At 73.3% G+C, this 112286-nt stretch carries 108 protein-coding genes and 5 tRNA genes (2 of these 113 only partly in view); 62 read left to right on the top strand and 51 right to left on the bottom strand.

Features of this window, described 5'->3' with window-relative positions; all coding sequences use genetic code 11:
* From G7072_RS18670 to G7072_RS18680, 3 genes are all read left to right on the top strand, one after another.
* Window positions 1-256: the 3' end of an acyl-CoA dehydrogenase family protein gene (locus G7072_RS18670; RefSeq protein ID WP_166089063.1), read on the top strand. It extends 911 nt beyond the left edge of the window; only the last 256 of its 1167 coding nucleotides appear in the window; the start codon falls outside the window, past its left edge; it ends in the stop codon at window positions 254-256.
* 93 nt (window positions 257-349) lie between these two features.
* Window positions 350-1951 carry a heme peroxidase family protein gene (locus G7072_RS18675; protein ID WP_166089065.1) on the top strand — a complete coding sequence of 534 codons (1602 nt, stop codon included), beginning with the start codon at window positions 350-352 and terminating at the stop codon, window positions 1949-1951.
* Between the two features lie 80 nt (window positions 1952-2031).
* Window positions 2032-2104 (top strand) — tRNA-Arg (locus tag G7072_RS18680).
* A gap of 92 nt (window positions 2105-2196) precedes the next feature.
* On the opposite strand, the gene G7072_RS18685 is transcribed toward G7072_RS18680, so the two are convergent.
* A complete protein-coding gene (locus G7072_RS18685) occupies window positions 2197-4143 on the bottom strand; it encodes a PAS domain-containing protein (RefSeq protein ID WP_166089067.1) in 1947 nt (648 codons plus the stop codon).
* A gap of 106 nt (window positions 4144-4249) precedes the next feature.
* On the opposite strand from G7072_RS18685, the gene G7072_RS18690 reads away from it, so the two are divergent.
* On the top strand, window positions 4250-6037 hold the full coding sequence (locus G7072_RS18690; RefSeq protein ID WP_206063206.1) for a wax ester/triacylglycerol synthase family O-acyltransferase: 1788 nt from the start codon (window positions 4250-4252) through the stop codon (window positions 6035-6037).
* Between the two features lies 1 nt (window position 6038).
* The gene (locus G7072_RS18695; protein ID WP_166089069.1) at window positions 6039-6503 is read left to right on the top strand and encodes a hypothetical protein; all 465 of its coding nucleotides are present in this window, start codon (window positions 6039-6041) and stop codon (window positions 6501-6503) included.
* 120 nt (window positions 6504-6623) lie between these two features.
* Here G7072_RS18695 and G7072_RS18700 read toward each other — a convergent pair whose 3' ends face one another.
* From G7072_RS18700 to G7072_RS18725, 6 genes are all read right to left on the bottom strand, one after another.
* Window positions 6624-7262: a class I SAM-dependent methyltransferase gene (locus G7072_RS18700; protein WP_240917052.1), complete on the bottom strand. Its 639-nt coding sequence runs from the start codon at window positions 7260-7262 to the stop codon at window positions 6624-6626.
* Complete coding sequence (locus G7072_RS18705; protein WP_166089071.1) at window positions 7259-7516, bottom strand: CDGSH iron-sulfur domain-containing protein; 258 nt, start codon at window positions 7514-7516, stop codon at window positions 7259-7261. Before G7072_RS18705 ends, G7072_RS18700 begins: the two co-directional genes overlap by 4 nt.
* Window positions 7509-8459: an iron-containing redox enzyme family protein gene (locus G7072_RS18710; RefSeq protein WP_166089073.1), complete on the bottom strand. Its 951-nt coding sequence runs from the start codon at window positions 8457-8459 to the stop codon at window positions 7509-7511. The genes G7072_RS18705 and G7072_RS18710 overlap by 8 nt, the downstream gene beginning before the upstream one ends.
* 215 nt (window positions 8460-8674) lie before the next feature.
* Window positions 8675-9421: a sulfite exporter TauE/SafE family protein gene (locus tag G7072_RS18715; protein ID WP_166089075.1), complete on the bottom strand. Its 747-nt coding sequence runs from the start codon at window positions 9419-9421 to the stop codon at window positions 8675-8677.
* A 423-nt stretch (window positions 9422-9844) separates the two neighbouring features.
* Entirely contained in the window at window positions 9845-10399 is a 555-nt protein-coding gene (locus G7072_RS18720; protein ID WP_166089077.1) for a DUF309 domain-containing protein, read from the bottom strand.
* 10 nt (window positions 10400-10409) lie between these two features.
* Entirely contained in the window at window positions 10410-11378 is a 969-nt protein-coding gene (locus G7072_RS18725; protein ID WP_240917053.1) for a WYL domain-containing protein, read from the bottom strand.
* 146 nt (window positions 11379-11524) lie between these two features.
* Between G7072_RS18725 and G7072_RS18730 the strand changes: the two genes are divergently transcribed.
* Window positions 11525-12238, top strand: a complete 714-nt coding sequence (locus G7072_RS18730) for an alpha/beta hydrolase (protein WP_166089079.1) — start codon at window positions 11525-11527, stop codon at window positions 12236-12238.
* A 42-nt stretch (window positions 12239-12280) separates the two neighbouring features.
* Here the strand turns inward: G7072_RS18730 and G7072_RS18735 are convergent, their stop codons facing one another.
* Window positions 12281-12643 (bottom strand): VOC family protein, encoded by a 363-nt coding sequence (locus G7072_RS18735; protein WP_166089081.1) that lies wholly within the window; start codon window positions 12641-12643, stop codon window positions 12281-12283.
* A 201-nt stretch (window positions 12644-12844) separates the two neighbouring features.
* Between G7072_RS18735 and G7072_RS18740 the strand changes: the two genes are divergently transcribed.
* From G7072_RS18740 to G7072_RS18755, 4 genes are all read left to right on the top strand, one after another.
* Window positions 12845-13762 carry an ornithine cyclodeaminase family protein gene (locus G7072_RS18740; protein ID WP_166089083.1) on the top strand — a complete coding sequence of 306 codons (918 nt, stop codon included), beginning with the start codon at window positions 12845-12847 and terminating at the stop codon, window positions 13760-13762.
* A 215-nt stretch (window positions 13763-13977) separates the two neighbouring features.
* Complete coding sequence (locus tag G7072_RS18745) at window positions 13978-15240, top strand: solute carrier family 23 protein (RefSeq protein WP_166089087.1); 1263 nt, start codon at window positions 13978-13980, stop codon at window positions 15238-15240.
* A 41-nt stretch (window positions 15241-15281) separates the two neighbouring features.
* Window positions 15282-16022 (top strand): dihydrofolate reductase family protein, encoded by a 741-nt coding sequence (locus tag G7072_RS18750; protein ID WP_240917310.1) that lies wholly within the window; start codon window positions 15282-15284, stop codon window positions 16020-16022.
* Window positions 16019-16924 carry a dihydropteroate synthase gene (locus tag G7072_RS18755; protein WP_166089092.1) on the top strand — a complete coding sequence of 302 codons (906 nt, stop codon included), beginning with the start codon at window positions 16019-16021 and terminating at the stop codon, window positions 16922-16924. Before G7072_RS18750 ends, G7072_RS18755 begins: the two co-directional genes overlap by 4 nt.
* A gap of 48 nt (window positions 16925-16972) precedes the next feature.
* On the opposite strand, the gene G7072_RS18760 is transcribed toward G7072_RS18755, so the two are convergent.
* From G7072_RS18760 to G7072_RS18790, 7 genes are all read right to left on the bottom strand, one after another.
* Window positions 16973-17143, bottom strand: a complete 171-nt coding sequence (locus G7072_RS18760) for a hypothetical protein (RefSeq protein ID WP_166089094.1) — start codon at window positions 17141-17143, stop codon at window positions 16973-16975.
* A gap of 81 nt (window positions 17144-17224) precedes the next feature.
* A complete protein-coding gene (locus G7072_RS18765) occupies window positions 17225-17998 on the bottom strand; it encodes a TauD/TfdA family dioxygenase (protein WP_206063207.1) in 774 nt (257 codons plus the stop codon).
* Window positions 17995-19128: a D-alanine--D-alanine ligase gene (locus tag G7072_RS18770; protein WP_166089096.1), complete on the bottom strand. Its 1134-nt coding sequence runs from the start codon at window positions 19126-19128 to the stop codon at window positions 17995-17997. The genes G7072_RS18765 and G7072_RS18770 overlap by 4 nt, the downstream gene beginning before the upstream one ends.
* A gap of 1 nt (window position 19129) precedes the next feature.
* Complete coding sequence (locus G7072_RS18775) at window positions 19130-20470, bottom strand: hypothetical protein (RefSeq protein ID WP_206063208.1); 1341 nt, start codon at window positions 20468-20470, stop codon at window positions 19130-19132.
* 1 nt (window position 20471) lies between these two features.
* Window positions 20472-21320 carry a class I SAM-dependent methyltransferase gene (locus tag G7072_RS18780; RefSeq protein ID WP_166089098.1) on the bottom strand — a complete coding sequence of 283 codons (849 nt, stop codon included), beginning with the start codon at window positions 21318-21320 and terminating at the stop codon, window positions 20472-20474.
* A complete protein-coding gene (locus G7072_RS18785; RefSeq protein ID WP_206063209.1) occupies window positions 21310-22614 on the bottom strand; it encodes a sedoheptulose 7-phosphate cyclase in 1305 nt (434 codons plus the stop codon). Before G7072_RS18785 ends, G7072_RS18780 begins: the two co-directional genes overlap by 11 nt.
* Window positions 22611-23279, bottom strand: a complete 669-nt coding sequence (locus tag G7072_RS18790) for an HAD-IA family hydrolase (protein ID WP_166089100.1) — start codon at window positions 23277-23279, stop codon at window positions 22611-22613. Before G7072_RS18790 ends, G7072_RS18785 begins: the two co-directional genes overlap by 4 nt.
* Window positions 23280-23530: 251 nt before the next feature.
* Between G7072_RS18790 and G7072_RS18795 the strand changes: the two genes are divergently transcribed.
* Both G7072_RS18795 and G7072_RS19890 read left to right on the top strand, forming a co-directional pair.
* Window positions 23531-24442, top strand: coding sequence for a bile acid:sodium symporter family protein (locus G7072_RS18795; protein WP_166089102.1), 912 nt, complete (start codon window positions 23531-23533; stop codon window positions 24440-24442).
* Window positions 24439-24810 (top strand): hypothetical protein, encoded by a 372-nt coding sequence (locus tag G7072_RS19890; RefSeq protein WP_206063210.1) that lies wholly within the window; start codon window positions 24439-24441, stop codon window positions 24808-24810. Before G7072_RS18795 ends, G7072_RS19890 begins: the two co-directional genes overlap by 4 nt.
* Before the next feature lie 29 nt (window positions 24811-24839).
* On the opposite strand, the gene G7072_RS18805 is transcribed toward G7072_RS19890, so the two are convergent.
* Window positions 24840-25712 carry an alpha/beta fold hydrolase gene (locus tag G7072_RS18805; protein WP_166089105.1) on the bottom strand — a complete coding sequence of 291 codons (873 nt, stop codon included), beginning with the start codon at window positions 25710-25712 and terminating at the stop codon, window positions 24840-24842.
* 91 nt (window positions 25713-25803) lie between these two features.
* Between G7072_RS18805 and G7072_RS18810 the strand changes: the two genes are divergently transcribed.
* Window positions 25804-26595, top strand: a complete 792-nt coding sequence (locus tag G7072_RS18810; protein ID WP_206063211.1) for an SDR family oxidoreductase — start codon at window positions 25804-25806, stop codon at window positions 26593-26595.
* A gap of 28 nt (window positions 26596-26623) precedes the next feature.
* On the opposite strand, the gene G7072_RS18815 is transcribed toward G7072_RS18810, so the two are convergent.
* Window positions 26624-27223: an HAD family acid phosphatase gene (locus G7072_RS18815; RefSeq protein ID WP_166089109.1), complete on the bottom strand. Its 600-nt coding sequence runs from the start codon at window positions 27221-27223 to the stop codon at window positions 26624-26626.
* Window positions 27224-27281: 58 nt separating this feature from the next.
* Between G7072_RS18815 and G7072_RS18820 the strand changes: the two genes are divergently transcribed.
* Window positions 27282-28460, top strand: coding sequence for a zinc-binding dehydrogenase (locus tag G7072_RS18820; protein WP_166089110.1), 1179 nt, complete (start codon window positions 27282-27284; stop codon window positions 28458-28460).
* A 19-nt stretch (window positions 28461-28479) separates the two neighbouring features.
* Window positions 28480-29436: a homocysteine S-methyltransferase gene (mmuM, locus tag G7072_RS18825; protein ID WP_240917054.1), complete on the top strand. Its 957-nt coding sequence runs from the start codon at window positions 28480-28482 to the stop codon at window positions 29434-29436.
* 98 nt (window positions 29437-29534) lie between these two features.
* Here the strand turns inward: mmuM and G7072_RS18830 are convergent, their stop codons facing one another.
* Entirely contained in the window at window positions 29535-30842 is a 1308-nt protein-coding gene (locus G7072_RS18830; protein WP_166089113.1) for a cytochrome P450, read from the bottom strand.
* A gap of 92 nt (window positions 30843-30934) precedes the next feature.
* Between G7072_RS18830 and G7072_RS18835 the strand changes: the two genes are divergently transcribed.
* Window positions 30935-31222, top strand: coding sequence for a hypothetical protein (locus G7072_RS18835; RefSeq protein ID WP_206063212.1), 288 nt, complete (start codon window positions 30935-30937; stop codon window positions 31220-31222).
* 40 nt (window positions 31223-31262) lie between these two features.
* On the opposite strand, the gene G7072_RS18840 is transcribed toward G7072_RS18835, so the two are convergent.
* Together G7072_RS18840 and G7072_RS18845 are read right to left on the bottom strand one after the other, a co-directional pair.
* Window positions 31263-32981 (bottom strand): SpoIIE family protein phosphatase, encoded by a 1719-nt coding sequence (locus tag G7072_RS18840; RefSeq protein WP_166089115.1) that lies wholly within the window; start codon window positions 32979-32981, stop codon window positions 31263-31265.
* 177 nt (window positions 32982-33158) lie between these two features.
* Window positions 33159-35168, bottom strand: a complete 2010-nt coding sequence (locus tag G7072_RS18845) for an ATP-binding protein (RefSeq protein WP_166089117.1) — start codon at window positions 35166-35168, stop codon at window positions 33159-33161.
* Between the two features lie 245 nt (window positions 35169-35413).
* Between G7072_RS18845 and G7072_RS18850 the strand changes: the two genes are divergently transcribed.
* Genes G7072_RS18850 through G7072_RS18860 form a run of 3 tightly spaced genes read left to right on the top strand, consistent with a single transcriptional unit; the run spans window position 35414 to window position 38459 of the window.
* Window positions 35414-36220: a (Fe-S)-binding protein gene (locus tag G7072_RS18850; protein ID WP_166089119.1), complete on the top strand. Its 807-nt coding sequence runs from the start codon at window positions 35414-35416 to the stop codon at window positions 36218-36220.
* The gene (locus tag G7072_RS18855) at window positions 36217-37857 is read left to right on the top strand and encodes a lactate utilization protein B (RefSeq protein WP_240917055.1); all 1641 of its coding nucleotides are present in this window, start codon (window positions 36217-36219) and stop codon (window positions 37855-37857) included. The genes G7072_RS18850 and G7072_RS18855 overlap by 4 nt, the downstream gene beginning before the upstream one ends.
* Window positions 37854-38459: a lactate utilization protein C gene (locus tag G7072_RS18860; protein WP_166089121.1), complete on the top strand. Its 606-nt coding sequence runs from the start codon at window positions 37854-37856 to the stop codon at window positions 38457-38459. Before G7072_RS18855 ends, G7072_RS18860 begins: the two co-directional genes overlap by 4 nt.
* A gap of 278 nt (window positions 38460-38737) precedes the next feature.
* On the opposite strand, the gene G7072_RS18865 is transcribed toward G7072_RS18860, so the two are convergent.
* From G7072_RS18865 to G7072_RS18880, 4 genes are all read right to left on the bottom strand, one after another.
* Window positions 38738-39400: an SDR family oxidoreductase gene (locus tag G7072_RS18865; RefSeq protein WP_166089123.1), complete on the bottom strand. Its 663-nt coding sequence runs from the start codon at window positions 39398-39400 to the stop codon at window positions 38738-38740.
* Between the two features lie 95 nt (window positions 39401-39495).
* On the bottom strand, window positions 39496-40278 hold the full coding sequence (locus G7072_RS18870; protein WP_166089125.1) for an isocitrate lyase/phosphoenolpyruvate mutase family protein: 783 nt from the start codon (window positions 40276-40278) through the stop codon (window positions 39496-39498).
* 93 nt (window positions 40279-40371) lie between these two features.
* Entirely contained in the window at window positions 40372-41355 is a 984-nt protein-coding gene (locus tag G7072_RS18875) for an NAD(P)H-binding protein (protein ID WP_166089127.1), read from the bottom strand.
* Window positions 41352-42236, bottom strand: a complete 885-nt coding sequence (locus G7072_RS18880; protein WP_166089129.1) for a DICT sensory domain-containing protein — start codon at window positions 42234-42236, stop codon at window positions 41352-41354. The genes G7072_RS18875 and G7072_RS18880 overlap by 4 nt, the downstream gene beginning before the upstream one ends.
* 57 nt (window positions 42237-42293) lie before the next feature.
* On the opposite strand from G7072_RS18880, the gene G7072_RS18885 reads away from it, so the two are divergent.
* From G7072_RS18885 to G7072_RS18905, 5 genes are all read left to right on the top strand, one after another.
* Window positions 42294-42533 (top strand): hypothetical protein, encoded by a 240-nt coding sequence (locus G7072_RS18885; protein ID WP_166089133.1) that lies wholly within the window; start codon window positions 42294-42296, stop codon window positions 42531-42533.
* Window positions 42530-43423, top strand: coding sequence for an FHA domain-containing protein (locus tag G7072_RS18890; RefSeq protein ID WP_166089135.1), 894 nt, complete (start codon window positions 42530-42532; stop codon window positions 43421-43423). Before G7072_RS18885 ends, G7072_RS18890 begins: the two co-directional genes overlap by 4 nt.
* A gap of 26 nt (window positions 43424-43449) precedes the next feature.
* Window positions 43450-44205 (top strand): polyphosphate--glucose phosphotransferase, encoded by a 756-nt coding sequence (gene ppgK / locus G7072_RS18895; protein WP_166089137.1) that lies wholly within the window; start codon window positions 43450-43452, stop codon window positions 44203-44205.
* Window positions 44181-44573, top strand: coding sequence for a hypothetical protein (locus G7072_RS18900; protein WP_206063213.1), 393 nt, complete (start codon window positions 44181-44183; stop codon window positions 44571-44573). Before ppgK ends, G7072_RS18900 begins: the two co-directional genes overlap by 25 nt.
* 182 nt (window positions 44574-44755) lie before the next feature.
* Entirely contained in the window at window positions 44756-45883 is a 1128-nt protein-coding gene (locus G7072_RS18905; RefSeq protein ID WP_166089139.1) for a glycerophosphodiester phosphodiesterase, read from the top strand.
* A gap of 144 nt (window positions 45884-46027) precedes the next feature.
* On the opposite strand, the gene G7072_RS18910 is transcribed toward G7072_RS18905, so the two are convergent.
* On the bottom strand, window positions 46028-46876 hold the full coding sequence (locus tag G7072_RS18910) for an aldo/keto reductase (RefSeq protein WP_166089141.1): 849 nt from the start codon (window positions 46874-46876) through the stop codon (window positions 46028-46030).
* Between the two features lie 105 nt (window positions 46877-46981).
* Here G7072_RS18910 and G7072_RS18915 point away from each other — a divergent pair, with 105 nt between their 5' ends.
* Window positions 46982-48208: an AGE family epimerase/isomerase gene (locus tag G7072_RS18915; protein ID WP_166089143.1), complete on the top strand. Its 1227-nt coding sequence runs from the start codon at window positions 46982-46984 to the stop codon at window positions 48206-48208.
* On the opposite strand, the gene G7072_RS18920 is transcribed toward G7072_RS18915, so the two are convergent.
* Both G7072_RS18920 and G7072_RS18925 read right to left on the bottom strand, forming a co-directional pair.
* Complete coding sequence (locus tag G7072_RS18920) at window positions 48196-49611, bottom strand: signal peptidase I (RefSeq protein WP_166089145.1); 1416 nt, start codon at window positions 49609-49611, stop codon at window positions 48196-48198. The two genes, G7072_RS18915 and G7072_RS18920, sit on opposite strands and share 13 nt — an antisense overlap.
* A 54-nt stretch (window positions 49612-49665) precedes the next feature.
* Window positions 49666-50049, bottom strand: a complete 384-nt coding sequence (locus tag G7072_RS18925; protein WP_166089147.1) for a hypothetical protein — start codon at window positions 50047-50049, stop codon at window positions 49666-49668.
* Window positions 50050-50395: 346 nt separating this feature from the next.
* Between G7072_RS18925 and G7072_RS18930 the strand changes: the two genes are divergently transcribed.
* The 6 genes from G7072_RS18930 (at window position 50396) to G7072_RS18955 (ending at window position 57438) form a co-directional block, all read left to right on the top strand.
* On the top strand, window positions 50396-51472 hold the full coding sequence (locus G7072_RS18930) for a ferredoxin reductase (protein ID WP_206063214.1): 1077 nt from the start codon (window positions 50396-50398) through the stop codon (window positions 51470-51472).
* A gap of 87 nt (window positions 51473-51559) precedes the next feature.
* Window positions 51560-52786: an acyl-CoA desaturase gene (locus G7072_RS18935; RefSeq protein ID WP_166089149.1), complete on the top strand. Its 1227-nt coding sequence runs from the start codon at window positions 51560-51562 to the stop codon at window positions 52784-52786.
* Between the two features lie 10 nt (window positions 52787-52796).
* Complete coding sequence (locus G7072_RS18940; protein WP_166089151.1) at window positions 52797-53252, top strand: hypothetical protein; 456 nt, start codon at window positions 52797-52799, stop codon at window positions 53250-53252.
* 217 nt (window positions 53253-53469) lie between these two features.
* The gene (locus tag G7072_RS18945; protein ID WP_166089153.1) at window positions 53470-54813 is read left to right on the top strand and encodes a threonine/serine exporter family protein; all 1344 of its coding nucleotides are present in this window, start codon (window positions 53470-53472) and stop codon (window positions 54811-54813) included.
* On the top strand, window positions 54794-55693 hold the full coding sequence (menB, locus tag G7072_RS18950; RefSeq protein ID WP_166089155.1) for a 1,4-dihydroxy-2-naphthoyl-CoA synthase: 900 nt from the start codon (window positions 54794-54796) through the stop codon (window positions 55691-55693). Before G7072_RS18945 ends, menB begins: the two co-directional genes overlap by 20 nt.
* 101 nt (window positions 55694-55794) lie before the next feature.
* Window positions 55795-57438 (top strand): histidine kinase, encoded by a 1644-nt coding sequence (locus tag G7072_RS18955; protein WP_166089157.1) that lies wholly within the window; start codon window positions 55795-55797, stop codon window positions 57436-57438.
* Window positions 57439-57494: 56 nt separating this feature from the next.
* On the opposite strand, the gene G7072_RS18960 is transcribed toward G7072_RS18955, so the two are convergent.
* Window positions 57495-58457 carry a maleylpyruvate isomerase family mycothiol-dependent enzyme gene (locus G7072_RS18960; protein ID WP_206063215.1) on the bottom strand — a complete coding sequence of 321 codons (963 nt, stop codon included), beginning with the start codon at window positions 58455-58457 and terminating at the stop codon, window positions 57495-57497.
* Between the two features lie 53 nt (window positions 58458-58510).
* Here G7072_RS18960 and G7072_RS18965 point away from each other — a divergent pair, with 53 nt between their 5' ends.
* Window positions 58511-59800: a DEAD/DEAH box helicase gene (locus G7072_RS18965; protein ID WP_206063216.1), complete on the top strand. Its 1290-nt coding sequence runs from the start codon at window positions 58511-58513 to the stop codon at window positions 59798-59800.
* Window positions 59801-59851: 51 nt separating this feature from the next.
* On the opposite strand, the gene G7072_RS18970 is transcribed toward G7072_RS18965, so the two are convergent.
* Together G7072_RS18970 and G7072_RS18975 are read right to left on the bottom strand one after the other, a co-directional pair.
* On the bottom strand, window positions 59852-61714 hold the full coding sequence (locus tag G7072_RS18970) for an acyl-CoA dehydrogenase (RefSeq protein WP_166089158.1): 1863 nt from the start codon (window positions 61712-61714) through the stop codon (window positions 59852-59854).
* Window positions 61715-62016: 302 nt separating this feature from the next.
* Window positions 62017-62187 carry a CsbD family protein gene (locus G7072_RS18975; RefSeq protein ID WP_166089161.1) on the bottom strand — a complete coding sequence of 57 codons (171 nt, stop codon included), beginning with the start codon at window positions 62185-62187 and terminating at the stop codon, window positions 62017-62019.
* A gap of 160 nt (window positions 62188-62347) precedes the next feature.
* On the opposite strand from G7072_RS18975, the gene G7072_RS18980 reads away from it, so the two are divergent.
* The 3 genes from G7072_RS18980 (at window position 62348) to G7072_RS18990 (ending at window position 64282) form a co-directional block, all read left to right on the top strand.
* On the top strand, window positions 62348-63250 hold the full coding sequence (locus G7072_RS18980) for a sulfite exporter TauE/SafE family protein (protein WP_166089163.1): 903 nt from the start codon (window positions 62348-62350) through the stop codon (window positions 63248-63250).
* Window positions 63251-63287: 37 nt separating this feature from the next.
* Window positions 63288-63746: an Rrf2 family transcriptional regulator gene (locus tag G7072_RS18985; protein WP_166089165.1), complete on the top strand. Its 459-nt coding sequence runs from the start codon at window positions 63288-63290 to the stop codon at window positions 63744-63746.
* An 83-nt stretch (window positions 63747-63829) separates the two neighbouring features.
* The gene (locus tag G7072_RS18990; protein WP_166089167.1) at window positions 63830-64282 is read left to right on the top strand and encodes a nuclear transport factor 2 family protein; all 453 of its coding nucleotides are present in this window, start codon (window positions 63830-63832) and stop codon (window positions 64280-64282) included.
* Window positions 64283-64295: 13 nt separating this feature from the next.
* Here the strand turns inward: G7072_RS18990 and G7072_RS18995 are convergent, their stop codons facing one another.
* Window positions 64296-64940 (bottom strand): DUF2461 domain-containing protein, encoded by a 645-nt coding sequence (locus G7072_RS18995; RefSeq protein WP_240917056.1) that lies wholly within the window; start codon window positions 64938-64940, stop codon window positions 64296-64298.
* Window positions 64937-65788 carry a class I SAM-dependent methyltransferase gene (locus G7072_RS19000; RefSeq protein ID WP_166089170.1) on the bottom strand — a complete coding sequence of 284 codons (852 nt, stop codon included), beginning with the start codon at window positions 65786-65788 and terminating at the stop codon, window positions 64937-64939. The genes G7072_RS18995 and G7072_RS19000 overlap by 4 nt, the downstream gene beginning before the upstream one ends.
* A 73-nt stretch (window positions 65789-65861) precedes the next feature.
* Between G7072_RS19000 and G7072_RS19005 the strand changes: the two genes are divergently transcribed.
* Together G7072_RS19005 and G7072_RS19010 are read left to right on the top strand one after the other, a co-directional pair.
* Complete coding sequence (locus tag G7072_RS19005; RefSeq protein WP_206063217.1) at window positions 65862-66776, top strand: ATP-binding cassette domain-containing protein; 915 nt, start codon at window positions 65862-65864, stop codon at window positions 66774-66776.
* A complete protein-coding gene (locus G7072_RS19010; protein ID WP_166089174.1) occupies window positions 66773-67561 on the top strand; it encodes an ABC transporter permease subunit in 789 nt (262 codons plus the stop codon). Before G7072_RS19005 ends, G7072_RS19010 begins: the two co-directional genes overlap by 4 nt.
* 93 nt (window positions 67562-67654) lie before the next feature.
* Here the strand turns inward: G7072_RS19010 and G7072_RS19015 are convergent.
* Window positions 67655-67728 (bottom strand) — tRNA-Gly (locus G7072_RS19015).
* A gap of 59 nt (window positions 67729-67787) precedes the next feature.
* On the bottom strand, window positions 67788-68660 hold the full coding sequence (locus tag G7072_RS19020; RefSeq protein ID WP_240917057.1) for an SGNH/GDSL hydrolase family protein: 873 nt from the start codon (window positions 68658-68660) through the stop codon (window positions 67788-67790).
* A gap of 100 nt (window positions 68661-68760) precedes the next feature.
* On the opposite strand from G7072_RS19020, the gene dcd reads away from it, so the two are divergent.
* Window positions 68761-69339, top strand: a complete 579-nt coding sequence (dcd, locus tag G7072_RS19025; protein ID WP_166089179.1) for a dCTP deaminase — start codon at window positions 68761-68763, stop codon at window positions 69337-69339.
* A gap of 46 nt (window positions 69340-69385) precedes the next feature.
* Here the strand turns inward: dcd and G7072_RS19030 are convergent, their stop codons facing one another.
* Both G7072_RS19030 and G7072_RS19035 read right to left on the bottom strand, forming a co-directional pair.
* On the bottom strand, window positions 69386-70345 hold the full coding sequence (locus G7072_RS19030; protein ID WP_166089181.1) for a hypothetical protein: 960 nt from the start codon (window positions 70343-70345) through the stop codon (window positions 69386-69388).
* Between the two features lie 75 nt (window positions 70346-70420).
* Window positions 70421-71413: an alpha/beta hydrolase gene (locus G7072_RS19035; protein WP_166089183.1), complete on the bottom strand. Its 993-nt coding sequence runs from the start codon at window positions 71411-71413 to the stop codon at window positions 70421-70423.
* Window positions 71414-71625: 212 nt separating this feature from the next.
* On the opposite strand from G7072_RS19035, the gene G7072_RS19040 reads away from it, so the two are divergent.
* On the top strand, window positions 71626-72501 hold the full coding sequence (locus tag G7072_RS19040; RefSeq protein WP_166089185.1) for a phosphoribosylaminoimidazolesuccinocarboxamide synthase: 876 nt from the start codon (window positions 71626-71628) through the stop codon (window positions 72499-72501).
* Window positions 72501-72962 carry an SRPBCC family protein gene (locus G7072_RS19045; RefSeq protein WP_166089187.1) on the top strand — a complete coding sequence of 154 codons (462 nt, stop codon included), beginning with the start codon at window positions 72501-72503 and terminating at the stop codon, window positions 72960-72962. The genes G7072_RS19040 and G7072_RS19045 overlap by 1 nt, the downstream gene beginning before the upstream one ends.
* A gap of 170 nt (window positions 72963-73132) precedes the next feature.
* Here the strand turns inward: G7072_RS19045 and G7072_RS19050 are convergent, their stop codons facing one another.
* The gene (locus G7072_RS19050) at window positions 73133-74380 is read right to left on the bottom strand and encodes a patatin-like phospholipase family protein (RefSeq protein WP_166089189.1); all 1248 of its coding nucleotides are present in this window, start codon (window positions 74378-74380) and stop codon (window positions 73133-73135) included.
* 133 nt (window positions 74381-74513) lie between these two features.
* On the opposite strand from G7072_RS19050, the gene G7072_RS19055 reads away from it, so the two are divergent.
* A complete protein-coding gene (locus G7072_RS19055) occupies window positions 74514-76076 on the top strand; it encodes a long-chain fatty acid--CoA ligase (protein ID WP_166089191.1) in 1563 nt (520 codons plus the stop codon).
* A gap of 118 nt (window positions 76077-76194) precedes the next feature.
* Here G7072_RS19055 and G7072_RS19060 read toward each other — a convergent pair whose 3' ends face one another.
* Complete coding sequence (locus G7072_RS19060; RefSeq protein WP_240917058.1) at window positions 76195-76731, bottom strand: general stress protein; 537 nt, start codon at window positions 76729-76731, stop codon at window positions 76195-76197.
* A gap of 189 nt (window positions 76732-76920) precedes the next feature.
* Between G7072_RS19060 and purS the strand changes: the two genes are divergently transcribed.
* The 4 genes from purS to G7072_RS19080 all read left to right on the top strand — a co-directional run bounded on the left by purS (window position 76921) and on the right by G7072_RS19080 (window position 79543).
* Entirely contained in the window at window positions 76921-77193 is a 273-nt protein-coding gene (purS, locus tag G7072_RS19065) for a phosphoribosylformylglycinamidine synthase subunit PurS (RefSeq protein WP_166089193.1), read from the top strand.
* Window positions 77190-77861 carry a phosphoribosylformylglycinamidine synthase subunit PurQ gene (purQ, locus tag G7072_RS19070; protein WP_166089195.1) on the top strand — a complete coding sequence of 224 codons (672 nt, stop codon included), beginning with the start codon at window positions 77190-77192 and terminating at the stop codon, window positions 77859-77861. Before purS ends, purQ begins: the two co-directional genes overlap by 4 nt.
* 297 nt (window positions 77862-78158) lie before the next feature.
* The gene (locus G7072_RS19075; protein ID WP_166089197.1) at window positions 78159-78356 is read left to right on the top strand and encodes a hypothetical protein; all 198 of its coding nucleotides are present in this window, start codon (window positions 78159-78161) and stop codon (window positions 78354-78356) included.
* Between the two features lie 122 nt (window positions 78357-78478).
* Entirely contained in the window at window positions 78479-79543 is a 1065-nt protein-coding gene (locus G7072_RS19080; protein WP_166089199.1) for a LacI family DNA-binding transcriptional regulator, read from the top strand.
* A 21-nt stretch (window positions 79544-79564) separates the two neighbouring features.
* Here the strand turns inward: G7072_RS19080 and G7072_RS19085 are convergent, their stop codons facing one another.
* The gene (locus G7072_RS19085; RefSeq protein ID WP_166089201.1) at window positions 79565-80605 is read right to left on the bottom strand and encodes a PQQ-dependent sugar dehydrogenase; all 1041 of its coding nucleotides are present in this window, start codon (window positions 80603-80605) and stop codon (window positions 79565-79567) included.
* Window positions 80606-80766: 161 nt separating this feature from the next.
* On the opposite strand from G7072_RS19085, the gene G7072_RS19090 reads away from it, so the two are divergent.
* The gene (locus tag G7072_RS19090; protein WP_166089203.1) at window positions 80767-82137 is read left to right on the top strand and encodes a TrpB-like pyridoxal phosphate-dependent enzyme; all 1371 of its coding nucleotides are present in this window, start codon (window positions 80767-80769) and stop codon (window positions 82135-82137) included.
* A gap of 46 nt (window positions 82138-82183) precedes the next feature.
* A complete protein-coding gene (purL, locus tag G7072_RS19095; RefSeq protein WP_166089205.1) occupies window positions 82184-84526 on the top strand; it encodes a phosphoribosylformylglycinamidine synthase subunit PurL in 2343 nt (780 codons plus the stop codon).
* A 45-nt stretch (window positions 84527-84571) separates the two neighbouring features.
* Here purL and G7072_RS19100 read toward each other — a convergent pair whose 3' ends face one another.
* From G7072_RS19100 to G7072_RS19110, 3 genes are all read right to left on the bottom strand, one after another.
* Entirely contained in the window at window positions 84572-85903 is a 1332-nt protein-coding gene (locus G7072_RS19100) for a glycoside hydrolase domain-containing protein (RefSeq protein WP_166089207.1), read from the bottom strand.
* A 122-nt stretch (window positions 85904-86025) separates the two neighbouring features.
* On the bottom strand, window positions 86026-87510 hold the full coding sequence (locus G7072_RS19105) for a glycoside hydrolase domain-containing protein (protein WP_166089210.1): 1485 nt from the start codon (window positions 87508-87510) through the stop codon (window positions 86026-86028).
* 110 nt (window positions 87511-87620) lie between these two features.
* A complete protein-coding gene (locus tag G7072_RS19110) occupies window positions 87621-88667 on the bottom strand; it encodes a hypothetical protein (RefSeq protein WP_166089212.1) in 1047 nt (348 codons plus the stop codon).
* Window positions 88668-88725: 58 nt separating this feature from the next.
* On the opposite strand from G7072_RS19110, the gene G7072_RS19115 reads away from it, so the two are divergent.
* Together G7072_RS19115 and G7072_RS19120 are read left to right on the top strand one after the other, a co-directional pair.
* A complete protein-coding gene (locus G7072_RS19115) occupies window positions 88726-89118 on the top strand; it encodes a sterol carrier family protein (RefSeq protein ID WP_240917059.1) in 393 nt (130 codons plus the stop codon).
* A gap of 9 nt (window positions 89119-89127) precedes the next feature.
* Entirely contained in the window at window positions 89128-90474 is a 1347-nt protein-coding gene (locus tag G7072_RS19120; RefSeq protein ID WP_166089216.1) for a dipeptidase, read from the top strand.
* Window positions 90475-90820: 346 nt separating this feature from the next.
* Here the strand turns inward: G7072_RS19120 and G7072_RS19125 are convergent, their stop codons facing one another.
* Both G7072_RS19125 and G7072_RS19130 read right to left on the bottom strand, forming a co-directional pair.
* The gene (locus G7072_RS19125; protein ID WP_206063218.1) at window positions 90821-92221 is read right to left on the bottom strand and encodes a 6-phospho-beta-glucosidase; all 1401 of its coding nucleotides are present in this window, start codon (window positions 92219-92221) and stop codon (window positions 90821-90823) included.
* On the bottom strand, window positions 92218-92985 hold the full coding sequence (locus G7072_RS19130; protein ID WP_166089218.1) for a DeoR/GlpR family DNA-binding transcription regulator: 768 nt from the start codon (window positions 92983-92985) through the stop codon (window positions 92218-92220). Before G7072_RS19130 ends, G7072_RS19125 begins: the two co-directional genes overlap by 4 nt.
* A 156-nt stretch (window positions 92986-93141) precedes the next feature.
* On the opposite strand from G7072_RS19130, the gene G7072_RS19135 reads away from it, so the two are divergent.
* The 9 genes from G7072_RS19135 to G7072_RS19175 all read left to right on the top strand — a co-directional run bounded on the left by G7072_RS19135 (window position 93142) and on the right by G7072_RS19175 (window position 104241).
* Window positions 93142-94305: a PfkB family carbohydrate kinase gene (locus tag G7072_RS19135; RefSeq protein ID WP_166089220.1), complete on the top strand. Its 1164-nt coding sequence runs from the start codon at window positions 93142-93144 to the stop codon at window positions 94303-94305.
* Complete coding sequence (locus G7072_RS19140; RefSeq protein WP_166089223.1) at window positions 94302-95681, top strand: extracellular solute-binding protein; 1380 nt, start codon at window positions 94302-94304, stop codon at window positions 95679-95681. The genes G7072_RS19135 and G7072_RS19140 overlap by 4 nt, the downstream gene beginning before the upstream one ends.
* Window positions 95678-96574 carry a sugar ABC transporter permease gene (locus G7072_RS19145; RefSeq protein WP_166089226.1) on the top strand — a complete coding sequence of 299 codons (897 nt, stop codon included), beginning with the start codon at window positions 95678-95680 and terminating at the stop codon, window positions 96572-96574. The genes G7072_RS19140 and G7072_RS19145 overlap by 4 nt, the downstream gene beginning before the upstream one ends.
* Window positions 96571-97380, top strand: coding sequence for a carbohydrate ABC transporter permease (locus G7072_RS19150; protein ID WP_166089228.1), 810 nt, complete (start codon window positions 96571-96573; stop codon window positions 97378-97380). Before G7072_RS19145 ends, G7072_RS19150 begins: the two co-directional genes overlap by 4 nt.
* Window positions 97381-97419: 39 nt before the next feature.
* Complete coding sequence (locus tag G7072_RS20245; RefSeq protein ID WP_166089230.1) at window positions 97420-100227, top strand: sugar-binding protein; 2808 nt, start codon at window positions 97420-97422, stop codon at window positions 100225-100227.
* 7 nt (window positions 100228-100234) lie between these two features.
* Entirely contained in the window at window positions 100235-100975 is a 741-nt protein-coding gene (locus tag G7072_RS19160; protein WP_240917060.1) for a glucosamine-6-phosphate deaminase, read from the top strand.
* A gap of 119 nt (window positions 100976-101094) precedes the next feature.
* On the top strand, window positions 101095-102714 hold the full coding sequence (purF, locus tag G7072_RS19165) for an amidophosphoribosyltransferase (RefSeq protein WP_166089232.1): 1620 nt from the start codon (window positions 101095-101097) through the stop codon (window positions 102712-102714).
* 69 nt (window positions 102715-102783) lie between these two features.
* The gene (purM, locus tag G7072_RS19170; RefSeq protein WP_166089234.1) at window positions 102784-103890 is read left to right on the top strand and encodes a phosphoribosylformylglycinamidine cyclo-ligase; all 1107 of its coding nucleotides are present in this window, start codon (window positions 102784-102786) and stop codon (window positions 103888-103890) included.
* A gap of 162 nt (window positions 103891-104052) precedes the next feature.
* Window positions 104053-104241 (top strand): DUF3073 domain-containing protein, encoded by a 189-nt coding sequence (locus G7072_RS19175; RefSeq protein WP_166089236.1) that lies wholly within the window; start codon window positions 104053-104055, stop codon window positions 104239-104241.
* Here G7072_RS19175 and G7072_RS19180 read toward each other — a convergent pair.
* Complete coding sequence (locus G7072_RS19180; RefSeq protein ID WP_166089238.1) at window positions 104214-105266, bottom strand: Glu/Leu/Phe/Val dehydrogenase; 1053 nt, start codon at window positions 105264-105266, stop codon at window positions 104214-104216. The genes G7072_RS19175 and G7072_RS19180 overlap by 28 nt on opposite strands.
* 357 nt (window positions 105267-105623) lie before the next feature.
* On the opposite strand from G7072_RS19180, the gene G7072_RS19185 reads away from it, so the two are divergent.
* Entirely contained in the window at window positions 105624-105839 is a 216-nt protein-coding gene (locus tag G7072_RS19185; protein WP_166089241.1) for a BldC family transcriptional regulator, read from the top strand.
* 104 nt (window positions 105840-105943) lie between these two features.
* Here the strand turns inward: G7072_RS19185 and G7072_RS19190 are convergent, their stop codons facing one another.
* The 4 genes from G7072_RS19190 to G7072_RS19205 all read right to left on the bottom strand — a co-directional run bounded on the left by G7072_RS19190 (window position 105944) and on the right by G7072_RS19205 (window position 109719).
* Window positions 105944-108697: a hypothetical protein gene (locus G7072_RS19190; RefSeq protein WP_166089244.1), complete on the bottom strand. Its 2754-nt coding sequence runs from the start codon at window positions 108695-108697 to the stop codon at window positions 105944-105946.
* Window positions 108698-108793: 96 nt separating this feature from the next.
* A tRNA-Phe gene (locus G7072_RS19195) sits at window positions 108794-108867 on the bottom strand.
* Window positions 108868-108935: 68 nt separating this feature from the next.
* On the bottom strand, window positions 108936-109529 hold the full coding sequence (locus tag G7072_RS19200; protein WP_166089246.1) for a malonic semialdehyde reductase: 594 nt from the start codon (window positions 109527-109529) through the stop codon (window positions 108936-108938).
* 113 nt (window positions 109530-109642) lie between these two features.
* Window positions 109643-109719: transfer RNA gene (locus tag G7072_RS19205), tRNA-Asp, on the bottom strand.
* Between the two features lie 331 nt (window positions 109720-110050).
* Here G7072_RS19205 and G7072_RS19210 point away from each other — a divergent pair.
* Window positions 110051-110443 carry a hypothetical protein gene (locus G7072_RS19210; protein ID WP_166089248.1) on the top strand — a complete coding sequence of 131 codons (393 nt, stop codon included), beginning with the start codon at window positions 110051-110053 and terminating at the stop codon, window positions 110441-110443.
* Between the two features lie 34 nt (window positions 110444-110477).
* On the opposite strand, the gene G7072_RS19215 is transcribed toward G7072_RS19210, so the two are convergent.
* A tRNA-Glu gene (locus G7072_RS19215) sits at window positions 110478-110550 on the bottom strand.
* An 84-nt stretch (window positions 110551-110634) separates the two neighbouring features.
* Window positions 110635-111147, bottom strand: a complete 513-nt coding sequence (gene soxR, locus G7072_RS19220) for a redox-sensitive transcriptional activator SoxR (RefSeq protein WP_240917061.1) — start codon at window positions 111145-111147, stop codon at window positions 110635-110637.
* On the opposite strand from soxR, the gene G7072_RS19225 reads away from it, so the two are divergent.
* Together G7072_RS19225 and G7072_RS19230 are read left to right on the top strand one after the other, a co-directional pair.
* Complete coding sequence (locus G7072_RS19225; RefSeq protein WP_166089250.1) at window positions 111122-111817, top strand: thiamine pyrophosphate-dependent enzyme; 696 nt, start codon at window positions 111122-111124, stop codon at window positions 111815-111817. The genes soxR and G7072_RS19225 overlap by 26 nt on opposite strands.
* Window positions 111814-112286 carry the 5' portion of a transketolase gene (locus tag G7072_RS19230; RefSeq protein ID WP_166089251.1) on the top strand. It continues 427 nt past the right edge of the window, so 473 of the gene's 900 nt are visible here — the first part of the coding sequence; its start codon is at window positions 111814-111816; the stop codon falls past the right edge of the window. The genes G7072_RS19225 and G7072_RS19230 overlap by 4 nt, the downstream gene beginning before the upstream one ends.

Consider the following 112286-nt stretch of genomic DNA (forward strand, 5'->3'; position numbering starts at 1 on the left):
GCTCGACGCCGGCTCGCCCGAGGAGGCCTCCGTCGCGGCCTCGCGCGCCGCGCTCCAGGTCGCGACGGCCGGCAAGCGGGTCGGGCAGGAGGCGATCCAGCTGCACGGCGGCATCGGCGTCACCGCGGAGTACTCCGTCGGGCACCGGCTCAGCCGGCTCCGCGCCCTCGAGGCGCAGCTCGGTGATGCGCGGCTGCACACCGCGCGCCTGGCCGGCCGCGTCGCGTCGTACGGCGAGGTCGACCCGCTGCCCTGACACTGGCCGTGACCGCGGGCTGACGTCGGCACGGTGCTGTCAAGGGACCTCCGGACCTGACGTGCGCTTCGGCGGTGGCGGGATCGTCGGTCCATGGCACACCACGCACACGGGTCCGAGAGCTTCTACGTCCTGGGGGAGGGGCTGCTCACCACCAGTGGCGAGGGCCGTCCGGCCGGCCGGCGCCGCGACGTCGCAGCGCTGAGCGACGCGGACGCGCCCTTCCGGTTCAGCCGGATGGGTCCGCGAGGGCGACCGCTGGGGATGCCGGTGCTGGGCAAACTCGCCGCCGCCATGATCGCGCCGGGTGGGGTCATGGGCGACGCCCGCGGCATCCCGGCCGGGTACACCTACCTCGGCCAGTTCATCGACCACGACCTCACCTTCGACAAGACCGATGACGTCTCGCTCGGCGACATGGTCTCGCCCGCCGAGCTGACGCTGGCCCGCTCGCCCGTGTTGGACCTCGACTCCGTCTACGGCAACGGTCCGGCCGACCCCGAGTCGCAGAAGTTCTACGCCCCCGACCTCATGCACCTCGCCGTGGGCGGGACGCTCGCGGCCCCGCCCGACGCTGCCCGCGAGGGCTTCGACCTGCCGCGCGGGAAGTCGGGCGGCGTCGCCGTACGCCGCCAGGCGGTGATCCCCGACTCCCGCAACGACGAGAACCTCGCCGTCGCCCAGACGCACCTGGCGATGATCCGCTTCCACAACCGGGTGCTCGACAAGCTGCCGGCCTCGGTGCCGGAGTCGGTGCGGTTCGCCCGTGCCCGTCGCCAGGTGGTCAAGCACTACCAGTGGACGGTCCGCCACGACTACCTGCCGCGCATCGCGGCGAAGAAGGTGGTGGACGACGTCTTCGTCAACGGGCGCAAGGTCTTCGAGGTCGCTGCTCCTGGCACGCAGATGCCGACCATGCCGATCGAGTTCTCGGTCGCGGCCTTCAGGTTCGGGCACTCGATGATTCGCGCGACCTACGACTGGAACCGGCGTTTCGCCGTCAACGGCGGCTCGCTCGACCTGCTCTTCTTCTTCTCCGCGACGGGCGGTGACCTCGGGGGCGGCGCCAAGCTGCCGAGCAACTGGATCGCCGACTTCCGACGCCTCTACGACTTCACCGACGCCGACCGCACCGACCTCACCGGACCCAACGGCGTGAACCGCGCCATGCGCATCGACACCCGGCTGACCAACCCCCTCGACGTGCTGCCCGAGGGCACCTTCGGCGGCTTCGACGACGGCGCGCCCCCGCAGCAGTTCAACCTCGCCTTCCGCAACCTGGTGCGCGGGCGGATGCTCAAGCTGGCCAGCGGGCAGCAGATGGTGGCGCTGATGCAGGACCGCGGCGTCGACGTGACCCCGCTGACGCGTGACCAGATCCTGCAGGGTGACCGGGGTGCCGACCTCGGCGACCTGACGCCGGCCGAGCGCGACGCCGTCGCCGAGCGGACGCCGCTGTGGTTCTACGTGCTCCGCGAGGCGGAGCTCAACAAGGGCAGGCTCGCAGGCGTCGGCGCCAGGATCGTCGCGGAGACGTTCCACCGGGCCCTCGAGGGCAGTGCCACCTCGATCCTGCGCGACCCGGACTTCACCCCCACGCTGGGCAGGACCGCCGGCCGGTTCACCATGGCTGACCTGCTGCTCTTCGCCTTCGAGGGCAAGAAGACGCTGCTCAACCCCTTGGGCGGTGCCTGACCCGGCCGATTTCGCGCGCCACGGCAGGGTCCGTTAGACTCCTGCAGGTTCGCCGCGGTGCTCGTCGCCGTGCCGGACGGGCACCCGTAGCTCAACGGATAGAGCATCTGACTACGGATCAGAAGGTTTGGGGTTCGAATCCCTACGGGTGCGCAGACAAGGAGCCGCAGGTCAGTCACTGACCTGCGGCTCCTGCTGTGCGGGGGGGCGGGGCGGTCGGCGCCCCGGACCGGCCGGCGTCGAGCTCACGCGCGCAGGGCGTCCGCGACCGCGCGGAGCAGCTCCTCCGTGGCGAAGGGCTTGCGCAGGAGCCGGACCGTGTCGGAGTCCACGCCGTGGTGGGCCAGCATCCCGTCGGTGTAGCCCGACATGTACAGCACCCGGAGGTCGGGCCACCGCGTGGTCAGCAGGTGGGCCAGCCTCGGGCCGGACACCCCCGGCATGACGACGTCGGTGAGCAGCAGGTCGGGACGGCGGGGGCCGTCGTGCCCGTCGTCGACCAGGACGTCGTCCGCGCTGCCGCTCGTCACGAGGTAGCCGGCGTCCGTCAGCACCCGGACGACGCTCCCGCGCAGGTCCACCTGGTCCTCGACGACGAGCACGCGCTGGCCCCGACCTGACGGCAGCGCTCCGACCGCCGCGGGCTCGGCCGGGCGCTCGAGGGTCTCCGGGAGCAGGACGCGGACGGTGGTGCCCTCCCCGAGGGTCGACTCGATGCTCACGTGGCCGTGCGCGCTCTGGACCATGCCGTAGACGGTGGCCAGCCCGAGACCGGTCCCGCCCTGGGCGGACTTGGTGGTGAAGAACGGCTCGAAGGCCCGCTCGAGGACCTCCTCGGTCATGCCGTGACCCGTGTCGACGACCTGCAGGTCGACGTACCGGCCGGGCGGCAGCCCGAGCGGGGGGTCGGTGATGACGGCGTCCCTGGCGCCCACCGACAGGGTGCCTCCGCCGGACATCGCGTCCCTGGCGTTGATGGCGAGGTTGACCAGGATCTGGTCGAGCTGACCGGGATCCATCCGCACGAACGGAACAGGCTGCAGGTCGAGCTCGACCCGGATGTGCTCACCGAGCCCGGCGCCCAGGAACGCGACGACCTCCTCGATGCGCGAGAGGACGTCCACGACGGTGGACCTGGTCGGTTCCTGGCGACTGAACAACAGCAGCTGGCGGGTCAGCCGGTTGGCCGATCGGGCCACCTTGAGGATGCTGTCGAGGTGGTTGTCGACGTCCCCGACGACGGGCTTCCTCTGGGCCAGCTCCGCCGTCAGGACGATGGCCGCCAAGGCGTTGTCGAAGTCGTGAGCCACGCCGCCGGCGAGCAGCCCGACGGCCTCGAGCTTCTGCGACTGGCGGAGGTGGGCCTCGAGCTGCACGCTCTCGGTCACCTCCGAGGCCACGACGCCGATGCCCAGCACGTCGCCACCGTGCTGTGCCCGGACCGGGTAGAAGCTGACGACCCAGTGGCGCTGGACGCCGGGCTGCGCGTCGGTGACTCCCGAGATCTCCAGGCCCCGGACCGCCTCGCCCGCGCCGAGGACGCCCTCGTAGATCGCCTCCAGCTGCGGCCACAGCTCCGGGACGACGTCGGAGACCAGACGTCCCAGGTGCTCGGAGGCGGGCAGACCGTTCATCTCGGCCAGCGCGTCGTTGATCCGAGCGAACCGGTAGTCCCGGTCCATGAACGCGAAGCCGACGGGGGCCGACTCCAACAACGTCTCGAGGAGTGCCAGCGTCTCGGCCTGGGCCTCCGCGGCGGTGGCCCTCCCCTCCGCTTCGCTGATCTGCTTCAGCTTGCGATCGGTGATGTCGGTGACCATCCCGGCGACCCGCAGCGGGGTGCCGTCGGAGTCCAGGAGGAACCGTCCGCGGGTGAAGAGCCAGTGCACGGACCCGTCGGGCCACACCACGCGTACGTCGACCGCGTAGGCCTCGCCGCCGGCCAGGGCGGTCGCGAACGACTCCTTCACCATGGCCCGGTCGTCGGGGTGGACGTGCGCGATGTAGTCGTCGTAGCTCCAGGACGGCAGCATCTCGGTGTAGCCGAACACCTCGTCGTGGAGGAGGGACCGGGTGGTGGTGTTCGTCGTCATGTCCAGGTGCCACCAGCCGATACCAGCGGCCTCGAGGACGAAGCGGATCGCGTCATCGAGGGGTTCGATGTCTGGGGCGTCACGGCCCTCGGTCCCCATGCCGGGATGGTAGTCCCCGGAGTCGGTCGCGTCCGGTCCCGTCGGGCTGCTGCCCCGGCCCACCGGTCCGTGCCCGCAGACCGCTCGCGTGGGGCAGGATCAGCCCATGAGCAGAAAGAGGCGGGTCCCGCCGCAGGACGCGATGTTCCTGTGGACCGAGACGCCGGAGACGATGATGCACGTGGCGTCGCTGATGCCGTTCACGCCACCGGCCGGCGCGGGACCGACGTACCTGCGCGACGTCCTCGACGAAGCGCGCGAGGAGCCGGTCAAGTCGCCGTGGAACATGAAGCTGACGCACCCGTTCCTGCTGCGCCACCCGCTGCAGTCGTGGGTCGAGGACGAGAGCTTCGACTTCGACTACCACGTACGCCGCTCCGCGCTGGCGAGCCCGGGTGACGAGCGGGAGCTCGGCATCTTGGTCTCACGCCTGCACAGCCACCAGCTCGACTTCACCCGGCCGCCGTGGGAGCTGCACGTCATCGAGGGTCTCGAGGGCGGCCGGTTCGCGCTGTACACGAAGGTGCACCACGCCCTCGTGGACGGCTTCACTGCGGTGAAGATGCTCGGTCGCTCGCTCTCGGAGGACCCGGACGCCCAGGGCAAGTTCTTCTTCAGCCTCGACCCGCCCAAGCGGTCGAAGCCGCCGAAGGAGTCCGCGTCGCTGGTCCGCGCGGTGAGCGGCACCGCCACCGGTGTGGCCAAGGGGGCGATCGGTGCGGCCGGCTCCGCCGCCGGCGTGGCCAAGGCCGTCGTGAAGCTCGAGCTCAGCCGGGGCGAGGAGCACAAGAACCTCAAGGGCGGGTGGAGCGCGCCCGACTCGATCCTGAACCAGCGCACCAGCCGCGCCCGTCGCTTCGCCACCCAGCAGTTCGACACCTCCCGCTTCAAGGCCGTCGCCGAGGCGTCGGGAGGCACGCTGAACGACGTCGTCATGGCGGTCTGCGGCGGTGGGCTCCGCACCTACCTCTCCGAGCTCGACGCGCTGCCGGAGAAGCCGTTGGTGGCCTTCGTGCCGGTGAACATCCGCGAGCAGGGCGACGAGGGCGGCGGCAACAAGGTCGCCGTGCTGATGGCCTCGATGGGCACCGACGTCGACGACCCGGTACGTCGGCTCGAGGCGGTGATCGACTCGACCAGCCAGGCGAAGAGCCAGATGGCCGGACTGGGACAGCTGCCGGCCCTGGCCTACTCCGGCTACCTGCTCGCGCCCAGCCTGGCGCAGACCGTCTCCGCGATCGCCGGGGTGAAGAACCCGCTGCCGACCACCTTCAACCTGGTGCTGTCGAACGTGCCGGGTCCGAAGAAGACCTTGTACCTGCGCGGCTCACGGCTGGAGGCGGTCTACCCGGTGTCGATCCCGGCGCACGGGATGGCGCTGAACATCACCCTGGAGACCTACGCCGGCACGATGAACTTCGGCTTCATCGGAGACCGGGAGGCCGTGCCGCACCTGCAGCGGCTCGCCGTCTACACCGGGGAGGCGTTGACCGCCCTGGAGGAAGGTCTGGGGCTTCCGGGCGGAGCGGACAGCGAGGGGGCTCGCTCGCCCGAGGCGCAGGCGCAGGCGCCGAAGAAGACCGGATCCGGACCGTCGTCGGTGACCCGCGCAGCGCTGGCGAAGCCCGCGAAGAAGAGCACGGCCGAGAAGAGCGCCGCGAAGAAGAGCACGGCCAAGAAGAGCGCCGCGAAGAAGGCCACGGCGAAGAAGAGCACGGCCAAGAAGAGCGCCGCCAAGAAGAGCACGGCCAAGGAGAGCGCTGCGCAGGGCACGGCCACGACGAACACCGCGAAGAAGGCCACGGCCACGAAGACCACGGCGAACAAGGGCACGGGCAAGAAGGTCACGGCGAAGAAGACCAGTGCCACGAACTCCGGCTCCGCTCCCTCGTGAGGTGAGAGCTCCGGGGGCGGTGGCGGCGCTGCTCTCCGTCGCCACGACGTTGACGGGGTGCTCCGACGAGGGCCGGGCCACGCCGTCCTCGACAGGGTCCTCCGCGTCCTCCGCGTCCTCCGCCTCGGACCCCTCGGACCCCTCGGACCCGTCGGACCCCGCGACCCCCGCCGAACCGGTCGAGAACCTGAGCGTGACCGAGGTCTGCACCCGGGCCGCCGAGATCTGGCCACGCACCGCGTCGCTCGACCTCGAGGACCTGCGGGCCGTCGAGTCGCAGCTCTTCGAGATCAGCACCGACCCGACCAACGCCGAGGAGTCGTTCGCCCTCATCCATCTCCAGTTCGGACTGGAGGACGCCATCGCCTCGAGCGTCTCGGACTCCTTCGGGGCGATGCGGCGCGAGCTGGCACGCGGGTACGACGATTTCGAGAAGGCCTGCCGTGAGGACGGCGCACGCTTCTGATCGTCCGACCGGTCGGACGGGCAGCTCGGCGGTTTCTCGGGGCTGAACCCCCTCGTCGGCGGGCGAGCTGCCCGTTCGAACGGGCGCACCGGCCGCCACCTCGACGGATGAGGCAGCGGATCAGGCGGTGGGACGCCGCAGCAGCACGAGTGCACCGCGGTCGAAGGTGCGCGTCTCGACGACCTGGAGATCGAGAGCGGGGTGCGCGTCGACGTGTGCCGCCACCTCGTCGGCCTGGTCGTCCGGACCGACCTGGAGCACGGCGAAGCCCGCAGGGGCGAGGTGCTGCCCGATCACCTGGAGGCAGGACCGCACGAGGTCGAAGCCGCTGACGCCCCCGTCGATGGCCAGACGGGGGTCCTCGGGGAAGGTGAGGACGTCGGCGCTGGCGACCCACGGCGGGTCGGCGATGATCGCGGCGAACCGCTCCTCGGGATCGAGCACCTCGTCCATCCGCCCGCAGCGGACCGTGACCTGCTCACGCATGCCGGCGCCCTGAGCGTTGACCTCGGCGAACGAGCACGCGACCGGGGAGAGGTCGACCATCGTCAGCGGCCGGGCGTGGCCGTGGACCGCGAGCAGCCCGATGTGGCCGGCGCCGGAGCACACCTCGAGCACGGGGCCCGGTGGGGCGTCGTGCAGCAGTCCCGACACCCAGTGCGACTGCGCGACGGTCCACGGTCGGGGCTCGAGGACGCGGTGGTCGTAGGCGATGGTGAGCGGGCCGTACGCCATGGTCTGCACCGAGGTCGTGGTCACCGGTCCCCGCTCGCGACCGGCTCGTGCCACGGCTCGGTCGGCTCGAAGGTCCTCGCCACCTTGTGGGTGCCGTCGCACCACGGCTGCACCGCCGAGTGGCCGCAGCGGCAGACGGCCGAGACCGGCCGGGTCGTGGTGTGCTCGGCGCCGTCGGGGTCGCGCACCCGGTGAGCGCCGCGCAGCAACAGGGGGCCGGCGGGGCACGCCACCGCACGCTCGTGCGGGAAGGGTGCCGGCACGACGGGTTCAGTCATCGACGCCCCACTCCGCCAGGGCTCGACGGGCGACCCGGTCCTCGAGGTCGAGGCACGAGAAGGCGCCCAGGAACACGTCGTCGGTCAACGCCGGCTCGTCCGCGACCAGTGGTCCGCAGATGTCGCGGACAGCCTGCTGCTCGTGCGCCGCGTCGGCCAGCACGTGCTCGTCGTAGTAGTCCACCAGCTCCTGCGGCATCCCGAGCCGCGCCAGGCCCTGGGCGATGCGGCGCGCGGGCATGGAGCTCGTCGCCTCGAAGGCGGCGAGATGGCCCAGCGCGGCGCCGCGCAGCCGCCGGTGCAGCCCGAACAGCGACATCGCGTTGTTCTGCTCGAGGATCTCGGCCGGTGCGTCGTCGACGTAGGCGCCGTACTCCGCGCTCAGCCCGGCAGCGGACATCCCCAGCGCGAAGAGGTGGGCGTGCAGCCGGTTCGGGTCGCCGGCGCCGTACTCGTCGAAGAGCACCGCCGACAGCGCCGCCTTGGGTCGCGTGGTGAGCCGCGGGACGACCCAGGCCGTCGCGTCGGACTCCTTGAGGTGGTAGACCGAGCGCCAGCGCAGCAGCTCGAGCAGCTGCTCGCGGTCGCAACGCCGCTGCACGTGCGCAGCGAGCGACAGCCCGTCGTGGCCCGCGACGTAGGAGAAGAAGGTGGTGGCGAAGTCGGCCCCCACGGTGGGTGCGGTGACGCGGGACCTCAGCTCGGCCTCGAACGCGGTCTCCAGCCGACGGCGTACGGCGAGCAGGGGCGGGTGCCACTCCATCGACTCGAGGGCGTGGTCGAGACCCTGGTGGTGCAGCTCGTACATCGCCCACAGGGCGACGTGGGCGTCGTCGGCGCCGTCCGGCTCGAGGTCGGCGACCAGGTCCCAGTCTTCGCGCGCGCCGCTCATCAGCCCGAAGAGCACCTCGCTCAACGGCCCACGGGGCTTGGGGATCAGCATCCCGGTCCTCTCCTCTCGCTCGAGTCGCCGACCCGGTACCCCGGGAGGGCCGGAGGTAACGGGTGCGGGCGGCCCGGGCAGCGGCACGCAGCCCTGTGCAGCCCGTGCAGCGAGGAGCCGCCGCCCGCACCGACGACGCTAGCCGTCGACGAAAGCCGGCGCCCCACCCTCAACGGTGGCGGGGCGCTGGAAGCCGCTGCTGCGGGGCCCGGCGATCACCCCACGACGAGTCGCGCGAGCAGCAGCAGCCCCGCGCCGATGCACGCCGCGGCAACGATCGCGCGCAGCCGCTCGGCGCGCACCCGGGTGGCGAGCGCCGCGCCGACGAGGGCGCCGGTGGCGGCGAGCAGCCCCAGCCCGGTCCCCAGGCGTACGTCGGTCAGCCCGGCGTCGAGGTAGCCGACCGAACCGGCGACGACCACGGGCAGCTGGGCCACCTGGCTGACGGCCACCGCCCGGACCGGGGGCACCGCCAGGACGAGCAGCAGCGGCACCAGGATCACCGGTCCGCCGGTGCCGGTGAGGGCCGACCCGAACCCGACGAGCCCGCCGAGGGCGACCAGTGTCGATCCTCGCCGCGACTCACCCGTCGCGCCGCCGGGCTCCGCGGACGGCCGCCGGCGCCGGAGCTGGTGGAGGCCCACTCCGATCGTGAAGGCCGCCATGACCGCCACCAGCAGCGGGCCGGGCAGCAGGGCGTTGGCCCGTGCGCCGAGGAAGGCGCCCGGCGCGATCCCGGCGCTGAGCCAGCCGGCCATCGCCCACGGCACGACGCCGCGCCGCGCGTAGGCGACCGTGCCGACGACCCCGGTGAAGCCGAACACCCAGAGGCTCGTGGCGGCGGCCTCGCTCGCCGTCAGTCCTCCGACGAACATGAGCCCCGGAGGCAGCAGCACCCCGCCGACGCCGACGAGTCCGATGAGGACGCCGACCACCGCGGCCAGTCCCAGCAGCAGCGGCACCCGTGTCCCCCTGTCGGCCCAGATCGTGCGCCATCGCAGGCTAGCGGCGCGGGGGGTGCCTCGGGACGCGGGGCCGGTGGCGCGGACCCGGATCGGAGAACGTGCCCTCCTCCTCACCCCGCCCACGCACGCGATGGTGGTGGGCGGGGCCCCCGGTCACCTGCGCGCGTCCGCCCGTCGCGTGGTGCAGGCGACCATGAGAGGACGTACCCCGATTTATCCGGATCACGCGAGTCGCGCACCAATTCTTGGACGACTGTCCTAGTCTTCTCTCGAGCCCCGGTCAGCCTCCCCCGTCTGACCGGGGCTCCCTGCTGTCCCGAGGGTGGTCCGCGTCGTCGTCTCGTCGCGGTCCGCGTCGTCGTCCCGTGGTCCCGGGCAGCCGCCCTGGGACGCCCCGGTCACCCGCGTCGGTTGCGCCGGTCACCCACCCTGGTCAGGGTGGTCGCCGCTGGGCGTGCTGCCGATCCGGGCCCGCGCGCAGGCCACGACGGCGCCCAGGTCCAGCTCGTACGTCGGTCCGCCGCTCGCGCCGTAGGAGGCCAGCCGGCCCGCCGCCCGCTCGAGGAGCCGGGAGGCACCGACCGCGTTGCCGCGCTCGTGGTGGGTCAGCCCGACGCAGAGCTGCGCCAGGCCCTGCCACAGCTCCCGCTCGTCCTCCGGGCCGGACTTCCACCGCACCTCGAGGGCCTCATGGGCCTGGAAGGGACGGCCGACGTCGAGCAGCTCGCGGGCGTAGGTCAGCGTGTCCTCCGGCGACCGGGGGTCCTCGGAGATCGGCTCGACCCCGGGCTCGCCGTACGCCAGGGGGCGGCCGAGCCGGTCGCGCGGTCGCGCCTGCTCGGCGCGACCGGCCGCGTTGCGGTCGCGGTCGGCCGCCGGCTCCGCGGCGGCGTCCGTGCCGGTGCCGGTGCCGGCGCCGGGGACGGCGCCGGGGGCGGAGCTGGGGCCGTCGGTCTGCTCGTCGGGGGGTGCCACCTCGCCCACCCTACGGACCCGTGGCGGCCGCGAACCGGGCCGCGACGACCCGCACCGCCTCGCGCAGCTCGGGGCCCTCCTCGACGGTGAAGGCGACGGGCACCTGGGCCAGCCACTCCTGCGCGTACATCGCGGGGTTGCCGGTGCTGCCGGTGAGCACGCACGAGGGGCCATCGGGCCCGTCGTCGGCCACGAGCCGGCCCATCGGCGACCGGATCCACGGCGCCACCACCTCGAGCGGGGCCGCGAAGCGCACCCGGGTGGTGAACTCCCAGCCGGAGCCGAGGTTGGTCTCGAGCGCCGCGACCGGGTCCAGCCCCTCGGGTGGCTCGAAGGACTCGGGGCGCTGCTCGACCGACCCGATCCGGTCCAGCCGGTAGGTGCGGGTCGCGTCGGCGCGGTGGGAGTGGCACAGCAGGTACCACCGGCCGTGGCGCACGACGACCGCCCAGGGGTCGACCTCCACCTCCCAGGCGCTGCCGGACTCCGCGCGGTAGGACAGGTGGACCCGGCGTCGGGCCGCGACCGCGGCGACCAGCGCGGTCGTGGTGGCGGGGTCGGGCCGCGTCGGGTGCCGCACCGGCGTGGTCGCCGCATGGGCGCGCAGCGTCGCGGCCTCGCGCCCCACCCGCTCCGGCAGCGCCCGCACCACCTTGTCCAGCGCCGGGCCGACCTCGCCGTCCCCGGGGCCGCTGTCGAGGACCGCCATCACGAGGCTCAGCGCCTCGGTCTGGGTGAACCAGACGGGCGGCAGCCGGGTGCCGCGCCCGAGCCGGTAGCCGCCGTACGGCCCACGGGTCGACTCGACCTCGATCCCGGCCTCCCGCAGGATCGCGACGTACCGGCGCGCCGCGCGCTCGGTGACGCCCAGCCGCTCGGCCAGCTCGGAGGCGGTCACGCCCGGCCGCGCCTGGAGCAGCTCGAGGGCGCGCAGCGCGCGGGCGGTGGGGCTGAGGTCGCTGCTCACGGTGGGGGCCACGGGAGCAGGCTAGGCACGGCGGTGCGGCTACCGGAAGGCATCCGTCCGCAACCTCGCCTAACGTGAGCCGCGCCGCGACCCGACCGGGCCGGCCGCGCGGGACCGGGCATCCGGACCGCGCGTCGAGAGAAGACGTGGAGGACCGCATGGACATCGTGCTCGTTGCCGGACTGTGGCTGGACGCGTCCGCCTGGGACGCCGTCGTCGGAGAGCTGGAGCAGCGTGGTCACCGCGCCCGGCCCGTCACGCTGCCCGGCCAGGGGGACGGTCGCGCCGGGGCCACGCTCGACGACCAGGTCGCGGCGGTGGTCGCCGCCGTCGACGCCGCTGTGCAGTCCGGCGGGGAGTCCGGTGGGGGTCGCCCGCTGGTGGTCGGCCACTCCGCCGCCTGCTCGCTGGCCTGGCTCGCGGCCGACGCCCGCGTCGACCAGGTCGCCGGCACGGCCCTGATCGGAGGCTGGCCGTCGCCGGACGGGGAGAAGTACGCCGCCTTCTTCGACCTCACCGACGGCGTCATGCCCTTCCCCGGCTGGGAGCCCTTCGAGGGCCCCGACTCCGCCGACCTCGACGACGCCACCAAGGAGCGGGTGGCCGCCGCGGCGATCCCGGTCCCCGGCGAGGTCGCGCACGGCGTCGTCCGGCTCACCGACCCCCGCCGGTACGACGTACCGACGGTGCTGGTGTGCCCGGAGTACACGCCCGCCGAGGCGAAGGAGTGGATCGACGCCGGCGACCTCCCCGAGCTGACCCAGGTCACCCGGCTGGAGATGGTCGACCTCGACTCCGGTCACTGGCCGATGTTCAGCCGGCCCGCCGAGCTGGCGCAGGTGCTCGCGGAGATCGCCGACCGGCTCGGCTAGGGGCCGGTCTGGCTGAGGTACAGGTTCAGCCGAGGGGCGCGTTCAGCTGAGGCACAGGCAGAACGGGTGCCCGGCCGGGTCGAGGAAGACCCGGAACGTGGTGCCCGGCTGGTGCTCGTGCTTGGTGGCCCCGATGGCCAGCACCTCGGCCTCGGCGGTGTCGAGGTCCTCGACGACCACGTCGAGGTGCATCTGCTGCGGCACGTCCTGGCCCGGCCACACCGGGGCGCGGTAGTCCTCGACCGGCTGGAAGCACAGTGACTGGCCGTGGTCGGAGCGGGCCTCGACCCACTGGCCGCCGTCGCCGTCGCTCACCTCCCAGTCGAGCAGCGCTCCGTAGAAGCGGCCGAGGGCCTGGGCGTCGGGGCAGTCGAGGACGATGGTCGGGAAGCGTGCGATGGCCATGGGTGCACGCTAGGCCCGGTTCCGGACGATCGGGGTCCGTTGGGGCTGGTGGACGTGCCCTCCCGACGCTGAGCCGTGGACCTCGACGACAGGTGCGTGGGAAAAGCACCCTCGCGGCCGCCGGCGCGGTGCTTTTCCCACGCATCTGCGAGGGCTCCGGGGTCGACCGGCCCCGGGCGTCCTGTGGTTCGCTGGGGCGTCATGGAGACCCCGACCGGCCCGGCCCTCGTCGACGCGCTGCGGCTGACGCCGCGTGGCGCGGTCGACGCCCTCGAGGACGCCCTGCGCTCCGGCTTCGACCCGGAGGACGACCCGCCCCGGAGCCGGGTCGCGACGGCGGCGGGCGAGCTGCTGCTGATGCCCTCGACACTGGGCGACGTCTCGGGGGTCAAGCTGCTCTCGCTGACCGGTGACAACCCGCAGCGTGACCTGCCGGTGGTCCAGGGTGCCTACCTGCTCTTCGAGGGCCCCGGTCAGCGCCCCGCGGCGCTCGTCGACGGCGCCGCGCTCACCGACCTGCGGACCTCGGCGGTCTCCGCGCTGGCGGTGCGCCACCTGCTGCCCCGCTCCGACGACCGTCCGCTCCGGCTCGTCGTGCTCGGCGCCGGGCCCCAGGCCCGGGCCCACGTCACCACCCTGCGGACGCTGCACGACCTCGCCTCGGTGACCCTCGTGGGTCGGGCACCGGACACGGTCGCAGCGCTGGCCCAGGAGCTCGGAGCCGCCGTCGGTGACGTGTCCGCGGTGGCGGAGGCCGACGTGGTCTGCTGCTGCACCTCCGCGACGACGCCCCTCTTCGACGGCGACCTCGTGCGCGACGACGCGGTGGTGGTCGCGATCGGCTCGCACCACCCGGGTGCCCGGGAGACCGACGACGTTCTCGTACGTCGCTCCGCGGTCGTCGTCGAGTCACGCCGCAGCGCGCTGGCGGAGGCCGGCGACGTCGTGCTGCCGATCGACGCCGGCGTGCTCGACGTCGCCGACCTGGTGACCCTGCGTGAGGTGGTCACCGGCGCCGTCGTCCTGCCCGAGGGGCGGCCGCGGCTCTTCAAGGGCACCGGCATGTCCTGGCAGGACCTCGTGGTCGCAGCCGCCGAGCTCCACGCTCGCCGTACTTGACGGCGGGCGCAGAACCGAGGGACACGCACCCTCGGGGGCCGAAGCGAGGTGCCTTTCCCTCGGTTCTGTGGCGCCCGACCCGACAGATGCGTGGGAAAAGCACCCTGGCGAGCCCGGGTGAGGTGCTTTTCCCACGCATCTGCGGGGCGGGCGAGCGGCAGCTGACCGGAGGCCCGGCGGTGGGTTCAGCGAGGCCTGCCGGGAGGATGACTCCCATGCCGCTCTCCTGGACCCTGCACAACGACGGCCGCACGGTGACCGAGGGCGCCGTGGTCCGTCCCGGTGAACGGCTCAGCTGGCCGCGCACCGTCGGTCTCGGCGCCCAGCACGTCGTCGCGATGTTCGGCGCGACGTTCCTGGTGCCGGTGCTGACGGGCTTCCCGCCCACCGCGACGCTGTTCTTCTCCGGTGTCGGCACGATCCTGTTCCTGGTGCTCACCGGCAACCGGGTGCCGAGCTACCTGGGGTCGTCCTTCGCCTTCATCGCACCCATCACGGCCGCCACCGCGAGCGGCTCGATGGGCAACGCGCTCTTCGGGGTGCTGGTCACCGGCCTGCTGCTCGCCGCGGTCGGAGCGGTGGTCGCGAGCACGGGCGCGGGCTGGATCGACGCCCTCATGCCGCCCGTCGTCACCGGCGCAATCGTCGCCCTCATCGGGCTCAACCTCTCGGGTGCGGCGACCTCTAACGTGCAGGCAGCCCCCTGGACGGCGCTGGTCACCCTCGTCGCGCTGCTCGTCGTCGCCGTCGTGTTCCGGGGCCTGGCGGCGCGGCTGTCGATTCTGCTGGGGGTGGTCGTCGGCTACGTGTTCGCGGCGTTCGCCGGCGCCGTCGACCTAGCCGCCGTCCGCGACGCGGCGTGGGTCGGCCTGCCCGACTTCTTCGCCCCCGAGCCCAGCTGGGGCGTGCTGCCCGCGTTTCTCCCGGTCGTGCTCGTGCTCGTCGCCGAGAACGTCGGCCACGTCCGCACCGTCGCCCACCTCACCGACGACCCCGAGGTCAACGCCCGCACCGGTCGGGCGCTGCTGGCCGACGGGCTGGCCACGACCCTGGCCGGCGCGGGCGGCGGGTCCGGCACCACGACGTACGGCGAGAACATCGGCGTCATGGCGGCGACCCGGGTCTACTCGACCGCGGCGTACTGGGTGGCGGGCGCCGTGGCGATCCTCCTCAGCCTGTCGCCGAAGTTCGGCGCGCTCGTCAACACCATCCCTGCGGGCGTGCTCGGCGGCGTGACGGTGGCCCTCTACGGCCTCATCGGCGTGGTCGGCGTGAAGATCTGGATCGACAACCGGGTCGACTTCTCGAAGCCGGTCAACCAGTTCACCGCTGCCGTCGCGCTCGTCGTCGGCATCGGCAACCTGACGCTCAGCTCCGGCGACGTCATGGTCACCGGCATCGCGCTCGGCACGGTCGCCGCGCTGGTGGTCTTCCACGGCATGACCGCGCTCGAGCGTGCGCGGGGCGCTCGCGCCTGAGGCCGGGCGACCACCCGGTGGCTACCGTGGCGCCCGTGGAGATGATCCTGGGGCCTGTGCACGGGCCTGTCGCGACCGAGGACCTGCCCGAGCACTACCCGTGGCCCGAACGGGATGGTCGGCCCTGGGTGCGAGCGATGATGTCGTGCACCCTCGACGGTGCCGCGGCCGGCGCGGACGGGCTCAGCGGATCGATCTCGAGCGACGCGGACGGTGCGGTCTTCTCCGCCGTACGTCGCTTCGCGGACGTCGTGCTGGTGGGCGGCGGGACGCTCGCGGCGGAGGAGTACGGACCGTCGAAGGCGTCCGAGGAGGACGCGGCTCGACGCGCGGCTGCCGGCCAGGCCCCGGCGCCGGTGATCGCGGTGGTGTCCGGCTCGCTGAAGCTGCCGCTGGACGACGACGGGTTCACCGCCTCGACGGTGCGACCGATCGTCTTCACCACCGCCGACCCCGACCCCGACCGTCTGGCGGCGGTGCGTGAGCGGTGCGACGTCGTGCAGGCCGACGGCGACACCGTCGACGTCGGCTGGGTCGTCGAGCGCCTCGCCGAACGGGGACTGTGGCGCATCGTGTGCGAGGGAGGGCCGTCGCTGCTGCGGGACGCGGCCGCCGCCGACCTGCTCGACGAGGCCGACCTGACCTTCGCGCCGCTCCTCGTCGGCTCGGAGAACACCCCCCGGACCGACATGCTCGACGACGCCTCCCGCTTCGAGCTCGCCCACGTGCTCACCGAGGAGGGCGTCCTCATGACCCGTTACCTGCGCGGTGGCACCCGGTGATCGGCCTGCGGGAGCTCGCCGCCCTCGTCGAGGAGCACGGTGAGCACCTCGACCACGAGGTGGCGCCGTTCGTCGTGGGCGGCACCGCCCACGACACCGACGCCACGCCGCTGCTGATGGGCGTGGTGAACCTCTCGCGCGACTCGTGGTACCGCGAGAGCGTCGCCGCCACCCGTGAGGCGGCCGTCCGGCGCGGGACCGTGCTGGCTGCCCAGGGTGCCGGGCTCGTCGACGTCGGGGCCGAGTCGGTCGTCGACACCGCCGACCGCGTGGCGGCCGACGAGCAGACCCGTCGCCTGGTGCCGGTCATCGAGGACCTCGCCGCCGCGGGTGTCGCGGTCTCCGTCGAGAGCTACCACCCCTCGGTGGTGCGGCGCTGCCTCGAGGCCGGCGCGGTGGTGCTCAACCTCACCGGGTCCGTCGACGACGAGGAGATGTTCGGCCTCGCCGCCGCCCACGACGCGTCCGTCGTGCTGTGCCACATCGTCGGCGACAACGCGCGCGAGCTCCACGACCCCTCGCGGAACCCGGTGGCGCAGGACCCGTTCCCGGCGATGGAGGAGCAGTTCGCGCGCCGCCTCGAGACCGCCCGCTCCGCCGGTGTCACCTCGGTGGCGATCGACCCCGGCCTCGGCTTCGGCTTCTCCTGGCTGCCCGACCCGGTCGACCGGGCGCGCTACCAGGCCACCTCGCTGCTGCAGACCTTCCGCCTGCGTCACCTCGGGGCACCGATCTGCCACGCGCTGCCCGCCGCGATGGACGTCTTCGGGGAGGAGGTGCGCACCGCGGAGGGCTACTTCGCCGTGCTCGCGCACCTCGGGCGGACCGGCATCTACCGCACCCACGAGGTGACGCGCGTCGACGCAGTCCTCACCGCGATGCGGGTGTTCGCCGCGTCCTGACCGCGCTCGAGCATGTGCGGGGCACCGCGCCTGAGTGCGTCGGCAGGTCTACGGGGCGGAGCCGCCACGCCGGGTGAGGACGACCGCCAGCACGCCACCGAGAGCCGACAGCAGCAGGAACAGCACCAGCTCCACCTGACCGGCGTCGCCATCGGCACCGATCATGAGCCCGAGGAACACCAGGGCTCCCACGACGACGGCGATGACGACGTTCCTCATGCGCCCACTGTCCCAGCCGGTGCGCTCGAGCGAGGGCTTTCGCCCGCCCTGCACTGCCCGCCGGGCGGACGGGGAGGGTGATCAGCCGAGGACCATGCCGCGGTGCATGACGCGGTCGCCGACGACGCCGGAGTGGTCGGCGCGGTGCATGACGCAGCCGTTGTCCCACATCACGACGTCGCCGGGGCTCCACCGGTGGTCGAGCACGTTGGCGGGCCGGGTGGAGTGCTCGAAGAGCTGGGCCACGACCTCCTCCGACTCGATCGGGTCGAGCCCGGTGACCGAGGCGCACCGCGCCGGCGTCGTCAGGTAGAGCGCCGTGCGGCCCGTCACCGGGTGCGGGCGGAACACCGGGTGCTCGGCCTCGGACTCGTCGTCGGGCCCGAGCTCGACGCCGGTCACGACGTGGCGGATGGTGCGACCGGCGAGCCGCTTGCGCAGCTCGGCGGGCAGGGTGTCGAAGGCGCGGTACTGGTTGCTGAACTGCGTGGCGCCGCCCTGCTCGGGCACGGTCACGGCGCGCAGCGCGGTGTACGCCGGAGGCGTCACGACGTAGCTGGTGTCGACGTGGAACGAGCTCCTCGGAGGAGTCGTGCGCCCCACGTTGCTGATGACGTTGAGGTCCGGGTGCCCCTCGAGCGGCGTCTCGCCGGTGGTGAAGGTCAGCGTCCCGAAGCGCTCCAGCAGCGCCACGAAGGCGGCGTCGTCGAGGGTCTGCTCGGGCACCACCACGACGCCGTGCTGCCCGAGGAGCACCCGCAGGGCGTCCACCTGGGCGTCGTCGACCCACGCCAGGTCGACGTCGCGGACCACGACGCCGACGGGGTCGAGGGTCTCGGTGGTCAGCAGGGTCATGGGGTCACCTCTCGGGCGGAAGGGGAGGGGGCGGTCCGGGCGGGGGGAACGGTGGGCCGAGGGGCGAGGACGTCGTCGACGGCGAGCCGGAACAGCCGCGCGAGCGGCAGGCCCGCGGCCTCGGCCATCACCACGAGCACGCTGCTCGGCGCGTAGGAGCAGTAGAGGCTGGCCTCGAGGAACCAGGGGTTCCCGTCGGGGTCGACGCGGAAGTCGAAGAGCCCGTAGTGACGGCACCCCAGGGCGTCGTACGCCGCTCGCGCTGCGGCGTGCACGGCCGCGACGACCGGGTCGTCGGGGTCCACGATCCACGCGTGCTCGGCGTCCTTGGCCACCAGGCCCAGGTCGCCGGTGTCGTCGCGCCTCAGCTTGTCGGCGTGGTCGCGCACCGGCTTGCCGACCGGGTCGACGGCGTACTCCTCCAGCGGCATGCACACCAGCTCGCCCTCGACGTCGACGACGCCGCAGCGCACCTCGCGACCGAGCTCGACGTACGTCTCGACGAGCGCGCGCGGGGAGTGGCGGCACGCCTCGGCCACCGCTGCCTCCAGGGCGCCGGGGGCGGCGGCGTCCGGCACGAGCGTCACGCCCAGCGAGTTGTCGGCGTCGACGGGCTTGACCACCACGGCGCCCTGCGGCGCGCGACCCTCGAGCGTCACCGGCTCCCCGGGACGCACCACCACCCCCGCCGGCACCCGGACGCCGCCGGCGGCGACGACGGCGCGGGCCAGCGCCTTGTCGGCGCCGATCGCCATCACCTCGGCGCGGTTGCCCAGCATCGGGACCTCGAGGAGCTCGAGCAGGGCGCGGTAGCGCGTCATCCCGGGGCGGCAGAACATCTGGGGGACGGCGACGTCGGGCGCCAGCGCGGTGATGCGCCGGACCGCCTCGGCCAGCGTGCAGCTCGGCGCCGCCGCGACCGACTCCACGTCGAGGTCGCGCGGGAAGCGCCAGCGGCCGTCGGGCGAGACGTGCGCGACCACGTGCTCGTAGGCGTCGGCGCCGGGCAGGACGTCCGGCAGCGCCCTCGCCCGGAGCGCGTCGAGGCAGCCACGGGCGTAGAGCAGCGAGACGTCGGCCAGCAGCTCGCTCTCCGCGGACCCGACGAGGTGCAGCACGGTCAGCGGCACCTCAGTCGCCCCCCGGCTCCACGAGCTTGCCGATGTTGAGGTCGACCTTCTGCCACGGACGTCCGCGCCGCAGGTTGCCGAGCAGCAGCGACGGCACGTGCACGTGGTGCAGGGCCAGGAACGGCAGCGGGTCGTCGCGGTCCAGGACGGCGTCGACACCACGCCGCACGGTGCGCAGCCGGCCGGGGGCCGTGCGCGGGTGGCGCAGCGACTGCCACAGCTCGTGGTGGAGCCAGTACGTCGGCCGCCCGCCGAGCGGCGGCTCGACCAGCGGGGCGTCGTCGTCGAGGTAGGCGGCGGACACCCCGGGGTGGTCGTGCAGCAGGGTGATCGCGGAGTGGGTGCGGGGGTTGCACTCGATGGCGCGGGCGACCCCGTCGGCACCCTCGATGAAGTCGAAGGACAGCTGGCCGGTCCAGCCGCCGGCGGCGACGAACCGCTCCACCCACTCCCGGATCTGCGGTTTGTCGACCTGCTCGTAGGTCAGCTGCCAGGGGGAGCTGGCGCAGCAGACGTAGACCTGGAGCCGGCCGTCGCGGACGGTGCCGTGCGTGCAGTACTCGGTCCCGACGAGCAGCTCCTGAAGGATCCACGGATGGTCCTCGCTGATCGGCAGCGACCGCACGAACGTCTCGGTCTCCGCCGGGGTGGGCCGGGGCAGCGGCGTCAGGTCGAGGCGGCGCACCGGGTCGTAGGGGATCGACTTGAGGACGTAGGTGAGCCCGGTGGCGGCGAAGTCGAAGTCCAGCACCTGCTGGGGATCGGTGATCCGGTGCGTCTCCGGCACGGGCAGCCCGAGCCCGGCGGCCATCGCGGAGAACGCCTGCTTGTCGTCGACCTGACACAAATCACCGGCGTCGAGGTGCACCACCTCGCAGTGGCCCGAGAGCAACGCCCCTGCCTCGGCGTCGGGCAGGCTGGCGGCCGGGCTGCAGACCGGCACGTAGACGTCGACCCCCTCCTCCTTGACGACCCGCAGCAGCGCGTCGGCGTAGTCGGGGGAGCTGGTGTCGGGCACGACGTGGAACGCGTCGACGGCGCGGGAGAAGCGGTGCCCGGTCCAGCGGTAGCGGGCGGTCTCCACCATCACCACCCGGTGACCCGCGGCGTGGAAGTGGCGAGCCAGCGCCAGCGCCTTGGTCATCTTGCCGCCGCTGACCAGGACCGTACGGCGACGCGGGTCGGGCGGCACCGGTGGACGGGAGGGACGCAACCGCGCAGCGCCGACCAGGGCGAGGTTCACCGGCAGCGTGGCCTGCAGCAGGGCGACCGCGCCGACCGTGCGGCCCGCACGCGCCAGCCGGCGCAGCGCACCGTCCGACGAGACGTCGGGGGCGGCCACCTCACACCCTCCGGGCGAGCGTGACCCCGTCGCGCAGCGGCACCACGACCTGCTCCACGCGCGGGTCGTCGCGCAGCTGCTCGTTGAAGGCGGTGACGGCGCGGCCGTTGGGCGAGGAGGCCTCCGACCAGGGCTCACCCTGGAGCAGCGTGTTGTCGACGCACAGCAACCCCTCGGGGTGCAGGAGCCCGCGGTCGAGCAGGAGGTCGAGGTAGCCGGCGTACCCCGGCTTGTCGGCGTCGAGGAACACGAGGTCGAAGGTCTCGCCCTGCTCGGCCAGGCGCGCCAGCGTCTCGCTCGCCGGTCCGACCTCGACCTGCACCCGGTCGCCGACGGGGGAAGCGGCGAAGCAGTCCCGGGCGAGGGCCGCGACGCCGGGGTCCAGCTCGCAGGCCACGACCCGCCCGCCCTCGGGCAGCGCCTCGGCCATCGCGAGCGCGGCGTAGCCGGTGAACATGCCGACCTCCAGCACCTGCCGGGACCGGCTCACCCGCACGAGCATCTGGAGGAACGCACCCTCGACGTGGCCGGACAGCATCTCGGCCTCGAGATTCCCCTCCCAGGGTTCGGCACGGGTGCGCTCCTCCAGGGCGGCCAGCGCCGCCGACGGGGGCGAGGTCTGCTGCTCGACGTACCCCTCGAGCCCGGCCGCGATCGCCCGGGCGCGGGCGAGGTCGGCGCGGGCCTCGAGCGGTACGCCGGGCACGTCGGCCACCTGCCGGGCCACCGAGCCCAGCAGGTCGGCCACGATGCCGACGGGGGTGACGGGTCGCGCCCCGCCGACCGGGGCGCGCGACGACGTCGGGGCCGGACCCCCGAGCGGTCCGGTCAGGTCGGTGTCAGCCGACATCGCGGACCGGGACGCCGGCCTGGGCCGGGACCGAGCCGTGCCCGGCAGCGGGCACCTCGACCGTCGACTCCTCGAGCGCGATGAAGGCGTCGACGCCGGCACCGCCGCGGGGGAGGGCAGCGCACAGCTCCTTGTGCTCGCGCAGCGTGTCGACCAGCTCGTCGACGTCGATGTCGCTGACGAAGTGGCAGGTGCCGATCGGCCGCGGGACGGCCGCACGGAGCAGGCCGTCGCGGGTGGCCAGGATCGAGGCCGTGGACCGCTCGAGCAGCTCGGGGGTGAACCACGGGCTGTCCACCGTGAGGCCGAGACGGCTGAAGAGACCGAGCACCCGGTCGCGGTCGGCCGGCGAGAGGTAGCCGCGGCGGGCCGCCAGCGTGGCGGAGTAGGCCATGTCGACGCTGATGGCGTGGCCGTGGAAGTAGTGCGGAGCGGGCGTGAGCTCCAGCGTCGGGCTCCAGGTGTGGCCGTAGGCGATGACCCGGTCGAGGTCGAGCTCGTGGAGGTTCGGCACCTCGAGCTCGAGCATCGTGCGGATCGCGTCGTAGGTGATCGAGCCGGCGACCTCGCGGAGGTGCTCGGCGCCGTCCGCGTGCCCGAAGGCGGTCGCGAGCAGCTCCTCGCCGTACTTCTCGAGGCGCTCGAAGATGCCGAGGTTGCTGACCGTCGCGATCTTGATGATCTCCGCGATGCCGTTGCGGACCTGGTCGATCGGGAGGGTGCGCAGCATCGAGAAGTCGAGGAAGACCTTCGAGGACGCGTGGTAGGCGCCGAGCCGGTTCTTGTGCGGGCCGTGGTTGGCGCCGACCTTGATCGACACGCTCGCGTCGATGAGGCCGATGAGCGTCGTCGGGATGCGGACGTAACCGGTGCTGCGCTTGTAGGCCGCGCAGGCGAACCCGGCGACGTCGGTGGTCAGCCCGCCGCCGACGACCAGGACCTGCTCCTTGCGGCGCAGGCCGAAGTCGGCGAAGGCGTCGACGATCTGCTCGACGGTGCGCAGGGTCTTCGCGGTCTCGGCGATGTGGACCTCGAGCACGGTCAGCTCGATGCCGTGGTGGGCGAAGTAGGCCCGGGCCCGGTCGCCGTGGAGCGCGAAGACGTTCTCGTCGACCACCATCAGGCAGCGGGCCTGGCGGGAGAAGACGTCGGCCAGCTCGCTGCTGCGAGGGTCGAAGACATCGGCGACGTAGTCGAGGGAGTACTCGATCTTCTCGTAGGCCTGGACGCGGAAGCCGGTGTCGGAGCTGGTCAGGCTCGCGAGGGGGGTGTGGCTCGCATTCACCTCGATCACCGTCCGGCCAGGGTGCGGAGGGCGGCGAGACCGAGCTCGTCGACGCGGCCGGCGGCCCCGTCGAAGTCGTGCCCGGCGGTGTTCTGGTTGGGGAACGCCACGCAGGGCACGCCCGCGGCACGGGCCGCGCTCACCCCGCCGACGTTGTCCTCGACGGCGACGGCGTGCTCGCTGTCCTCCTCGAGCGCCTCCAGCGCGTGCCGGTACGCCGAGCCGTCGGGCTTCGGCGTGCTGACCTGGGAGCTGTCGACCACGAGGTCGAACACCTCGTCGAAGGGCAGGGTGGCGGACACGGCGGCGGCGAGCGCGTCGAGGTTCTCCCGCGAGGTGGTCGTCACCAGGGCGACCTTGAAGCCCTCGGCGCGAGCGTCGCGGACGGTCTCGACCACGCCGTCGCGCGGCGTGAGGTCCGCCGAGCGCAGGGCGTCCTGGAACAGCTGCGACTTGGTCGCGTGGACGGCTGCGGCGTCGACGTCCTCGCCTCGCTGGGCGGCGTAGTCGGCGACGCGGTCGGCGCCGCCGTTACCGCCGAGGAGGTCGGCGTACTCCTCGCGCTCCCAGCGCCAGTCCAGGCCGTGCTGCTCGAACGCACGGTTGAAGGACTCGCGCTGGAGCTCCGAGGTGTCGACGACGGTGCTGATGGATCCGAGGAGAAGAGCAGGCACGACACGTTCCGTTTCTGCGCCCCCGAGGGCGCGAATCTGGGTCGGCGACGGGTCGACGCCGAGGTCTGCGGTGGCCGGCGGGTGGGCCGACCTCAAGAGACTTGCAGGCGAGACGTCGGAGATTTCCAGACCTGTCCGTTATGTCCCTCGCGGCAAGCGGAGCGTGAAGGAATTGGCCCCAGAACTGCTCACGTGCTGAGACGGCGGTGGTTCACTGTGGCCACTGACCCGACCCCCGGAGGGAGCAGCCGGTGAACGACTCACCCCTCATCAGCGTCGGCCTGCCGATCGCGCTGGCGATCATCATGTTCGGCCTCGGGCTGTCGCTCACGCCTGCGGACTTCCGTCGCGTCGCCCGGAGCCCGAAGGCGGTCGTGGTCGCGCTGGTGCTCCAGGTGCTGGTGCTGCCGGTGGTCGCCTTCGGCCTCGTCATCAGCTTCGACCTCGACCCGCTGCTGGCGGTCGGGGTGATGCTGCTGGCCGCATCCCCGGGCGGCACCACCGCCAACCTCTTCAGCCACCTCTTCCGCGGCGACGTGGCCCTCAACATCACGCTGACCGCCATCAACTCGGTGCTGGCCGCGGTCTCGATCCCCCTCATCACGAACCTCGCCATCAGCCACTTCGGTGCCGAGGGCGAGCTCGGTCTGCAGGTCGGCAAGGTCCTCCAGGTCATCGCGATCGTGCTGGTGCCGGTGGCGATCGGCATGCTCGTGCGCCGGCGCTCGGAGGCGTTCGCGGCGCGGGCGGACCGGCCGGTGCGGATCTTCTCCATCACGGTGCTCGTGGTGGTCGCCGTCGGGGCGCTGCTCGGGGAGCGCGAGAACCTCGGCGGCTACCTGCAGCAGGTGGGCCTGGTGACGGGGCTGTTCTGCCTGATCAGCCTCAGCCTCGGGTACGGCGTCGCGCGGCTGCTCCGGCTGGGACGCCCGCAGGCGATCGCCAGCTCGATGGAGGTCGGCATCCACAACACGACCGTGGCCCTCACCATCGCGCTGTCGGTGCTCGACAGCACGGAGGTGGCGATCCCGAGCGCGGTCTACTCGGTGCTGATGTACGTGCTGGCCACGGCCTTCGGCTTCCTCGTCACCCGCGGTCACGCGCGGCCCGACCGGGACGCCGGACCCGTCCACGAGTCGTCGGCCGGCGAACCCCGGACATGAGCGAGACCCGTACGCCGGTGCGCGCCGGCGCCCCGACCGACCTCCCGGCGACCGACCTCCGGGCGACCGACCTCCGGGCAACCGACCTCGGGACGACCGACCCCCGGGCGGCCGGCTCCTCGACGGCCCCCGACCCGACGCTGGAGCTGTTCGCCAGCCGCACGCTGACCGAGCACGTGGTCCGCGGGCTGCTCGGGCTCGTCCTCGTGGCCTTCGCCGTCGTGTCGGCCCAGGACCACCCCTGGGCGCTGCTCGCCCTGGTGCCGGCGGTCGTCGCCTGGCGCGGCTGCCCCACCTGCTGGCTCATGGGTCTGGGTCAGACGCTGACCCGGCGCCGCTCGGACCGGGCGGCCTGCGACACCTGCTGAGGTGGTGGCGGGTGGGTGAGGTGCGGACCTCAGGCGGCGCCGGCCGAGGGACGGCCGGTCCGGGCCAGGATCGCGTCGACCGCGGCCCGGGGGGCGTGGGTGGGGATCCAGTGGTCGACGCCCTCGAGCACGACGAGCTCGTACGGCGCGTCGACGTACCGGGCGCAGAGGTCGACGCCGGGGCGTGAGATGGCGGCGTCCTGGTCGCTCCACACCATCGTCGTCGGCACCCTGACCTTGCGGCCCAGCTGCGACCGGTCGAGCATGAGCATCGCGCGGTACCACCCCAGGCCGCCGCGGAGGGCGCCGTACTCCACGATCTCGGTGCGGAAGCGCTCGAGGTCCGCCGGGGTCAGCCCGCCGTCGGCGAGCCACCGCTCGCCGCGCCCACCGCGCCGCGACAACGTGCGCTCGGGCAGCCGGGGCAGCTGGAAGAAGTACATGTACCAGGAGTCCCGGGCCTGGCGCGTGGTCGCCATCGCCCGCAGGTAGGCCGTCGGGTGCGGCACGGAGAACGCGGTCAGGGTGCGCACCAGGTCGGGCCGCGCGGTCGTCACCGACCAGGCGATCGCGGCGCCCCAGTCGTGCCCGACGAGGTGGACCGGGCCGCCGATGCGCTCGACGAGCGCCGCGACGTCAGCGGTCAGCAGGGCGGAGCGGTAGGCGCGGCGCCGCCGCGGGCGGGCGCCGGGCGAGTAGCCGCGCTGGTCCGGCGCGATCGTCCGGAGACCCGCGGCGTGCAGCGCCGGGACGACGTCGCGCCACGACGTGGACCGCTCCGGGAAGCCGTGCAGCAGCACGACGACGTCGCCGTCGAGCGGCCCCTCGTCGCGTACGTCGAACCGCAGCCCGTCGTGCTCGTACGTCGTGATCCGTCCCGGGGTGCCCGCACTGGCCGTCATGACGGGCATCCTCGCAGCGTGTCGGCCACCACCGTCGGCGAGTGGGCCAACTCACGGCGCGACTGACAGCAGCCGTGCCAGGATCGCCCGGGTGACCACCAAGACCATCGCCATCTCGGGCGCCGCCGCCGGCATCGGCCGCGCCGCCGCCCTCCGATTCGCCTCCGAGGGCTGGACCGTCGGCGCCTTCGACGTCGACGAGGCCGGGCTGAAGAGCCTCCTCGACGACGCCGACCGGCTGCCCGGACGCGTCGTGACCGGCACCCTCGACGTCCGCGACGCCGCGCAGTTCAAGGAGCGCATCGACGCCCTCGCCGCCGAGACCGGACGGCTCGACGTGCTGCTCAACAACGCCGGCATCCTGCTGGGCGAGCCCTTCGAGGAGATCGAGCTCGAGGCGCACGTCCGCGAGATCGACATCAACGTCAAGGGTGTCGTGCACGGGCTCCACGCGGCCTTCCCGCACCTCAAGCGCACGACCGGCGCGACCGTGGTCAACATGGCCTCGGCCTCGTCGATCTACGGCCAGGCAGGGCTGTCGAACTACAGCGCCACGAAGTTCTTCGTCCGCGGCCTCACCGAGGGCCTCGACATCGAGTGGAAGCGCCACGACATCCGCGTCGTCGACATCTGGCCGCTCTACGTGCAGACCGCGATGACCGACAACCTGGTCACCGGCTCGACGACGAGCATGGGCGTCAACCTCACCACCGACGACGTCGTCGCGCGGATCTGGCAGGCGGTCCACCCGACCGCGGCCAACCGGGCGTTGCACCAGGTGCACTTCGCCGTCGGGACGCCGGCGCGGGCGCTCGCCCTCGGGGCGCGCTTCTCGCCGTCGTGGCTGACCCGCGCGGTCAACCGGAGGATCGCCCAGCACTGACCTGCGCGGCGCGCAGGCACGGGCCGAATCAGCTCAGCTGGTCGCCGTAGCTCGGGAGGCGGTAGGCGCGCTCGTAGTCGCCACCGACGAGATCGGTGGACCGGTTGCCGACGTTGGCGACGATCGTGTAGCCGGCCACCACGAAGTCGTGGCGGCACCGCTGCTTGCTCTCGACGACCTTCTCGCCGCTGCGACGTCCGCAGATGCCGTCGACGACGTAGCCGGCGCGAGCGAGGTTGCGCGCGGTGCGGGCGGTGTCCGACTGCGCCCGCGCGGTGTTGAAGAGGACCGCGATGCCGAGGCTGCGCGCCTTGCGGGCGAAGCGCAGCACGCGCACGGTGGCCTGGCCGGAGTCGTAGTGGCTGGCCAGCGCGGTGTTGTCGATGTCGAGGTTGATCGCCAGCCGGGTGCCCCGGGTGCTGGCCGCCGCCCGACGCTCGAGGTAGCGGTGGGAGCCGGTCATCGCCTCGCTGACATCGCGGGTCCAGGTCGCCTTGCTGGGAAGGGCGGCGTGGGCCGGGGCGACGCCGACGACGCCGACGACGGCGACGACGGTGCCGACGAGGCAGGCGACCAGAGCCGCCGTCAGGGCGAGCAGGGCGGGGCGCGGTGAGTCCGAGGTCCTCATGCGCACCAGTCTCACCGGTCCGGTCCGCCCCCACCCGTGGTTCCGGCAGGATCGCCGCATGAAGGCCGTCGTCTGCCACCAGTCCGAGCTCACCGTCCGCGAGGTCCCCGACCCCAGCCCCGACCGGGGACAGCTGCTGCTGCGGGTGCTGCGCTGCGGCATCTGCGGCTCCGACCTCCACGCCCGCCACCACGCCGAGGAGCTGCGCGAGGCGGCGCGCGCCACCGGCTACGACGGCGTGATGGGGCCCGACGACGAGGTCGTCATGGGCCACGAGTTCGTCGGCGAGGTGATCGACGTGGCGCGTGGGTCGCGCGGCGGTGCGAAGGTCGGCGACCGCGTGGTGGCGATGCCGATCGTGCGCGGCGCGGGAGGCGTGCACCCCACCGGGCTGTCGCGCTTCGCGCCCGGGGCGTACGCCGAGCAGGTCGTCGTCGAGTCGTCGCTGGCCATGAAGGTCCCCGACGACCTGCCGACCGACGTCGCAGCACTGACCGAGCCCATGGCGGTCGCCCTGCACGCCGTACGCCGCGGAGAGGTGGGGCGCAAGCAGGTCGCCGTCGTGGTCGGCTGCGGCCCGATCGGGCTCGCCGTGATCGCGATGCTCAAGGCCACCGGGGTGCGCACCGTGGTGGCCAGCGACTTCTCGGCAGCACGGCGGGCGATGGCCGAGGCGGTCGGGGCCGACGTGGTGGTCGACCCCGCCACCGACGACCCGTGGACCGCCTACGACACCAGCCGCTACGTCACCGAGGCGGCGCAGATGTTCGACCTCGCCGTCGGCTCGATGGACAAGCTGCGCGCGCTGCCGCTGGTGCCGTGGTGGCACGTCATGCACGCAGCGGAGCTCGCCGGTGCCCTGCCGCAGGGACCGGTCGTCTTCGAGTGCGTCGGGGTGCCCGGCATCATCGACGACATCGTCGCGCGGGCGCCGCTGGCCAGCCGCGTCGTCGTCGTCGGCGTGACCATGCAGGCCGACACCATCCGGCCCGCGATCGCCATCAACAAGGAGATCGACCTGCGCTTCGTGCTGGCCTACACCCCGCGCGAGTTCCACGACACCCTGCAGATGCTGGCCTCCGGGTCGGTGCCGGCCGAGACCGCGCGGGTGCTGCTGACCGGGACCGTCGGGCTCGGCGGCGTGGACGGCGCCTTCGCGGCGCTGGGCAACCCCGAGCGGCACGCCAAGATCCTCATCGATCCCGCCCAGCAGGGCACCGCGGTCGGGACGCCCTGACCCGGTCTACCGTCGGAGGGTGAGCATCCCGACCGCTGCTGTCCCCTCGCTGGCCGGCCGCCTGAGCGAGGTCCTCGTCCTCGACGGCGGCCTCTCGAACGCCCTGGAGGACCGGGGCAATGATCTGAGCGGCGAGCTCTGGACGGCCCGCCTGCTGGCCGAGGACCCCGACGAGATCGTGGCCGTGCACGCCGCCTACTTCGCCGCGGGCGCCCAGGTCGCCACGGCGGCGTCGTACCAGGCCAGCGTGCCGGGCCTCGTCGCGGCGGGCCTGGACCGGGCCGCGGCCGAGCGGCTCGTCACCCGCAGCGTGGAGCTGGCCCGGAGGGCGCGCGACGAGGCATGCGTCGCGGACGGCCCGTCGGGATCGTCGGGGGACCTGCTCGTGGCCGCCTCCGTCGGGCCGTACGGCGCGGTGCTGGCCGACGGCTCGGAGTACACCGGCCGCTACGGGCTCAGCGACGCGGCGCTGCGCGACTTCCACGCGCCCCGGCTCGAGCTGCTGGCCGCGGCCGGGCCCGACCTGCTGGCCGTCGAGACCATCCCCGACCAGCAGGAGGCGGAGGTGCTGGTGCCGCTGCTCGACGAGCTCGGGCTGCCGGCGTGGCTGTCCTTCGCCGTCGCCGACGGTCGGACCCGGGCCGGTCAGCCGCTGGCCGACGCGTTCGCGGTGGCGGTCGGCAGCCCCGCCGTGGTCGCGGTCGGGGTCAACTGCTCCGACGCCGGCGAGGTTCCGGCGGCCCTGCGCACGGCGTACGACGTGACCGGGAAGCCGGGCGTGGCCTACCCCAACCGCGGGGAGTCCTGGGACAGCGACGCCCGTTCCTGGGTGGGCCCGGGCTCGTGGGACATCGGCGGCATCGGCGGGGTGGACGGCTGGCTCGACGCCGGCGCCCGCCTGGTCGGCGGCTGCTGCCGGGTCGGCCCGTCCGACATCGCCCCCCTCGCGTCGTACGTCCGGCGTCGGTTTCACTAGGTACCTAGCGAAACCGGCGCTTCCCTGACGAAACTTCGCTCGGGAAGCGCCAGTTTCACTGGGTACCTAGTGAAACCGGCAGCCCGACTTGCCCTGTTTCAGGGGGGTGTGAGGCGGGCCGGCAGCTCGGCGTAGCCGCGCAGGATGCGAGTGGAGCGGCGTTGCGCACCGGGCAGCAGCTCGAGGTCGGGGTAGCGCTCGAGCAGCGACCGCAGACCCACCTCGCCCTCCATGCGGGCCAGCGCCGCACCGAGGCAGAAGTGACGACCGGCCGAGAACGAGACGTGGTCGCGGGCGTTGGGGCGGGCCACGTCGAAGCGGTCGGCGTCCTCGAAGACGTCGGGGTCGCGGTTGGCGCCGGCCAGCAGCGTCGTGACCACCGAGCCGCGGGGGACCGGCTGGCCCGCCACCTCGGTGTCGCGCACGCACAACCGGCCGGTGAGCAGCACCGGCGGGTCCAGCCGCAGAACCTCGTCGACCGCGTTGGACCACAACGACGGGTCCTCGACCAGCCGCGCCCGCTGGTCGGGGTGGGCGAGGAGCAGCGCGATGCCGTTGCCGAGCAGGTTCACCGTCGTCTCGAAGCCGGCGGCGAGCACCAGCCCGGCGGTGGCCATCAGCTCCTCGTCGCTGAGCCCCTGGCCCTCGTCACGGACCCGCACCAGCTGGCTCATCAGGTCCTCGCCCGGGTGGTCGCGCAGGTGCGCCAGGTGGGCCGCCAGCCAGGTCTGGAACTCCCCGAGCCCGCGCTCGACATGCCGGAACTCCGAGCGCGTCAGCCCGAGGTCGAGGCTGGGCGCCGCCGCGGTGCCGAACTCCAGCACGCGGTCGTGGTCCGCGGGCGGGACGCCGAGGATCTCCGCGATGACGGTCACCGGCAGTCGCGAGCAGTACGCCGAGACCAGGTCGACCGGGCCCTCCGACGCGGCGAGCTCGTCGAGCAGCTCGTCGGCGATCTCCTGGGTGCGCACCCGGAGCCCCTCGACGGCTCGGGCGGTGAAGACGCGCGTCACGAGCTTGCGGTAGCGGGTGTGGTCCGGCGGCTCGGTGACCAGCAGCGAGGGCGGGGTCAGGGGTCCGAGCCGGCCCGGCTCCTCGGCCCAGCGCCCGATCCTGCCCAGCAGCCCGTCGCCCGGGTCGAACACCCCGGTGCGGAAGTCGTTGCTGGTGAGCACCTCCTTGACCGTCGGCAGGGAGGCCGTGATGTGCGCGAAGTGGCTGCGGTGCAGCGGACCGTCGGCCCGCACCTCCGCCGCGATCGCCGCGACAGCGTCGGTGTTCATGCCCCGGCCCTGGGACACGAGTCGCCCCTGGATGTCGCCACGCGCGGCCTGGCGCCGCATCACGACGCTCGGGAGTCCGTGGGACAGCGCCCACCTGGCGGTCTGGCGCACCGTTGCGATCATGTCCGCACCCTAGGAACGGCCCGGCCGCTCGCGCCAGGAAACGTGCGCCAGCACACGGTGGGCGCCGGTGCCCACCTGCCTACAGTGGGGGCGTGAAGCTCGAACGCCGCCATGCCTGGGCCCTGCTCGCGATCGCGGCGTGGAACGTCGTGACCTACGCCCAGTTCACCCGGGCGCTGGCCACCACCGAGGAGGACCGGCCGGTGGGCTACTACGTCGCCCACACCGTGCTCATCGTGGTGAACCTCGTCATCGCCGTGGTGCTCGCGCGGTGGGGCACGCAGGCGCTGCGGGCCGCTCGCGCGGACCGCGCCGACCGCGCCGACCGCGCCGACCGCGCCGACAGCACCGACACCGGCCGCGACCTCACGCGCCGGTGACCGGGCCCGGTCCTCGCCACCGGCGGCGAGGCCCAGGTGCTCAGACCCGGACGGCGATGAGGGCGATGTCGTCCTCGCCGGTGTGCGGGGCCAGCATCTCCAGCACGTTGTCGCACAGGTGGCCCAGCGGCACGCCGGCCAGCGCGCCCAGCGCGCTGCGCAGGTCGGCGATGCCCACGTCGATCGAGGTGCCGCGGCGCTCGATGAGCCCGTCGGTGTAGAGCAGCAGCGTCGCCCCGGGGTCCAGCACCATCTCGTGGTCCTGGCGCGGGAAGGTCGGGTCGACCCCGAGCAGCAGGTCGGACTTGTCGTCGAGCAGCAGCGTGCTGCCGTCGGGCTGCAGCACCACGGGCGGGGCGTTGCCGGCGTTGCTCCAGCGCAGCACGCGTCCGGGAGCCTCGGTCGCCTCCTCGATGCGCGCGAGGATCGCCGTGCTGAGCTCGGAGACCGCCAGCCCCTGGGCGACGTACTCCAGACGGGTGAGGACGGTGGCCGGCGAGTCGCCGTGCGGGCGGTCCTCGGCGTCGTACGCCAGCGCGCGGAGGAGGCCGCGGATCTGGCCCATCTTCGCCGCCGCCACCTCGTCGTGGCCCGAGACGTCGCCGATGGCCAGCATCGTGGCCCCGTCGGGCTGGGTGAAGGCGTCGTACCAGTCGCCGCCGACCTGGGCGACGTCGTCGGCGCTGCGGTAGCGCACCGTGACCTCCATGCCCCCGCCCGCCGCGGGCTCGGTCAGCATCGCGCTCTGCAGCGACTCGGCGAGGTCCTGGAAGCGGCGCGAGCTGCGCCGCAGCTCCTCCGCCTTCTCCAGCCGGTCCAGGGCCGTGGCGCACTGCGCCGCGAACCCCTCCATCAGCTCGACGCTCTGCTGGGTGAAGACCTGCGGCTCGACCCAGCCCACGGCGATCGAGCCGATGGTGCGGTCCTGCACCGACAGCGGCAGGCAGGCCCAGGCCGAGCGACCGGTCTCGTCGCTCACCGCGGCCATCTCGGGGGCGAAGGCCGCGCAGTCGGCGCGGTCGCGCAGCAGCACCAGCGCGCCGGTCCGGGCGGACACCTGGCCGGCCAGGGGGCTGTCGTAGGGCAGGGTCGCGTACGTCGAGCGCACGTCGGGCCCCAGCGACTCGCTCAGGGTGACGCGCCACTCCCCGCTCGGGGTCGGCGTGACCACCGCACCGCCGTCGGCGCCGAGCACGGTCAGGCCGCCGGTGACCACGATCCGCTCGAGGTCCTCCACGGTCTCCGCCTCGGTGAGCGACAGCGCCACCTCGGCGAGGCGGGTCACCTGCGCGGCCGAGATCTCCTGGGCCGCCTGGGCCTCGGTGAGCTGGGTGCGCGCCCGGTGCAGGTCGGTGACGTCCTCGGTGTAGTGCAGGAGGTAGACCACCTCGCCGTCCTCGAGGACGGGGGTCTCCACGACGTTCCACCAGCGGACGTCGAAGCCGTCGCCGCGCGGGATGTCGTAGCGGAAGCCGCGCACGGTCACCGGCCGCTGCGTCGCGACCGCCGCGGTCATCAGCGACCGGAGGTCGCTCTCCTGGTCGGAGCCGGCGTTGGTGGGGCTGTTGGGGAACACGTCGAAGACGTAGCGGTCGGCCAGCTCGTCGAGGGTCTTGCCGACCGCGTCGAGGTAGGGCTGGTTCGCCTCCAGCATGACCAGGTCGGCGGCGCGCAGCACGATCATGGCCACGGGCGCCGCGTGGAAGAACTCCCCGTAGGCGGTGGAGGGCAGGGTCGCGCTGCCCGCGTCGGGGGTCATGTACCCATCATGCCAACCCGCCGGTCGCCGTCGGCGCGATCGTCGGGATCCGTCGCCCCGAGCGGTGGCCGCGCCGGAATCCGTCGTTGCCCCTGGCGGCATCAGGCGGCATCAGGCGGGCGTCAGGCGGGCGTCAGGCGGGAGTCAGGCGGAGGTCAGGCGGGGGTCAGGTGGGGCTCAGGCGGAGATGCCGGCCGAGCGGGTCGCGTCGGCGGTGCGGGCCACGGCCGCCGGCAGCGTGAAGACGAACGAGCTGCCGACCCCTCCCGGGCCCTCCTCGACGTGGATGGTGCCGCCGTGGCGTTCGACGATGGTGCGGCAGATGAAGAGCCCCAGACCGGTGCCCGGCTGCGAGGTGGAGCCGCGGTAGAAGCGCTCGAAGACCCGCTCGCGCTCGGCGGGGTGGATGCCGGCGCCGTTGTCGGTGAGGCAGAAGCGCACGTGGTCGCCCTCGGTGCGGGCGGCGAGGTGCACGCGGGCGGTGACGCCGTCGTCGACGTACTTCACGGCGTTCTGCAGCAGGTTCGTGAGCAGCTGGGCCACGAGGGCCTTGTCGCACAGCACGAGCGGGGTCCGCTCCACCGTCGTGACGCCGCGGACGCCGACCTGCTCGGCGACCCGGTTGGCGAGCCGCGACACCGAGGCGAGCCGGGTCTGGAGCTCCCCGCCCTGCGTGGTGGCGTGGTCGAGGAGGTCGGCGATGAGGTCGTTCATGCGGTCGGCGTTGTCGACCACGCGGTCGAGCATCGCGGTCGCGGTGTCCCTCTCGACGGGACCGTCCTCGCCGAGGCTGCGCAGCTGGACCGCCCACCCCTTGACGGCCGTCAACGGGGTGCGGAGGTCGTGGGCCACCGAGGAGGCGAACGTCTGCAGCTCCTCGCGGGCGGCGCGGTCGGCGGTGACGTCGTCGAGCACCACCACCGTCGCCTCCTCGCCGGCCTCCGGGTCGTCGGAGGACACCGGCAGGGGGGTGCTGCGCACGTGGACGACGGTGCGGGCGCCGGCCCCGCCGTCGACGCGGAGGTCGAAGGCGCAGGGGGTGCGCTCGCACACGATGATCTCGGCCACCTGCTCCCAGGTGAACTCCTCGCCGTACGGCTCGGACCCGGCGAGCACGAACGACGGAGCGGCGATGACCCCGCGGCCGACGTGGTTGGCGCGCACGACCCGGCCGCGGCGGTCGAGCACCACGAGTCCCTGGCTCATGGCGTCGATCACCGTCGACAGCACGGCGGCCTGCTCGGTGGCCGCGCGCTGCCCGGTGCGGGCCTGCTCGAGCAGCAGCCCGGCCTCGTGCCGGCTCGCGGCGAGGCTGAGGCCGCTGACGACGAAGATCGACATCAGCAGCTGCACCAGCAGGGCGCGCGCAGCGTCGTCGCTGACGCCTGCCAACGGTCCGGTCCCGGCCAGGGTGGCGGCCAGCGCCACCACCGACGCGGTCAGCCCGTGCAGCGCGACGACGGACGAGCTGAACCGCAGGCCCGCCCAGAGCGTGACCATCAGGGGCAGGAACGCCAGGGGGAGGTCGAGCTGGCCGAACACGCCGACGTAGACCGCAACGGAGACGACCACGAGCCCTCCGAGCTCGCCGGCACGGGCGCGGAACGCGGCCGGCAGCGTACGGCGACCGTCCCCACGCAGGGCGTGCGCGACGAGGTGCGCGGTGGTCAGCACGATCAGCATGCCGAAGCTGTTGCGTCCCCAGTGCACCGTCATGTTCAGCCACGTGGGCGGGGCGACGAACGCCGTGAAGCCGGCCGCTGCGATGCACGCGGCCACGGCCGAGCTGACCGCGCTCGCCGCGACGCCGACGAAGAGGGTGTGCAGCCGGTCGAAGGTGCCCTGCCCGCCGCAGCCCCACAGGTCGGGCGCGAGGCGTCGCAGCAGGTGCACGACCAGAAGGGCCTGGACGAGGTTGACCACGGTGAAGGTGACCGACATGGGAACGCCCACCCCGACGGCGTCGTTGACGACGAAGGTGACGACGGCCAGCAGGGCCAGGTCGAGGACGGGGAAGCGTTCCTGCCGGCACAGCAGCCACACCGCAGCGACACCGCAGGCGGGCCAGATGACGGCGAGCGACGCCCCGTCGATCGGCAACGAGAGGCCGAGCTCCATCGCGGCGGCGTACACCGCCGCGAAGACCATCGACGACACCACCGTGCCGACACCCCGTCGTGAACCCATCGTGCCTCCGTGCTTTCCGTGCCCGTCCGGGTCCAGCATCGACAAGTCGGGGGTTCTTCGCCGCGGAATCGGGGACATAGGTCCCTTTCCGTGCCGGAATCGGCGTGCGACGGTCCGGGTGGTCAGGACCGGGCCGCGCGAACTGAAGGAATCCGCCGTGCGCGCCGGTGCGGATGTGCGTGCCCGGCGGGGACCGCCGGGTGCGGCACCTTCCCGCGCGCGTGACGGTGGGTGAGGATGGGGCGATGAAGGTCGCCCTGATGGTCACGTGCGTCAACGACGCGATGTTCCCCGACGCCGGGAAGGCCGTGGTCACGCTGCTGCGCCGGCTCGGGGTCGACGTCGAGTTCCCGGAGGCGCAGACCTGCTGCGCCCAGCCGATGGTCAACACCGGCTACCTCGACGAGGCGGTGCCGGTGGTGCGGACCTTCGTGGACGCCTTCGCGGGGTACGACGCCGTCGTCACGCCGTCGGGGTCCTGCGCCGGCTCGGTGCGCCACCAGCACTCGATCGTCGCCCGCCGCTCCGGCGACCCGGCGCTGGCCCGCCGGGTCGAGCAGACCGCCCCCCGGGTCCACGAGCTGACCGAGTTCCTCGTCGACGTGCTGGGGGTCGAGGACGTCGGGGCGTCGTTCCCGCACCGGGTGACCTACCACCCGACCTGCCACTCGCTGCGGCTCCTCGGCGTGGGGGACCGCCCGACCCGCCTGCTGCGCGCCGTACGAGGCCTGGAGCTCGTCGAGCTGCCGATGGCCGAGGAGTGCTGCGGCTTCGGCGGCACCTTCGCGGTCAAGAACGCCGACGTGTCGGTGGCGATGGGCTCGGACAAGGCCCGCCACGTGCGCGAGACGGGCGCCGAGGTGCTCGTCGCGGGCGACAGCTCCTGCCTCATGCACGTCGGCGGGTTGCTCTCGCGCCAGCAGTCCGGCGTGCGGGTGATGCACCTCGCGGAGGTGCTCGCCGCGACCGAGGGGGCCGCGCCATCCGTGCCCCCCGTGCCACCGGGAGCTGCTGAGACGCCCGCCGGCGCCGGGATCGGGGGTCGGTCGTGACCGCGACCTTCGTCGGCATGCCGGTCTTCCCCACCGCGGCCCGGGCCGCGCTGGCCGACACCCAGCTGCGTCGCAACCTCGCCCACGCGACCTCGACCATCCGGGCCAAGCGCCTCAGCGTGGTCTCGGAGGTGGAGGAGTGGGAGGACCTGCGCCTGGCCGGGGCCGCGATCAAGGACCAGGCGCTGCTCGACCTCGACCAGCACCTGCTGCGCCTCGAGGAGAGGCTGACGGCCAACGGCGCGATCGTGCACTGGGCCCGGGACGCGGCGGAGGCCTGCGCGATCGTGGCCCAGGTCGCCCGCGACCACGAGGTCGACGAGGTCGTCAAGGTCAAGTCGATGGCCACCGCCGAGATCGAGCTCAACGAGCGCCTGGCCGAGCACGGCATCGCCGCCTGGGAGACCGACCTGGCCGAGCTGATCGTGCAGCTGGGCGACGACCTGCCCTCCCACATCCTGGTGCCCGCGATCCACCGCAACCGGGCCGAGATCCGCGAAATCTTCCTGACGCGGATGGCCGGGGCGGGCAAGGCGGCACCCGCCGACCTGACCGACGACCCGCCGGAGCTCGCCGCAGCGGCGCGCCAGCACCTGCGGGAGAAGTTCCTGCGGGCCAAGGTCGGCATCAGCGGCGCCAACTTCGCCGTCGCCGACACCGGCACGCTCGTCGTGGTGGAGTCGGAGGGCAACGGCCGGATGTGCCTGACCCTGCCCGAGGTCCTGGTGTCGGTGGTCGGCATCGAGAAGGTGCTGCCGACCTGGACCGACCTCGAGGTGTTCCTGCAGACGCTGCCGCGCTCGTCCACCGGCGAGCGCATGAACCCCTACACCTCGACGTGGTCGGGCGTCACGCCCGGCGACGGCCCGCAGGAGGTGCACGTGGTGCTGCTCGACAACGGCCGCACCCGCGCGCTGGCCGACGAGGTCGGGCGTCAGGCACTGCGCTGCATCCGGTGCTCGGCGTGCCTGAACGTGTGCCCGGTCTACGAGCGCACCGGCGGCCACGCCTACGGCTCGGTCTACCCCGGTCCCATCGGCGCCATCCTCAACCCGCTGCTCCGGGGCCCGGGCTCGGGGGACCAGGTTGACAGCCTGCCCTACGCCTCGACGCTGTGCGGGGCCTGCTTCGAGGCCTGCCCGGTGCGCATCGACATCCCGACCGTGCTCGTCGACCTGCGCGCCCAGGTCGTCGACGCCCACCGGGGCGGGGTGCCCTCTGCACAGTCCGTGGCGATGAAGGGCGCGGCCTGGACCTTCGGGAGCGGCGCCCGGTTGCGGGCCGCCACCCGCGCCTCGGGGCTCCTCGGCGACGTCGTACGCCGCTTCGGCCGGCGGTCGCTGCCGGGCGGCCGCTCCGCACTCGGTCGGCTGCCGGGACCGGGGGCGGCGTGGAGCGGGGCGCGGGACATGCCCACCCCGCCGTCGGAGTCCTTCCGGGCGTGGTGGCGACGCACCGCGGGCGGCACGTCCGAGACCTCCGGGGCCCGCGACCCCGAGGGTGGTCCCGGCACCCCCCGCCCGAACCCGGGCACCCCGACGACGACCGGTGACCGCAGCCCCGACCAGTCGGCCGACCCGTCGGGCCGGCCGGCCGCCGGTCCGCTGGACCGTGGCGTCGGCGGAGGAGCGCTGTGAGCGCGCGCGACGAGATCCTCGGCCGCGTGCGCTCGGCGCTGACCACCCGGCCCGAGGGCGAGGTCGACGTCCCGCGCGCCTACCGGGACGCGGTCGCCCCCGTCTCCGGCGACGCGATGGTCGACCTGTTCGTCGAGCGGGTCGAGGACTACCGGGCGACCGTGCGGCGGTGCACCGTGGCCGAGCTCGAGCAGGCCGTCGCCGAGGCGGTGGGGCAGGCGCAGGCGGTCGTGCCCCCCGGCCTGGACTGGCAGGTGCCCGGCGCGGTCGCCGACGACGGCCAGTCCGCCGCGGAGCTCGACGGCATCGACGTCGTGGTGACCGCAGCGGCGGTGGGCATCGCGGTGACCGGCACCATCGTGCTCGACCACCGACCCGACCAGGGGCGTCGCGCCCTGACCCTGGTGCCCGACCACCACGTCTGCGTCGTGCGGGCCTCGCAGGTGGTGGCGACGGTCCCCGAGGCGGTCGCCGCCCTGGACCCGGCCCGGCCGCTGACGTGGATCAGCGGCCCCTCGGCGACCAGCGACATCGAGCTGAGCCGGGTCGAGGGTGTGCACGGTCCGCGCCGCCTCGAGGTCCTGCTCGTCACGGATGCGTAGGGCCGCAGCGCAGGAGGGACGGGGCGGCCGCCGCCTCTCCCAGCGGGGACCGAGGTCCCCAGGCGGCGGCCGACCCGGTCAGGGGGTGGTCAGCTGCGCTGGACCGTGAGGTGCGCGACACCGCGCACCAGGTCTCGCAGGAGCAGTGTCATCTCGCGGACCAGCATGGACCCTCCCAGAGGTCGTACCTGTGTGTGCTGGACGTCACATACCCCCAGGTCCAGGAGTTCACACCCGCGGTCGGCGTCGGGCGCCGGCCCGGTCCGGACCGGGCGGGGTCAGGCGCGACCGGCGGCGGAGACGGCGTCCGCGACGGGGGTGTCGCCCCCGACCAGGTTCCACTGACGTCCGATGCTCGAGGGGTCGTCGATGACGGCGGCCACGACCGCGGCCACGTCGGCCCGGGTGACCTCGGCACGCTCGACGTCGTCGCCGAGCGCCACCCGCCCCGTCGCGGGGTCGTCGGTCAGACGGCCCGGGCGGATCACGGTCCAGTCCAGGTCGCTGCCGCGCAGCGCCTTGTCGGCGTCCCGCTTCGCCTCGACGTAGGCCCGCCACACCTCGTCGGTGTCCTCCGGGAGCTCGTTGTCGACGTCGATCGCGGAGATCTGCACGAAGCGGGTGACACCGGCCCGGCGGGCGCCGGCGATCGACTTCAGGGACCCACCGAGGTCCACCGAGAGCTTGCGGAACTTGTTGCCGTCGGCACCGCCGCCCGCCGCGAACACGACGACGTCGCAGCCGCTGAACGCGGTGGCGAACTGCCCCTCGTCCGCGGCCTCGATGTCGAGCAGCCGGGCCTCGACGCCCTCGGCCTGCAGGGTGTCCGCCTGCTCCTCCTTGCGCACCAGCGCCACCGGGGTGTGACCACGCTCGGTCAGCTCCCCGTGCAGGAGGCGTGCGATCTGTCCGTGTCCGCCGACGATGGCTACTGTGCTCATGGTCGAGCCCTACCCGGTGCGCGCTCCCACGACACCGGCCCCGGCCCGGCGCCCGGGAGGCCACGGCACGACGGGCTGCGGGATGACGGGCTGCGTCAGTTGAGGATGCGGACGCTCGAGGGCACCCCGCCGTCGCGGTGGACGTCCTCCACCAGCTCCTGCAGCGCGGTGAGGGCGACGTTCTGCGAGAGCGGGCCGTAGGAGACGCGGGCCACGCCGTGGGCCTCCTGCCACGACAGGGCCGGGGTCCCGGGGATGCCGATGGTGGTGAGCCGCTGCGGGCCGAAGGCCTCGACCAGGGTCTCGATCTGGCCCTCGTCGAGCTTGCCCGGCACGAAGACGACCGGGGCGCCGGCGTCGAGGAAGGCCTTGCCACGCTCGACGGCGTCGGCGAGCACGTCGGCGGGCTCGCGGTCCTTGCCGTGCACGAAGGCGTCGGTGCGGGCGTTGAGGACGAAGTCGACGCCCTCCTCGGACGCGACCTTCATGATCGCCTCGACCTGGGCCGCGGCCTCGGCGAGCGGCTTCATCTGGTCCTCGATGTTGGCGCCCACCACGCCGAGACCGATGGCGCGGCGCACCGTGCCGGCCGCATCGCCGTACCCGCCCTCGAGGTCGGCGGTGACGGGGAGGTCGGTGGCCCGCACGATGCGCTCCACGGCGGCGAGCATCTCGTCGACGGGGATGTTCTCACCGTCCTCGTAGCCGAGCGAGGCAGCGATGGAGTGGCTGGCGGTGGCGAGCGCACGGGTGCCCTCGACGGCGGCCACGCTGCGGGCGGAGATGACGTCCCAGACGTTCACCACGGTCAGCAGGGTGGGGTCCTGGTGCAGCCGGAGCAGCGTCGTCGCGTTGGTGCGGGTGGTGTCGTCGGCCATCGGGAGCCTCCTGGTGGGATCGGGTCGGGTCCACGGGCAGTCTGCCGCCGTACGACGGCTTCAAACGGCCCACGCGGGTGGAGGAGGGGCTGTTCAGGAGTCGGGGCTGCCGACCCACGCGGGGTCGTGCGGCATCGGCGCCATCGCGTCGCGCTCACCGCCCGGGGTGGCCGGGTCGGGGTCGCGCAGGGCGCGGGCCAGCGCGTCACGGAGACCCACCAGCTCGTGCCCGACCGGCAGCAGGTCCGAGCGGAAGTCGTCCTCGGCGCAGACCATGCTGTGCTGGAGGCTCTCCACCAGCGACTCCACGGTCGGTCCGTCGACGTCGGTGAGACGCCCCGCGAGCTTGCCGACCAGCTTGGTGGGCAGGCCGGGGACCGTGACGGCCAACCGGCGGGTGCCGGCCACGTCGGCGTAGGTGCGGATGAGGTCGCCGTAGCTGAGCCGCTCGGTGCCGCCGACGTCGTAGTGACGCGACGGACCGGGCACCCGCAGCGCACCCACGAGGGCCTCGAGCACGTCGACGACGGCGATCGGCTGGACCTCGGAGTCCATCCAGCGTGGGAGCGGCTGCACGGGCAGCCGGTCGCTGATCTGCCGCACGACCTCGAAGGACGTGGAGGCGGCGCCGACCAGCACGGCGGCGCGCAGCGTGATCGTCGTCGCCGCGGTGTCGGTGAGGACCCGCTCCACCTCGAGACGGGAGACGATGTGCTCGGACAGCTCGCTCTCGGGCACGTCGGGGACCAGGCCGGAGAGGTAGACCACGCGGCCCACCCCCGCGGCGGTCACGGCGTCGGCGACGTTCTGCGCGGCCTTCTTGTCCTTCTCCCGGAAGTCGTCGCCGGACAGCCCGTGGACGAGGTAGACGACGGCGTCCACGCCCTCCGCCGCTGCGCGGCAGCTCTCGGGGTCGTTGACGTCGAGGTCGACCGGGGTCACCCGGTCGGCCCAGAAGTAGTCGTCGAGCGCCGAGCGGCTGCGCGTCCCGGCGTGGACCTCGTGGCCCTCGCGGAGCAGCAGCGGGACGAGCCGGGAGCCGACGTAGCCGGTCGTGCCGGCGACCAGGACGATCATCGGCCGTACCGGTCGACGTAGCCCACCATGCGGTTGAACATCGTCGAGACCGACTCGAGGTCGGCCACCGCCAGTGGTGGGGTGTCGGCCATCTCGTAGAGCAGGGGCGCGGCCTCCGGTGCCCCGCGTCCGTGGGCGACCTCCACGCTGGTGCGGGCCGCGTCGCGCACGGCGCGGGGGTCGACGGTCCAGATGCTCTCGAAGCGCCGGTGGGCGTCGGGGACCTTCTCCTGGCCGGGGAGCTCCCAGGCCGTGAGGGCCGCCGACAGCCCGGGGGCGTCGCAGATCACCGACCACTCGCGACGCATCGGGTCGGTCTCGTCCAGGCCGACCCGCGTGATCCGGTCCTGGGTGCCGGTCTCGGCGAAGTCGGCGTACACGAAGGTCGAGCGAGAGATCCGCGAGAGCTCGGCCCAGCGCTGGGCCGCCCGCTCGAAGTACGTCGTGCGCTGGAACGAGCCGAAGATGCGCGGCCGCTCGGCCTGGGCGCAGAACTCGTCCTCGATGGCCCACGACAGCGCGAGCAGCGTCGACTTCCTCAACCGCTGGGGTAGCAGGTGCGGGTGGCGTCGGCGCAGGTCGGCGAAGACCGACCGGGAGCCGGAGTCGGTGGTGGCGTCACCCGGGGCGCCGACCAGGTCGATCGCCCGGTCCAGACGGATGCCGGCGTCGCGGTGGGCCAGGACCTGGCGGACGCGCGCGACGTCCTCCGGGGCGTAGCGACGGTGACCACTCTCCAGCCGCTGGGGCACCGGGAAGCCGTGGCGCGACTCCCACATGCGCAGGGTGGCCGGCGCGACGCCGGCCGCCTCCGCGAGCTGGCCGATGCTCAGCGACGAAGGTGGGGAGTCCGCTTGCGCAGACTTGGAGAGTGTGTTCATGATTGGAGGGTAGTACTTCAACACTCTGTTGAACAAGTTGGATCGAAGGAGCGCATCATGACCGACACCACGAGCACCCGCCCCGACAACAGCGACGTCGTCGACTGGAGCGACCTGGGGGCGCGCATGTGGACCTTCCTCACGGGTCAGGAAGCCGCCATCCACTACACCTTCGAGGACATGGCCGTGGAGGTCCCGCGCGACACCGGTCCGCGAGCCCCCCGTGCTACCTGGAAGCTGAACGGCACCCTGACCATCACGACGAACGACCGCAGCACCCCCGAGGCCGCCCGGTGAGCCGGACCGGCCTCACCACGCCCGCGGGCACGCCCAGCATCGTCGCGGCCGCCGACCTCCGCATCGAGATCGAGCGGCCGGGCGCGGCACCCGTCAGCGCGCACGTGCACGGCAGCGGCAGCCTCCTGACGATGGAGGTCGACGAGCCCGGCGCCTTCGCCGGCGCCGAGGACGCCCGGTCCCTCGTCGGTCTCGCCGAGGGGCTTGCCTCGATCGGCGTGTGCGTCCGGGTCGAGAGCCGCGGCCAGCACCTCATCACGGTCGGCGCCACGCGCGCCCCGTGGTGGCACCGGCGGGTCACCGGCTCCCGCCGCATCCGCCTGGGCAGCGTCGGGGGCGTCATCACCTCCGCCAAGGCCCGCGCCAAGAGAATGGAGTCGATCTTGCCCTCCTCACGCATGCTCCCCCCGGGGACCGTCCGTCCGCTCTTCCCCACCGTGCAGCTCAACGCGCGCCGCGCGGTCGGCACGACCCACGCCGTCGAGGGATCGGGCGGACCGCGCCTGGTGCTCGCCTGGGACTACACCCTCGGCGACGAGCGCCCGCCGACGTACTGGCTGGGCGAGACCACCGTCATCGGGTCCGACCCGGCCTGCGACGTCGTGCTCCCGGGGCTCGAGCCGCGCCACGCGGTCATCGACCACGCCGACGGCGACGAGTACGTCGTGACCTCGGCCGAGGGGCGCACCCGCGTCCACGGGGCCGGGGCCCTTGGCCAGGTCCTGCGGACCGGAGCGCGCCTGGACCTCGGTGAGCACACCCTCGTCTACTACCGCGAGGAGTTCGCCGACCACGGTCGCCCGTTCGGTGGTCGCCTCGGCGGCGAGCTCGGTCGGCAGCGGCCGCAGCCGTCGTACGACGAGCTGACCCGCGACGACGAGCAGGGCTGACACCAGGACTGTGCTGAGATGGGTCCATGACCCACAGCTTCGGCATCGACTTCGGCGGATCCGGCATCAAGGGGGCGCCGGTCGACCTCGAGAAGGGCGACTTCGCCGCCGACCGCGTGCGCATCAAGACCCCCCAGCCGGCCACCCCCGAGGCGGTGGCCGAGGTGTTCGCCGAGCTCGTCGCCCGCTTCCCGCAGCAGGATCGCGACGACGCGGTCGGCGTCACGGTGCCGGCGGTCGTGCGCAACGGTGTCGTGCTCTCCGCGGCCAACATCGACAAGAGCTGGATCGACTTCGACGCCGACGGGCTGTTCACCCGCGCGCTCGACCGTGAGGTCCACGTCGTCAACGACGCCGACGCCGCCGGGCTCGCCGAGGTGCGCTACGGCGCGGCCGCGGGCCAGCAGGGCCTCGTCATCGTCACCACGCTCGGCACCGGGATCGGCTCGGCGCTGGTCATGGACGGTCGGCTGGTGCCCAACTCCGAGCTCGGCCACCTCGAGGTCGACGGGCACCCCGACGTCGAGCAGTGGGCGGCCAGCTCGGTGCGCACGCGCGAGGACCTGTCCTACCCGGAGTGGGCCGAGCGCCTCACCGTCTACTACCGCACGCTCGAGCGGCTCTTCTCGCCCGAGCTGTTCGTCGTCGGTGGCGGGGTGAGCAAGGACGGGGACCAGTTCCTGCCGCTCATCGACGTCAAGACGCCCATGGTCGCCGCCCAGCTCCGCAACCGCGCCGGCATCGTCGGGGCGGCGCTGTGGGCCGAGGAGACGGAGCGCTGAGCGGCTCCGGCGATCACCGCGGCAGCGGCGGGTCCGGCGGGTCCGGCGGGTCCGGCGCCGAGGCGGTCGACGACGAGCGCTGGATGGTGATCGGCGGCCGCCGCTGGCGACGCCAGGACCCCGACCTGCCCGACGACGTGCGCGACGAGCTGCTGTCCCACCTGGGCCGCGGCCGGAGCGGCGTACGCACCGCCAAGGCGGCCGGCGACGTCGAGGGCGACGCCGACCTGGCCGCCGCCCGCCACCGCGTCGACCTGGCCAAGCACGGGCTCGGCGAGCGCGGGGACCCGTGGTGGGAGCAGTCCAGGCCCGACAAGAAGGCCCGGTGGGAGCAGGCGCTCGCCGACCTGCGCTCCCTCGACACCTGACGAGCGCCATCGGACTCACGCCGGCGGCGACGCCGGTCGGAGCGCGAGGTCACCCCCGCCCGGGGGGAGACGAATCGCCCATCCCGTGACAAGGTGGCCGGGACCGACTGTTCACCCGGCCGCCACCGGATCGTCGACCAGCGTCAGCCTGCGGGGGCGGCTCACCGACGTTGGATGTGCCCATGCGACTGACCCGCCAGACCCTCACCCGCTCCTGCGTGGCGGCCCTCTCGGCCGTCCTCCTCTCCCCGATCGTCGGGCCCGTCGGGTCCGCCGAGGCCGCCCCGGCCCGCGGCGAGCAGCGGCTGGACCCCCGCTCGGAGCCGACCGTCATCGGTCACCGCGGCGCCAGCGGCTACCGCCCCGAGCACACGCTGGCGGCGTACCGGCTGGCGATCCAGCAGTGTGCCGACTTCATCGAGCCCGACCTGGTCTCCACCAAGGACGGCGTGCTCGTGGCCAGGCACGAGAACGAGATCGGCGGCACCACCGACGTGGCCGACCACCCCGAGTTCGCCGACCGCTACACGACCAAGACGGTCGACGGGCGGGCCTTCACCGGGTGGTTCACCGAGGACTTCACCCTCGCCGAGCTGAAGACGCTGCGCGCCAAGGAGCGGATCCCGCAGACCCGGCCGCAGAACACGGCGTACGACGGTCTCTTCCAGGTGCCCACCCTCGACCAGGTCCTCGCGCTGGCGAGGAGCTCACGCACCTGCGACGGCGACCCGGTCGGCGTCTACCCCGAGACCAAGCACCCCACCTACTTCGACTCCGTCGGTCTCGACCTGGAGGCTCCGCTGCTGGCCTCGCTACGGGAGTACGGCTACACCAGGAAGTCCTCGCCGGTCTTCGTGCAGAGCTTCGAGACCTCCAACCTCAAGGAGCTCGACGCCCGCACCAAGGTCCGGCTCGTGCAGCTCATCGACTGCCAGGGCGCGCCGTACGACCTCGTCGCCCAGGGCGACCCGCGGACCTACTCCGACCTGCTGACCGCGCATGGACTGCGGGGCGTCTCGCGCTACGCCGACGGCATCGGGCCGTGCAAGGACCGCGTGATCCCGCGCAACCCCGACGGCACGCTGGCCGCGCCGACGAACGTCGTGCGTGACGCCCACAAGGTCGGGATGGTCGTCCACCCGTTCACGTTCCGCCGGGAGAACCAGTTCCTGCCGACCGAGTTCCGCTCCTCGGCCGACCCGAACGCCCCCGGCGACCTGGTCGGCGAGATCCGCGCCTTCCTCGACGCCGGCATCGACGGCTTCTTCACCGACAACCCGGACCTCGGGGTCACCGCCGCCTCCCGCTGACCCTGCCGCGGGCCGGACGCTGTCGGTTTCCCACGGTATGCAGGAAAACTGGCACTCCCCATGGTGCGGACACCATGGGGAGTGCCAGAACGGCTGCATACCGTGAAAAACCGGCGCAGCCGGGACGAGCGCGGCCGGGGAAGGTCAGGCGGAGAGGCGGGCCAGGTCCTCGTCGTCGAGCACCAGGTGTACGGCGTCCGCCGAGTCGGCGACCGACGCGGGACGGCTCGCGCCCGGGATCGGGATCACGGCCGGGGACAGCGACAGCTCCCAGGCCAGGCACACCTGCTGCGGGCTGACCCGGTGCTTGTCGGCCACCTCGGCGAAGGCGCTCCACGTCGTGCCGAGCGAGGAGGCGTCGGACATGCCGCCCAGCGGGCTCCAGGCGAGGAACGCCAGCCCGAGCTCCTCGCACAGGTCGATCTCGGGCTGGGAGGAGCGGAAGGCGGGGGAGAACTGGTTCTGCACCGCGACGAGCGCGTCTCCGAGGATGCCGTGGGCCTCGCGGATCTGGTCCGGGTCGGCGTTGGAGAGCCCGGCGGCGGCGATCAGGCCCTCGTCGTGCAGCTCCTTGAGGGCACCGATGCTCTCGGCGTACGGCACCGCCGGGTCCGGGCGGTGGTGCTGGTAGAGGTCGATCTGCTCGACACCCAGCCGCTGCAACGACGCGCGGCACGCGCGGTGGAGGTGGTCGCGCGAGCCGTCGAGCTCCCAGTCGGTGCCGGAGCGGGTGTGGCCGCCCTTGGTCGCCACGAGGACGTCGTCGCGCCCCAGGTCGCGCAGCACCCGCGCGACCAGGTCCTCGTTGTGGCCGAACTCCGCCTCGTCGCGGCTGTAGGCGTCGGCGGTGTCGACGAGCGTGACGCCGCGCTCGAGCGCCTCCGCGATCGTGGCACGCGCCTGCTCGGCGTCGTTCTCCTCGCGCACCGACATCGGCATCGCGCCGAGCCCGATCGCGCTGACCTGCCGGGTTCCGATCCGTCGTGTCTGCATGGCGCCACCCTAGGAGGACGCCGGTTGGTGCCGACCGGCCTGCCCGTCGCTGCCCGTCCCTGCTCGCCCGTGGTCGTCTCGCGTGGACCGTGGTTGGCTGGGGAGATGGACGACGCGACCCTGCTGGCCGAGGTCGACCGCCTCGTCGCCTTCGCCCGCGCTGCGCGTCGCCCCGAGGGGTTCGGGTGGCTCGACGAGCAGGGCGCCCTCACCGACAAGCCCGTCGAGCTGTGGATCACCTGCCGCATGACCCACGTCTTCGCGCTCCAGGCGCTCCGGGGCGACGACGCCTCCGCGCCGTTGGCCCGGCACGGGGTGGAGGCGCTCGCCGGGCCCCTGCACGACGCGGAGCACGGTGGCTGGTTCGCCGCGGTCGACGCCGACGGTCCCGTCGGTGCGGCGGGGAGCGAGAAGCAGGCCTACGGTCACGCCTTCGTGGTGCTGGCCGCGGCGAGCGCCGCCGCCGCCGGTACGCCGGGCGCGGAGCGTCTGCTGGGCGACGCCCTCGACGTGCTGGACCGTCGCTTCTGGGACGACGAGCACGGCATGGCCGTCGACGGGTGGGACCGGGAGTGGCGCACCCTCGACCCCTACCGCGGCGTCAACGCCAACATGCACCTGGTCGAGGCGCTCCTCGCCGCCCACGACGTCACTGGCGACGGCCTGCTGCTCACGCGTGCGCTGCGGGTGACGACGCGCGTCGTCCACGACCTGGGCGTGCCGCGCGGCTTCCGGCTGCCCGAGCACTTCACCGCCGCGTGGGAGCCGGATCCCGACTACAACCGCGACGACCCCGCCCACCCCTTCCGCCCGTACGGCGTCACCGTGGGGCACCTGCTCGAGTGGTCGCGCCTGACGCTGCTGCTGGGCCGGGCCCTCGAGGAGGCCGGCCACGAGGTCCCGGGCTGGCTGACGCCGGACGCCCGCGGCCTCTTCGACCGGGCCGTGGGCGACGGCTGGACCGGCGGCGAGCACCCCGGGTTCTGCTACACCACCGACTTCGAGGGTCGCCCGGTCGTCACGCACCGCATGCACTGGGTGGTGGCGGAGGCGGTCGCCGCCGCGACGGTCCTCTACCAGACCACCGGCGACCCGGCGTACGCCGCCTGGCGCGACGCCTGGCTGGACCTCGCGCTGACGCGTTTCGCCGACCACGACGGCGGCTCCTGGTGGCACGAGGTCGACGAGCGCAACCACCCCTCACGGGAGGTCTGGGTCGGCAAGCCCGACGTCTACCACGCCTTCCAGGCGTTGCTGACGCCGCTGCTGCCGCCGGTGTCGTCGTACGTCGGCGGGGTGCGCCGCGCCCGTCGGCAGCGTCAGGAGCAGTAGGACCACACCGCGGGCGACCCGGCCCGGACCACGGGCTGGGTGGCGTCGCCCCGGGTCGTCAGCGTCCACCGGTTGCCACCGGTGAAGGAGACCTGCGCGGCCCTGGTGAGTGCGGGGGCCGAGCCGAGGCGGTACTTCGCCGCGGTGAGGCCGGGCGTGGTGCTGCCGACCGTCGCGCGCCACCGCTGCCAGTCCGCGGCGCTGGTCGTCACGGTGACCTCGGCGCAGTAGCGCAGGTTCGCGCCGTTGCCGGTCTCGCTGGTCACCCGGACCGACACCGCGGCGTCGACGAGCGCGGCCGAGGTGGACCACGGGGCGCAGTAGGTCCACTGCACGGGGCTGCCGGCGCTGACGACGTCGTTGCTGCCGTCGCCGGTGACCGCCCAGGTCCCGGACGCCGCGGAGAACGAGCTGGTCCGTGCGCCCTGCACCGTCGAGGGCGCGGCGTCGAGGCGGTAGGCGGGGTTGCTGCTGATCCGCGCCGGTGTGAGGGTCGCCCGCCAGCGCACTGGGCCGGTCGAGCCGGTCGAGACCGTGACGCGGGCGCAGTAGGAGGCGCTGTCCGAGCTGGTGACCACGACGTCGACGTCGGCCTCGGCGGTCACCGGCGCGGCCGGCCGCGTCAGGGTGCGGGACGCGTGGAGCTCGGTGCTGCGCAGGCTTCCGAGGGTCGAGGCCGAGGCGACGCCCAGGCCGACGGCCAGCAGGCCGACGCACAGCAGCCCCACGACAGCGGGCCGGGCCCGCGGTGCGTGGGGTCGGGCGACGTCGCCCCGGTCCTCGGGCTCCTTCCGCTCGGTCGGCACGTCCGGCTCCTCGGGGTCGTCGGGGCCGTCGGGGCCGTCGGGGTCGTCGGGGTCGTCGGGGTCGGTCGGGTCGCGCCGGCCGTCGGTGACCACCGCGAGCGTGACCAGCACCCCGCAGAGCAGCGCGAGTGCCAGCGGCGAGAGGAGGATCGTCATCCACCGACCGCCTTGCGGCACGGCCGCGAACACCTCGCCCACCACGTCGTCGGTGGTGGGGGTCCAGAGGTCGGCCTCGTCGTTGTTGTCGCCGAGCATGGTGAAGCGCCCGTCGCGGTCGACGGCCTGGACCCGGTGGACCACGTGCAGGCCCTCGCCGGGCTCGCCCTCGGGGACGCGGTAGACCACCACGTCACCGGGCTCGACGCTCGCGCCCCGCCAGGTCAGGACGAGGTCGCCGGTCCAGTAGGTCGGCTCCATCGAGTGGCCGGAGACGACCGTCGTCCCGACGTGGCCGCCGTACTGCGGGGGGAGCGTCAGCCACAGCAGCGCGGCCAGCGCTCCCCAGCCCAGCAGCCGCGCGACGTGCCCGAGGGGATGACGCCGGACACCACGGCAGGCCGGGAGATGGGCCTGCCGCGGTGCCGGGATCGTGGGCATGACGGGGGTACGACGTCGGGTCGCGCGCTGCTGGGCGGTCCGGGGGACCGGGGGTCAGCCGGCGATGACGACGGCGACGCCCTCGACGGCCTCGGCCGAGACCGGCGCGGTGAGCGTCAGGGTCTGGGTGGCCCCGGAGTTGGCGCCGGCCTTCTCGGCGAGCGAGACGTCGCTGCCGTCGAAGAGGGTGACGGTGACGTCCTGGCCGGCGCAGGTGGCGGCGATGCCGCTCAGCTTCACGGCGGTCACGCGGTAGGAGCCGGCGGAGTAGGCCGTGGTGTAGTCGACGCCGACCCCGTCGGTGTCGCAGGAGGCGACGACGCTCGCGCTGGTGCCGAGGTCGGTGGTGTCGACCCCGCCCAGGCTGCTGGCGGAGGCGGTGACGGCGCCGAAGGCGGCGATGCCGGCGGTGATGCCGAGAGCGAGCTTCTTGTTCATGACAGGTCCCTTGTACGTGTGCAGTCGGTGCGACTGGTGAATGGATGCGGTGGTGCGATTTCGGAAGCATCCGGCCGGTCGACCGTGTGCCCCCACCCACTGACGACTATTCGCTGGAGGGGTGTCCGGTATGCCTGCTGAATATGCATATGGGGCGGTCCGGCCCGGATGTCGGGACTTTTGTCCCGTAACCCGCGATCCTGGGTTTAGCCCAGGGGTCGGCTGGTCACATGGCTGGATGAGACCGGCGTCACGTATTCGCCGGAACCGGTTGACGCACTCAGGGAACACTTGTTCACTGAGTTGAGCCCGGGCACTACTGCCCGGTAACGAAGAGGAGATCAGGTTGGCCGCGAGCACGCTCAGCTGGGACCGCGTCCGAGGGATCGGCTCGCGTCTGACGACGCCGCTGCACCCTGACGACTACCTGGTGCTGGTCAACCCGCTGTGGACCTCGCGCGAGCTGCGCGGCCGTGTGGAGAAGGTGCTGCGCGAGACCGACGACGCGGCGACGCTGGTGATCCGTCCGGGCTGGGGGTGGCGCTACGACCACAAGCCCGGGCAGTACGTCGGCATCGGCATCCAGGTCGACGGCAAGTTCCAGTGGCGCTCCTACTCGGTGAGCTCGCCCCCGAAGCGGTCGGGTCGCACCATCGCGATCACCGTGCGCGCCATGCCCGAGGGCCTGCTCTCCTCGCACCTCGTCAACGGTCTCGAGCCCGGGACGATCGTGCGCCTCGCGCTTCCGGAGGGCGACTTCGTCATGCCGGACCCGCCCCCGGAGAAGGTGCTCTTCCTGGTCGGCGGCAGCGGCGTCACCCCGGTGATGTCGATGATCCGCACGCTCGACCGGCGCGGGACGATGCCCGACGTCGTCATGCACTACTCCTCCACGACGCCGGAGCGGATGATCTTCCGCGAGGAGCTGGAGAAGCTCGCCGAGAAGCACCCCAAGTTCACGCTGCACCAGCTCCACACCGACACCGACGGCATGCTCGAGATGAAGCAGCTCGACGAGCTGGTGCCGGACTGGAAGGAGCGCGGCACCTGGGCGTGCGGGCCCGCGCCGATGCTCGACGCCATCTCCGAGCACTGGAAGGAGCACGACCTCGAGGACGAGCTGCACCTCGAGCGCTTCTCGCTCGCGCTGGGCGACAGCGACGCGGAGGGCGGGACGATCACGTTCCAGAACTCCAGCAAGACCAACGAGGTGGACGGCGCCACGACGCTGCTCGAGGCCGGTGAGGAGGCCGGGATCGGCATGCCCTACGGCTGCCGCATGGGCATCTGCCACACGTGCACGCTCACCATGGTCAAGGGAGCGGTGAAGGACCTGCGCAACGGCGAGGAGTTCACCCAGCCCAACGAGCAGATCCAGACCTGCGTCACCGCCGCGATGGGCGACGTCACGCTCGACATCTGACGACCCGACCACCACGGACACCCGTCCGGCCCCGCACGACCCGCACGACCGACCGGCACGATCTCGACACCACACCCCAGGAGCGCCATGGCCATCTCGGACGTCAAGGAATACACCCACCTCACCGAGGACGAGGTCGAGCAGATCGGTCGCGAGCTCGACCAGATCCGGGCCGACATCGAGGAGTCGCGCGGTGACGCCGACGCGGCGTACATCAACCGCATGATCAAGGTCCAGCGCGGCCTGGCCGCCGCCGGCCGCGTCACGTTGTTGTTCTCGAACAAGAAGCCGGCGTGGATCGCTGGCGCCTCCATGCTCGGGATCGCCAAGATCCTCGAGAACATGGAGATCGGCCACAACGTCATGCACGGCCAGTGGGACTGGATGAACGACCCGGAGATCCACTCCAGCAACTGGGAGTGGGACACCGCGCAGCCGGCCGAGCAGTGGAAGCACAGCCACAACTACGTGCACCACCAGTTCACCAACGTCCTCGGCTACGACAACGACATCGGCTACGGCGTGCTGCGCATGGCGCGCGAGCAGAAGTGGCACCCGGTCAACCTCGGTCAGCCGGTCTACAACGCCATGCTCGCCTCGCTGTTCCAGTGGGGCGTCGCGCTGCACGACCTCGACGTCGAGCGGATCCGCAAGATGGAGAAGGATCCGAAGGAGATGAAGCGGCAGCTCAAGCAGATCGCGAAGAAGGTCCGCCGCCAGGTCGCCAAGGACTACGTCGTCTACCCGGCCCTGAGCGGCCCGAACTGGCAGACCACGCTCAGCGCCAACATGACGGCCAACCTGATGCGCAACCTGTGGTCCTACATGATCATCTTCTGCGGCCACTTCCCCGACGGCGCGGTGCACTTCACCGAGGACGAGATCGAGGACGAGACCCGCGCGGAGTGGTACCTGCGCCAGCTGCTCGGCTCGGCCAACTTCACCGGCGGACCGCTGCTGCACATCATGTCGGGCAACCTCGGCTACCAGATCGAGCACCACCTCTTCCCCGACCTCCCCAGCAACCGCTACATGGAGATCTCGAAGAAGATCCAGGCGCTGTGCCAGAAGTACGACCTGCCCTACACCACGGGCCCGCTGCACTCGCAGTACGGTCAGACGCTGCGCACGATCATGAAGCTGTCGCTGCCCAACAAGATGACGGCCAGCGACGACCCGGAGATGCCGGCGCGCGCCGGGGCCGTGGGCGAGACCTACACCTACGACCGTCGTCGCAAGTCCGACGCCGAGCGTCAGCCGCGGCGTACCGAGCTGGGCGCCTGGTCGCGCGGCTCGGCCGACGCCCAGGCCTGAGAGGAGCACCGTGGACCCCGCACCCCGCGCCTACGACGAGCTGCCGAAGGACCCCACCACGGGTCTGACCGTGCCGTTCGCCTGCGGCACCGCCGACGCCTTCGGCGCCCCGCACGGGAGCGCTCCCTCGGGGGCGGCCCTCGACAAGCGTCGGGTGACCCAGTGCGCCCTCAGCCGGGTGTGCGGAGTCTGCGGAGCCGGGCTGGGGCGTCCCATCGCCTTCCTGGGGACCGGTCGGGAGGTGGGGCGCAACGCCTTCCACTTCCCGCCCGGCCACCTGGAGTGCGCCTCGCGCCTGCTCGAGGAGTACGTCGCTGCCGGCGCCTCCCTGCTCGGTGACGCGGCGGAGGAGTGGCAGATCGTGCTGACCTCGGGCTTCGAGTACCTCCGCCCGGCCAAGGAGCAGGAGGACCGGCGCCCGGTCTTCTGCCCCAACTCGGTCATCAGCCACCACCCGGTGGGCTGAGCCGACCGACACCTGACTCTCGACGAGGTCCGGACCTCCCCGGACGCCTGCTCGGACCCGGTCCCTCGTCGAGCCCCGACGTCCGGGGTGGACGGGGGCGGGTGCCGCATGACCCCCGGTCCTGCGGCACCTCCTCGTGCTGCGTGCGCGGGGTGACCAACGACTCATCGGGCCGATTTGAAGTGCGGTCTGGCCCCCGAGGACACTCGGGAGAGCCATGGTTGACCGCGACGCCTTCAAGACCCTCGACGTGGCGCTCCGGGTGGGCGAGCTGCTGCTCGCCAACGGCGCCGGAGCCGCCGACGTGACCGCCACGATGCTGGCGGTGACACGCGCCTGCGGTCTTCACGGCGTGAGCGTGGACGTGACGTTCACCGAGCTCACGCTCAACCACCAGCCCCACCACGACGACCCCGGTCTGGTCCAGAAGCGCAGTGTGCGGCACCGCGAGATCGACTACGAGGACCTCACGCTCGTCGACCACATCGTGCGGGCGCTGCTGGCCGGCCAGATCGACCGCGACGACGCCCGCGCGCGGCTGGCGCGGCTGAACGCGCACGGTCACCGTCGTCCCGCCTGGGCCGTCACGCTCGGCTGGGGCGTCATGGGCGCCGGCACCGCGGCCCTCCTCGGGGGCGGCCCGCTCGTCGGCGTGCTCGCGTTCGTCGCCGCCATGGGCATCGACCGCATCCAGCGCGCGATGTCGGCGCAGGAGCTGCCGTCGTTCTACCAGCAGGTCGCCGGAGGCCTGCTGGCCAGCCTGCTGGCGGTGGTGGCGGTCGCCGTCGGTCTGCCGGTGACGCCGGCGGAGGTCATCACCACCGGCATCATCATGCTGCTCTCGGGGCTGGGCCTGGTCGGCGCCGCCCAGGACGCGCTCACCGGCTTCCCGGTGACGGCCAACGCCCGCATCCTGGAGGCCACGCTCGCGACCGTCGGCATCATCGCCGGGGTCAGCGGCGGGCTGACGGTGGGATCGGTCCTCGGCGTGGACCTCGGCTCGCTGCGTCCGGCAGGCCCCGACCTCTCCGACCTCCCCGTCGTCGTCCTCGGGGCGGCGGTCTCGGCCGCGGCGTTCGCCTTCGCGGCGTACTCGCCCCTGCGCGCGCTCCTGCCCATCGCCCTCGTCGGCGCCCTCGGCCAGACGGTCGCGGCCCTCATGAGCGCCGCCGAGTTCGGCGCGACGTGGGCCGCCGCCACCGCCGCGGTGCTGATCGGTGCCGTGTCCTACTCCGCAGCCGGGCGGATCCGGGTGCCGCCGCTCGTCGTCGTCGTGTCCGCGGTGGTCCCGCTGCTGCCCGGCCTGTCCATCTACGCCGGCCTGTTCAACCTCGCCGACGGCCGCGGCGGCACGCTGCAGATCGTCACCGCCGTCGCCACCGCGCTGGCCCTGGCCTCGGGCGTGATCCTGGGCCAGTACCTCGCGCAGCCGCTGCGCCGCGGCGGTCGGCGCCTCGAGTCGCGGCTCTCCGGGCCCCGTCTGGTCGGTCCCCTCCGGGTCCGTCCCGCGGCCTCACGGCGGGTCGGCCACAATGTGAGGCATGACCACCACTCCTCCTGACGACCAGGCCGGCGCGACCACCGCGCCCGCCCGTCCCGCCCCGCTCGACCTCGACGCCCCCGTGGAGTGGCACGCGCAGGGCGACTACGAGGACATCCGCTACGAGACGACGCCCGACGGCATCGCGAAGATCACGATCGCCCGCCCCGAGGTGCACAACGCGTTCCGGCCGCAGACCCTCATCGAGGTCTCGCACGCCCTCACCGCGGCCCGCGAGGACGAGTCGGTCGGGGTCATCGTGCTCACCGGGGCCGGTGACAAGGCGTTCTGCTCGGGCGGGGACCAGCGGGTGCGCGGCGACAGCGGCTACCAGACCCACGACGGGGCCACGGGCCGCTTCCACGTCACCGACCTGCACGTCCAGATGCGCCGCTGCCCCAAGCCGATCGTGGCCATGGTCGCCGGCTGGGCCATCGGCGGCGGGCACGTGCTGCACCTCGTCTGCGACCTGACGATCGCCGCCGACAACGCCCGGTTCGGCCAGGTGGGCCCCAAGGTCGGCTCCTTCGACGGCGGCTTCGGCGCCAGCATCCTCGCCGACCTCGTCGGTCCGAAGAAGGCCAAGGAGATCTGGTTCCTCTGCCGGCAGTACGACGCCGGCGAGGCGCAGGCCATGGGGCTGGTCAACACCGTCGTGCCGCTGGCCGACCTCGAGGTCGAGACGGTGCGCTGGTGCCGCGAGATGCTGCGGCAGTCGCCGTTCGCGCTGCGGCTGCTCAAGGCCAGCTTCCACGCCCACGAGGACGGCTACGCCGGCATCCAGCAGCTGGCGCACGACGCCAACCTGCTGTTCTACGGCTCCGAGGAGGCGCAGGAGGGGCGCGAGGCGTTCAAGTCCCGCCGCCGTCCGGAGTTCGAGCGTTTCCCGCGGCGCGCCTGAGGCGGCGCATCCGTCGATTCGGCGCGACGGTCCGCTGGGTCTGACATGCTGACGTCCGGGTCACCCGACCCGGGCGGACGCGCCGTGCTTGCGGAGGATTGATGCCGACCACGACCCACGACGGCCCGGACCGGGTCGCTGAGGAGGTGCGCTGGGCCGAACGCTCACGCCTCCCGGCCACCGTCCTCGCCTCCGTGGGCGCCGCCGTGTCGTTCCTGGCCCTCTTCGAGCTGGCCGTGGGCTCGACCGTCCTCGTCGACCTCGGACCCTCCTGGGCCCCCACGACCGCGCTGACCGCCCTGCTCGGGCTCACCACCTCCGCCGGTCTGCTCCTGTGGCGGGGTGGGGACGGCGCGGACCGTCCCTGGCCGGCTGCCGCGTTCGCGCTCACGGGGGTGCTCGTGCTGGTCGCGCTGGGGGAGCGCGTCGCCGGCCACGCCGTGCTCGGCGACCTCCTCGCGGTCGAGGCCGGCGACCGGGCGACGGTCGACGAACAGACCTCGCTCGTGGTCGTCGTGTCCTTCGGGCTGCTGGCCCTCGGCGGGCTCGCCCTCACGCGGAGGTGGACGGTCCCGGCCCAGGTGGCGGCGTTCCTCGCCCTCACCATCGGCCTGGCCAGCGCCGCGGCCTACGCCTTCGGCGCGGAGCCGGTCGAGGGGTCGGACGCCCCGGCGATGATGACCGTGGTGGCGACGGTCCTGGTCGTCGCCCTGGCCCAGTCGCTGCTCTACGCCATCCCGGGCAGCCTCGCCCAGTGGTCGACGTACGGCCGGGACAGCGGAGCGCGGCTCCAGCGCTCGGTGCCGATCATCGCGCTCGTCGTCGTCCCGCTGATCGGGGCGGCGATGCTCGCCGGTCTCCGGAGCGGCTGGCTCGACCCCGGGGCGGCCACGGCGCTGGTCGTCACCACCGGCCTCGGTCTCGCGCTGGTCCTCTCCGCCTGGGTCGGCCTGCAGTTCCGCGCCGTCGAGGAGGAGCGTGCCGCCCTCCTGCGCGAGAACCAGCGCGTCAACGCCGAGCTCGAGGACCGCGTCCGGCTGCGGTCGCACGAGGTCAACCGGCAGCGCACCAAGCTGGCGCTGCTCGAGGAGCGCGACCGGATCGCGCGGGACCTCCACGACCGGGTCATCCAGCGCATCTTCGCCGCCGGACTGCAGATCGGCGCCCTCTCGCGCACCGTGGCCAAGGTCGCGGAGGGGGCGGACGCCTCCCGGCTGCCGGGGCAGCTCGACGTCATCGCCGGCGAGCTCGACCTCGCCATCCGCGAGCTGCGCAACTCGATCTTCCAGCTCACCAGCATCGACGACCACCAGGACCTCGAGCAGGTCGTGCACGACATCGCCACCCGCTCCTCGCGCATCCTCGGCTTCATGCCGCGCATCAGCGTGGCCGGCGAGCTGGGGGGCGTGCGCTCGGACCTCGCTGCCGACCTCGCCTCCGCGATCCAGGAGGGTCTGTCCAACGTGGCGCGGCACGCCCGGGCGAGTGCCGCGCAGGTGTCGCTCGAGGGCACGCCGCAGGAGTTCGTCGTGCGCATCACCGACGACGGGGTCGGCCTGCCCGACCCGCTCCCGCGCAGCAGCGGCATCAGCAACCTCATGAACCGCGCCCGCGGGCTCGGCGGCAGCGCCACCTGGGAGCCGAACCCCACGGGCGGCACGGTCTTCACCTGGCGGGTCTCCCGCGACGGCACGGCCGGGGAGTTCTACGGCAACGACGTCGCGGTCGGCTCCGACGGACCCTGAGCGCCGCCGCGAGCACACGTGACGCCTCGGTGCGACGTACGCGACGCCTCGGCAGGTCAGGGGGTGGTGGCGAGGGCGTCGAGGACGCGGCGGGCCAGGTCGGGGTCGCCGCTGACGGCGACGGTGAGGTCGGCGGCGTCGCGCCGCCCCGAGCTGCGCACGACGAAGGTCTCGGTGTCCATCTCGAGCGTCGCCGTCGGCGCCTCGGGTACGTCGCACCGCACCCCGCGCCCGTCCGGACCGACGACCGCCGCGACGTCGAGGGGCTGCTCGCCGGTGACCACCAGCCGCACCGACCGGCCCGGCTCCGCCCCCACCTTCTTGCCGAGCACGAACGGCAGCGCCCGCGCGAGGACGTCGACGACGTGGGCCGCCGCCGGGCTGTCGAGCCCGCCGGGTCGCCCCACCGCCCGGCGCACGTCCTGCTCGTGCACCCAGACGTCGAGCGGACGGTTCGACAGCAGCGTGCGCCACGACCACCCGATGAGACCGGCGAAGCCGGGACCGGGCGCCGACGCGTCGGTCGGCGGGTCGGCCCGCAGCCCCGCGAGCCGGGTGGCGACGCTGCTCTCGAGCTCGTCCACCACGGCGTCGGTGGTCCAGCCCGCTCGCGCCACCACGCCGGCCTCGGTGAACTGACCCATCAGCCCGCGCACGTGCGCGGCCTCCGGGACCTCGACCTGCTGCTGCGGGTTGCCGGCGAGCTCGGACTCCAGGTGCGCCAGGTGCGACGCGACGGCCCGGACGTCCCAGCCCGGCAGGTCCGTGGGCCGGTCCCAGTCGTCGGGGCCGAGCGAGCGCAGCAGCGCGACGACGTCGGCGGTGGCCCGCTCCCACACGTCGACCAGGTGACCCAGCACGGCGCGGTCGTCGACGGCGGGCGCAGCGGCTGCCTCGGGCGCCGTCGGCGCATCGGGCGAGCCGGCCGAGCCGGCTGAGCCGGCCGAGCCGGGCGAGCCGGGCGAGCCGGGCGTGGAGGACGAGTCGGGCGTGGAGGGCGTGGACGGGGTGTCGGGCATGGCCGGAGCCTAGTGACCGGGCGTCACCGGTGGGCGCCGCGCTAGGGTGCGGCGTGCCCGGTCCCCGCTCGTTCTCCGACCTGGGGACGCCGGCCGAGGTGGTCGCGGTGCTGCGCGAGGCCGGCATCGAGACGCCCACCCCGGTGCAGTCGGCCGTGCTCCCCGACGCGTTGGCCGGTCACGACGTGCTGGCCCGTGCCCGCACGGGGTCGGGCAAGACCATCGCCTTCGCGATCCCGGTCGTCAGCCGCCTGGCGGGACGCCGCAGCCGGATGCACCGCCCCCGCGCGCTGGTGGTGGTGCCGACCCGCGAGCTCGCCGTGCAGGTGGAGGGTGCGCTCCGGCCGATCGCGCGCGCGCACCGGCTGCGGCTGGCCACGATCTACGGCGGCACCCGCTACGACGCCCAGGTGGCGGCGCTGCGGCGCGCGAGCGACATCGTCGTCGGCACCCCCGGCCGGCTGCAGGACCTGATCGACCAGCGGGTCCTGCGCACCGACGACCTCGAGGTCACGGTGCTCGACGAGGCCGACCAGCTGTGCGACCTGGGCTTCCACGACGCCGTCGACCGGCTGCTGGCGGCCACCCCGTCGACCGCCCAGCGGCTGCTGCTGTCCGCCACCCTCGACGGGGACGTCGACCGGCTGGTGCGCGCCCACCTGCGCGACCCGCGCCGCCACGACGTGGACACCGGTGCGTCCGTGGAGACGATGAGCCACCACGTCGTCGTGGCCGCCACCCTCGGCGCGAAGCTCGAGGCGGCGTACGAGCTGGTCGGGGCCGAGCCCCGCGTCGTCGTCTTCGCCCGCACCCGGCGTGGGGCCACCGACCTGCGGACCTCGTTCGAGCGCCGCGGGCTGACGGCCGTCGACCTGCACGGCGACCTCCCCCAGCACGTCCGGGAGCGCAACCTGGCCCGCTTCCGGGAGGGGCGCGCCCGCGTGGTCGTGGCGACCGACGTCGCCGCCCGCGGCATCCACGTCGACCGGATCGGGCTCGTCGTCCACTTCGACCCCCCGATCGACGCCAAGGCCTACCTCCACCGCTCCGGGCGTACGGCGCGCGCAGGCGAGTCCGGCGCGGTCGTCACGCTGGTGCTGCCCCGCCAGCTGGCCGGCGTCGTGGCCCTCCAGGACGAGGTCGCGGTGTCCGCGCTCTTCCACGACTGGACCACCACGCCGCGGCCCCCGACCGTCGAGGCCCTGGCGGCCTCCGGCGCCCCCACCCCGCCGGTCGTGCGCCCGCGCTCGCGCGGAGGGCGCCGACGCAGCGCTGCCGCCCGCGCGCGCGGGTCCGCGACAGGGCCCAGGAGCGGGAACGGCGAAGGGGCGGGACCGCCGTAGCGGTCCCGCCCCTCGCGGGAGCTGCTGCCGGCCGGAGCCGGCGTCAGTCGATCAGAAAGCGGACTCCGGCAGGTCCATCAGCGACAGGTCGGTCGCCTCGGCGATGGCCCGCTCGGCGGTGAGCAGCGGCAGCACGTTGCGCGCGAAGAACTGCGCCGCGGCCACCTTGCCCTCGTAGAAGTCCTTGTCCTTGGCGCTGACCTCGCCGCCCAGCTTCTCCAGCGCGACCTCGGCCTGACGCAGCAGCAGCCACGAGCAGACGATGTCACCGAGGGACATGAGCAGACGGCTGGTGTTGAGGCCGACCTTGTAGACGTTGCGGACGTCGCCGCCCTCGGCGCTCTCGTCGGCCGACATCAGCTGGCCGATCATCGCGGCGACGATGGCGTTGCCGTCCTCCAGCGCCGTCGACAGCAGGCCGCGCTCGACCTTGAGGCGGCCGTTGCCCGCCTCGCTGCCGGCGAAGGACTCGATCTCGCCCGCGAGGTGGCCCAGCGCCTTGGCCTGGTCCTTGACGATCTTGCGGAAGAAGAAGTCCATGCCCTGGATCGCGGTGGTGCCCTCGTAGAGGGTGTCGATCTTGGCGTCGCGGACGTACTGCTCGATCGGGTAGTCGGCCAGGAAGCCCGAGCCGCCGAAGGTCTGCAGGGACTCGGTGCCCAGCAGGGTCCAGGAGCGCTCGGAGCCGTAGCCCTTGACGATCGGCAGCAGCAGGTCGTTGACGCGCTCGGCGAGCTCGTCGCGCTCACCGTTGTGCTCGGCGATCATCACCCGGTCCTGCCAGGAGGCGGTGTAGAGCACCAGGGCGCGCAGCGCCTCGGCGTACGACTTCTGCGTCATCAGCGAGCGGCGTACGTCGGGGTGGTGGGTGATCGTGACGCGCGGCGCGGTCTTGTCCGAGGCCTTGGTGAGGTCGGGGCCCTGCTGGCGCGTCTTGGCGAACTCCAGCGCGTTGAGGTAGCCGGTCGACAGCGTCGCGATGGCCTTGGAGCCGACCATCATGCGGGCGTTCTCGATGACCTGGAACATCTGGGCGATGCCGTCGTGGACCTCGCCGAGCAGCCAGCCGCGGGCGGGCTCCTTCTCGCCGAAGGTGACCTCGCAGGTGTTGGAGACCTTGATGCCCATCTTCTTCTCGACGCCGGTGACATAGGCACCGTTGCGCTCGCCGGTCAGCTCGCCGGTCTCGTGGTCGAAGTGGAACTTCGGGACGACGAAGAGCGACAGGCCCTTCGTGCCGGGGCCGCCGACGCCCTCGACGCCGACCGGGCGGGCCAGCACGAGGTGGATGATGTTCTCGCTCATCTGGTGCTCGGCGGAGGTGATGAACCGCTTGACGCCCTCGATGTTCCACGAGCCGTCCTCGTTGGCGGTGGCTTTGGTGCGGCCCGCGCCGACGTCGGAGCCGGCGTCGGGCTCGGTGAGCACCATGGTGCAGCCCCACTGGCGGTCGACCATGATCTGGGCGATGCCCTTGTCGCGGTCGTTGCCGTTGCGGTGCACGATCGAGGCGAAGCTCGGCCCGGCGGCGTACATCCACACGGCGGGGTTGGAGCCCAGCACCATCTCGCCGACCGCCCAGTTCAGGGTCGCGGGGGCGGGCTGGCCGCCCATCTCGGCGGGGATCGACAGCCGCCAGAACTCCGAGTCCATCCATGCCTGGTAGGACTTCGCGAACGACTCGGGGACGTCGACCTCACCGGTGGCGGGGTCGAAGACCGGAGGGTTGCGGTCGGCGTCCTCGAAGGAGGCCGCGAGCTCCTCGCGGGACATGCGGTCGACCTCGGCGAGGATCGACTTGGCCGTGTCGACGTCGACGTCCTCGAACGGGCCGGAGCCCAGGACGTCCTGACGCCCGAGCACCTCGAAGAGGTTGAACTCGATGTCACGCATGTTGCTCTTGTAGTGGCTCACTGCTGCACCCTGTCGTGTCCGGGGGCCGTACCGAGGTCGGCCCGTCACCTGAGGAGACGGTTGCTACTCGTCAGTAACTTCATGATAGGCCGCAAGGCCCGGTCCGGACAAGGACTCGACGAGGAACCACGGGTGAGTCTCGGGTCACGCGGCCGGTGCCCGACCCCGCCGGCTGCCCGGTCGCGAGAGCCGTTGCAGGGTTGGAAAAACAGCGAAACCCCCACGCCAGGGCGTTGGGGGTTCGCGAGGGAGTGCGGGTCGAGCTCCGGTCGCGACGGACGCGGACCGGGTCGACCGTCAACTCACTTGAAGACGTCCTTGACCTTCTCGCCGGCCTGCTTGGCACTGCCCTTGGTCTGGTCCTTCTGGCCCTCGGCGCGCATCTCGTCGTCGCCGGTGGCCTTGCCGGCGGCCTCCTTCAGCTTGCCGCCGGTCTCCTCGACCTTGTTCTTGATCTTGTCGCTGGCGCTCATGGCGTTTCCTTCCCTCGGGTGCAGGTGACGACGAGTTCCTACCCGTCGGTACGCCGTTCATGCCCTGCGTGTCGCACGTCTCAGTCTTTGACTTTGCTAAGTCAGTCAATCCACTATGGTTACTACGTTGCTTGACTTTGAGTAGTAGAGGACTCATGACATGCGGAACTTGATCGTGCTCGGAATCGTGGGCCTGGTGGCCCAGCTGATCGACGGCTCTCTCGGCATGGCCTACGGCGTCACGTCGTCGACCCTGCTGCTCGCGACCGGAATCGCCCCGGCCACCGCGAGCGCTGCCGTCCACTTCTCGGAGATCGGCACGACGCTCGTGTCGGGCTTCTCCCACCACAAGCTGGGGAACGTCGACTGGCGCACGGTCGGGATCATCGCCATCCCCGGCGGCGTCGGCGCCTTCGCCGGAGCGACCGTGCTCTCGAGCCTGCCGGCCGACCTGGCCAAGCCGTGGGTGGCCGGCATCCTGCTCGTCCTCGGCCTGTACGTCGTCTGGCGGTTCCTGGCCCTGGGCGGTCGCCGTCCGGAGTTCAAGGGGCGGCTGTCGAAGCGCTTCCTGGCCCCGCTGGGGCTCTTCGGCGGTGCGCTCGACGCCATCGGCGGCGGCGGCTGGGGCCCGGTGGGCACCACCTCGCTGCTGTCCTCGGGCCGCCTCGAGCCCCGCAAGGTCGTCGGCTCCATCGACACCTCGGAGTTCGTGGTCGCGGTCGGTGGCTCGATCGGCTTCCTGCTCGCCCTCGGCAGCGCCGGCATCCGCTGGGACATCGCCGCCGCGCTGCTCATCGGTGGCTGCATCGCCGCCCCGTTCGCCGCCTGGCTGGTCAAGCACCTGCCGGCCCGCGTGCTCGGTGTGGCGGCCGGTGGCCTGATCGTGCTGACGAACACCAAGACCATCGTCGAGACCTTCGGGGCCTCCGGCGGGGTCGTCGGGCTCGTCGCCGCGATCGTCGCCGTGCTGTGGATCAGCGGCATCGTGTGGGCGGTCAAGCAGGAGCGGCTGTCGAAGGCCCGGCTCGAGGCCGAGCTCGGCGACCAGCCGGTCGCCGTCTGACGCTCGATCCGACCGTCGGTCTGCGAGACTGCGTGCTGTGCGCGTCTCTGCGAAAACCGACTACGCCCTCCGGGCCCTGATCGAGCTCGCCATCCGTCCGGGTGGCAGCCCGGTCAGTGCCGAGGAGATCGGACGCCTGCAGGAGATCCCCCACGGGTTCCTGCAGGCGATCCTGGCCGACCTGCGCCGTGCCGGCGTGGTGCTCAGCCAGCGCGGCCAGTCCGGCGGCTGGCGGCTCGCCGGCGAGGCCTCGGGGGTCACCGTCGCCGACGTGATCCGGGCCGTGGACGGCCCGCTGGTGAGCGTGCACGGCGAGCGGCCGGAGTCGGTGACCTACAACGAGTCGGCCTCCGCCCTGCAGCACGTCTGGATCGCCGCCCGCAGCAGCCTGCGCGAGGTCTGCGAGGCCGTGAGCATCCAGGACCTCGCGGACGGCCGGCTGCCCTCGCGGGTGGAGGTCCGCACCCACGACGAGGACGCCTGGCAGCCCCACTGACCCGAGCCCTGTGCCCGCCTGCGGCGTACGGAGCGGTCGGTCCGGGCCTGGCCCGGCGAGGTAGAACGCGTTACAGTTTTCGCGTGACCACCTCCGACCGCGGCGCCGTCGTGTGGGACGCCCCCGACCTCGACCACCCGGCCCGGCGAGCCTCGCGACGCTCGTACGACGCCGTCGTGCGCAAGGCCAAGGACGAGTGGCTCGCGCTGTTCGCCGAGGACGCCGAGCTCCAGGACCCGGTGGGTCCCTCGTTCTTCGACCCGGAGGGTCACGGTCACCGGGGGCGCGCCGCGATCAGCGCGTTCTGGGACCTCGCCATCGCGCCGGTCGTGGAGTTCCGCTTCCACATCCGCGACTCCTTCGCCAACGGCGACGCCTGCGCCAACGTCGGCACCTTCACCACGCTCCTCGAGGACGGCAGCCTCGCCGACACCGAGCTCGTGGCGGTCTACCGGCTCGACGCCGCAGGACTCATCGCCTCGATGCACGCGCACTGGGAGGTCGACCGCACGCTGGCGAGCCTCCGCAAGGCCTGACCGTCCGGACCTCTCACCCGGCGGCGTGCTCCACCCAGGTCAGGAACGGGCGGGCCGCGCGCCAGTCCTTGCGGATCGCGTCGAGGAGCGCGGAGGTGTGCACGAACGGCTCGAAGCCGTAGTCGCGGCGCAGCGTGAGGGTCTTGTGGCGCAGCAGGTCGATGCGGGGGTGGTCGGCGTCGAACCCGCGCGGCACCGTCTTGAGGCGCTCGCCGCCCCGGACCCACCCGCGGCGCTCGAGCGCCGCCAGGATCCGTTCGAGGTCCTCACCGGTGCGGTCGTCGGCCACCGCCCGTCGCAGCGCGGCCAGCCGCTCGCTCTCGGGGTGGTAGTAGCCGGCGCCGACGAAGACGCCCGGGGCGCCGACCTGGACGTAGAGCCCGGTCGAGGGTCCCGTCTCGACGAAGGCTCCCTGGTGGTCCTTGTACGGCGTCTTGTCCTTGGCGAACCGCACGTCGCGGTAGGGCCTGAACACCTTGGCCTGGCCGAACTCGGGGGCCAGCGCGGCGGTGAGGGCGAGCATGGGGTCGCGGACCGACTCCTCCCAGACGTGCTTGTGGGCGGCCCAGAACGACTTGGTGTTGTCGAGCTCGAGGTCGTCGTAGAAGTCCAGCGCCGCGACGGGGAAGCCCGCGAACGCGGGGACCTCGGCGCTCACGTCCATGCCTCCACGACGCGCACGCGCTCGGCGCCCGGCGCCGTCATGTCGGGCAGGTGGGCGGCGTGGTCGGCGGGGCGGTGCAGCGTCGCCGACGAGAAGCCGGCGGCCTGCAGGGCGCTCTCCGCGCCGGGGGCGTCGGGGAAGTGGAAGTGGATGCCTCCGCGGACGGCCAGCCCGAGCCCGGCGGCGAACACCCGGTCCGGGGTGGCGACGTGCTCGTCGAGGTGCAGGTCGGAGAGGTAGAGCCCGCGGGGCAGGTCGCGGGTGGCGGTCGCGATCCGCGACCACAGGCGACGTACGTCGAGGGTGGGGAAGTAGTTGAGCAGCCCCTCGGTGAGGACCGCGACCCCGCGCCGCGCGTCGAGGGAGGTGAAGACGTCGTCGAGCCCGGGGCCGAACACGTCGGCGCCCACGACGCGGTGGTGGTCGCGGTCGACGGCGGCGCGACGCAGGGCCCGGCGCTTGGCCGCGGCCATCGACGGCAGGTCCACCTCGACGTAGTCGACCTCGGGGTGGCGCTCGCGCAGCCGGAGCCCGCGCGGGCTCAGCCCCGCGGCCAGCTCGACGACCTGGCCGACCGCGCCCGAGGCGACGGCGTCCTCGAGCAGCGCGTCGATGACCCGGTGCCGGGCGAGCAGGAAGCCGGTCAGCGTGGGCCCGCCCGCCCAGCGGACGGGGGCGAAGGCCCGCTCGCTCACGGCGTAGGCGACCCGCCCGGGCAGCGCCCCCAGCTCGGGCGCCAGCGCGGGGTGGCCCAGGCCGTGGGCCTGCCAGGTCTGCCCGGTGTAGAGGGCCGTCGGCGAGATCCGTGTCGATCCCCGTCGGATCCAGCTGTGCAGCCTCATGCCCCCAGACTGACACGCCGTGGTGCACCCCCGAGGCGGGGCCGGTGCGGGTCGGGAGGACAGGATGGGCGGCATGAGAGAGCCGACGAGCGGTCAGACGATCGAGTTCCAGGGCCTGACGAAGCGCTTCGGGCGCGTCCAGGCGGTCACGGACCTCACCGTCAGCGTCGTCCCCGGTCGGGTCACCGGCTTCCTCGGTCCGAACGGTGCCGGCAAGACCACCTCGTTGCGCTGCGCGCTGGGGCTGGTCGCACCGAGCGAGGGTCGCGCGCTGATCGGCGGTCGCCCGTACGCCGACCTGCCGCACCCGGCGCACGTGGTCGGCGCGGTGCTGGAGTCGTCGAGCTTCCACCCCGGTCGCTCGGCCCGCAACCACCTGCGCTGGGTGGCGCAGGCCTCCGAGCTGCCGCCCGCCCGCGTCGACGAGGTGCTCGCGGCGACCGGCATGACGACGTACGCCCGGCGACGGGTGGGTGGGTTCTCCCTCGGGATGCGCCAGCGGCTCGGGCTGGCGCAGGCGCTCCTCGGCGACCCGGGGGTGCTGATCCTCGACGAGCCGGCCAACGGCCTGGACCCTGCGGGCATCGCCTGGCTGCGCGGGTTCCTGCGGGCGCTGGCGGCCGAGGGGCGCACCGTCCTGGTCTCCAGCCACGTGCTGGGCGAGGTGCAGCAGACCGTCGACGACATCGTCGTGGTCGCCGCCGGACGGCTCGTCGCCCACGGGCCGCTGTCGGACCTGGAGGCGGCCCAGGGGTCGGTCCTGGTGCGCAGCCCCGAGCGGACCCGGCTGGCGGAGCTGCTCGACGGCAGCGCCTCGACGGTCGAGACCGTGGAGGCTGACGGGCTGCGGCTGCGGGGCCTCTCGCCCGCCGACGTGGGACGCCTGGCCCACGAGCACCACGTCGAGCTGCACGAGCTCGCCCTGCAACCGCCCGACCTCGAACGGCTCTTCCTCGACCTGACGTCCGGGACGGAGGCACGCCCGTGATCGCCCTGCTGCGCTCGGAGCTGACCAAGACGCTGACCACCCGGATGTGGTGGGGGCTCCTCGTCGGCGCGGTGCTGCTCACCGCCCTGCAGGCGGTGGCCACGGCCGCGGTGGCCGGCTCCGCCCCCGGGATGGGGGCGCCCGCCTCGCCGGGTCTGGAGTCCGGCGAGACGCTGCGTCAGGCATTCGCCGGGTCGGCGTTCAACGGCGCCTACCTGTTCGCGCTCGTGATGGGCGTGCTGGCGATCACGGGGGAGTACCGGCACCAGACCGTGACACCGACGTTCCTCGCCACGCCGCGCCGGGCGCGCGTGATCGTCGCCAAGGCGTTGGCGCAGGTCGCCGTCGGAGCGGTCTTCGGGCTCGTCGCGCTGCTCACGGCCCTCGTGGGCGCCGGCACCGTCATCGCCCTCCGCGGTGCGTCGATGGGTCTGGACGACGGCGCCCTGTGGCGCGCGATGGTCCTCGTGGTCCTGGCCGTGTCGCTGTGGACGGTCCTGGGGCTCGGCATCGGGACCCTGCTGCGCAACCAGGTGGCGGCCGTGCTGGGCGCCATCGGTCTCGGGCTCATCATCGAGCCGCTGCTCGGGCTGCTGCTGACCGTGCTCGAGCTCGACGCCGTGGCGAAGTTCCTGCCCAGCGCCGCCTCCAGCGCCGTGCTCGACCCGGGGACGGCCGGGTTCGACCTGCTGCCGTGGTGGGCCGGCGCGCTCGTGATGACCGCCTACGCGGTCGTCTTCGCCGCCCTCGGCGTGCTGCTCAGCGTGCGCCGCGACATCACCTGACCCGGCGACGCGTCTCGCGCCTGCGGGAGTGGCGCCTCGCGCCTGCGGGAGTGGCGTCTCGCGCCCGCGGACGTGGCGTCTCGCGGGGAGGGGTGGAGCGGATGACGGGAATCGAACCCGCATTCTGAGCTTGGGAAGCTCATGTTCTGCCATTGAACTACATCCGCGAGAGGCCCTCGCGAGCCCTCGTCGAGCGGGCTGACCGGTCGCCCGGCACCTGCGCGGGTCAGACAATACCCGACCGTTCGGGGCTCGCTGCGCCGGTCGTCCCGGCGGTGGGCAGCCCGACCTCGGGTGCCTCGGCAGCGCCGGGGTCGCGCACCGGCACGGGGAAGCGCGGCGTCAGCCCGTCGCCGGAGGAGCGGCCGGTGACGCGGCGCTGGATCCACGGTGCGGCGTGCGCCCTGGCCCACGCCCGGTCGGCCTCGCGCCGCGCGGCCCGCTCCACGGGTGGCATCTCCGGCAGCGGCGACCACGCCAGGTCGTGGCGCACGCCGAGAGCGTCGAGGACCGCGACCGCCATCCTCCGGTGCCCGAGCGCGGACATGTGGATGCGGTCGACCGCCCACATCCGGGGGTCGCGGTGGTCGCGCAGCCGCCAGAAGTCGACGAGCGTCGCCCCGAGGTCGTCGGCCACCTCCCGCACCAGCTCGTTGTACGTCGCGACGCGTCCGCGCAGCCGGCCGAACAACGGCGCCCAGCCCAGGTCGAAGCCGGTGAACAGCACCAGCTGCGCCCCGGAGTCGACGACGGGTCGCAACCCCTCGGCGTACGCCGCGACGAGGGTGTCGATGTCGACCGTGGGCCGCATCAGGTCGTTGCCGCCGGCGTAGACGCTGACGAGGTCCGGGCGCAGCTCGAGCGCTGGACCGACCTGCTCGTCGAGCACCGCGCCGAGCTTGCGGCCGCGGATGGCGAGGTTGGCGTAGTCGAAGTCGAGGCCCTGCGCCCCGCGGGCCGCGCCGAGCACCTCCGCCACCCGGTCGGCCCAGCCGCGCACGCCGTGGGGCCGTGACGGGTCGTCGTCGCCGACGCCCTCGGTGAAGGAGTCGCCCAGGGCGACGTAGCGGGACCAGCGGGGTGGGGTGCCGTCGTTCACCCGGACATCATGAGCCATCGACGCCGGACCCCGACGGCGCGTGCCGACCCGATCCCCGGACGCACGGACCGGGGCGCGTCGCCGCGGGTAGGGTGCGCACGTGCTGCTGTCAGACCGAGACATCCGGGCCGAGCTCGCCGCGGGACGCGTCGCCCTCGAGCCGTTCGACGAGGCGATGATCCAGCCGTCGAGCATCGACTTCCGCCTGGACAAGTTCTTCCGGGTCTTCGAGAACCACCGCTACCCCCACATCGACCCGGCCCAGGACCAGTCGGACCTGACTCGGATGGTGGAGGCGGTCGGCGAGGAGCCGTTCATCCTGCACCCCGGCGAGTTCGTCCTCGGCTCGACGTACGAGGTGGTCTCGCTGCCCGACGACATCGCGGCGCGCGTGGAGGGCAAGTCCTCGCTGGGCCGCCTCGGCCTGCTGACCCACGCCACCGCCGGGTTCGTCGACCCGGGCTTCTCCGGCCACGTGACCCTCGAGCTGGCCAACGTCGCGACGCTGCCGATCAAGCTCTACCCGGGCATGAAGATCGGCCAGCTGTGCTTCTTCCGGCTGTCCTCGCCCGCCGAGCACCCCTACGGCTCGGCGAAGTACGGCTCGCGCTACCAGGGGCAGCGCGGTCCGACGCCGTCGCGCTCCTTCCAGAGCTTCCACCGCACGCCCATCGACTGAGCCGCGCCGCGCGGCCGTCCGCCGAGCGGCGGCACGACGCCGGGCCTCAGCGCACCGCGCGCACGAAGCGCTCGACGCGACGCTCGGAGCGAGCCGTCTCGACCGGGGGCAGCGCGACCAGCCGGGCCAGGTCCGGCTCCGCGGCGACCAGCCGACGGCTGACCTCGAGCGGCACCGTCGGGTCGTCGGCGCTGTGGCGCACCAGCGCCGGCACCTCGAGCCAGGACGTGTCGTCGAGGTAGTCCACGGCGTCCCAGTCGACCCCGTCGAGGCGCGAGGAGACCTCGCGGGCGGCAGCGGCGGCGACCCGGGGCACCCGGAGACCCAGCGGCAGGTCGAGCGACGCGAGGTCGGCGTCGACGACCGCGGCGAGGTCGAGCGCGGGCGCGTCGAGGAGCAGGCCGCGGACCAGCCCGTCCTCGCGCTCGGCCAGCTCGAGGTAGGCCGCCACGACGGCTCCGCCCATCCCGAGCCCGCCCAGCACGACGCCCTCGGCGCCCTCCTCCTGGGCGTAGGCGACCGCCGCCTCCAGGTCGCGCCACTCGGTGCGTCCCCAGCCGTAGCGGCCGCTGGGGTCCGGGGCGACGCCGGCGTCGTTGCGGTAGGTGATGGCCAGGGTCGGCAGCCCCACCGCGACCGTCGCCGCAGCCAGCCCGGCCGTCTGCTCGGGTCCCCAGCCCGCGTCGTGGACCAGCACGGCCCACGTGCGGGACCGCCCCTCCACCAGCAGGGCCGGGAGCTCGCCGCGACCGGTGGGGAAGGAGACGGCCTCCGCAGGGTCCTCGCCGAGCCGGGTGGCGGCACCGGGATCGGCGCTCGAGCCGGTGGCGACGGTGCGCACGGCCAGCACCTCGGAGCGGATCCTCAGGGCCAGGGCGAGCCCGGCGGTCAGGGCCACGAGGGTGACGACGAGCAGCAGGGCGAGCAGCAGGCGCGGGCGCACCAGCCGACCCGGCGGACGCGGCCGCTGGCGGCGGGGCGGCCCGGGGGCGACCGACGCGCTCATGGACCGCATTCAACCGCCCGGCCGGGCCGGGCGGCACCCGTTCGAGCCCTGCGGGGGTCGGACCTCGGGAGTGGACTAGGCGATCTCGACCGAGCGGAGGTCGGCCGACCCGCCGCCCGCGTGCCGCGCCACGACGTACGACGAGGTGGCGACCGCGTCCTCGATGAACCCGATCACCTCCTCCAGCGCGGCGAAGCTGTCGGGGGTGAGGTCGGAGAGCACCGGGAACGCGTGGACCTGGCCCTCCCAGATCTGCACGTCGCACGGCACCCCCGCCGCCTCGAGGCGCAGCGCCATCAGCTCGGCGTCGACCCGGAGGACCTCGCCCTCGGCGCACTGGATGAGCACCGGCGGCAGACCCGTGAGGTCGGCGTTGACCGGGGAGTGGTGAGGACGCACCCGCGAGCCGACGACCATCCGGGCGACGCGACGCAGCCGGCGGACCGGGATGTAGGCGTCACGGCAGGCGTTGTGGTGGCGACGCTTGGTGCGGTGGTCGAAGTCCAGCCAGGGCGAGAGGCCGACGATGCCGGCGGGCAGCACCGCTCCGGAGTCGCGCAGGCTCAGGGCGGTGGCGAAGGCGAGGTGGCCGCCCGCGGAGTCACCGGCCAGCACGATGCGGTGCGCAGGGTGGCCGTGGTCGATCAGCCACTGGTAGGCCTCGGCGCAGTCGCTGAGGCTGTCGGCCAGCCGGCCGTGGGGCAGCTGGCGGTAGTTGACCGACAGCACCGTCATCCCGGTGCGGGCCGCCAGCCGCTCGACGATCCGGCGGTGGGTGGCGGTGCCGCACAGCAGGAAGGCCCCGCCGTGCAGGTAGAGGATCGCGCCGTTCGACGTCGGGCCGTCGAGCGGGGTCACGAGCTCGGCGTCCCAGGTCTTCGCGGTCACCGTGCGGTGCGTCGTGCGCGAGGAGCGGGGCAGCAGGCCGGCGCTGCGCTCCAGCAGCGGCATCAGCCGGGTCGCGGGGCCCCGCAGCGGGAAGTAGCGCAGAACAGGTCGCATCGTGAGCTTGCTGGCAGTGTGGACGACGCCTGAGCGCCGGCTCGAGCCGATGCGATGTTCGATCACCGAGGGATCCTCCTGCTCGGACGGGACCGTGACAACGTAGTCTGTCTCACGGCTCCTGTCGCGGGGTACGAGCGTTTTTCCCCATGAAACAAGGGGATTGGTGCCTTTGGGCCCGCCCCGACGACCCGTTCGGGTGGTCCGGGGCCGCCGATCCGCCCCCGGGGTTTCGACCGGCCCCGGAGGGGCATGCTGCGCCAGATAGGCTGCCGAGCATGACCGCACCCACCCTTCTCTCGGTGCCGGGCGCCCGTCATCTGCACTCCGGCAAGGTGCGCGACCTCTTCGACCTCCCCGACGGGACGCTGCTCATGGTCGCCAGCGACCGGATCTCGGCGTACGACGTCGTCCTCGAGACGCCCATCCCGGACAAGGGCGAGATCCTGACCCGGATGTCGCTGTGGTGGTTCGGCCAGCTGGCCGACCTCGTGCCGCACCACGTGCTGTCGACCGACGTGCCCGAGGAGGTGCGAGGCCGGGCCGTGGTCTGCGAGCGCCTGGCGATGTACCCGGTGGAGTGCGTGGCCCGCGGCTACCTGACGGGCTCCGGGCTGACCGACTACCGGGCCGGCGGCGCGGTGTGCGGCGTGGCCCTGCCGGCCGGGCTCGAGGACGGGTCCCGCCTGGAGGCGCCGATCTTCACCCCGGCCACCAAGGCGGAGATCGGCGAGCACGACGAGAACGTGTCCTACGAGGCCGTCGAGGCCACGGTCGGCGCCGAGCGCGCCGCCGAGCTGCGCGACCTCACGCTCGCGGTCTACGAGCGGGCTCACGGGATCGCCCGCGAGCGGGGCATCGTGCTGGCCGACACCAAGCTCGAGTTCGGCGCCCGGCCCGACGGCACCACGGTGCTCGGCGACGAGGTTCTGACCCCGGACTCCTCCCGCTTCTGGCCGGCGGAGACCTGGCAGCCGGGGCGCCCGCAGCCGTCCTACGACAAGCAGTACCTGCGCGACTGGCTCAGCTCGGGCGCCAGCGGCTGGGACCGGCACGGCGACGCACCGCCGCCGCTGCTGCCCGACGAGGTCGTCGCCGCGACCCGGTCGCGCTACGTGCAGGCCTACGAGCAGCTGACCGGGGAGCGATTCTGATGCCCGACACCTCCGCCAGCCGACCCCGTCGCTGGGACGCCTCGGTCTTCGTGGCCGCGCCGCGCGAGCGGGTCTACGCCTACTTCGCCGACCCGGTGAACCGGCCCGAGTGGCAGGCCAGCCTGCGCAGCGTCGAGCTGCTCGACCCCGGACCGCCGCACCCGGGCCAGCGCTGGATCGACCACGTCAAGGTCGGCCCCGCCTTCGAGCTGCAGATCATCGCGATGGAGGGCACCTCGGTCTGGGCCGAGGTCGGCTCGACCGGACCGTTCACCGCGTTCGGGACGCTGCTCTTCGAGGACGCCACCCTCGGCAGCGTCACCGGCACCCGGGTGACCTGCGTGGCGCGGGTCCGGGCTCGTGGCCCCCTGATACCGCTCGGCTGGCCGGCCACCGGCGTCGCCGCCCTCCTGGTCCGCAACGACCTCAAGCGCGCCGCCCGGATCCTCGCCTCCCGCTGACCCCCACGAAACGTCGCTGGTGTACGCGCGAAGCGTCGCTCGTGTACGCGCGAAGCGTCGCTCGTGTACGACGGGAGGTCTCGGCGTACACACGTGACGCTTCGCGCGTACACACACGACGCTTCGTGCGTACACACGTGACGCTTCGCGGGCAGGTGGGTGGGACGCGCTCAGCCGGCGTCCGGGTCGCCGTCGAGCGGGCCGAGGGTCCACAGGTCGGGGTGGTCGGCGAGCCAGCGCTCGGCGTCGCGCTTGCCGAACGCCGCGACCTGGTCGAAGAAGTCGGGGTCGAACATCAGGTAGGACAGCAGCTCGCCCTGCAGCGGGCTGTCGCTGCCGAGGATCCGGTGCACGACCTGGAGGTCGGGGTCGCCCAGGGTGCCCTTGAGGGTTCCGTGGTTGGTCCGGAAGACCTCCATCGCGCACCGGCTGATCTCGGCTCCCCGCTCGGGCACCACCGCGGCGTACGGGACCTCGCGGTAGGGGCGGCGCCCGCGCTCCGCGCGGACCTCGTTCATCCGGTCGGCGACCGGCCCCTCGCTCACCAGGGCGTTGGCCGTGGCGAGCCGACGCAGGTCGTGGCGCAGCGGGTCGTCCATGACCGAGCCCAGCAGGGTGGCGACCCCGTCCCCGAGGTCGACCGGGGCCTGGTCGGCCTCGGGGTCGTCCTCGGCCGGGAAGAGGCTGCCGGTGCCGATGACGAGCACCCGGTCGGCACCGAGGTCGACCGCCGGGGCGAGGGGGAAGCGGCGCCGGGTGGCGCCGTCGACGTACCAGCCGGCGGAGTCGTCGGGGCCCTCGACGTGCACCGAGGGGAACAGCGCCGGGATCGCGGCCGAGGCCATCAGGTGGTCGACGCCGAGGCGGGTCGGCACCCAGCGCAGGTGGTGCCCCTTCGGGGCGTCGGGCAGCTCGGCGCCCGGCGCGGTCTCGGAGAACAGCGTCACCCGCCCCGTGCGGACCCCGGTCGCGATGACCGTCGTGGACTCGACGCGGCCCTGGGCGAGGTTGGTGTGCAGCGCCTCCCAGTCGATGACGCCGTCGAGCGTGCGCGCCAGCGGCTCGGTGCCGAAGATCCCGCGCAGCCGGAAGCGCGAGAGGCCGAGCGTCTCCGAGGCGTAGCGCAGCGCCACCTCGGGCACCTGGCGCCACAGCGGCTGGATGACGTTCTCCTTCGTGGCGTGGTCGAGCACCGCCCGCAGCCGCGTCACCTGCGCGTCCGCGTCGAGGTGGGCCGTCGAGGTCAGCGCTGCGCTCAGCAGGGCGCCGGCGCTCGTGCCGACGAGGATCGTGGGGCGCTGGCCCCGCTCGGCCAGGGCGGGCAGCAGCACCTCGAGCGCCCCCACCTGGTACGCCGATCGCGCGCCTCCGGCGTCGAGGACGAGGGCGACGCGTTCCGGCGTACGGCGTGAGGGCATCGTCCGATGCTAGGCGGACCCGGCCTCGGCGTACCGGGCAATCGGCCGTCCCCTCCCGCGGTGACCGGGGTCACGTTAGGTTGACGGCCAGACCGAGGTCCCGAGACTGCCCGCTGACACCCGGAGGTACGCCGTGCTGAACCTGTCCGTCCTGCTCGAGGAGAGTGCCCGCACCTACGGCGACCGGGAGGCCGTCGTCCTGGGCGACACCCGGCTCACCTACGCGCAGGTCAACGGCGCGGCCAACCAGGTCGCCAACCTCCTCGTCGAGCGCGGCATCCAGCCCGGCGACAAGGTCGCCCTGTCGTGCCCGAACCTGCCCTACTTCCCGATCGTCTACTACGGCATCCTCAAGGCCGGCGCGAGCGTAGTGCCGCTCAACGTGCTGCTCAAGGGCCGCGAGGTGGCCTACCACCTCGACGACTCCGACGCGAAGGCCTACTTCTGCTTCGAGGGCACCGCGGAGCTGCCGATCGGGCAGGCCGGCCACCAGGGCTTCGAGCAGACCGACGGCTGCGAGCACTTCTTCGTGATCACCGTCGACCCGGCCGCGGCCTCGCCGATCGAGGGCACCGAGACCCTGGGTGCGGCGATGGGCGGGCAGCCGCCGACCTTCGAGACCGTCGAGACCGACGCCGACGACACCGCCGTCATCCTCTACACCTCCGGCACCACCGGGCAGCCCAAGGGCGCCGAGCTGCGGCACCGCAACATGCACTCCAACGCCCTGACCGGTGAGGCGCTGTTCGGCGCCGACAAGGACAACCCCGACACCTACCTCTGCGTGCTGCCGCTGTTCCACTCGTTCGGCCAGACGGTGATCATGAACGGCGGCTTCGCCTACGGCGGCACCGTCGTGATGCTGCCGCGCTTCGAGGCCGACGCGGCGCTGAAGACGATGGCCAAGGAGGGCGTCACCTTCTTCGCCGGCGTGCCCACCATGTACTGGGGCCTGCTCGGCGCGCTCGAGGGCTCGGGGGTCGACGTCAAGGAGCTCGCGAAGAACCTGCGGGTCGCCGCCGCCGGCGGCTCGGCGCTGCCGGTCGAGGTCCACAAGGAGTTCGAGAAGCGCTTCGGGGTGGTGATCCTCGAGGGCTACGGGCTCTCGGAGACCTCCCCGGTCGCGAGCTTCTCCCCGCTGGGAGAGGACGTGCGCGTCGGCTCGATCGGCAAGCCGATCCCCGAGGTCGAGATGAAGCTGATCAACCCCGAGGACTGGTCGGACCTGCCCGACGACCCCGAGGAGGTCGGCGAGATCGCCATCAAGGGCCCGAACATCATGAAGGGCTACTACGACCGCCCGGACGCCACCGACGAGGCGATCCGCGACGGCTGGTTCCGCTCCGGCGACCTCGGCCGCAAGGACGAGGACGGCTGGTACTACATCGTTGACCGGTCCAAGGACATGATCATCCGCGGCGGCTTCAACGTGTACCCGCGCGAGATCGAGGAGGTGCTCCTCACCCACGAGGCCGTCTCGCTCGCCGCGGTGGTCGGCGTGCCCCACGAGTCCCACGGCGAGGAGATCAAGGCGTTCGTGATCCTCAAGGACGGCGCCTCGGTCACCGAGGAGGAGCTGGTCGCCTGGGGCAAGGAGCAGATGGCCGGCTACAAGTACCCGCGCATGATCGAGTTCCGCGACGAGCTGCCGATGACCGCGACCGGCAAGATCCTCAAGCGCGAGCTGGTCGGCTAGCCCGCGGGGGTCGGTCCCTGTCGGTTTCCCAAGGTATGTCGAGAAGCTGGCACTCCCCATGGCTCCGGCCCCATGGGGAGTGTCAGTTCTCCTGCATACCGTGGTAAACCGGCACCCCTCAGGCGAAGGGGTTAGGCAGCGCTCCCGGCAGGCCGGCCAGCAGGCCGCGGGCCCGGTCGAGGTGCTTGTGCTCGACGAGGACCTCGTAGCGGGTCGCCACCACGGCGCTCACCGAGGAGAAGTCGCGACGCCCACGGGTCAGGGCGTAGCCGACGAGTGACCAGATGACGCCGAAGAGGACACCGAACACCAGGGTGGACAAGATCGTGGCCAGCGTCGACTCCGTCGAGAACAGCGACATCACGAGGCCGACGAAGAGACCGAGCCACAGGCCCGTCAGCGCCCCGGCGGCGGCGACGCGGCCGGTCGTGAGGCGACCGGTGATGCGCTCGACCTGCTTGAGGTCGGTGCCGACGATCATGCAGTTCTCGACCGGGAACCCCTCGTCGGCCAGGTGGTCGACGGCCCGCTGCGCCTCGGCGTACTGGTCGTAGACGGCGAGCGACTGCGGGAACTGCAGGGTCAGGGGACGGGCGCCGCGCTGGCCGCCGGTGGAGGTGGCGGGCGGGCCGGGGGTGCGGGAGGTCTGGGACATGCTTCCAGTCTGCGCCCCGGGCGTGAGCGCACCGTGTGAGTCGGCTGAGGGAAGGCTGTGGCGCGCTCGTACGGCGGACCGGCGCGCGTCAGCGGCCGCGGGCGACCCTAGACTGGGGCCCGCCCAGCACCGACCGGCTGGTCGGATGCGCCGGTCAGCCGATCCGCACCGCCTCATCGAGGAGCACCCGTGGCCCGTGTCGTCGTCAGCGTCATGCCGAAGCCCGAGATCCTGGACCCGCAGGGCAAGGCCGTCCACGGCGCGCTGCCGCGGCTGGGCTTCCACCGCGTGACCGACGTGCGCCAGGGCAAGCGCTTCGAGCTCGAGGTCGACGGCGAGGTCGACGACGCCGTGCTGGCCGAGATCCGCGAGTTGGCCGGCACCCTGCTGTCGAACCCGGTGATCGAGAACTTCGCCGTCGAGGTCGACGGCACCCCCGTGGACGCGGCGGTCGGCGCGTGAGGATCGGCGTCGTCACCTTCCCGGGGTCGCTCGACGACAGCGACGCCCGCCGTGCGGTCCGGCTGGCGGGCGGAGAACCGGTCGCGCTGTGGCACGGCGACGACGGCCTGCAGGGCGTCGACGCGGTGGTCCTGCCCGGAGGCTTCTCGTACGGCGACTACCTGCGCTGCGGCGCGATCGCGCGCTTCGCGCCGGTGATGACCTCGGTCGTCGACGCGGCCCGCGGTGGGATGCCGGTGCTCGGCATCTGCAACGGCTTCCAGATCCTCTGCGAGTCCCACCTGCTGCCCGGCGCGCTGATCCGCAACGACCACCGCACGTTCGTGTGCCGCGACCAGGGGCTGCGCATCGAGAACGCGTCGACGGCGTGGACCAGCGAGTACGCCGCGGGCGACGAGGTCACCATCGTGCTGAAGAACGGCGAGGGTGGCTTCGTGGCCGACGAGCCGACGCTGGACCGGCTCGAGGGTGAGGGGCTCGTCGTGGCCCGCTACCTCGGCGGCAACCCCAACGGGTCGCTGCGCGACATCGCCGGCATCACCAACGAGCGCGGCAACGTCGTGGGCCTGATGCCCCACCCGGAGCACTCGGTCGAGGCCCTCTGCGGCTCCGGCACCGACGGCCTCGGTTTCTTCCGCAGCGCCCTGGCCTCCCTCACCGCCTCCTGACCGTTTCCCGTCTCTTCTCCGCGAAGCGTCACGGGTGTACGCGCGAAGCGTCACGGGTGTACGCGCGAAGGGCCGCGGTCGTCACGGAGAGGCCTCCTGCGCGCGCACGAGTGACCTCTCGCGTGAACATGCCTGACGCTTCGCGCGAACACACGCGACGTCTCGCGCGTTCATTCGTGACGTTTCGCCGGGCTCGGTTGTGACGGTTCGCCTCGGGTCGGGGAGGTCACGCCGCGCGTGCTTGACCGGTAAAGCAGTGGGCGCTACTGTATCGGTACAGAAGCGAAAGGACACCCCATGAGCACCCTGCACCTCGGCTACGCCCACAACGGTCACCGCGCCGCCCTCGGCGAGCTCTACAGCGCCCGCCCCGACGCCCCGGTCGTGGAGGCCACCCGCGCCGCCCGTCCGACGCGCGCCTCCCTGCGCCGTACCCGCAGCGCCACCGCCGGCGCCCTGCACCGCGCCGCCGCCCGCATCGCTCCCGCGGCCTGACCGCCGCCTGCCCCGTGCGCGACATGACCGGCGCGCGACGGGGCAGGATGCTGCCCGGCGGGCCGGGCAGGCCGCCGGGACCCCGACACCGGGGCCCGGACCGCCGACGCGGAGGAGGAGCGATGGCACGCGTGACGCTGAAGACCGTCGCCGACCGCGTCGGGGTCAGCCGCATGACGGTGTCGAACGCCTTCTCCAAGCCCGACCAGCTCTCCGCCGCGCTGCGCGTGCGGATCCTGGAGGCCGCCGCCGAGCTCGGCTACGTCGGCCCCGACCCGGCGGCCCGTGCGCTGGCCCGGGGGAGCGTCGGCTCGGTCGGCGTGCTGATGACCGACTCGGTCAGCTACGCCTTCGACGACGAGGTCGCGACCGCCTTCTTCAGCGCGCTCGCCACCGGCCTGGCCCCCACCGGCCTCTCCCTCAGCCTCATCTCCTCGGTCGCCGCCGGCGAGCGTGTACCGGCTCGCGACGTGCCGATGGACGGGGCCATCGTCTACTCCTGCCAGGACGACTCCGAGGCCCTCGGCTGGCTGCGTCGCCGCGGCCTGCCGCTGGTGTACGTCGACCAGCCCCCCGACCCGTCGCTGTCGACGATCAACGTCGACGACCGGGGCGGGGCCCGCCAGGCCGCCCAGCACATCGTCGACCTCGGGCACCGCCGGGTGGGCGTCGTGCCGCTGACCCTGCGCGGCGTGCCGGGCGCCAGCCCCGACCGCAGCCCCCACGTCTCCTCCGAGCGGGTCAAGGGCTGGGCCGACGCCCTGTGCGGGGCCGGCATCAACCCCGTCGTGCGTCCCGCGTCCCACCGCGACGAGGCGGCGTACGACGTGGTGCGCGACCTGCTGGACCGACGCGACCGGCCGACCGCGCTGCTGTGCTACTCCGACGTGATGGCGTTCTGGGCGGTCCGGGCGGCCGAGGACCTCGGCCTGCGGGTGCCCGAGGACCTGTCGGTGGTCGGGTTCGACGACAACCCGCTGGCGCGCCGGATGCGTCCGGAGCTGACCACGGTGCGCCAGGACGTCCGGGCCAAGGGCCGGGCCGCCGCCACCGCGCTGACCGAGGCCATCGCGGGCGCGATCGCCGGCAGCGGTGGCATCCGGGCACTGCCCCCGCGCCACCAGACGTTGCCCACCGAGCTGGTGGTCCGAGGGACCACGGGTCCGGCGCCCGACGCCTCGGCCTGACGCGCTCCGGAGGCGACGAGGTCAGAGCAGCACGCGGATGACCCGGTCGTTGCCACCGTTGGCGGTGGTGATCCACAGCGAGCCGTCCGGCGCGGTCACGACCGTGCGGATCCGGCCGACGTCGCCGCGGAAGTGGCGGCGGATCCGTCCCTCGTCGGGGCCCGCGAGCACCACGGAGTAGAGCGACTGCCCGGCCAGGGCGCCGACCCAGGCCCGACCGCGGGCGACCGCCAGGCCGCTGGGCGAGCAGGTGCCGGTGAGCGACCAGGTCACGAACGGGTCGATCGTGCCCGCGGGACCGCCCCGGCCCTCGGTGCCGGGCCAGCCGTAGTTGCCCCCCGAGCGGATCCGGTTGAGCTCATCGGTCCGCTGCTCGCCGAACTCGGTGGCCCACATCCTGCCGTCGGCGTCCCAGGCGACGCCCTGGACGTTGCGGTGGCCGTAGGACCACACCTGGTTGCCGAAGGGGTTGCCGGCGGCGGGGGAGCCGTCGCGCTGCATCCGCAGGATCTTGCCGGCCAGCGACGACGTGTTCTGCGAGGTCGACGGCTCGCGGGTGTCGCCGGTGGTCGCGTAGAGCAACCCGTCCGGGCCGAAGGCCAGCCGGCCGCCGTTGTGCGTGCGCGCCCGGGGGATGCCGGCCAGGACCGTGCGGCGGTCCTGCAGGCCGCCGCCCACGAAGCGCATCGCGATGACCCGGTTGTCGGTGGGCGTCGTGAGGTAGAAGAACACCTCGCGGTCCTCGCGGAACGTCGGCGAGACGACGCAGCCGAGCAGCCCGCCCTCGCCGGCGTCGTCGCTCAGGTCCACGCCCTCGATGCGGCCCACGCTCACGAGCCCGCCGCCGCGGCGTACGCGACTGACGCGGGCGTTCTCGCGCTCGGTGACCAGGGCGTCGCCGTTGGGCAGGAAGGTGAGACCCCACGGGATGTCGAGGCCGCGGGCGAGCACGGCTCCGCGTCTCGGGGCGGCGACGGCCGGAGCCGCGCCGAGCAGGGAGCCGGCGGCCGTGACGGCTGCGGCGCCGGCTGTCGTGGTGAGCAGGGTGCGTCGGTCGAGCACGTGGGCCTCCCCCGGGAGTGGTTGGACCCCATCGTGCCACTCGGCCCTGACAGGAGGCCGGGGTCGCGTCGACGAGCCGGGGCGCCGTCGGGGGCGCCGCCGGGCGGTGGCCGTGGACAGGGGCTGTCCGGAGGCCGGTGGCCCCCGCTACGGTCCCGGTCATGGCCGGACACGAGACCCCCAAGAAGATCCTGCTCGACGAGTCGGAGATGCCGACGCAGTGGTACAACATCGTCGCCGATCTCCCCACGTCCCCGCCGCCGGCGCTGCACCCGGGCACCCTCCAGCCGGCCGGTCCCGAGGACTTCGCGCCGCTGTTCCCGATGGCGCTGATCGAGCAGGAGGTCAGCACCGAACGCTACATCGACATCCCCGGCGGGGTGCTCGACGTCTACCGGCTGTGGCGCCCGAGCCCGCTGTTCCGCGCCCGCCGCCTCGAGGAGGCGCTCGGCACCCCGGCGCGCATCTACTACAAGTACGAAGGGGTCAGCCCGGCCGGCTCCCACAAGCCGAACACCTCGGTGCCGCAGGCCTGGTACAACCACCAGGAGGGCATCACCCGGCTCACCACCGAGACCGGCGCCGGGCAGTGGGGCAGCGCCCTCGCCTTCGCCACCGCGCAGTACGGCATGGAGTGCGAGGTGTGGCAGGTCGCTGCGTCGTACCGGACCAAGCCCTACCGCCGCACCATGATGGAGATCTGGGGCGCCACGGTGCACTCCTCGCCCTCGGAGCTGACCGAGTTCGGCCGCGGGCTGCTCGCGCAGGACCCGGAGCACCCCGGGTCGCTGGGCATCGCGATCTCGGAGGCGGTGGCGCAGTGCGTCGCCGACCCGAACGCCCGCTACGCGCTGGGCTCGGTGCTCAACCACGTGCTGCTGCACCAGACGATCATCGGCGAGGAGGCGCTGCTGCAGCTGGCCAAGGTGGGTGAGACCCCGGACGTGCTGGTGGGCTGCACCGGCGGCGGGTCGAACTTCGGCGGCCTGGCGTTCCCGTTCCTGCGCGAGAAGCTGGCCGGGCGGATGGACCCGGTCATCCGCTGCGTGGAGCCGGCGGCCTGCCCGACGCTGACGAAGGGGGAGTACCGCTACGACTTCGGCGACACCGCCGGGATGACGCCGCTGATGAAGATGCACACCCTGGGCCACTCCTTCATCCCCGAGCCGATCCACGCCGGCGGTCTGCGCTACCACGGCATGGCGCCGCTGGTGTCGCACCTCTACGACCAGGGGATGGTGGAGGCGGTCGCCATCGGGCAGACCGAGTGCTTCGCCGGAGCCGTGCAGTTCGCCCGCACCGAGGGCATCGTGCCGGCACCCGAGCCGACGCACGCGATCGCGGCCGCCGTACGTGAGGCCCTGGCGTGCAAGGAGTCGGGAGAGGAGAAGGTCATCCTCACCGCGCTGTGCGGGCACGGCCACCTCGACCTTGCGTCGTACGACCAGTACCTCTCCGGGCGGATGACCGACTACGAGCTCAGCGACGCCACCATCGCCGAGGCGATGGCGTCGGTCCCCGTGATCGGCTGACGGGCGGCGGTCGGCGGCGGTGCCGGGGGCCGATAGATTGACGCCCGTGGTTGCACCCCCAGGATCCCCCGGACCCGCGAGCTCCCTCGACACGGTCGCCCAGGCGTCGTCCGACCCGGATCGCGAGCAGCCCTGGGCCGAGCTCGGGCTGAAGCCGGACGAGTACGACAACATCCGCGAGATCCTCGGGCGGCGCCCGACGAGCTCCGAGCTGGCGATGTACTCGGTGATGTGGAGCGAGCACTGCTCCTACAAGTCGTCGAAGGTGCACCTGCGCCAGTTCGGCGAGAAGGTCACCGAGCAGATGCGCGAGCACCTGATGGTCGGCATGGGCGAGAACGCCGGCGTCGTCGACATCGGCCAGGGGTACGCCGTCACCTTCAAGATCGAGTCGCACAACCACCCGTCGTACGTCGAGCCCTACCAGGGAGCGGCGACCGGGGTCGGCGGGATCGTCCGCGACATCCTGTCGATGGGGGCGCGGCCGGTCGCGGTCATGGACCCGCTGCGCTTCGGCCCGCTCGAGGCCGCCGACACCCGGCGGGTGCTGCCGGGGATCGTGGCCGGCGTCGGCGGCTACGGCAACTGCCTCGGACTGCCCAACATCGGCGGCGAGGCCGTCTTCGACGCGTCCTACGCCGGCAACCCCCTCGTGAACGCGCTCTGCGTCGGCGTGATGCGCCACGAGGAGATCCACCTCGCCAAGGCGTCCGGCGCCGGCAACCTCGTCATCCTGTACGGCGCGCGCACCGGCGGTGACGGGATCGGTGGCGTCTCGGTGCTGGCCAGCGAGACCTTCGACGCCGGACCCGACGGGGGCGGCAGCGGCGGTCCGGCGAAGCGGCCGAGCGTGCAGGTGGGCGACCCCTTCATGGAGAAGCTGCTCATCGAGTGCACGCTGGAGATCTTCGCCGAGGAGCTCGTCGCCGGCATCCAGGACCTCGGCGGGGCAGGGCTGTCGTGCGCGACCTCCGAGCTGGCGTCGGCCGGCGACGGCGGCATGAAGGTCTGGCTCGACCGCGTGCCCCTGCGCGACTCCACGCTGGCTCCCGAGGAGATCCTCATGAGCGAGTCGCAGGAGCGCATGATGGCGGTCGTGGAGCCCGACAAGGTCGAGCGCTTCCTCGCGATCTGCGCCAAGTGGGAGGTCGACGCCACGGTCGTCGGAGAGGTCACCGACACCGAGCGACTCGAGATCTTGTGGCATGACGAAATAGTCGTCGACGTGCCTCCGCGGACGGTGGCGCACGACGGTCCCGTCTACCAGCGCCCGTTCCACCGGCCGTCGTGGCAGGACGACCTGCAGGCGGACGGCGCCGAGAAGCTGGCGCGTCCGGAGGCCTCGGAGCTGGGCGAGACGCTGCTGCGACTGCTGGGCAGCCCCAACCTCTGCGACCGGTCGTGGATCACCGACCAGTACGACCGCTACGTGCTCGGCAACACCGTGCTCGCGCAGCCGGAGGACGCCGGCATGGTCCGCGTCGACGAGGAGACCGGCCTCGGCGTCGCGCTCGCCACCGACTGCAACGGCCGCTTCGCCAAGCTCGACCCCTACACCGGCGCGCGTCTCGCGCTGGCCGAGTCCTACCGCAACGTCGCGGTGTCGGGTGCGCGCCCGCTCGCCGTCAGCGACTGCCTGAACTTCGGCTCCCCGGAGGACCCCGAGGTCATGTGGCAGTTCGCCGAGGCCGTGCGCGGCCTGGCCGACGGGTGCCAGGAGCTCGGCATCCCGGTGACAGGCGGCAACGTCAGCCTCTACAACCAGACCGGCACGACCGCGATCCTGCCGACTCCGGTGGTGGCGGTCCTCGGCGTCATCGACGACGTGACGCGGCGGACGCCGGCCGGGTTCTCCGACGACGACGCCGTCGTGCTGGTGCTGGGTGAGACCCGCGAGGAGCTCTCCGGCTCGGAGTGGGCGCACGTGGTGCACGGGCACCTCGGTGGCCTCCCGCCGGTCGTCGACCTCGACGCCGAGCGCCGGTTGGGCGAGGTGCTGGCCGGTGCCGGTGCGGCCGGCGAAGTGCTGTCGGCCCATGACCTCTCCGACGGCGGCCTGGCGCAGGCCCTCGCCGAGTGCGTGATGCGCCACGGCGTCGGCGCGACGGTCGCGGTGCCCGGGGACCCCTTCGTGGCGCTGTTCTCCGAGTCGACGGCCCGGGCCCTCGTGTCCGTCCGGCCCGACACGGTCGCCGCGTTCACCGCTCGCTGCGACGGGCTCGGCGTACCGGTGCGGGAGGTGGGTCGCACCGGCGGCACCGCCCTCACGGTGTCCTCCGCGGACCCCACCACCGACGCGGCCCCCGCCGCTGACGGGGCCCTGTTCACCCTGCAGGTCGAGACCCTGCGCGCCTCCTGGACCCCCACCCTCCGCGCCGCCCTCGCCTGATCCCTTCGCCGAGGGGGCGGGGGTGGGCGATCGTTGAGGGTGGGGTCAGAGGATGCCGCGGCCGAGCTTCTGCCAGGTCTCGGGGGTGACGACGCCGCTCTGCTGCAGGCCCACGCGGCGCTGGTAGCTCGCGACCGACGCGGCGGTGTCACGGTCCAGCACACCGGTGACGGACACGCTGCCGCCGGAGACGGCGTTGAGCGCGCGCTGCAGCTTGCGCACGCGCTCCCCCCGGGCGCCGACCTTGATGAGCTTCGCGGTGGTGGGGGAGTGCAGCCCGACCCAGACCCTTGAGCCGACCCAGCGGTCGGACGGCATCCCGTGGGCGGCGCGCCAGTCGAGCACGGCGTCCATGACCTCGCCGTCCAGCACGCCGTCCATCGGTCCGCTGTAGAGGTTCTCGCCCTTCAGCAGGCACTGCGCGGCGCGGACCAGCGGACCGGTCGCCCCGGAGCCGATCTGCGCGTAGGAGCTGAAGTTCAGCCGTACGCCGCCGCAGTGGTCCGGCTCCGCGGGCGCCGTCGAGCCGCGTCCGAGGTCGAGCCAGTTGGAGTCGATGTTGATCGTGACGCTGCCCCAGGTCTCGGTGTGGCCGCCGCGGTACTGCTTCATCCGGCCGCCGGGCATCCAGCCGTCGGAGCGCAGGTAGCTCGTGGAGGTGTTGGCGACGCCGTCCCAGCGGGCGATCCAGATCTGGTCGGGCTCGGTGAAGGCGTCGGGTCGCTGCACGCGGGCGTCGTCCATCGCCTTGAGGCCGGAGCCGGCGCTGGAGTAGACCCCGGAGACGTAGTCGAGCCGGTGCAGCTTGCGGGTCCAGGCGGAGGTGAAGTGCAGGGCCGACTCGCGGCACGAGGTGATGGAGATGTCGTAGGCCTCCATGTCGTACCAGAGCGTCGATCCTGGCCCGATGCCCAGGCGCCTGGCCGCCGCCACCGCGTCGACCGCCTCGGCGCGGGCCTGGGCCTTCGCCGCGGCGTAGTTGTTCGCCGAGCTCGGGTTGATGCGCACGTCGTCGCGGTAGCGCGGGAAGCTGGGGTTGCACGAGGCCTGCGGCCCGAGGGTGATGGGGAGCAGCCGCCAGCCGTTGCGCAGCTGGGTCTCGACCCACTGCGGGGTCTGGTTCGGCTGGGTGCGGCACCCGCGGGAGTCGCCGGAGGTGTAGATGCCGACGGCCCAGAACGGCGAGCTGCGCAGCCAGGCGTCCATCGCGGACTGCGTGGGGGTGACGCACTGGTCGAAGCCGTAGCCGGTGAAGTCGCCGGGCGTCACGCGGTTGGCGGCCTGGGCCGGGGCCGGCAGCAGGAGCGCCGAGAGCAGCAGGGCCAGTCCGGTGACGAACGGGACGACGAGCCGGGTCGGCGGCAGCGGTGCAGACATGGGGGGTTCCTCCTGGGTGTCGTGAGTCACCCTAGGTACCAGGAGTCACACCTGTCCCATGAAAGCGGGCAAAGTGCCTCAGAAACCGGCGCGTTGCAAGGCGACACGCCGGGCGTCTGTGATCAGTTCTCCCGGTCGCTGCCCGGCCGTGCGTTGTCGGCGGAGGCCGCTCCCGAGCTGTAGGGCACCGTCAACCACGACCGCGGCACCTGCATGCCCGCGCTCCGGCGCCCGCCGCGGCTCCAGCCGTCGACCGTGACGCCCTTGCGCAGCGCCCGCCAGGTGGGTCCGCTGACGACGCCGGTCCGGGGAAGGCCGGCGCGGCGCTGGTACTGACGTACCGCGTCCATGTCGCCCCGCCCGAAGACACCGTCCACCCGGACGCTTGCGCCGCTGGCGGCGTTCAGTGCGCGCTGCACCCGACGTACCTCGTTGCCGCCGGTGCCGACCTTGACCAGCTTCTTCTCCCCGGACACGCCGCGGACCAGCAGCGCGGTCCACGTCGAGCGCGTCACGTCGCCGGTGTCGCGCAGTCCGACGTCGCGCTGGAAGCGCCGCGCCGCCTTGGTCGTCCCCGTGCCGTAGGAACCGCTCAGGTCGCGACGCAGCAGCCCGCGCTGCTTCAGCAGGCACTGGGCGGCGCGCACCTGGGCGCCGCGGTCGCCCCGCTCGAGCCGGTCGTAGTCGGCGAAGCCGAGCCGGACGCCGCAGTCCGGCCCGGGTCGGCCCGGACGCGTTCCCTGGCCGGTGCGCAGCACGTTGCTGTCGACGGCGAGCGCGACGCCGCCGTGGCGCTCGATGTGGCCGCCGCGGTACTGGTGGACGCGCCGGTTCGGCCACCACCCCGCTCGCGAGATGTACGACGAGCGCAGGTCGTCGCGCAGGTTCCACTCGGCGATCCACAGGTAGTCGGGGACCACACGCTTGCGGGCGGCCGAGCGGCGCTCGGCGTCGACCATCCGGATGCCGGAGGCGGCGCTGGAGTAGAGCCCTGAGCGGTAGCCCTGCCGGTGCAGCTGCTTGGTCCAGGCCGAGGTGAAGGCCATCGCGGAGGCGCGGCAGCGACGGTTCGACAGGTCGAAGTGCTCGAGGTCGAACCAGACCACGCTGCCGCGGCCGATCCCGAGCCGGCGGACCGCCTGCACGCCGCCACGGGCCGACTCCGTGCCCTGGGTGCGGGCCTTCGCGTAGTCGCGCGCCGGCTTCGCCGAGATGCGCTTGCCGCGGTAGTAGCCCGGGGGCGAGCAGGACGCCTGACGCCCGACCACGAGCGGGAGCAGGCGCCAGCCGCGTGAGGCCTGGGTCGTCACCCAGCGACGCGTCAGGTTCGGCTGGCTCGAGCAGGCCCGGTTCATGCCGGCCACGTAGATGCCGATGCCGGCGTACTTCGAGTGGCGGCGCCAGGCGTTCATCGCCCGCTGCGAGGGGGCGTCGCAGGTGTCGATCGCGTAGCCGGTGAAGTTGCCGGGCATGGCCCGCGTCGCGGCCGCGCTCGGGGCGCCGGCGAGGGCGAGGGTGCCGGTCACCGCGACCACCAGGGCAGTCAGCGACGAGACGAGCGACGCGGGTCGGGGCAGGGCTGGTCGGGGCAGGGCTGGTCGGCGCACGAGCATCGAGATCCCCCCGGGGGAAGGCGGCAGGACGTGCTGCCACGCTAGCTGCGCATGTCCCACCAGCCCCACCCGTCACATCCCTCGGCGTGGCGCGGGGGCCGACCTCAGCCCGACGGGGAGCACGTCGCACGACGCCACGAGCCCACGTCGTCGACGTCGAGCCGGACCAGGTGCGGCACGACTGGGCGGTCGCCGTACCCGCTGTAGACCTCGCTCGCGGACTCGCTCACCACCCACAGGCGACCGCCGTCGAGGCTCGCCCCCTCGGCGCCGGGCACCAGCCCCCGCGGCGGCCCGTCGCCGACGAGGCGGCCGCAGCGCGAGTCGGCGCTGACGAACCAGGTGCGTACGCCGCCCGGGCCGAGGTCGCCGTGCACCGCGCCCTGGCTGCTGGTCGGCACCTCGCGGGACGCCTCGGCGACGGCCGGCGACACGTCCAGCAGGCCGGGCCCGAGCAGGGTCTCGACCGAGAACCACCACAGCCGGGGACGGCCGTGGTCGCGGTAGTCGCCGACCCCGAGCCGACCCGCGGCGTCGTGGACCAGGAACCCGCCCTGGAGCGGTGACCTGACGGCCCAGACCCTCCGGACCGCGAGCGTGGCGGGATCGAGCAGCCACAGCCGACGCGTCTCCGACAGCCACAGCCCGTGCCGGTCCCGCACGAGCCCTCCGGCGTGACGGCACCCGACCGCGCCGCGGGAGCCGACCTCGCCGCGCAGCCCGCCGCGCTGCTGGAGCAGTCGAGGCCCGTCGCGACCGCCGAGGTCGACCCGGAGGACGCGGCAGTACTTCGTGCCCTCCGGGCCGCCGCCGTCGTAGCCGCTGACCCAGGCGCGCTCGCCGCGCACCACGAGTCCCTGCGGCACGAACGACTTTCCGGTCTCCGGCAACCAGGCGGCCCGGCAGGCGTGGTGGTCGTTGGCGAAGCGCTCGAGCGGCCGGTCGACGTACGCCGGGCGTCGGCCGGCGACCGTGCGCGGCGGCCCGCACCCCGGTGTCCCGGGCGCGGCGGCGTCGTCCGGGTCGGCCCGCTCGCCCTGGCGCGCGGCGCCCGCACCCGGGTCATCGGGGTCCGAGCTCCCGGAGGAGGTGCACCCGCCGGCCGCGAGGGCGGCCGCCAGCACCAGCGTGGCGGCGACCCGGACGGACATGGGCCGACCCTACGGCCGCCCTCGCCGCGCCGGCACGGGCTCGTGGCAGGCTGGCCGCGTGCCCGCCCGACTCCGCCCCGCCGACCCGTCCCAGGTGGCGGAGGCCTCGGACCGACTGCGCACGGCCGAGGCCACGCCCGCCGACCTGCGCCTGCTGGTCAAGCACTACCTCGCCCTCCTCCAGCAGCGCGCCCCCGGCGGTGCCGTGGAGGTGCGGGTGCCGCCGTACTCCGCGGTCCAGGTGATCGGCGGCACCACCCACAAGCGGGGTACGCCGCCGGCGGTGGTCGAGATGAGCGCGGAGACCTGGCTCGGCCTCGCCACCGGCGAGCTGACCTGGCCCGAGGCGGAGCGCGACGGGCTGCTGCTGGCGTCCGGCGAGCGGTCGGACCTGACCCCCCACCTCCCGCTGGTCCCGGGCGGGGCGACGGGGTCGACGAGCGGCTCCTAGGCTGGCGGCATGGATCTGCGCCAGCGAGTCACCGACGTCCTGCCCACCGTCCGCGCCGACCTCGAGGACCTCGTGCGCATCCCCTCGGTCAGCGCGCTCGACGAGCACGCCGACGACGTACGCCGCTCCGCCGAGGCGACCGCCGAGCTCTTCCGCGCCGAGGGGCTCGAGGTCGACATCGTCGCCGTCGAGGGCGGGGCGCCGGCCGTGATCGCCACCCGGCCCGCGCCGGAGGGGGCGCCGACCGTGCTGCTCTACGCCCACCACGACGTGCAGCCGGTCGCGGCCGAGGACTGGGCCAGCGACCCCTTCGAGCCGACCGAGCGGGGCGAGCGGCTCTACGGCCGCGGCGCCGCCGACGACAAGGCGGGCATCGCCGCCCACCTCGCGGCGCTGCGGGCGCTGGGCGACGACTGCGCCGTCGGCGTCACCGTCCTCGTCGAGGGCGAGGAGGAGATCGGCTCACCGACGCTGGGCGCCTTCCTCGAGGCGTACGCCGAGCGGCTGCGGGCCGACGTCATCGTCATCGCCGACTCCACCAACTGGGACATCGGCGTGCCCGCGCTGACCACCAGCCTGCGCGGGCTCGTGCGCGCCACGGTCGAGGTGCGCACCCTGACGCACGGGGTCCACTCCGGCATGTGGGGCGGGCTCGTGCCCGACGCCCTCATGGCGATGAACCGGCTGCTGGCGTCGCTGCACGCCGACGACGGGTCGGTCGCCGTCGAGGGCCTCGTCAGCGGCCCCGCGAGCGAGCTCGACTACCCGGAGGAGCGCCTGCGCGCCGAGTCGGGCGCGACCGCCGGGGTGCACTGGATCGGCTCCGGCACGGCGGTGTCGCGGCTGTGGACCCAGCCGTCGCTGACGGTCACGGGTCTCGACGCCCCGCGCGTCCAGGGCGCCTCCAACACGCTGGCGGCGACCTCACGGGCCATGATCTCGATGCGGATCGCGCCGGGGGACACCTCGACGTCGGCCTTCGCCGCCCTGTCGCGCCACCTGGAGCAGCACGCTCCGTGGGGCGCCGAGGTCACGGTCACCTTCAACGACGGTGGCGAGGCCATCGCGCTCGACGCGAGCGGGTCGACGTACGACGTGGCCCGGAGGGCCTTCACCGAGGCGTGGGACGGCACCGAGCCGGTCGACATCGGCGTCGGCGGGTCGATCCCCTTCATCGCCGAGTTCCTCGAGGCGTTCCCGCAGGCCAGCGTGCTCGTCACCGGCGTCGAGGACCCCGACACCCGCGCCCACGGCGCCGACGAGGGCCTCCACCTCGCCGAGTTCGCCCGGGTCTGCCTGGCCGAGACTCTCCTGCTGCACCACCTTGCCCCCCACGCCACCTCGCCCACCTCCTGACCCCCCACCCCACCCCCGCGAAACGTCACTCCTGTACGCGCGAAGCGTCACTCCTGTACGCGCGAAGCGTCGCTCCTGTACGCGCGAAGCGTCACTGGTGAACGGGCGAGAGGGCGGTCATGTACGCCGTCAGACTGCGCCGGTGCCACAGCTCGGGTGGCGCTGGACCGCGCCAACGCGTACGGCCGCTCCGTGCGGTACACGCGCGACGTCTCGCGCGTACACACGTGACCTTTCGCGCGTACAGGAGCAACGCTTCGCGCGTACACACGTGACCTTTCGCGCGTACAGGAGCGACGCTTCGCGCGTACACGGACGACGCTTCGCGGGGGAAGTGAGGCGAGGGTCAGGGGGAGGTGAGGACGGAGCGGAGCTCGGGGAGGGTGGCGAGCTGGGTGTCGAGGATGCCGCGGGCGACGGTGACCGAGCCGACGAGCGGGTGCAGGGCCAGCGCCCGGGTCGCGGTGGCGCGGGAGCCGGACAGCGCTGCCTCGACGGTCGTGCGCTCGACCGCCTTCACGGTCGTCACCAGGCCGAGGGCGTGCGGGTCGAGCGGATCCACCGGGTGGGGGCGCCAGCCGCGCGCGTCGACCGAGCACGGCACCTCGACGACCGCGTCGGCGTCGAGGCCGGGCAGCGTCCCCCGGTTCGGCACGTTCAGCACGAGCGTCGTCGCCTCGTCGCGCGCGATCGCGCGCATCAGCTGCAGCGCGACGCGGTCGTAGCCGCCGCCGTCGAGGTCCTCCTGGTCGCGCTCGCCGGACCCGGTCGCCTCCCGGCTCTCCGCCATGTACGTCGCCTCGCGCGCCATCCGCGCCCGCTCCCAGGCGTCGAACGCCTCGCCCGGTCCGAAACGCTCGCCGCCCGTACCGCCGCCCGGACCGCCGCCAGGACTGCCTGCCCCGGCCGCTCCCCAGAACTCCTGCTGCTGCTCGAGCAGCACCTCGCCGCGGGTGCGGCCGGCCTTCTGCTCGGCGGCCACCGCGTCGGTGCGGTAGTACCAGTACCAGAGGTACTCGTTGGGCACCGTGCCGAGCGTGGCCAGCCAGTCGGGGCCGAACAGCCGTCCCTCCTCGGTGCCCAGCAGAGCGGCGCGGTCGGCGAGCAGGCCGGGCAGCCGGTCGGTGCCGTCGACGACGACCCGGCGCAGCCAGCCGAGGTGGTTGAGCCCGGCGTAGTCGAAGGTGGCCGTCGCCGGGTCGACCCCGAGCGCCCGGGCCACCCGCTTGAACATGCCGACGGGGGAGTCGCAGATCCCCACCACGCGGTCGCCCAGCACGCGTGACATCGCCTCGGTCACCATGCCCGCCGGGTTGGTGAAGTTGATGACGTGGGCCTCGGGCGCCACCCGCCGCACCGTCTCGGCGACGTGCATCGCCACCGGGACCGTGCGCAGGCCGTAGGTGATGCCCCCGGCGCCGGTGGTCTCCTGCCCGAGCACCCCGAGGTCGAGGGCCGAGCGCTCGTCGCACACCCGTCCGGCGAGCCCGCCCACCCGGATGGCGGAGAAGACGAAGTCGGCCCCGCGCACCGCCGTCTCGAGGTCGGTCTCCAGGTGCACGCGAGGCCCGCCGCCGCCGTGGGCGGCGGTCGCGTCCTCCAGCACCCGACCGATGGTGCGCAAGCGTCCGGGGTCGAGGTCGTGCAGCACCAGGTCGGTGACCCGACCCGGACCCTCGTCGTGGAGCAGGGCGCGGTGGACCAGCGGCACGCGGAAGCCTCCGCCGCCCAGGATGGTCAGTCTCATGCCGGTCCTTCCAGGCTCGTGATGATCTCGACGCCGGAGTCGGCCAGGCAGGCGAGGGTCTCGGGGTCCGAGCCGGGCTCGGTCACGACCGCGGCCAGGTCCGTGGGTCCGCAGACGCGTGCGATGCCGCGTCCGGGGAACTTGCTGGCGTCGGCGACCAGCACGGTGCGCTCGGCCGCCTCGAGCATGGCCCGCTTGACCGGGACCTCGACGGCCGTGGTGTCGAGCACGCTGCCGTCGCGGCGCACACCGCTGGTGCCCAGGAACAGCACGTCGGCGTGCACCTGGCGGATCGCCTGCTCGGTGAGGAAGCCGACGAGCGAGCGGTAGTTGCGACGCACCACCCCGCCCAGCACGATGAGCTCCACCGCCTCGTCCTCGGCGAGCTCCTCGTAGACCGGGAGGCTCGAGGTGATGACGGTGACCTCCCGCCCGCGCAGCGCCCGAGCGAGGTGCCGGGTGGTCGTGCCGATGTCGATGAGCAGCACGTCGCCGTCGCGCACCAGGCCGGCCGCGACGGTCGCGACGCGGTGCTTGGCGTCCTCGTGGTCGCCGGCGACCACGTCGAAGGGCGGCTCGGCGGTCCCCAGCGGAGCGGCCCCTCCGTGGACCCGGCGCAGCATGCCCTCGGACTCGAGGTAGGACAGGTCGCGCCGCACCGTGGCGCCGCTGACCCCGAGCTCGCGGGTCAGCTCGCCGACCTCGGCGGGCCCGCCCGTGCGGAGCCGCTCCAGGATGCGGTCGTGGCGACGCCGGGCGAGCATGCGCTCACGGTAGCAGCCAGAAGTGCGCAGAAGTGATCACTGGGCCGGGCTGCCGGCGGCACGAACGCCCCAGAGGTAACGATCTGGATTTTCGTGCGTGGGTCCTTGCGCACAAATGAGCACCTGGGCAACACTGCCGCGCAAGGAGGTGCGCCGATGTCCGACCCCGACGGCCCCGACGGCCCTGTCGGTCCCGACACCTCCGCGCGCCCGCTGGACCTCGTCGTGACCGGCACCGTGTTCCTCGACCTCATCCTCACCGGACTGCGTGCGGCCCCGGTCGGCGGCCGCGAGATCATGGCCGACGGCATGGGCTCGAGCCCCGGCGGCGCGGCGACCCTCGCAGTGGCCGCGAGCCGGCTCGGCGTCGCCACCGGTCTCGTCGCCGCCTTCGGCTCCGACGTGTACGGCGACTTCTGCTGGTCGACGCTCGAGGAGGACGAAGGTGTCGACCTCTCGGCGTCGCGGCGCATCGAGGGCTGGCACTCCCCGGTCACGGTGTCCCTGGCCTACGACGACGACCGGGCGATGATCACCCACGCGCACGAGCCGCCGCTCGACCCCGACCTGCTCTTCGGCCGGGTGCCGCAGGCCCAGGTCTGCTTCGCCGACGTCGGGACCACCCGGGCGCCGTGGGTCGACGACGCCGTGGCGCGGGGCTCGCGGGTCTTCGCCGACGTCGGCTGGGACGACACGGGGGCCTGGGACGCCGACGGCCTCCGGGAGCGCCTGAGCGGGTGCCACGCCTTCGTGCCCAACGCCGCGGAGGCGATGGCCTACACCGGCAAGGACCACCCCGGCGCGGCGTTGGAGGTCATCCGTGACTGGGTGCCGCTGGCCGTGGTGACCGCCGGCAGCGGCGGCGCCTACGCGGCCGACGAGACCACCGGCGAGACCGTGTGGGTCCCCGGCCTGCGGGTGCCGGCCGTCGACCCGACCGGGGCCGGGGACGTCTTCCTGGCCGCCCTCATGGCCGGCACGCTGCGCGACTGGCCGTTGCTGCAGCGGATCCGCTTCGCCAACCTCGCCGCGGCGCTGTCGGTGCGCGACGTCGGCGGCGCGCTCGCCGCGCCGGGCTGGGGCGACGTGTGCGACTGGTTCACCGACCTCGACCCGACGAGCCGGCTGGCCCGCGACTACGGCTTCCTGGAGGAGGTCCTGGCCGGCGTGGAGCACCGGATGTTCGCCCGCGCCGTGCCCACCATCGGCTTCGACAGCGGCACCCACGACCACTCGCGCCACGGCCCCCGCCCGGCCCACCACAGCACCGCCCACCCCCTGTCCACCGCCAAGCCCGCCTCGCCCCAGGAGAACCCATGACCCGCACCCGTCGGAGCACCCAGCCCCACCTCCACCGCACCCTGGGGGCCGGTCTGGCCGCCGCAGCCCTGCTGGCCACGACCGTGGCCTGCGCCCCGGGCGAGGAGGGCGGCAGCGGCACCGAGACGAAGTCGGAGGACGTCACCACCGACATCAGCGAGCTCGGCGACGTGACGCTCACGGTCTGGGACCAGGAGGTCCGCGGCGGCCAGGCGGCCCAGATCGCGGCGCTCAACGAGGCGTTCACGGAGAAGTACCCCAACGTCACCATCGACCGCACCAAGAGGTCCTTCACCGACCTCCAGCGCACGCTGCGCAACGCCATCACCTCCGACGACGCCCCCGACGTGGTGCAGGCCAACAACGGCCGCACCGACATGGGTGCCTTCGTCGAGAACGGCCTGCTGCAGTCCCTCGACGGCTACGCCGAGGCCTACGGCTGGACCGAGCGCTTCCCCGAGTCGGTGCGCTCGCTGGCCAGCTACACCGACGACGGCGCCACCTTCGGCGAGGGCAGCCTCTACGGCCTGGCCCAGGTCGGCGAGCTCGTCGGCGTCTTCTACAACAAGGCCAAGCTCACCGAGCTCGGGCTCGAGGTGCCGGAGACGACCGCCGACTTCGAGGCGGCCCTCGCCGCGGCCGCCGACGCCGACGAGCTGCCGATCCAGTTCGGCAACCTCGACGGCTGGCCGGGCATCCACGACTTCGGCTTCGTGCACAACCAGTTCGTGCCGCGCGACGACATCCGCAACCTGGGCTTCGGCCGCGAGGGCGCGAGCTGGACCTCGGAGGAGAACGTGCAGGCGGCCGAGACCTTCACCGAGTGGGTCGACGCCGGCTACTTCACCCCCGACTTCAACGGCGTCGGCTACGACCCGGCGTGGCAGGACTTCGCGCAGGGCAACGGCGTCTTCCTGGTCGCGGGCACCTGGCTGCAGGCCGACCTCGACGAGGCGATGGGTGAGGACGTCGGCTTCGTGCTGCCCCCGGTCGGCGAGTCCGGCGAGCAGGCCGTGACCGGCGGCACCGGGCTGCCCTTCTCGATCACCGAGGCCTCGGACGACGCCGACGTCGCCGCGGCGTACATCGACTTCATCACCAGCGACGAGGCGATGCAGATGATCCAGGAGGCCGGCAACCTGCCGGTCGTCGGCGGCGACGCGGCCCAGGCCGAGGGCCTGGCCGCCGAGATCCTCGACGCCTGGACCACCGCGGGCGAGGACGACGCCATCGTGCCCTACCTCGACTACGCCACCCCGGACTTCTACGACCTCATCACCGCGCAGGTCCAGGAGCTCGGCGCCGGCTCGGTCGCTCCCGACGAGTTCCTCAGCACGCTCGAGGACGAGTACAGCTCCTTCGTCTCGGGCCAGTGACGCGCCGCCGGGGGAGCCGCGCGCCGGGAGAGCCGCGCCTGGTCGCCTACGCGTACGTCGCGCCGGCGCTGCTGGTCTTCGGCCTCTTCCTGCTCGCCCCCCTGGCGTACGCCGTGCAGCTGTCGTTCTTCGAGTGGGACGGCCTGGGGCTCGGCACCTGGGTCGGCCTGGACAACTACGTCGCGGTCCTGACCGACCCCGAGCTGCGGGCGCCGTTCCTGCACGCCCTCGTGCTCGTCGTCTTCTTCAGCCTCGTGCCGGTGACGCTCGGGCTGGTGCTGGCGGCGCTCATGACCCGCTCGCGGGTGCGGGGCGCCGGCTTCTTCCGCACCGTGATCTTCCTGCCCCAGGTGGTCGCCCTCACGGTGGTGGCCGTCGTGTGGCGCCAGATCTACGCCCCCACCGGGCCGTTGAACGACGCGCTGCGGCTCGTCGGCCTCGACGGCTTCGCCCGCGGCTGGCTCGGCGACGCCGACTGGGTGCTGGTCGCGATCGGCCTGGTCGGCACCTGGGTCGGCACGGGCCTGTGCACGGTGCTGTTCCTGGCCGGGCTCGCCAAGGTCGGCCGCGAGCTCTACGAGGCGGCGCGTCTCGACGGCGCCGGCTTCTGGACCGAGCTGCGCTCGATCAGCCTGCCGGCGGTGCGCGGGGAGCTGGCGGTGGCGCTGACCCTGACCATGGTGGCGGCGCTGCGCACCTTCGACCTCGTCTACGTCATGACGGCCGGCGGCCCGGGCAACGCCAGCCGGGTGCCGTCCTACGAGGTCTACGACCGGGCCATCCAGGAGGGCGACGTCGGCACCGGCATCACGGTCGCCCTCGTCCTCACCGCCCTCATCCTGCTGGCCACCTGGCTGGTCAACCGCATCGCCGGGGACGGTGAGCCCGCGTGAGGACGTCGAGCCTCGAGCGCACCACGACGTACGCCGTGCTGGTGCTGGCCGCCCTGTTCGCGCTCTACCCGATCGGCCTGATCCTGGTGAAGGCCGTGCAGCCCGACGCCATCGGCGCCGACGTCGGGGTCGACCTGGGCAACTTCGCCGAGGCGTGGGACGAGGGCCAGTTCGGCAGCTACCTGCGCACCAGCGTGATCGTCACGGTGTGCGTCGTGCTGGGCGCCACGCTGCTGTCGTCGCTGGCCGGCTACGCCTTCGGCACGATGCAGTTCCGCGGCTCCTCGGTGCTGTTCTACCTGCTGCTGCTCGGGCTCATGGTGCCGAGCGAGGCGGTCGTCATCCCGCTCTACTTCCAGCTCCGCAGCGTCGACCTGCTGGACACCTACACCGCGCTGGTGCTGCCGCAGATCGCGCAGTCGCTGGCCTTCGGCACCTTCTGGATGCGCGCCTACTTCCGCAGCACCTCGCGCGAGGTGGTCGAGGCCGCCCGGCTCGACGGTGCCGGTCACCTGCGGATCTTCTGGTCGATCCTGCTGCCGATGGGCCGCCCCGCCGTCACCACGATGATGGTGCTGTTCTTCATGTGGACGTGGAACGAGTTCCTGCTCCCGCTGGTCGTCATCCCCAGCGGCGACCTGCTCACCGCGCCCCTCGGTCTCGCCCTGTTCCAGGGCCAGTACACCGCCGGCACGTCCCTGCTCGCCGCCGGTGCCGTCATGGTCGCCTTCCCGGTCGTCGTCTTCTACCTGTTCGCGCAGCGTCACTTCATCCGCGGCATGGTCGACGGCGCCACGAAGGGCTGACCCTCCTGCCCCACCACCGCCCCACCGAAGGAGAACCTCGTGCCCCGTCCCCGACGCACCTCCACCCCGGCCCTCGGCACCACGCTCGCCGCGGCGCTGAGCGCGGCCCTCGGCCTCTCGCTGCTGCCCGCCGCGCTCTCCGGCGCCGAGGCGGCCACCCCCGAGGGCGCCACCGTGCGCGAGCGGCCCGACCCGGCCGACCTCGACGTCCTCTACGTCGGTGCCCACCCCGACGACGAGGCCTCGCGGCTGTCGATGTTCGGCGAGTGGCGTGAGCGGTACGGCGCCGAGACCGGCGTGGTCACGGTGACCCGCGGCGAGGGCGGCGGCAACGCGATCGGGCCCGAGGAGGGCCCGGCCCTGGGGCTGATCCGTGAGCGCGAGGAGCGCAAGGCCGTCGGCACCCTCGACGTGAGCGACGTCTACAACCTCGACAAGGTCGACTTCTACTACTCGGTCAGCGCCCCGCTGCACCAGGAGGCCTGGAACGCCCGCGAGACCCTCGGCCGGCTCGTGCGCGTCGTGCGCGAGACCCGTCCCGAGATCGTCATGACGATGAACCCCGCCCCGAGCCCCGGCAACCACGGCGGCCACCAGGAGGCGGCACTGCTGGCCATCGAGGCCTACGAGGCGGCGGCCGACCGGGACCGCTACCGGGGCCAGATCACCCGCGAGGGCCTGCGGCCCTGGGCCGCGTCGAAGCTGCTGACCACCGCCGTCGCCGGCACCGCCGGTGCCTCCGGCTCGGCGTGCCCCACGCAGTACACCCCCGCCGACCCCACCGACGACATCTACGGCGTCTGGTCCGGGCGTGCGTCGGAGAGCGGTGAGACCTACGCGCAGCTCGAGCGCCGGGCGCAGCGCGTCTACGCGTCGCAGGGCTGGTCCGGCTTCCCGGACGTCAGCGCCGACCCCGCCCGCCTCGGGTGCGACTTCGTCCGCCAGATCGACGCCCGCGTGCCGTTCCTGCGCGGTGACCTGAGCGCCGAGGCGGCTGACTCGTCCACGATCCTCGAGGGTGCGGTGCTGCCCACCGTCGGCGGTCTGCCGCTCGGCACCGGCCTCGACGTCTCGACCGAGCAGGTCGAGGTCGTCCCGGGCGGCTCCACGACCCTCGACGTGGCCCTCACCGCCCCCCGCGACCGCGACCTGCGGCGGGTGGCGGTCGCCCTCGACGTACCGGACGGCTGGAGCGCCCCCGAGCCCGCGACCATCGGCACGGTCCGTGCCGGGCGCACGGTGCGCGAGTCCTTCACGGTGACCGCCCCGGCCGCGGCCGAGGTGGACCGGGTGCTCGTCGGGGTCGACGTCGACTCCCGTCAGGGCACCGGCTTCGGCGACCAGCAGCTCGACGTCGTGCCGGCCGTGCAGGGCGTGCAGGAGCCGCTGCCGCAGGTGGCGCAGTTCGACGCCTGGACCGAGCGGGTCGGGGTCGAGCAGCTCCGGGGCATCGTCAAGCCCGTCCTCACGCTCCCGTCGGGCGGCACCCGCACCGTCGGGGTCGACGTGACCAACCGCGGTGACGCGCCGGCCTCGGGCGAGGTCGAGCTGGACCTGCCCGACGGTTTCAGCGTGCCCGGCGCGGCGACGTACACCGGGCTGGCTCCGGGTGCGACCGAGCGGGTCGAGCTCGAGGTCACCAACGACGACACCAGCCTGCCGACCGCCAACCAGGGCGGCACCAACGGCGACTACGACTACACGGTCCGCACCACGAGCGGCACCGGCAGCTCGACGTCCGCGGCCGCCCTGGAGCTGGTGCCGACGGCGACGGTCCCCGACGCCGCGGCGCCGACCCTCGACGGCACGGTGGAGGAGGGCGAGTACGCCGCCGAGATCGACCTGAGCCGGAAGTGGGAGGGCAGCGACTGCACCGACGCGGCCGACTGCTCCGCCACGGGATGGGTGGCCCGCTCGGGCGACGCGCTCTACGTCGCGGCCGAGGTCACCGACGACACCCTCGGCACGAAGCTCGCGCCGAGCGACTGCAAGCGGCACTGGCGGGTCGACTCCCTCGAGCTGGCGATCGACCCGACCGGCACCTCGGAGAACACGTCGACGACCTTCAAGGCCGCTGTCCTGCCCACCACCACCGGGGGAGTGGCGTGCGCGTCGCGAGACGCGGACAACAAGCAGGGACCGATCGGCACCTTCGAGCAGGTCGGCGGGGGCGGCACCCCCGCCCGCGCCGCCGACGACACGGCACCCGGGTTCGAGGCGGTCTCGAAGCTCAACGAGCCCTACACCGGCTACGTGATCGAGGCCAGGATCCCCTTCAGCGACCTGCCCGCCACGGTGGACCCCGAGCGCATGGGGTTCAACGCGTTCGTCTACGACTCCGACACCCAGGACCGGACCGGCCAGACCCGGCTGGGGTGGTCGACCTTCGGCGGGGTCCAGGGCGACCCCTACCGCTGGGGCCGGGTGGTCCTCGAGGGCGACGCGCCGCCGGCGGTGGCGACCAGCGAGCCGCGGCTGGACTTCCCGGCACTGAGCAGCCTGGAGTCGCCGCCCTCGATCACCCAGGCGGTGCGGACCCGCGTCGCGCTCTCCGGCCTGCCGCAGACCCCGCGGCGGGACAGCGCGGAGGTGGTCCGGGCGGTGCCGCGCGACGGCGCGGTCACGGCCGTGGTGGAGTCCCGCGGACGCGGCACGGCGCACCTCTTCGCGATGTACGGCGACGAGGTCGTGGGGCAGCGCGTCGTGCGTGTCCGGCCCGGCACCTCACGGATCACGGTCCCGACCGAGGGCAACCCCGGCTGGCGGGTGCTGATGGCGTTCGACTCCGACGGGGTGGGGAGCGCCTCGTCGGCGGCCGCGGTCCCGGTCGCGCGCCGCACCCGGTGAGCCGTCCGTGCCCGTGCTGAGGGTGCTGCCCGACGCCGGTGCGGTCGCCCGCGCGGCGGCGGACCTCGTGGTCGCGGCCGTCCGCGCGGGCAGCACCTCCCTCGGCGTCGCGACCGGCTCCTCCCCGCAGGGCACGTACGCCGAGCTGGCGCGCCGCGTCGCGACGGGCCGGCTGTCCCTCGCGGGCTGCCGGGCCTACCTGCTCGACGAGTACGTCGGACTCCCGCCGGAGCACCCCCAGACCTACCGCCGGGTGATCCGACGGGAGCTGGTCGACCGCACCGACCTGGACCCGGAGGACGTGCACGGGCCCGACGGCGGTGCGGCCGACCTCGCGCAGGAGGCGGCCCGCTACGAGGAGGAGGTGAGCGCGGCGTCGATCGGCGTGCAGCTGCTGGGGATCGGCTCCAACGGCCACATCGGGTTCAACGAGCCCGGCTCGCCGCTGGACGCCGTGACCCGCGTCGTCGAGCTCACCGAGCGCACCCGCAGCGACAACGCCCGCTTCTTCGCCTCGGGCGACGAGGTGCCGCGCCACGTCCTCACCCAGGGACCGGCGACGATCCTGCGTGCCGAACGGCTGGTGCTGCTCGCGATCGGGGAGCGCAAGGCCGACGCGCTGGCCGCGGCCCTCACCGGACCGGTCACGCCGGACTGCCCGGCGTCGGTGCTCCAGCGCCACCCGGACGTGCACGTGCTCGCCGACCGCACGGCCGCGGCGGGGCTGCCGGTTTCACTGGGTACCTAGTGAAACCGGCGCTTCCCGAACGAAACTTCGCTCGGGAAGCGCCAACATCACTAGGTACCTAGTGAAACCAGCACGGCCACCGGTCGGGGTGGGGGCTCCAGACGCCTTACACTCGTGAGGTGCCCCGCCAGACGCGCCCCGGTGACGGGCGGCTGACCCATGACCTGGACCCGCAGGAGAAGGGCCCGCAGGACGCCTGCGGAGTCTTCGGCGTGTGGGCCCCGGGCGAGGACGTCGCCAAGCTGACCTACTTCGGCCTCTACGCGCTGCAGCACCGCGGCCAGGAGTCCGCCGGGATCGCGGTCAGCAACGGCCGCCAGATCCTCGTCTACAAGGACATGGGCCTGGTCTCGCAGGCGTTCGACGAGCCCACGCTGGCCTCGTTGCAGGGCCACGTCGCCATCGGGCACACCCGCTACTCGACGACCGGTGCGAGCACCTGGCACAACGCCCAGCCGACCTTCCGGCCGACCGCCCACGGCTCCGTGGCGCTGGCCCACAACGGCAACCTCACCAACACCCGCGAGCTCGCCGACCGGGTCGCGAACCTGCGCGAGATCGCCGGCGAGCTCGACATGCCGGTCAAGCAGGGCAACCACATGGTGGCCACCAACGACACCAGCCTGGTGACCACGCTCATGGCCGGCGACCCCGACCGCACGCTCGAGGAGTCCGCCCTCCAGGTGCTGCCGACCCTCAAGGGCGCCTTCTCCTTCGTCTTCATGGACGAGCACACGCTGTACGCCGCCCGCGACCCGCAGGGCGTCCGCCCCCTCGTCCTGGGGCGCATGGAGAACGGCTGGGTGGTGGCCAGCGAGGACGCCGCCCTGGCCACCGTCGGCGCCCGTGTCGTGCGCGAGATCGAGCCCGGCGAGCTCGTGGTCATCGACGACGACGGCCTGCGCTCGCACCACTTCGCGACGCCCGAGCCCAAGGGCTGCGTCTTCGAGTACGTCTACCTCGCGCGCCCCGACGCCACCATCGCCGGCCGCAGCGTCCACGAGTCCCGGGTCGAGATGGGCCGCCGCCTCGCGCGGTCGTTCCCGGCCGACGCCGACATCGTGATCCCCGTCCCGGAGTCCGGCACCCCGGCCGCCGTGGGGTACGCCGAGGCCAGCGGCATCCCCTACGGCCAGGGGTTCGTCAAGAACGCCTACGTGGGCCGCACGTTCATCCAGCCCAGCCAGACCCTGCGCCAGCTCGGCATCCGGCTCAAGCTGAACCCGCTCGAGCACGTCATCAAGGGCCGCCGCATCGTGGTGGTCGACGACACGATCGTGCGCGGCAACACCCAGCGGGCCCAGATCCGGATGCTGCGCGAGGCCGGTGCGCTCGAGGTGCACGTGCGGATCTCGGCCCCGCCGGTGAAGTGGCCGTGCTTCTACGGCATCGACTTCGCCACCCGGGCCGAGCTGATCGCCACCGGGCTCGGGGTCGAGGAGATCCGGGCCAGCATCGGCGCCGACAGCCTCGGCTACATCTCCGAGGACGACATGATCGCGGCGACGAACCAGCCCCGCGAGAAGCTGTGCCTGGCCTGCTTCGACGGTGCCTACCCGATCCCGTTGCCCGAGGAGGAGGTGCTCGGCAAGCACCTGCTGGAGCGGGCGCTGCCGATCACGGACACCACGGGGCAGGCCCGCCCGGCGGCCCAGCACGCCGCCGCCCGCGCGAACGACGTCGAGGGCGTGCCGCTCGGCGTCGCCACCGGCGGCTCCCGGGCGCTCGACCACCCCTGACCGCCACCTGACCGCCACCCTGACGAGCCGGCCGACCTCCGGCGGGCACCCCGCGAAGGAGCACCCGACGTGACCCAGCAGGCCGACCCGAACCCGGTCACCGAATCCGCCCGCAGCACGGCGTACGCGCAGGCGGGGGTGGACATCGAGGCCGGGGACAAGGCCGTCGAGCTGATGAAGGTCTGGGTCGAGAAGGCCCGTCGCCCCGAGGTGCTGGGCGGCATCGGCGGCTTCGCCGGCCTCTTCGACGCCTCCGCGCTCAAGAGCTACGACCGGCCGCTGCTGGCCACCAGTGCCGACGGCGTGGGCACCAAGGTGGCGATCGCGCAGGCCATGGACGTGCACCACACCATCGGCTTCGACCTCGTCGGGATGCTGGTCGACGACCTGGTGGTCTGCGGCGCCGAGCCGCTGTTCCTGACCGACTACATCGCCACCGGCCGCGTGCAGCCCGAGCGCATCGCCGCCATCGTGCAGGGCATCGCCGAGGCGTGCCTCGAGGCGGGCTGCGCCCTCATCGGCGGCGAGACCGCCGAGCACCCCGGCTTGCTGGCGCCGCACGAGTACGACGTCGCCGGGTCGACCACCGGTGTCGTGGAGGCCGCCCACCTGCTGGGGCCGGGGCGGGTCCGTCCCGGGGACGCCGTGGTCGCGATGCGCTCGAGCGGTCTGCACAGCAACGGCTACTCCCTGGTGCGCCACGTGCTGCTGGGCACGGCCGGCTGGGAGCTCGACCGCCACGTCGACGAGCTCGGCCGCACGCTCGGCGAGGAGCTGCTGGAGCCGACCCGGATCTACGCCAAGGCCTGCCTGGCGCTGGCGCGCGGGACCCGTACCCACGCCATGTCGCACATCACCGGCGGCGGCCTGGCCGCCAACCTCGCCCGTGTCCTGCCCGAGGAGGTGGCCGTCGACATCGACCGAGCGACCTGGGCGCCGGCGCCGGTCTTCGACCTGGTCGCCTCGGTGGGCGGGGTCGCACAGGCAGACCTCGAGCAGACGCTGAACATGGGGGTCGGCATGGTTGCGCTGTGCGACGCCGACGACGCCGACCGGGTGGTCGCGACGCTGGCTGAGCACGAGGTGGAGGCCTGGGTGTGCGGCGCGGTCCGGGCGGCCGGTGCGGGCGACGAGCCGGCCTCGGTGACGCTGCACGGGACACATCGCGGTCGGTGAAGTGGGCGTCGGCGTGCGTGATCAACCGCCCGACAGGTAACCTGGGGCGCACGAGACCACTGACCAAGCAGACCGGTCGCTCGAAGCCTCGGCCCTGGAGCTCCTCGGAGCCCCCTGGACGAGGTTTCCTGACGCCGGCCGATGGAGCGAGGGGGCGACCCTATGGGGCGCGGCCGAGCCAAGGCGAAGCAGACCAAGGTTGCTCGCGACCTGAAGTACCGCACTCACGAGACGGACTTCGGCGCGCTGGCCCAGGAGCTTCACGGAGGACCCGACCCGGCGAGCAGAGCCGAGGAGCCGGTCGAGGACGACGAGTGGTCGGACTACGCGGAGCGAAGCTCCCGCGACTGACCCAGTCGCCGGAGCGCCACGACGTCCGCCGCTGCGGCGGGCGTGATGCCGTCCCGGGCTGAGAGCTCGAGCACCTGCAGGGTCGTGTCGTAGATGCCGCGCACCCTCTTCTCGGCGCGCGCGAAGTCGAAGCCGTCGAGCTCGTCGGCGACCTGCACGAGCCCGCCGGCGTTGACGACGTAGTCCGGGGCGTAGAGCACGCCGCGCGCGGCGAGCACCTCGTCGAGCCCGGGGGCGGCGAGCTGGTTGTTCGCCGCGCCGCAGACGATCTGGGCGCGCAGGTGGGCGGCCACGTCGGCGTCGACGGCGCCGCCGAGTGCGCACGGGGCGTAGACGTCCAGGTCGGCCTCGAGCAGGGCCGTGACGTCGGCGGCGACCTCGACCGATCCGTGGGCGGTCGTGACCGCGCGCACCGCGCCGGGGTCGACGTCGGTGACGACCACGCGGGCGCCCTCCTCGACGAGGTGGTCGACGAGGTGGCGGCCGACCTTGCCGACCCCGGCGACCCCGACCCGCCGACCGGTCAGCGTCGGCGCGCCCCAGAGGGTCTGGGCGGCGGCGCGCATGCCCTGGAGCACCCCGAAGGCCGTCAGCACCGACGAGTCCCCGGCGCCTCCGCGCTCGACGCTGCGCCCCGTGACGGAGCGGCAGGTCTCGGCGACCACGTCCATGTCGGCGGAGAAGGTGCCGACGTCGCACGCGGTGACGTAGCGCCCGGCCAGCCCCTCGACGAAGCGGCCGTAGGCACGCAGCAGCGCCGGCGTCTTGAGCGTGGCGGGGTCGCCGATGATGACGGCCTTGCCGCCACCGAGCGGGAGTCCGGCCACGGCGGCCTTGAACGTCATGCCCCGCGACAGGTGGAGCACGTCGAGCAGGGCCGAGCGCTCGTCGGCGTACGGCAGGAAGCGGGTCCCCCCGAGGGAGGGTCCCAGGGCCGTCGAGTGGATCGCGACGATCGCACGCAGCCCGGTCGCGGGGTCGGAGCAGAAGACGACCTGCTCGTGGCCCTCGAGGCTGTCGAACACGCCCGACGGTGCATCGGTGCTGGTGGGAGGCGGTGTGGTCGGCAAGGATGGGCCTTCTCTCCGGTGCCCGGTGAGGTGCCCGCAAGGGTGGCGCGGGGCTCGGTCGGACGGTTCGTGACGCGGGTGTGCGTTGTCTCACACCTTACGAGGGTCCCGGCCGGAGAGGGGGCGTAGGTCCGCCTGAGGAGTGGGTGTTAGGTCCCGACTCAGGGGCTTTAGGTCCTGACTTCCTGTTCGGCGGCTATTCACCCATTGTCGTAGATTTTCTATCTGTCCTAGTATTGCGCTACGCACGACGAGTGGCGGCATGAGGGAGCCGCGGCTGAGTCGAGCGTCTTACGAAGGGAGGGTGGCCCGATGAACACACGAGCCCCCGAGTCAGAGGCCCTGTTGACACCTGCCGAGGTGGCTTCGATGTTCCGCGTGGACCCGAAGACGGTCACGCGTTGGGCCAAGGCCGGCAAGCTGAGCTCCATCCGCACCCTGGGCGGCCACCGCCGCTACCGGGAGTCGGAGGTCCGCGAGCTGCTGAGCGGCATGCTCCCGCAGCAGCGTCAGGGCGACAGCGACTGACGCCGACCGCGTCAGCACGACCGCTCGACCACGCACGACACGAACATCCACCGAGGCGACGGGTCCGGCCCGTCGCCTCGCTGCGTTTTCCTGCGGGCGATCGCTCAGCGCAGCCGGTCGAGGTACGCCGCGGCCCGGCGCGCGTCCGCCCGCCGCGACTCCCACGTGAGCGCCACCGCCACCAGCACGCCGCCGGCCGCCGCCAGCAGGGCCCACCGCGGCACGGCCGCGTCGACGTACGGCGCACTCTGCTGCACCGCGACGACCACGCCCACCGCCGCGCCGAGCACCAGCGGCGCGCTCCAGCGCAGGACGGTCCCGCCGAGCACCAGCGCCAGGCACGCCGTCCCCAGCAGCAGCACCCGCAGGTCGGGGGTGTCCTCGGCCAGCGCCCACAGCAGCGACGGCACCAGGGCGAGGAGCAGACCGGGGCCCAGGGCGAGACGGGTCGACAGCTCCGGGCGGCGGCGCAGCTGCCACCACCCGACGACGAGCAGCGCGACCGCCGAGGGCAGCGTGTAGGGCTCCGGCTCGGAGACGCCGAGGTCGCCCAGCCGCAGCCAGGTGGCGCCCGCCAGCAGGAGACCTCCGAGGGCTGCGACCGGACGCCGGTCCGGGCGCAGCAGGGACAGCGCGACGACGAGGACGCCGAGCACGGTGAGGTGGACCGCGGCCCAGGTGGCCGGCCGGTCCGCCGCCGCCACCCCGAGCAGCAGCAGCGGTACCACCGCGACGACGGCGGCCAGCTCGACCGCGAGTCGGGGCAGCCCGTCGCGGCGGAGGAGGCCGGTCAGCGGCCCCAGCACGGCCAGCAGCCCGGTCAGCCCCGTCGCTGTCAGCGCGGTCTCCGGCTCCGGCAGCTCGAGGATCGCGCCCGCGGTCCACACCAGCCCGGCCAGCGTGGCCACGACGACCGCGCCGGAGGCCGCGGACACCGGCGCGCGCGTGGAGCGGTGGTGGGCCACCCCGCCGACGACCAGCGTCACCAGCAGGGTGGCCGCGGTGAGCGTCTCGCCGTACCAGGACAGGGGCTGGGCCGCGGCCAGCAGCGTGGCCGCGGCCAGCGGGCCGGCGTGCGCCCCGACCCGGGAGCCCGGCAGGCGCGGCGCCACGGCGGCCGTCGCGACGGCCGCGCCGAGCAGGAGGGCCAGCACGCTCCAGACGGGCACCGGGTAGCCCAGGGCGGCGAGGGGGGCCGACGCCACGGTGGGACCGGCGACGAGTGCGGCGGCACGACGAGGTCGGAGGGGGCGCAGCGTCGGCGGTCCTGACGACGGTCCGGCGGTCGCGGGGGGTGCGGGCGGCGCGGTGCCGGTCACGCGTGCGCGGGTGCGCTCGACCAGGACATCGAGGACGCCGACGGCCTCGAGCGTGAGCGTCACCGCGGCCAGCGTCGCGACCGCGAGGGGGAGCAGCCAGGGCTGCGCGAGCCCGGCGAAGGGCGGGAGCTCCTCGACCGGTCCGCCGGTGGAGCCGGACCAGCTCCGCGCGGCGGTGAGCGCGTAGGCCTCCAGCCCGTTCACCACCCACCCCGCGCCGTGGAGCGCGAGCGTGACCGACCCCAGGGCCAGCAGGCCGGCGGTGGCACCGGCCCAGGCCGGGGCGACCCGCACCAGCCCGACGAGGGCCGCCGCGGTCAGCAGCGTCACGCCCACGGCGACGGCGGTGACGCTGCCCACCCCGTTGTCGAGGGCGGGCAGCACGACGACCGCCGCCAGCGCGACGGACGTCGCGGAGGCGGCGGTGGCGCGCAGGCGCTGCGGCACCGCCGGAGGTACGGCGACCAGCGCCGCGAGCGCAGCCGTGATGACGAGGCCGACGACACCGCCCTCGGCCCACATCGAGGTCAGGGTGGTCTCACCGTCCTGGGCGGCCTCCCCCGCAGCTGCGGTCAGCAGGACCAGCCAGCCGAAGCTCGTGACCGAGGCGAGCCCGGAAGCGGCGCTGGTCACGCCCAGGGCGAGCGCCAGCACGGTCACGCCGCCGAGCAGCAGCAGCACGAGCGCAGCCGGCAGCACCGGGTCGCCGGCGCCGAGCTGCTGGCTCGCGAACACGGCGACGAGCGCCGCCACGGTGGCGACGGTCTCGCCCCCGGTGAAGGGGCCCGCCGGCGTGCGACGCGAGCCCCAGGAGCTCACGACACCGACCGCCGCGAGCAGGGCTCCGGCGCCGGTCGCGAAGGCGGCGTCCGACGGGTCGCCCAGCCAGCCGGCCTGCTCGGCGCCCAGCAGGTCGAGCGCGAGGAGCCCGATGCTCACCAGGCCGAGGGCCTCTACGGCCCCGCGGAACCCCCGGCGAGCCGACCATGCCGTCAGCGCTGACATCAGCAGGGTGACGCCGACCAGGACGGCGGTCCGGCCCCCGACCCCGAGCGAGGACCAGGTCACGGCGAGGAAGACGCCGCCCGCTGCGAGCAGGCAGACCGCTCCCAGTGCGAGCAGGATCTTGGGCACCGTGCTCGCCTGCATCCCGGGTCCGGCGCTCGGTGCACTGCGCGGTCCGCCTGCCGGTCCGCCTGCCGGACCGGCGTGGCGTCCGCTGCCGAAGGGCGGGTAGGCGGAGGCGCCGGGTCCCGCCGGGGCGGTCCCTGCCGGAGGCCCGGTCGGGGTGCCGCTCGAGGTGCCGGTCATGGCTCCGGTCATGGCCCCGGGGCCGGAGGGGGCATCGGCTCCCGGTGCCGGGGTCGCGCTGCGTTCCTGCATGCGCGCCAACAGGCCGTCGGCCGTGCTGAGGACCCGGAACAGCTCGGCGGCCAGGTCGTCGGAGAGGTCGAGGCGGCAGGCCGGGCAGCGGCGGGCGCCGGTGGGCAACGGCGTGCGGCACCCGGGACAGGAGAGCGGATCGGCGTACCGCGGCATGCGTCCATTGACCCACACCCGGGGCCTCGGGTGGGGGAGACGCCCGGGAAGCGACGAAGCCGCAGGTCCGAGGGACCTGCGGCTTCGCCGTGGACGTGGCCAGGGGCGGGGTCGAACCGCCGACCTACCGATTTTCAGTCGGTCGCTCGTACCAACTGAGCTACCTGGCCGGGCCGTGGAGGATGCTACCCGACGGCCCGGGTCCACTTCGAATCAGGACCGGTGGCGGCCCCGGGGCTCAGGCGACGCGCACGGCCTCGTCGTACGACAGGCGGGGCAGCCGGTCCTGCCAGGCGTTCTCGCCCGCGTGACCGATGTTCACCACGAGCATCGAGCGCCACGAGGTGTCCGCGAGGAACTCGGCGTCGACCCCGGCGGCGTCGAAGCCGCCCATGGGGCCGGCGGCCAGGCCGGCGGCGCGCACCCCGAGGAGGAAGTAGCCGATCTGCAGCGAGGCGTTGAAGCGGGCGGCCTGCTCGCGTCCCGAGTCGTCGGCGAACATGTCGCGGGCGCCCGGGAAGTGCGGGAAGGTGCGCGGCAGGTGGTCGTGGAAGTCGGTGTCGGCGGCGAGCACCGCGACCAGGGGAGCCGACTCGGTCTTGTCGCGGTTGCCGTCGGCCATGTGCTTGAGCAGCCGCTCGCGCGCGTCCTGGCGCACCAGCAGCACTCGCAGGGGCTGGGTGTTGAGCGCGGTGGGGGCGTACTTCACGAGGTCGTAGATCGCGGCGACCTGGGCGTCGGAGACGGGCTCGTCGGTGAAGCGGTTGGCGGTGCGGGCCTCGGTGAAGAGCAGGCGCTGCGCCTCGGGGGAGAGGGTGAGGGTGTCGGTCATGCCTGTCCGAACAAGACTTGAAGGTTCAACATTCCGCGTCGACGGGCGCGCGCGTGTGAGGTGGCCCACCACGCACGAACGCTCCGGACGCGGTGGCGTCCGGAGCGTTTCTGTGGCGACCCCGACGGGACTCGAACCCGCGGCCTCCGCCGTGACAGGGCGGCGCGCTAACCAACTGCGCTACGGGGCCTCGTGGTGCGGCTGCAACGGCCAGAGGCCGTGCGTTGCCAGCGGAGGGAACTCTAACAGGAGACGGGCGCTGGTCCGAATCGGCCCGTCCCGACCAGCGAGAGCTCCGCACGCGACGCGGCCGGCGCCGCCGCGGTGGTCGGTCCCGTGCTCGGAGATGGCGGGGAATCGGCTGATCTGGGCCGGGTCGGGTCGGAGGTCGCGAACCCGCTGGTCACGACGAGTCATTTCCGGAACGGGACTGTCGCGGTGGTGACAGGGCACGCCTTTCGCCGAACCATGGCAGTAAGCGCGGGGCCTCCCGGTGCCGCACCGACCGAGGGAGCGTCACCATGCGCAACAACCACCGTGCAGCGATCGTCGCCACAGCCATCGGCTCCGTGCTCGCCCTCAGCGCAGGCTCCGCGTTCGCCCATCAGTGCGTCAACGTGAACAAGCGGCCCGGTGCCGGCGCGCAGGTCCTCATCGACGTGAACACCGAGGCGGTCACCTTCCTCACCGAAGGGGCGGCCCGGAGGTTCGCGAGCGGTGTCGCCACGGAGGAGACGTTCCGCGGGCTGATCGGGCTCGACTTCGACTCCGACGGTAAGGCCGACCTGACGACGTACATCGTGGGCAAGGCCGGGGAGATCCCGGTGCGTGCCCAGCAGGCAGGGGCCGCGTGCCACGGGATCGTCAACATCGAGGCCTACTTCGGCTGCGTGAGCGGCGAGCTGGCCGGCTGACGCGCTGCGCGGCGCCGTTCTCCCGCTGGTGCTGCACCCCCAACGGGATTCGAACCCGTGCTACCGCCGTGAAAGGGCGGGGTCCTGGGCCGCTAGACGATGGGGGCCCGTCGCCGGGCGTCCGGGCGGAGCCGGTCGTCGACGACCGGATCATGGTAGGGCATCGCACGGGTCGGGGACCGGGGTGGACCTCAGCTGCCGGGCTCCAGGTGCACCGCGCCCGGACCGTCGGTGGCCAGCTCGTCCCCGGGGTTCGACAGCGCGCAGCGGCGCAGGCTCAGGCACCCGCAGCCGATGCAGGAGTCCAGCCGGTCGCGGAGCCGCTCGAGCCGGTCGATCTGCTCCTCGACGCGGCCCTGCCAGTGCCGCGAGAGCCGCTGCCAGTCGCGCTTGGTGGGCGTCCGCTCCGCGGGGAGGGTCGCCAGCGCGTCGGCGATCTCGTCGAGGGAGAGGCCGACGCGCTGCGCGGCTCGGATGAAGCCGAGGCGGCGCAGGGTCGAGCGGGGGTAGCGACGTTGGTTGCCGGCGGACCGCGTCGCGGTCAGCAGCCCTCGCGCCTCGTAGTAACGGATCGCGGAGGGGGCGGTGCCGGAGCGCTCGGCCAGCTGGCCGATGCTCCAGAGATCCCGTGCGTCGACGCTTGACATGAAGTTGACTTTAACTTGTTGCATGGTCGCCATGACCACGACTGCCACTGCGCCCACTCGCCTCGGGTACGACGACCTCCCTCGGCTGATCTCCCTGATGACGGGCGACGAGAAGCATGACGCCGCCGCCACCTCCACCCTCGACGTCCTGTGGGTGCTCTACGACCAGGTGCTGCGCGTCGACCCCGACCACCCGGACGATCCCGGGCGGGACCGCTTCCTGCTGTCCAAGGGGCACGGCCCGATGGCCTACTACGCCACCCTCGTGGCGCAGGGCTTCTTCCCCGAGAGCTGGCTCGCGGACTGGGCCTCCTTCGACTCGCGGCTGGGGCACCACCCCGACCGGGTCCTCGTGCCCGGTGTCGAGATCGGGTCGGGCTCCCTCGGGCACGGGCTGCCCCTGGCCCTGGGCGTCACGCTCGGCCTCCGGGCGGGCGGCAACCCGGCCCGCGTGGTGGTGCTCGTCGGTGACGCCGAGCTCGACGAGGGCAGCAACGCCGAGGCGCTCGCGGTGGCGGCCGCCCTCGGCACGGAGAACCTCACGGTCGTGGTGGTCGACAACGGCTCGGCCAGCTACGGCGTACCGGGGCGGATCGCGGAGCGCTTCGCCACCGAGGGCTGGGCCGTCACCACGGTCGACGGCCGGGACCACCGGGCGCTGGCCCCGGCGCTGTCCGCCCGCTCGGCGGCTCGGCCGTCCGCGGTCGTCGCGGAGGTCCGGTCGTGACCGCGCCGTCCCCGCGCCGGCAGTTCGCCGCCACCACGACCGCGCTGCTCGACGAGCGCCCCGACCTGGCGCTCGTGTGGGCCGAGATCTCCGGGCAGTACTTCGGCGACGCGGTCCGGCGTCACCCGGAGCGGGTGGTCAACGTCGGCATCCGCGAGCAGCTGCTGGTCGACGTCGGCGCCGGGATGGCGCTCGCCGGGATGCGCCCCGTCGTCCACACCATCGGATCCTTCCTCGTCGAGCGCGCCTTCGAGCAGGTCAAGCTCGGCTTCGCCCACCAGGCCGTGGGCGGCGTCCTCGTCGGCAGCGGCGGCTCCTTCGACGTCGCCGCCGGGGGGCGGACCCACCAGAGCCCCGGCGACGTCGCGCTGCTCGACACCGTGCCGGGCATGCACGTCCACGCACCCGGCACCGCGGCCGAGACCGACGACGTCCTGCGCCGCGTGGTCACCGGCGCCGGCCTGCACTA

This window comes from Nocardioides sp. HDW12B, from assembly GCF_011299595.1.
Taxonomy (GTDB): domain Bacteria; phylum Actinomycetota; class Actinomycetes; order Propionibacteriales; family Nocardioidaceae; genus Marmoricola_A.

Bases quoted from the DNA above. Each gene is read 5' to 3' on its own strand.
- G7072_RS18750 (WP_240917310.1), top strand. From the start codon at position 15,282: ATGATCCTGGGGCCTGTGCACGGGCCTGTCGCGACCGAGGACCTGCCC.
- G7072_RS18870 (WP_166089125.1), bottom strand. From the start codon at position 40,278: ATGGCCGACGACACCACCCGCACCAACGCGACGACGCTGCTCCGGCTG.
- G7072_RS19890 (WP_206063210.1), top strand. From the start codon at position 24,439: ATGAGCGAGACCCGTACGCCGGTGCGCGCCGGCGCCCCGACCGACCTC.
- G7072_RS18740 (WP_166089083.1), top strand. From the start codon at position 12,845: ATGGAGACCCCGACCGGCCCGGCCCTCGTCGACGCGCTGCGGCTGACG.
- G7072_RS18960 (WP_206063215.1), bottom strand. From the start codon at position 58,457: ATGCCCGACACCCCGTCCACGCCCTCCACGCCCGACTCGTCCTCCACG.
- ppgK (WP_166089137.1), top strand. From the start codon at position 43,450: ATGACCCACAGCTTCGGCATCGACTTCGGCGGATCCGGCATCAAGGGG.
- G7072_RS18880 (WP_166089129.1), bottom strand. From the start codon at position 42,236: ATGAACACACTCTCCAAGTCTGCGCAAGCGGACTCCCCACCTTCGTCG.
- G7072_RS18815 (WP_166089109.1), bottom strand. From the start codon at position 27,223: ATGAGGACCTCGGACTCACCGCGCCCCGCCCTGCTCGCCCTGACGGCG.
- menB (WP_166089155.1), top strand. From the start codon at position 54,794: ATGACCACCACTCCTCCTGACGACCAGGCCGGCGCGACCACCGCGCCC.
- G7072_RS19185 (WP_166089241.1), top strand. From the start codon at position 105,624: ATGAACACACGAGCCCCCGAGTCAGAGGCCCTGTTGACACCTGCCGAG.
- G7072_RS18765 (WP_206063207.1), bottom strand. From the start codon at position 17,998: ATGACCCTGCTGACCACCGAGACCCTCGACCCCGTCGGCGTCGTGGTC.
- G7072_RS19120 (WP_166089216.1), top strand. From the start codon at position 89,128: ATGGATCTGCGCCAGCGAGTCACCGACGTCCTGCCCACCGTCCGCGCC.
- G7072_RS18705 (WP_166089071.1), bottom strand. From the start codon at position 7,516: ATGACTGAACCCGTCGTGCCGGCACCCTTCCCGCACGAGCGTGCGGTG.
- G7072_RS19110 (WP_166089212.1), bottom strand. From the start codon at position 88,667: ATGTCCGTCCGGGTCGCCGCCACGCTGGTGCTGGCGGCCGCCCTCGCG.
- G7072_RS18730 (WP_166089079.1), top strand. From the start codon at position 11,525: ATGGACATCGTGCTCGTTGCCGGACTGTGGCTGGACGCGTCCGCCTGG.
- G7072_RS19135 (WP_166089220.1), top strand. From the start codon at position 93,142: ATGTCCGACCCCGACGGCCCCGACGGCCCTGTCGGTCCCGACACCTCC.
- G7072_RS19060 (WP_240917058.1), bottom strand. From the start codon at position 76,731: ATGTCCCAGACCTCCCGCACCCCCGGCCCGCCCGCCACCTCCACCGGC.
- G7072_RS18920 (WP_166089145.1), bottom strand. From the start codon at position 49,611: ATGCCCACGATCCCGGCACCGCGGCAGGCCCATCTCCCGGCCTGCCGT.
- G7072_RS18945 (WP_166089153.1), top strand. From the start codon at position 53,470: ATGGTTGACCGCGACGCCTTCAAGACCCTCGACGTGGCGCTCCGGGTG.
- G7072_RS18735 (WP_166089081.1), bottom strand. From the start codon at position 12,643: ATGGCCATCGCACGCTTCCCGACCATCGTCCTCGACTGCCCCGACGCC.
- G7072_RS19200 (WP_166089246.1), bottom strand. From the start codon at position 109,529: ATGACCGACACCCTCACCCTCTCCCCCGAGGCGCAGCGCCTGCTCTTC.
- G7072_RS18780 (WP_166089098.1), bottom strand. From the start codon at position 21,320: ATGTCGGCTGACACCGACCTGACCGGACCGCTCGGGGGTCCGGCCCCG.
- G7072_RS19050 (WP_166089189.1), bottom strand. From the start codon at position 74,380: ATGCCCTCACGCCGTACGCCGGAACGCGTCGCCCTCGTCCTCGACGCC.
- G7072_RS19000 (WP_166089170.1), bottom strand. From the start codon at position 65,788: ATGAGGCTGCACAGCTGGATCCGACGGGGATCGACACGGATCTCGCCG.
- G7072_RS19100 (WP_166089207.1), bottom strand. From the start codon at position 85,903: ATGTCTGCACCGCTGCCGCCGACCCGGCTCGTCGTCCCGTTCGTCACC.
- G7072_RS19130 (WP_166089218.1), bottom strand. From the start codon at position 92,985: ATGCTCGCCCGGCGTCGCCACGACCGCATCCTGGAGCGGCTCCGCACG.
- G7072_RS18850 (WP_166089119.1), top strand. From the start codon at position 35,414: ATGAAGGTCGCCCTGATGGTCACGTGCGTCAACGACGCGATGTTCCCC.
- G7072_RS18830 (WP_166089113.1), bottom strand. From the start codon at position 30,842: ATGATCGCAACGGTGCGCCAGACCGCCAGGTGGGCGCTGTCCCACGGA.
- G7072_RS18980 (WP_166089163.1), top strand. From the start codon at position 62,348: ATGCGGAACTTGATCGTGCTCGGAATCGTGGGCCTGGTGGCCCAGCTG.
- G7072_RS18865 (WP_166089123.1), bottom strand. From the start codon at position 39,400: ATGAGCACAGTAGCCATCGTCGGCGGACACGGACAGATCGCACGCCTC.
- G7072_RS19040 (WP_166089185.1), top strand. From the start codon at position 71,626: ATGACCGCACCCACCCTTCTCTCGGTGCCGGGCGCCCGTCATCTGCAC.
- G7072_RS19080 (WP_166089199.1), top strand. From the start codon at position 78,479: ATGGCACGCGTGACGCTGAAGACCGTCGCCGACCGCGTCGGGGTCAGC.
- G7072_RS18955 (WP_166089157.1), top strand. From the start codon at position 55,795: ATGCCGACCACGACCCACGACGGCCCGGACCGGGTCGCTGAGGAGGTG.
- G7072_RS18935 (WP_166089149.1), top strand. From the start codon at position 51,560: ATGGCCATCTCGGACGTCAAGGAATACACCCACCTCACCGAGGACGAG.
- G7072_RS18675 (WP_166089065.1), top strand. From the start codon at position 350: ATGGCACACCACGCACACGGGTCCGAGAGCTTCTACGTCCTGGGGGAG.
- G7072_RS18745 (WP_166089087.1), top strand. From the start codon at position 13,978: ATGCCGCTCTCCTGGACCCTGCACAACGACGGCCGCACGGTGACCGAG.
- G7072_RS19005 (WP_206063217.1), top strand. From the start codon at position 65,862: ATGAGAGAGCCGACGAGCGGTCAGACGATCGAGTTCCAGGGCCTGACG.
- G7072_RS19190 (WP_166089244.1), bottom strand. From the start codon at position 108,697: ATGCCGCGGTACGCCGATCCGCTCTCCTGTCCCGGGTGCCGCACGCCG.
- G7072_RS19125 (WP_206063218.1), bottom strand. From the start codon at position 92,221: ATGAGACTGACCATCCTGGGCGGCGGAGGCTTCCGCGTGCCGCTGGTC.
- G7072_RS19210 (WP_166089248.1), top strand. From the start codon at position 110,051: ATGCGCAACAACCACCGTGCAGCGATCGTCGCCACAGCCATCGGCTCC.
- G7072_RS18915 (WP_166089143.1), top strand. From the start codon at position 46,982: ATGGACGACGCGACCCTGCTGGCCGAGGTCGACCGCCTCGTCGCCTTC.
- G7072_RS18760 (WP_166089094.1), bottom strand. From the start codon at position 17,143: ATGAGGAACGTCGTCATCGCCGTCGTCGTGGGAGCCCTGGTGTTCCTC.
- G7072_RS19045 (WP_166089187.1), top strand. From the start codon at position 72,501: ATGCCCGACACCTCCGCCAGCCGACCCCGTCGCTGGGACGCCTCGGTC.
- G7072_RS18875 (WP_166089127.1), bottom strand. From the start codon at position 41,355: ATGATCGTCCTGGTCGCCGGCACGACCGGCTACGTCGGCTCCCGGCTC.
- G7072_RS18885 (WP_166089133.1), top strand. From the start codon at position 42,294: ATGACCGACACCACGAGCACCCGCCCCGACAACAGCGACGTCGTCGAC.
- G7072_RS18840 (WP_166089115.1), bottom strand. From the start codon at position 32,981: ATGACCCCCGACGCGGGCAGCGCGACCCTGCCCTCCACCGCCTACGGG.
- G7072_RS18910 (WP_166089141.1), bottom strand. From the start codon at position 46,876: ATGCAGACACGACGGATCGGAACCCGGCAGGTCAGCGCGATCGGGCTC.
- G7072_RS18905 (WP_166089139.1), top strand. From the start codon at position 44,756: ATGCGACTGACCCGCCAGACCCTCACCCGCTCCTGCGTGGCGGCCCTC.
- G7072_RS18820 (WP_166089110.1), top strand. From the start codon at position 27,282: ATGAAGGCCGTCGTCTGCCACCAGTCCGAGCTCACCGTCCGCGAGGTC.
- G7072_RS18975 (WP_166089161.1), bottom strand. From the start codon at position 62,187: ATGAGCGCCAGCGACAAGATCAAGAACAAGGTCGAGGAGACCGGCGGC.
- G7072_RS19075 (WP_166089197.1), top strand. From the start codon at position 78,159: ATGAGCACCCTGCACCTCGGCTACGCCCACAACGGTCACCGCGCCGCC.
- G7072_RS18685 (WP_166089067.1), bottom strand. From the start codon at position 4,143: ATGGGGACCGAGGGCCGTGACGCCCCAGACATCGAACCCCTCGATGAC.
- G7072_RS19090 (WP_166089203.1), top strand. From the start codon at position 80,767: ATGGCCGGACACGAGACCCCCAAGAAGATCCTGCTCGACGAGTCGGAG.
- G7072_RS18845 (WP_166089117.1), bottom strand. From the start codon at position 35,168: ATGGGTTCACGACGGGGTGTCGGCACGGTGGTGTCGTCGATGGTCTTC.
- G7072_RS19140 (WP_166089223.1), top strand. From the start codon at position 94,302: ATGACCCGCACCCGTCGGAGCACCCAGCCCCACCTCCACCGCACCCTG.
- G7072_RS19175 (WP_166089236.1), top strand. From the start codon at position 104,053: ATGGGGCGCGGCCGAGCCAAGGCGAAGCAGACCAAGGTTGCTCGCGAC.
- G7072_RS18805 (WP_166089105.1), bottom strand. From the start codon at position 25,712: ATGACGGCCAGTGCGGGCACCCCGGGACGGATCACGACGTACGAGCAC.
- G7072_RS19030 (WP_166089181.1), bottom strand. From the start codon at position 70,345: ATGAGCGCGTCGGTCGCCCCCGGGCCGCCCCGCCGCCAGCGGCCGCGT.
- G7072_RS18690 (WP_206063206.1), top strand. From the start codon at position 4,250: ATGAGCAGAAAGAGGCGGGTCCCGCCGCAGGACGCGATGTTCCTGTGG.
- G7072_RS18925 (WP_166089147.1), bottom strand. From the start codon at position 50,049: ATGAACAAGAAGCTCGCTCTCGGCATCACCGCCGGCATCGCCGCCTTC.
- G7072_RS18710 (WP_166089073.1), bottom strand. From the start codon at position 8,459: ATGCTGATCCCCAAGCCCCGTGGGCCGTTGAGCGAGGTGCTCTTCGGG.
- G7072_RS19225 (WP_166089250.1), top strand. From the start codon at position 111,122: ATGACCACGACTGCCACTGCGCCCACTCGCCTCGGGTACGACGACCTC.